Genomic DNA, 97,846 nt, shown 5'->3' with positions numbered 1-97,846 from the left:
TGCGGGTCGTCGGTCCGGTGGGGCGGAGGGAGGGTGAGCGCATGCGGGTGATCGGTCCCATGTCCGGCACGTCGTTGGGACGGGTGGCCCGGCGGCCGACGCGAGCGCTGCTGGAACAGCCGGTTCCGACTCCTCTCATGCCTCTTTCACCGACGCCTCATACGGTGGGGGCATGACGCAGGAGACTCCTCCCGGGTGGTACGCCGATCCCGGACAGACAACTGACGGGCCCGCCACCGAGCGCTGGTGGGACGGCCGGACCTGGACGGACCGCATCCGCCCGGCGCAGCCGCCCGCGACCTGGGGTCCCCCCACGGGCCCGGCGTCCGCCGGCTCCGTATCGACGCAGCAGACGGCACCCGACGCGCCGCCCTCCGAGACCCCGGCACCGGCGGAGCATCCGGCTGCCGCCGATGACCGCGACGGGGCCGAGAGGCCGGAACCCGGGCAGACCGCACCAGGAGCCGCAGCTCCGACTACCCCCGAGATACCAAAACCCGGTCCGTCCGACGCCGCGACACCGGCTGCCGCCGGACAGCCGTACGCCGCTGGACAGACCGCCGACGCCGGTACACCGGCTGCCGCCGAAGAGCCGGGAGCTGGACAGCCGACCGGAGCCGGAGCACCGGGAGCAGCCGGGCAGCACCCGGGGGGCTGGGGTTCCGGAGCCGCCGGTCATCCGGGCGCCGCCGGTCAGCCGGGGAGCGGCGCGTATCCGGGGGCCTCCGGGTATGCCGCCTACCCCGCCTATCCGGCAGCGACTCCCGGCAGGAAGGGGCGGCGGCTGCGGATAGGTGCCGCCGTCGCCGCCGCCGTGGTCGTCCTCACCTGCATCGGCGTGGGCGTCTACGCGTTGACGGACGACGGCGGCGGTGGCGGTTCGCCCACCTCGCAGGGGCCCGGCGGGCCGGGCGCCCCCGGAGGTCAGGGCGGACCGTTCGGCGGACCGGGCGGCTCGGGTGGGTCCGGAGAGTCGGGCGGCTCGGGTGGATCCGGAGGGTCCGGAGGCGACGGCGGCGATGGTGGGTCCGGTGGGCAGAGTCCGCGGCCCGAGCAGTCCCAGCCGCCGAAGATCAGGAGCGGGTCGGTGACCGATTCGGTCAGCGGCATCAGTCTGCCGATCCCGAAGGGCTGGTACGGCCAGCAGGCCGACGCCGGTGCGCAGGTGACGTCCGACGACTCCTACAAGTGCCCCGGCGACACCTCCGCGACCTGCACGAGGGGCGGCGCCTACTCGGCCCCGGCCCTGCTGCTCGGCACCAAGGGCGCCACCGCCGAGGAGATCGCGAAGGCGGACATCGCGAAGAACGCCGAGGAGTCCTACGGCGGCAAGTCCTACGGCGGGATCACCTCGCACGACGTGCTCGACTCCAAGGCGGTGACCGTGGCCGGGCAGCAGGGCTACCTGGTCCGTTGGAAGGCCGTCACGAGCAAGGGCGCCGACGGCATCGTGGAGTCGCTCGCGTTCCCGTCCCCCGCCAACGCGAAGCAGATGGTGGTCGTGCGGTTCGGCGTCGACGCGGACCAGAAGGAAGCCGTGCTGGACGACATCACCAAGGGCATCAAGGTGTCGACGGGCAGCGGCAACGGCCAGGACGTCTGACACCCGGCGCCCCGCACACCGGTCGGCCGGGTGGGGCGCCCCATCGCTCACAGGGGCACCCCACCCGGCCGGGGGGTGCGCCGCCCCCGTCCCCACGGGTCGGCGCGGTCGGGTCGCCCGTCCGTCATCCGGCGGACGGCGGCCCGGGTCTCAGGTCAGGCCCAGGGCCGGCAGCACGGCGGCCTCCACGAATCGGACCAGGTAGTCCGGGTCGGCCCACTCGCCCTCCAGGACGGGCCGCACCCGCAGGACGCCGAGCAGCTGTGCCGGGATGTACTCCAGCGCCGGGTGATCGGCGGGCACCTCTCCGCGGTCGACCCCGCGCCGGATGATCTCCTTCAGCGCGGCGATCTCCGGCTCCACCAGCGCCTCGCGCAACGCGCGCTGCAACTCCGGATCCTGGCCGGCGGCGTGGGCGAGGGCCTGCAGCAGCTTGGTGTCCCGGCCGGACAACTCGCCCGCCGCGCGGGCCGCCTCCCGCAGGTCCTCGGCGAGTGAGCCGGTGTCGATGCAGCGCGTCCGCCGGTGCGAGCGCAGGGCCGCCGCCACCAGTTGAGGCTTGGTCTTCCACTGGCGGTAGAGCGTGGACTTGCTGCACCGGGTGCTCGCGGCGACGCCCTCCATGGTGACGGAGTCGTAGCCGCACTCCCCCAGTTGCTCCAGCACGGCGTCGTAGAACTCCTGCTCACGCTCGGGCGTGATCTTGGAGCGGCGCGTGGCACCGAGCGGCTCGGGCCGGTCCGCAGCCTGCGACGTCATGGCGGTGCTCCTGGCTTTCGTCGGGCGGCCGGAAAATTCCCGGTCGGCGGTGTGTCCTACGTCTATCGATACACCAGTGTACCGGTACGCGACCGTATCGGTACACTGACGTATCGGTACGCTCTCGTACCGATAAGAGCACCACCGTCACCGAAGGGGCCGGGGGATGAATGCCCGTACCGAGCCTGCGCCGGCGGGGTCCGACGCGATAGCGCGACCGCCGCTCGTCCGGGAGCTCCTGCTCGTCGCAGGGCTCTTCCTCGTCTACAAGCTCGGCCGGCAGCTGGCCACCGGCCACATCGGCGAGGCGCTCCACAACGCGCACCGGGTGTGGGACTTCGAACGAGCGGTCCATCTCCCCGGCGAGGGAGCGGTGCAGTCCCTGCTGCTGCACGGCGACGGTCTGGCGCACATCGCGAACACCTACTACGCGGCCGTCCACTTCCCCGCCACCGTCGCCTTCCTGATCTGGCTCTACCTGCGCCGGCCGGTCCACTACGTCTGGGCCCGCCGGGTGCTGGCCGCGGTCACGGCCGCCGCACTGGTGCTGCATCTGCTGTTCCCGCTCGCCCCGCCGCGCATGCTGGCCGCGGCCGGCCTGGTCGACACGGCGCGGGTGTACGGGCCGTCGGTGTACGGCGATCCCGCGACGGACTCCCTGTCGAACCAGTTCGCGGCGATGCCGTCGCTGCACTTCGGCTGGGCGCTGATGGTGGCGATCGGCCTGATCGTCGCGACTCGCTCCCGCCGGCGGTGGCTGTGGCTGGCGCATCCGCTGCTGACGCTGCTGGTGATCGTCGGCACGGCGAACCACTACTGGCTGGACGCGATCGTCGCGGCGGCCCTGCTCGGCCTCGCGCTCGCGGTGATCCGGCCCGAGACCCCGTCCAGGGGGACCCCCTTCTCGCTTCGCTCCCGGCACCGCACGGCGAGCACGGCCGGGCGTGCGCAGGGCAGCCTCGTACCGGCGCAGCGGGACGAGCAAGCACTCGCGGGGGCGGGCCGATGAGCGCCGTCGTGATCGCCCTCGCCCTGTCGCTCGTCTCCGCCGTCGCCTACGCCGCCGCCGCGGTCGCCCAGGAGCGGCTCGCCTCCCGCTCCCCGGGAGCGGGCACGCTGCGGCTGCTCGGCAGCGGCGCCTGGTGGGGGTCGGTCGGGCTGAACGCGTCGGCCGCGTTGCTGCACGTCGTCGCCCTCCGGTACGGCCCGCTGACCGTGGTCCAGCCGCTCGGCGCGCTCACCCTGGTCGCGGCGGTACCCATGGGGGCGCGGATGGCGGGACGGCGGGTGAGCGCGGTCGAGTGGAAGGGCACCGCCCTGACCCTCCTGGGACTGGGCGCGGTCCTGGTCACGGCGTCCGGTCCGGCGCCGGACGGTGTGCTGAGCGTTCCCGAGGCGCTGGCGGTGGCGGGCGCCACCGCGGCGTTCATCGGGGTGCTGTCCCGGCCCGGGGCCCGCCCCGGGTTGCGGCACGCGACCGCGTCCGGCCTCGCGTCCGGGGTCGCTTCGGCCCTCACGCAGACGGTGACGGTGGCCGCGACGGACCGGTCCGGCCCGGTGCTGAGTGTTCAGGTGGTCGGCGTGGCCCTGATCGTGGCGGCCTTCGCGGCCGGCGGGCTGGTGCTGTCGCAGACGGCGTACCGGGGCGGCCTGGGCGGCCCCCTCGCGATGGTGACCCTGTCCAACCCGCTGGCCGCCGCGGTGATCGGCCTGTCGTTGCTGGGCGAACGCCTTCAGGGCGGGCCGGCGGGCGTACTGCTCGCGCTCGCGGGAGCGGGCCTCGCGTCCTGGGGCGTGGTGTTGCTGACCCGGACGGCACCCGCGGCGGCCCCGGTCGACGACGACCACCCGGTGGCCGCCGTCCTGGCCCTGGAGCCCGGCTCGGCCACGCCCGAACCGGCTCTGGTGCCCCGGCCGCACGATCCGGGGCACCTCACTCCCGCTACGCGGTGATGATCGCCGGGTCGCTCACCCCCGGCTGCCCGTTCTCGACGTGCCCGGCGAACCGCCGCAGGAACGCCTTGTCGCCCTCGGCGGTGACGGTCAGGTCGTACCAGCGGTGGCCGGCGGCGAGTTCGACGGTCCGGCACACCTTCGCGCCGGGGCGGACGGTGACGGTCGCGGGCCGGCCGCCGTAGGCGTCGGTGAGCTTCAGACGGGCCGTTCCGGATCCCCTGTTCGTGAAGGTCAGCTCGATGTCGTCGCCGGTGTGGCGGGCGGTGACCTCGCAGCCGGCCGCCCTGTTCGAGCCCTTGAAGACGCGCACGAAGCCGTTCGGGCCGTGCACGGTCAGGTCGTAGGAGCCCCCGGAGTACGCCGGGTTCCAGGTGTCGGAGAGCGTCTTGCCGGCCTCGGTGGTGTACATCCAGGGGCCGTCGGTGCGGTTGCCCGAGGTGACATGGAAGGCGCCGCCGGCCTTCGCGCCGGAGGCGAAGGTGAGCGTGAGCTTCCCCGCCGCGGTGTCGACCGAGGCGTCCACGTGCGGGGCGTACTTCAGCGGCCGGGAGCGGCGCAGGCCGCGCTCCTGCCGGGGCATGCGCGGGTCGGCGGGCGGGACCGGCTTGTAGTCGGGGTGGCGTTCGCGGTCCTGCGGCTCGTACGCGTCCGTGCCGGGCAGCGGGGCGGGACGCGCGTCCTTGCGGGAGAAGTCGAACGCGGACGTCAGATCACCGCAGATGGCGCGTCGCCAGGGCGAGATGTTGGTCTCGCGGACGCCGAAGCGGCGCTCCATGAAGCGCAGGATCGAGGTGTGGTCGAGGGTCTCGGAGCAGACGTAGCCGCCCTTGCTCCAAGGGGAGACGACCAGCATCGGCACCCGGGGGCCGAGACCGTAGGGGCCTGCCGTGTTCTTGCCGTCGCCCGGGAAGAGGTCGAGGGAGACGTCGACGGTGGACAGACCGCGCGAGGCGTCCTTCGGGGGCAGCGGCGGCACCACGTGATCGAAGAAGCCGTCGTTCTCGTCGTACGTGATGAACAGGGCGGTCTTGGACCAGACCTCCGGGTTGGAGGTGAGGGCGTCGAGGACCTGCGCGATGTACCAGGCGCCGTAGTTCGAGGGCCAGTTGGAGTGCTCGGAGAAGGCCTCGGGGGCGGCGATCCAGGAGATCTGCGGCAGCTTGCCGGCCTTCACGTCGGCGCGCAGCAGGTCGAAGTAACCCTCGCCGGCCTTGGCGTTCGTACCGGTGCGGGCCTTGTCGTACCAGGGGTCGCCGGGCTTGGCGTCCCGGTACGTGTTGAAATACAGCAGCGAGTTGTCGCCGTAGTTGCCGCGGTAGGCGTCCTGGATCCAGCCCCAGGAGCCCTGGGCGTCGAGGCCGTCGCCGATGTCCTGGTAGATCTTCCAGGAGATGCCGGCCTGCTCCAGGCGCTCGGGGTAGGTCGTCCAGCCGTAGCCGAGTTCGTCGTTGCCGAGGACGGGGCCGCCGCCGGTGCCGTCGTTGCCGGTGTACCCGGACCACATGTAGTAGCGGTTGGGGTCGGTGGAGCCGATGAACGAGCAGTGGTAGGCGTCGCAGACGGTGAAGGAGTCGGCGAGGGCGTAGTGGAAGGGGATGTCCTCGCGGGTCAGGTACGCCATGGTCGTGGTGCCCTTCGCGGGCACCCACCGGTCGTACTTGCCCCCGTCGTAGGCCTGGTGGCCGTCGGGCCAGGAGTGCGGCAGGCCCTCCAGGAACTGCATGCCGAGATCGTCGGCGTCCGGGTGGAAGGGCAGGATCTCCTTGCCGTCCTTCTCCTGGTGCCAGACCGGTTTGCCGTTGTCAAGGGTGACGGGGCGGGGGTCGCCGAAACCGCGGACGCCTCGCAGGGTGCCGAAGTAGTGGTCGAAGGAACGGTTCTCCTGCATGAGGACGACGATGTGCTCGACGTCCTCGATCGACCCGGTGCGATGGTTCGCCGGAAGGGCGGCGGCACGCTGGATGCTGGCGGACAGGGCGCTGAAGGCCGTGGTGGCACCCGCGAGTTGAAGAAAGCGGCGCCGGTTTACTTCGGACATGAAGGACAGACCTCTCATCCTGAGGTGCGGGATGGCCGGAACGTGACGGAATCTGCGCGGAAGGAGTGTTTCAGGGACACCAAACGCCAAGGAAGGGGCACGTGACACTCGTGTGAAAGTCGCCGGTACGGAGGGTGTGCCGGGGCGTTGTCAGGGGAGGGTGAGGGGCGTGACAGAGACGCAGACGGTTTCCCCGCCGACGAAACGGCCCGTTCGCCAGCTCCTCGCCGCCTCGGTCGGCAACGCGGTGGAGTGGTACGACTGGTACGCCTACACGTTTCTGGCCACCTACATAGCCGCGCAGGTCTTCCCGAAGAGCGCGGACAGCTCGCTGGTGCCGCTGCTGTCCACGTTCGCGGTGTTCGCGGTGGGGTTCTTCATGCGGCCGGTGGGCGGTCTGCTGATGGGCGCGGTCGCGGACCGGCACGGGCGGCGGGCCGCCCTCACGGTCACCATCCTGCTGATGGGCGGCAGCAGCCTGCTGGTCGGGCTCACCCCGACCTACGCGGCCGCGGGTGTCCTGGCGCCGGTGGTCCTCGTCCTCGCCCGGCTGTTGCAGGGACTGTCCGTGGGCGGCGAGTTCGCGGCCTCCACGACGTTCCTGGTGGAGTCGGCTGGGCCCGGCCGGCGCGGGCTGTTCTCCAGCTTCCAGTACGTGTCGACGACGGTGGGGCAGCTGATCGCCTCCGGCATCGCCACCCTGCTCGTGGACACGCTGAGCGACGGGCAGATGAACGGCTGGGGCTGGCGGGTGCCGTTCGTGCTCGGGGCCGTGCTGAGCCTGGTCGGGTTCTGGATCCGGCAGGGCGCACAGGAGACGCGCAGCGCGGAACAGCAGCAGGCCCCGCGCCCCGGCCTGTTCGAGGCGCTGCGCCGGCATCCGCGCGAGTCGCTGCTCATCGGCGGCATCACGGCGGGCGGCACCATCGCCTACTACACATGGACGTCGTACCTGCCGACGTACGCCGAACTCAACGCCGGCGTCGAGAAGGCGGACGCGCTGCTCGCGGGCACGATCTCACTGGCGTTCTTCGCCCTGCTGCAGCCGCTCGGCGGTCTGCTCTCGGACCGCTTCGGCCGCCGCCCCCTGCTGCTCTTCTTCGGCCTGGGCTTCGCGCTTCTCGCGGTGCCCCTGCTGCACACCCTGAGCGACTCGTTCGCCGTGCTGCTGCTCGTGCAGTGCGCGGGCATGGTGCTGCTGACCGGGTTCACCTCGATCAGCGCGGCCGTGAACGCGGAGATCTTCCCGCCCCGGGTCCGCGCGGCGGGCATCGGCTTCCCCTACTCCCTGACGGTGGCCCTCTTCGGCGGCACGGCCCCGTACGTGGGCACGCTGTTCAAGGAGCAGGGGCACTCGGGACTGTTCCCGTGGTACGTCGCGGTGATCTGCCTGGTGTCGTCGGTGGTGTACCTGCGTCTGCCGGAGACGGCTCACGGACCGCTGCGGCGGTGACGCGGTGCGCCGTCGGGGGTCGGCTCGTCCTCCGCGTCGCTCTCGTGCGGCGCGTCGTGCGGTCCCGCGCCGTTGGGCGACCCGGCGGCGGGAGTCGGCAACCCTTCCCTGACAGTGACTTTCTCAGGGTTGATCACGGCGTCGGTGGTCTGGCGCACCTCCGACAGCGTCGTCTGGGCGCGATCGTCGACGAACCGGGTCACCAGGTGCTGCGCGGCACCGAAGGCCGCAGCCCAGGCGAGGACCTGCGCCCTGCTGTCGAGGTCGCTGAGCCCGGGGACGAAGGCACCCCGGATCAGCAGCAGTCCGAGGAAGGCCGAGAGCGCACCGGTGGGGAGCTTCAGCACCGCGGAGGCCAGGGGCAGCATGTAAGGGGCGTCGGTGCCCCGGATGCGGCGCAGTGAGGCGATGACGGTGAGGGCGGCGCCGGCGAGTCCGGCGATCTCGACGGTGAGGATGTCCGTCGGGCCGGCCAGTCTGCTCGGGTCGGTGTCGGCCGGCTGCTTGTGGTACTCGGCGGTGGGACACACAACGGTGAGGGTGTCTCCGGAACCGCCCTGGGGAGAGAAGCACAGGCTCAGCGAACCGGGTGAGAGCCACCCGTAGAGAGCCAGGCTCACCACCCCGATCAACACGAGGACCGTCGCGGCACAGAGGATGTTGCGCAGGCTGCGCACCCGTGCCAGTTCGTCGTCCAGGCTGCTGTACGCGGCGTCGAGCGCCCGGGCCATGAGATCCCGGTCGCTCGCGGTGATGTCGCCGGAGATGACGGAACGCAGGCGCAGGGCGAGCCGGACGCGCCGCGGATCGTCGGCGTCCAGATGATCCTTGACCAGGGCCATGACCTCACTGGCGCGGCCCGCGATTTCCTCGTCGGAAACCAGTTGAATCAGCAACACCTCGGCATTGCGGATATTCGAGCACACGCCTTCACGGGCCGCCGATCCCGACCACAGCCACCGCCATCCGAAATCCTCGTCGGCAGCCCCGCGCGCCTTTTCCAGATGGCCCCGCATCCCTTCGATGAGGGCCCTCCGGTCGCCCGCGTCCCGCCTGGCGCTCTCGTGCTCCAGTTCCGCCTCGAGATAAGTGATACGAGCCCGGGCCCGAGCGCGCCAGGCCGTCCGCGGAGGCCGGCCCGACGCGATCCCGATCACTCGAAGACGGCGGGTACGTGAAGCCTCTCCCAGGACTTCCGGCCCGGCGTGCCGTCGGCGTCGTGGCCTGTGAATCCGAGCTTGCGCTGCCACATCGCGTACGACTTCCGGTCCGCCTCGCTCCACTGGGAGTCGGGCCCGCCGGCGTACGCCGAGCACTCCTCCTCGATGAGGCGGAAGCCCATGGCCTCGATGACCGGGCTCGTCACGGAGGACTGGAAGAAGTCGGCGCCCGGGAACGGCTCGAACTCCCCGTGCATGTCCGGTGCGGCCACACGGATCCGCTGACCGGGATGGATGATGTCAGGATTTTCGATCTGGGGATTCCACTCGAGAATCTGGTCGAGCGTCACATGATGCGTGGACGCGATCTTTATGAGGGTGTCACCGCGCTTGACCACATAGAACTGTGTCTTTTCCATATGACCAGATTAAGCGGATTATCCGTGATGAAAAAATCGGGAATTCCGTTGCGCTTTCACTTTTTGATGCGGCAACCGCTTCCGTCTGACGGAAGGCCCGTTGCGGCGCCGAAAGCTCCACCCCGACGATGGCGCCACGACCAGAGACGGGAGTCAGCGCCCATGCCTCACATGACCGCCTTCGCCAGGAACCAGTGGTACGTCGCCGCCTACAGCCACGAGGTGGGGCGGGAGTTGCTCGGCCGGACGATCCTCGGGGAGACGCTCGTGCTCTACCGGACCGAGGAGGACGGTACCCCGGTCGTTCTGCACGACCGCTGTGTGCACCGCCGTTACCCGCTGTCCGAGGCGCCGACGCGGCTCGACGGGGACCGGATCGTGTGCGGGTACCACGGGTTCACCTACGACACGTCCGGTACGTGCGTGTACGTGCCCGGGCAGAAACGGGTGCCGCGCACCGCCCGGGTCGCCTCCTACCCGGTCGTCGAGCTGGACTCGCTGATCTGGGTGTGGATCGGCGACCCGGCGCTCGCCGACCCGCAGACCATCCCCCGGGCCCGGCACCTCGACTCCCCCGGCTGGGTCACCGTGCGCGGCATGGAGCCCATCGACTGCGACTACGGGCTGCTCGTCGACAACCTCCTCGACCTGTCCCACGAGACGTATCTGCACGGCGGTTACATCGGCACCCCCGAGGTCGCCGAGACGCCGATCACCACCGAGGTCGACGAGGGCGCCGGGATCGTCCGGGTGAGCCGGCACATGGACGACGCCGCGTGCCCGCCGTTCTACGCCAGGTCGACCGGCATCGAGGGCCGCATCACCCGCTGGCAGGACATCGAGTACCACGCCCCCTGCCTGTATCTGCTGCACAGCCGTATCGCCCCGGTCGGGGTGCTGCCCGAGGCGGACGGCAGCGACCCGAACGGCTTCCACACCGAGATCACCTACGCGATCACACCCTCCGGCGACGGCACGGTGTACGACTTCTGGGCGGTCTCCCGCGACTGGGCGACCGACGACACCGAGGTCACCGAGTTCCTGCGGGGCAACAACCACACGGTGGTGATGCAGGACGTCACCGCGCTCAACCTGCTGCAGAAGACCCTCGGCACCGAACGCACCGGCTACCAGGAGCTGAGCATCAACATCGACACCGGTGGTCTGGCCGCCCGCCGCATCCTCGCCCGGCTGGTGGAACAGGGCGAGAAGCCCGTGGAGAAGGTCCGGTGACCGCTCCCACCGGCGAGGTCTACCGCATCGCCTGGCTGCCAGGCACCGACACCCTGCACGGCACGTGCCACTGCGGCCGTGAGCACACCGCGCAGGACCCCGTCGAGATGTGGGAGTGGATGCTCGCCCATCCGCAGGGGCACCTTGTCGACGCATCACGAGGAACCAGTTCATGAGCCTTTACGAGTCCGAACTCGTCATCGAGCGCAGGGAGTTCGCTGCCGATGACGTGCTCGCCCTCACCCTGCGCCATCCGCTGGGCGAGCCGCTGCCGGCATGGGAACCGGGCGCCCACGTCGACGTCCTGCCGGCGCCCGGTCTGGAGCGGCAGTACTCGCTGTGCGGCGACCCGGCGGACCGGTCGGCCTGGCGGATCGCGGTGCTGCGCGAGCGCCCCGGGCGGGGCGGTTCGGCCCATGTGCACGAGCAGTTGGGCGAGGGCGGCAAGGTGCGGGTGCGCGGGCCCCGGAACAACTTCCGTCTGGAGCCCGCTCCCCGGTACCGCTTCGTCGCGGGAGGCATCGGCATCACGCCGATCCTGCCGATGCTGGCGGCGGCCGAGGCGACCGGCGCCGACTGGACGCTGCTGTACGGCGGGCGCACCCGCGGGTCCATGGCCTTCGTCGAGGAACTCGGCCGCTACGGGGACCGCGTGACGATCGCGCCCGAGGACGAGTCGGGCCTGCTGGACCTGCCGTCCGTGCTGAACGACGTCCCCGAGGGCACCCTCGTCTACTGCTGCGGTCCCGGGCCGCTGCTGGACGCGGTCGAGGCCCGGTGCCCGTCGGGGGTGCTGCGCGTCGAGCGGTTCCGGCCGAAGGAGCAGGAGAGCGACGGCGGCACCGCGTTCGAGGTGGAGCTCGCGCAGAGCGGACGAACACTCACCGTCGCGCCGGAGGTGTCCGTGCTCGACGCCGTGCGCGCCGCCGGAATCGAGGTGCTGTACTCCTGCACCGAGGGCACCTGCGGCACATGTGAGACCGACGTCCTCGACGGCGAGCCGGACCACCGGGACTCGGTGCTGACCGAGGACGAGCGGGCGGCCGGCGAGACCATGATGATCTGCGTGTCCCGCTGCCGTGGGAAGCGGCTCGTCCTGGATCTGTGAAAGCGCCCGCCCTGTCAGCCCGCCCTGTCCGCCCGCCCTGTCAGCCGGGCCTGTCAGCCGGGCCTGTTCAGGGCGCGGCCCACAGGCCCCGGACATGCCCGAGGTGCCGGGCCATCACGGCGCGTACGGCCTCCTCGTCGCGGGCGAGCAGCGCGTCCAGGATCTCCAGGTGCTCCTCGGCCGAAGCCTCCAGCCGCCCCTGTTCCACGAGCGCCGTCAGGCCGTAGAGCCGGGAGCGGCGTCTGAGGTCGCGTACGACGTCGACGAGGTGGCCGTTGCCGGCGAGGGCCAGCAGGCCGAGGTGGAAGCGCAGGTCAGCTTCGACGTAGGCGATGAGGTCACCGGCCGCGGCGGACGTGACGATCTCCTCGGCGACCGGGCGGAGCGCCTCCAGGGCCACCGGGTCGGCGGTGCCGGCCAGTTCCGCCGTGGTGGGGATCTCGATCAGCGCCCGGATGTGGGTGTACTCGTCGAGCTGCCGCTCGGAGACGGCGGTGACCCGGAAGCCCTTGTTGGGCACGGTGTCGACCAGGCCCTCCTTGGCCAGGTCGAGCATGGCCTCGCGCACCGGTGTGGCGGAGACGCCGAAGCGGGCGGCCAGACCCGGGGCCGAGTAGACCTCGCCGGGCCGGAGTTCACCGGCGATCAGGGCGGCCCGCAGCGCGTCCGCGACCCGCTCCCGGAGACTGGGCTTCCTGCTGCCCAGCACGGGCAGGGCGGGGGTGTGCTGCGGAGCCATGACGGTCGGGGTTCCTCTCGGGTGCGCTTGCGGGGGTGCCTACAGGACGAACCCCGCCGGGAACGGGTCCTCGGGGTCGAGCAGGTACTGGGCGGTGCCGGTGATCCAGGCGCGGCCGGTGAAGCTGGGCAGCACGGCCGGGCGGCCGGCGACCTCGGTCGTGCCGAGCAGTCTGCCGGTGAAGCGGGTGCCGATGAAGGACTCGTTCAGGAACTCGGTGTGCAGCGGGAGTTCGCCGCGTGCGTGCAGCTGGGCCATGCGCGCACTGGTGCCGGTGCCGCAGGGCGAACGGTCGAACCAGCCGGGGTGGATGGCCATGGCGTGCCGGGAGTGGCGGGCCGTCGAGCCCGGGCCTGCCAGGTAGACGTGGTGGAGGCCGCGGATGGAGGAGTCCTCGGGGTGGACGGGCGGGTCCTCGGCGTTGACGGCGGCCATGAGGGACAGGCCCGCGGCGAGGATCTCGTCCTTGCGGGACCGGTCGAAGGGCAGACCGAACCGCTCCAGCGGCAGGATGGCGTAGAAGTTGCCGCCGAACGCGAGGTCGTACGTCACCGTCCGGCCGTCGGGGAGGGTGACCTTGCGGTCGAGGCCGACGGCGAAGGAGGGGACGTTGCGCAGGGTGACCGCCCGGGCCGCACCGTCCTCGACCGCCACCTCGGCGACGACGGGGCCCGCCGGGGTGTCGAGCCGGATGGTGGTGACCGGCTCGACGACCTCGACCATGCCGGTCTCGACCAGCACGGTCGCCACGCCGATGGTGCCGTGCCCGCACATCGGCAGATAGCCGGAGACCTCGATGTAGACGACGCCCCAGTCGCAGTCGGGCCGGGTCGGCGGCTGGAGGATCGCGCCGCTCATGGCGGAGTGGCCGCGCGGCTCGTTCATCAGCAACTGCTTGATGTCGTCGCGGTGTTCGCGGAACCACAGCCGTCGCTCGTTCATGGTGGCACCCGGGATGGTGCCGATGCCGCCGGTGATCACGCGGGTCGGCATGCCCTCGGTGTGCGAGTCGACGGCGTGCAGGACGAGTGTGCTGCGCATGGTCCTCAGCTCAATCCGGCCGCGACGGCCTTCTCGGTGGCGGCCCGGACGGCGGCCTCCTGCTCGGGCAGCAGCGGCACCCGCGGCGGGCGGCAGGGGCCGCCGTGACGGCCGACGAGGTCCATGGACAGCTTGATGGCCTGGACGAACTCCACCCGGGAGTCCCAGCGCAGCAGCGGGTGCAGTTGCCGGTACAGGGGCAGGGCGGTGTCCAGGTCGCCGCCGACGGCGGCCCGGTACAACTCGACGGACGAACGGGGCAGGGCGTTGGGGTAGCCCGCCACCCAGCCCTTGGCGCCCGCCACGGCCAGCTCCAGCAGCACGTCGTCCGCGCCGATCAGCAGGTCGAGTTCCGGGGCGAGTTCGGCGATCCGGTAGGCCCTGCGCACGTCTCCGGAGAACTCCTTCACGCCCTGGATGTGCCCTTCGCCGTGCAGCCGGGCGAGCAGCTCGGGCACGAGGTCGACCTTGGTGTCGATCGGGTTGTTGTACGCGACGACCGGCAGGCCCGCCCGGGCGACCTCGGCGTAGTGGGCGAGGACGGCACGCTCGTCGGCGCGGTAGGCGTTCGGGGGCAGCAGCATCACCGCGCGGCAGCCGGCCTCGCCTGCCTGCTCGGCCCAGCGGCGGGACTCGGCGGACCCGTAGGCGGCGACGCCGGGCATCACGCGCTCCCCGCCGATCGCGGCGACGGCCGTCTCGACGACCCGGGCCCGCTCCTCGGGTGTGAGCACCTGGTACTCGCCGAGGGAGCCGTTGGGTACGACGCCGTCGCAGCCGTTGTCGACGAGCCAGGCGCAGTGCTCGGCGTACCGGTCGTGGTTCACCGAGAGGTCGTCGTTCAGCGGAAGCGCGGTGGCGACGAGGACGCCGCGCCAGGGGCGGTGTTCGGTCATGACTGTCCCTCCTGGGGGTGTTGCCGGGCGAGGACGCCGAGCGGCACGGGACGGGCGAACGGGCGTTTGGCCGGGGTGGGTGCGCAGCCTGCGAGGGCGGCGACCGCGGTGCCGCACATCCGGCCCTGGCACCAGCCCATCCCGGCCCGGCTGAGCAGCTTCACGGTGCGTTCGTCGCCCGCCCCGAGGTCCAGGGCCTCGCGCACGGCCCCTGCGGTGACCTCCTCGCAGCGGCAGATCACGGTGTCGTCGGTGATCTGCTCCGGCCAGTGCACGGGAGGCGCGTAGGCGGATTCGAGGGCGGCGGCGGATCGCGCGAGCCTCGTACGGGCCTTGAGGGCGGCGGGCGCCGGGCCGAGGACTGTGCCCGGCGGATGGGCGGCGGGCTCCGGGCCGGGGGCGGTGCCTGGCGGATGGACGACGGAGGGCTCCGGGGCGGGGGCGGTGCCTGGCGGGTAGACGACGGAGGGCCCCGGGGCGGGGGCGGTGTCGTGCAGGTGGATGACGGAGGGCCCCGGGGCGGGGGCGGTGTCGTGCAGGTGGACGACGGAGGGCTCCGGGGCGGGGGCGGTGTCGTGCAGGTGGGCGGCGGCGGAGCAGCCGGCGATGTGCCCCTCGGCGAGGGCGAGGGCGGCACCGCCGATGCCGGTGGCCTCGCCGGCCGCCCACACACCGGGCACGTTCGTGCGCTGCTCGGGGTCGACGGCCACGGTGAGCCCGTCGAGACGGCAGCCGAGGCTCTCCGCGAGGTCGGTGTGCGGGAGCATGCCGTGGCCGGTGGCGAGGGTGTCGCAGGGCAGGTGCCGCTCGGTGCCGGGCCGGACACGGCCCTGGGCGTCGAGCGCGGCGACCGTGACGCCGGTCAGCCCATCGTCGCCGTGGGCGCGGACGACGGTGTGGCGGGTGAGGACCGGGACGCGGTGGCGTAGCAGCCGGGCGGCGTGTCCGGCGCCCTCGGTGAGCTTGCCGGCCAGGGCCGGGGCGTGACGGGCGAGGCGCCGGGGGGCTGCCGACTCGACGAGTGCGGCGACCTCGACGCCGGCTGCGGCGAGCCCGGTCGCCACGGGCAGCAGCAGCGGCCCGGTCCCGGCCACGACGGCTCGACGCCCGGGCACCACCAGGGCGCCCTTGAGCATGGCCTGGGCTCCCCCGGCCGTGACGACGCCCGGGAGGGTCCAGCCCGGGAAGGGCAGCACCTGCTCGTAGCCACCGGTGGCCAGGAGCACGGCGCGGGCGTGCACCTCGGCGGGCTCCTGCTGGTCCGGCCCGAGCAGGGCGTGCACGGTGAAGCCGTCCGGGGTGCGCTCCACGCTCCAGACATGGTGGTCCGTCAGAGCACGTACGGCACTGGCGGCGAGCCCGTCCCGCAGCCGCTCCCAGGTCCGCCACCGGTGGTGCAGCGCCTCGGGCCGCCCGGCGCCGAGTGCGGCGGCGGGCTGCCGGTAGAACTGCCCGCCGGGCTGCGTCGCGGCGTCGACGAGCGCGACCCGTACGCCGCGCGCGGAGGCGGCCAGGGCGGCGGCGAGCCCGGCCGGTCCGGCGCCGATCACAGCGAGGTCAGTCCGCATGCCGCACCTCCGCGTCCCCGGTTCCGTCCGGCGTGCCGCTCAGGTCCCCGCGGTGACCGGGCCCACCCGGCGCACCCCTCACGTCCCCGTGCTGACCGGCCCCACCCGGCACGCCTCTCACGTCCCCATGGCCCGTTCCGTCCTGCGTGGTGATCGTGTCCCCCGGCCGCGCCGGCACCAGGCAGGCGCGTTGGTTGGGGCGGTCGTTGACGGTCACCAGGCAGTCGAAGCAGACGCCGATCCCGCAGAACACCCCGCGCGGACGGCCCTCGCCGCGTGTGGCACGCCAGGACGTGACGCCCGCCGCCCACAGCACGGCGGCGACCGTCTGTCCGGGCAGGGCGCGGACCGGCCGCCCGTCGAACGTGACCGTGAAGGCGGGGCCCGGTGCGGCCCCCGCCAGTTCCAGCGGGTTCACTCGGCCTCCTCGGTGAAGCGGTCGGGCCGGAACGGGCCGAGATCCAGGTCGGGCGTCCGCCCGGCCAGCACCTGGGCGATCAGATGCCCGGTACCGGTGGCCAGTCCGATGCCCGCGCCCTCGTGCCCGCAGGCGTGGAAGAGCCCGGGCGCCCTCGGGTCGGCGCCGATCGCGGGCAGATGGTCCGGCAGATACGGCCGGAAGCCGGCGTAGGTCCGCATCGCCCGGACTCCGGCCAGGAAGGGGAAGAGCCCGGTCGCCCCGGCCGCCAGCGCGCGCAGCGCCGGGAGCGACAACGACCGGTCGAAGCCCACCCGTTCGCGGCTGGCGCCGATGAGGACCGGTCCGGCCGGGGTGCCCTCGACCACGGGGGAGGTCTGCAGCGCCGCCGAGTCGCTGGCGACGTCGGCCACGTAGTCGGCGGCGTACACCTTGTGCCGGATGCGGGGCGGCAGCGGCTCGGTGACCAGGACGAACCCCCGCCGGGGCAGGACGGGCAGGGACACTCCGGCGCGGGCCGCCACCTCGCCGCCCCAGGTACCGGCCGCGTTGACCACCGCGGGGGCGTGGAGGTCGCCTCGGTCGGTCCGTACGCCGCACACCGCACCGTCCGGTCCGCGCAGGACTCCGGTCACCTCCCGGCCGGTGAGCACCCGGGCCTTCGAGGCGCGCAGCAGGTGCGCCGCCGCGAGGGCGGGCATCACCTGGGCGTCCTGCGGGTAGTGCACGCCGCCCGCGAGGCCGGGGGTCAGGTACGGCTCCAGGTCGGTGAGCCGGTCGGGCGGCACCGGGACCGCCTCGACGCCCGCCGCGCGCTGCTCGGCCGCGAGTTTCTCCAGCCCGGCCAGTGCCCGGTCCGTGCCGGCGACGACGACACCGCCCTTGGCCTCGTACTCGACGGCCCTGCCCAGCCCCTCCCGGGCGAGGTCGGCCCACAACCGGGCGGACAGCAGGGCCAGTTCGAGCTCGGGTCCGGGTTCCTTGTCGGAGACGAGGAGGTTCCCCTCGCCCGCTCCGGTCGTCCCGCCGGCCACCGGGCCCCGGTCCACCACGACGGCGTCCAGGCCCGCGCGGGCCGCGTACAGGGCGGCGGCGGCGCCGACCACTCCGGCTCCGACCACCACGACATCGCAGGTCAGCGACTCGCTCACGCCAGTACCATGTCACACATCACACGGACCGGGAAGGGCGCCGACACGGCGGGCGGACACCCGGCGGCGGTCAGTCGGCCGCGGGGACGACCCTCAGGTGGGAGGCGGTACGGCGGGTGCGGCGCTCCCGGGACGCGGAGCGGCGGGCCTCGCGCAGGACGAACGTGACCCGGGCGCAGCCCAGTTCTTCGAGCGTCCTGGACGTCTCGACGACGACCCGGCACTCCATGGCGCCGCGGTGCGGGTCCGGGTGCAGCAGCGGCCGCAGGGCACCGTCCTGCTCGACGGCGCCCTCGCCGACCGCGCGGATCCAGTGCGGCAGGCCGTGCCGGTATGCGGCCTCCATGATCGGGTCCTGAGCGATGTCGCGACGGACGGCCTGCAGCCCGTGGTCGGGGCCGTGGCTCTCCACGGTCCGTGCGAAGTGCGCGAGCATCGGCAGGCACCAGCTCGCCTCGTGATCGCCGAGCACGGTGGGGGCGTCGGGGTGGAAGAGGACGAACCTGAGGAAGTTGTCGCCCGGCATCGCCGTCGGGTGCGGGCCGATCTCACGGAAAAGTGACCGGAAGGCGCCGTTGGTGAGCACCACGTCCCAGCAGTGGTCGACGACGAGCGCGGGGAAGGAGACACCCTCCAGAAGCCCGGCGTAGTCCTCCAGGTAGGCCTGTGCCTCGGGAGTCTCGGGGAGGGACCGCGGTGCCGGCCGCTGCCCTCCTGCCTGATATGCCATCGGGAGGTCACCCCTCTTGCCTGTGCGGCCTTGACGCGGCGCCCCGATCCTGCTGCCCCGAGCTGAGGCGTGTCAACTATCGTGGCATTCCATGTCTGTTGACGGCTGAAATTGGCCACAGTTGTGGCGAGACCTGGATGTGAGTTCGAACCACCGGCTACGCTCCGGGAAGTTCACGCCGGGGTAGGTCACGGCATCCACTTGTGAGAAGCCTGTGAGATACGTAGGAGATCTGTCGGTGACGGGTGGCTTCGTCGAAGGTCCGGGCGTCACGCCGACGGCCGTGCTGCCGGCTGTCGTCTCCCGTGTCGGCGCGCTCGCCGACCGGCTCGGCGTGCCGCACGCCGAGGTCTTCGACATCGGCCGGCTGTCCGTCGCCTCCGGCGTCCCGGAGCCGGTGGTGAAAGCCCTGCTGTGCGGCAGGCCCGCGGGCGAGCCCGATGTGCAGGCCCGGTTCCTGCAGCGGCTGGACCTGTTGCGCCGGACCCGGCTCAAGCCCAACGGCCGCAAGTACACCCAGCAGGAGATCGCCGACGGCGCCGGCATGTCCCGGCAGCAGGCCGGCGCTCTCATCAACGGCGACCGACGGCCGACCATGGAGCACTGCGACGCCCTCCAGCGGTTCTTCCGGGTGCACGCCGGCTTCCTGACGGCCGAGGACCCCGAGGCGCTCGTGAGCGCCCTCCAGCACACCGAGCAGGATCTTCTGCAGAAGCTCGCCGACCGTGAGCGGCAGGCGGCCGCGGCACAGGACGACCCGCTGGAGCGGCTGCTGCAGGACCACGGCGTGCGCGGCATCGCCTGGCGTGCCGCGCAACTGCCCACCGACCAGCACCGCGACAAGGTCGCGGAGTGGCTGGACATGCTCCTGGAGAGCGTCAAGCGGCCCGAGTCGTGACCGTGGGGAGAACTGTGGGCATCGGTAGGGAAATGCGCCGTCTGTGCGGCGAGCTGGTCGCGGAGCTGACCCTCCCCGCGCCGGCTCGGCCCGAGGAGCTGTACGCCGCCCTGTGCGACGGCATGAGCAGACGCCGCGGCCGCCCCGTGCGTTTCCGCACGGCCGCGTTCCCGCCCGGGACCGCCAGCGGGCTCTGGCTGGACATGGCCGAGCAGGACCTCGTCGTGATCGAGGAACGCACCGCTCCCGATCACCAGTTGGTGATCCTTGGTCATGAGCTGTGGCACATGAAGGCAGGGCACTGCTCCCACCATGTCGAGGGCGCGGCCGTCGCGGCCAGGCTGCTCGACGACGGGGCCGACCTCCAGGCCACCGTGCTGAAGGTCGCCGCGCGCACCCGTTTCGACCTCGACGACGAGCGGGAGGCCGAGAGCTTCGGCCTGCTGCTCGCCAGCAAGTGCCGGGCGTGGCTGGCCGGTTCCTCCTCGCGGGGGCCGGTGCAGCGGGACCATCTGGCGGGGCGGATCGAGGCGTCGCTGGGGTACCGCGGACCGCAGGGCTGACGGGCCGCACAGCGCGCAACGCGGTGCGGCCCGCCTCCGCCGAGCGGGCGAACCGGAGGGCGGCGGGACCGGATTGTCAGTGGTGGGCGGCAAGCTGGAGGTGCGCCACCGCTGTGCGGGGCGTACGCGCCGCGAGGGCGCGGGACCGACGACGCCGACACGGGGAGAACCGACCGATGCCCACCGCCGTTCTGACCGATCGTGAACGCACCGCCGTCCAGGCCTATCTGCGGCTGCTGCACACCGTCCGCGCCGCCTTCGACCTGGAGGGCAGCCCGCCGCTCGTCCCGCCCGCGGTGCTCGCCGAGGCGGAGCAGGCCCTGGAGCGCGCCGGACTGACCGGCAACGAGGAGGCGTTCTTCCGTCTCCTGGAGAACTGGTGTCCCAAGCCCGGCCCCTGACCGGGCTTGGGACACCCGGGCGAGTGCCGGGGAGCGGGGTCAGGTGTGCGGTACGGCGATCGCCGTCGCGATCAGGCCCCGTCCCACCGTCCAGCGCCCGTCGAAATGGCCGAGGCGGCGGGCGCCCACCCAGGGCCCGGGGACGAGCAGCTCCGCGCGGAAGGTGCCGTCGGCGGTGAGCTCGATGTCGGCCTCCATGAAGTCCAGCCACTTCCCGGTGAGGGGGAACCACGCCTTGTAGACGGACTCCTTCGCGCTGAACAGCAGCCGGTCCCAGTGCACGTCGGGGCGTTCGGCCGCGAGCCGTCGCAGCCGGTCCGCCTCGGCCGGCAGGGACACGGCCTTCAGGACACCTTCGGGCAGCGGACCGTGGACCTCGGCGTCGATACCGAGCGACGCCAGGTCGGTGGCGCGGACCAGCGCGGCGGCGCAGTAGCCGTCGCAGTGGGTCATGCTGCCGGTCAGCCCGGCCGGCCAGCCGGGGGCGCCGCGTTCCCCGGGCAGGATCGGCTGCGGCTCGACGCCCAGCTTCGCCATGGCTCGGCGGGCGCAGGAGCGCACGACGGCGAACTCCCTGCGCCGCTTGTCGACCGCCCGTGTCAGGAGGGCCTCCTCCTCGGGGTACAGCGGGGCGTCCGCGTCCTCGTACCCGTACGCCTCGACGCCGACCACCGTCTGAGGCAGCAGGTCCTCGATCACCGCTGTTCGCCCTCCCCCGGCAGGATCCGTCGCAGCCGCCCCGGCGGCCGGGACCGCTTGCTCCACTCGCGTGGATAGCCCACCGACACCTCCTCGAAGCGCACGCCCTCGTGCACGGTGGTGCGGGGGATGTGCAGATGGCCGTAGACCATGGTGTGCACGCGGAACCTGCGGTGCCAGTCGGCGGTCAGGTTCGTGCCGCACCACATGGCGAACTCCGGGTGCCACAGCACGTCCATCGGGTGCCGGTGCAGCGGGTAGTGGTTGACCGGGATCACCGGCAGGTCGCCGGGCAGTTCGGCGAGTCGGCGTTCGGTCGCGGCGACGCGGGCCCGGCACCAGGCCTCCCGGCTCGGGTACGGGTCGGGGTGCAGCAGGAACTCGTCGCTGCACACGATCCCGGTGCCCTGCGCGTACTCCAGGCCCTGCTCCTTGCTGGTGCAGCCGGCCGGCAGGAACGAGTAGTCGTACAGAAGGAACAGCGGGGCGACGGCGACCGGGCCGCCGGGGCCCTCCCAGACGGGGTAGGGGTCCTCCGGTGTCGTCACGCCGAGTTCGCGGCACATCTCGACCAGGTACTCGTACCGGTCGACGCCGCGCAGGGTGACGGCGTCGCTCGGATGGGTCCACAGCTCGTGGTTGCCGGGCACCCAGACGACCTTGCGGAAGCGGCCCGCGAGTGTCTTCAGGGCCCAGCGGATGTCCACCACGGTCTCCGCGACGTCCCCGGCGACGAGCAGCCAGTCGTCGTCCGTGCCGGGCCGCATGTCCTCGACCAGGGCGCGGTTCTCCGGGTAAGCGATGTGCAGATCGCTGATGGCCAGCAGTTGTGCGGCGCCATCCGCCGTCGACGTCACCTCTGGCCCCCTTAGCGCACCCCGGACGTCACCAAGAGATCACATCCGTGCGACGGGGGGCAAGAGCGACCCGGGGGCCGTGGCCGGAGAATTCCTTCACACGCGCGTTGCACGAGGGGGCTCGCCGAAGCCGTATGATCTGGCCCAACACCACCGCTACGAACTTCCCTTTCACAGGGGCGGTTTGGTGTCCCTCCATTCTCCTGCCCGGGCACGGGCTGCTCAGCCCTGCCCGCGAACCGTGAAAGGCGGCCTGCATGGTCTCTCGCGTACGCGTCTGGCTCAACCGCACGTACGCGGAGAACGTGTTCTTCATGGATCAGCTGCGGAGGAATCCCAGCGACCGGGCGGTCGAGATCCATGCCACGCACGGCGACCCCGACTCGCCGGTGCTGGCCGCCGCCGACACCGCCGAGCTGGAGCCCGAGAACCTCTCCCCCGCCGGGTACGTCGAGTACGCGCTGGACCAGTGCGCGCGGCGGGGCATCGACGTGTTCGTGCCCCGGCTGCACCAGTCGGGGATCGTGGCGCACCGCGCCGAGTTCGAGGCGGTCGGCACGGCGGTGCTGGCGCCGCCGCCCGAGGCCGTGGCCGTCTTCCACGACAAGGTGATCGCCTATGAGGCGGTCCAGGCGATCGGTGTGCCGGTGCCGCCGTGGTACCGGGTCCGTTCGGAGGACGAACTCGTCGCGGCGGTCGAGGAGTTGGAGGCGGGCGGGCACAAGGCGTGCTTCAAGCCGGCGTCCGGGGCCGGCGGGGTGGGCTTCCGCGTGATCACGCGTACGCCCTTCTCGCTGACGCATCTGAGCGGGTTCCCCAGCCCGTACGTGCCGCTCGATCTCGTCCTGGAGGCGCTGCGACAGGGTGAGGAGCCGGTGGACTGGCTGGTGATGCCGCGGCTCGAGCAGCCCGAGGTGTCGGTCGACTGCCTGACCGGCCCGGACAACCGGGTCCGGCTGGCGGTGGGCCGCACCAAGAACGGCCGCCGCCGGGGCTTCACCCTGCACGAGCAGTGGCTGGAGCCGGCCCGGCGGATCGCCGAGGGCTTCGGGCTGCACTACCTGTCCAACATCCAGTTCCGGATGTTCGGCGACCGGCCGGTGCTCATGGACGTCAACACGCGCCCGGCCGGCGGACTGCACCAGCTGTCCCAGTGCGGTGTCAACGTCCCCTGGGCCGCCGTGCAGCTGGCGCTCGGCGAGGACCCGGGCGAGATGGTCCCGCCGTTCCTGGGCCAGGACTACACGGTGGTGTCGGGCCCGCGTCCGCTCCGGCCGGTGTCGCTGCCGCAGCAGCGGCCCGAGACGACGGAGCCGCTCCCGGCGGTACCCGCGCCCGCCGCGGCCGAGCAGGCCGACGCCGTCGGGGCGGCGGCTCAGGCGCTGCGACTCTGAGGCCTCAGAGCCTGGCAGCGAGCGCTTCGAGCCACACCGGGCTGTCGACGTAGTGGTTGTCGAAGCGTTCCGAGGAGTCCTTGATCTCCTGCGGGTCGGCCTCGCCGCGCATCACCCGGCCCAGGAGCCGTAGGTAGTCGAAGCGTCCCGCGCCCGGGGTGAAGACGAACAGCACGTCGGCCGTCGCACCGGGCGCGGCGGCGAAGGCGTGCGGGGTGTGCGGCGGCACCAGCAGGAAGTCGCCGGCTTCCAGGACGGTGATCTCCTCACCCACCAGCACCTGGAGCGCACCGTCGATGACGTAGAACATCTCGGACGCCTTGGTGTGCAGGTGGGCGGGGGCGCCGATGGCACCTTCGGCGAACGCCGACCGGTAGCTGGTGAGCCGGCCGCCGGTGTCGCAGGAGTCGGCCAGGAGGGTCATCACGCTGCTCGGGTCCCGCGTCGTCTCGGCTCCGGTGGCGCGGGTGAGAAGCGGTGCGAAAGTGCCGGTGTCTGCCGTCTTGTTCTCTTTCGTCGTCATGACAATGACCCTACGGAGCCGGGCGACCCACGGCAGGGGGCATTCCGGGGCCGGAATCGTGGGTCAATTCGGCGCCGTCAGAAGCGGCCTCCGCCCCGGTACAGCTCCAGTTCTCCTTCCAGTTCGACGGCCAGCACCGTGGCGTGCGGGTCGAGGTCCGAGGCCGACGGGGGTTCGATCCAGAGGATGCCGGGTGTCTCGTGGAGGCCGCCGGTGACGCGATGGGCCAGTTCCGTGCCGCTGCCCAGGACCGAGACGCGGCGGACCTTGCTGAGCAGACCCCGGACGTTGATCTCGGCGCGCGGGGCGTCGAAGAGGGTCAGGTAGAGGGTGCGGCGGTCCTTGGAGAGGGTGCTCGGGCCGTAGTGGTGGCCCGGCGGGAGTCCGCGTACGGTGCCGTACACGGCTTCGGCGTGCCGGGCGATCCAGTCGCCGAGCCCTTCCAGCCGCCGCGCCTGTTCGTCGGTGATCGTGCCGTCCTCCCGCGGGCCGACGCTGAGCAGCAGGTTGCCTCCGCCGCCGATGGTCTCGGTGAAATAGCGGATCAGCTGGTCGACGGACTTGTGGTTCTGGTCGTGATGCTGGTGCCCCCACGAGTCGTTGATCGTGAGGCACAGCTCCCAGGGGCCCTCCGGCGGAATGACGGGGGCGCCCTGCTCGGGGGTGGCGTAGTCGCCCTCGCTGAGCATGCGCGCGTTGAGGACGACGTCCGGCACCTCGGAGCGGATCAGGGCGGCCAGTTCGGGGATGCGCCACTGCTCCTCGCTGCGGTCCCACTCGCCGTCGAACCACAGCAGGTCGGGCCGGTAGCGGTGGGTGAGTTCGCGGATCTGGCCGTCGCGGTAGGCGAGGAACCTCTCCCAGGCCTGGAGGTCCTCGAACTCGGCGGCGACCTCCGAGTAGCGGTTGTCCTCCAGCTCGGGCGGGCGGCCGGGCTTGCGGGTGGAGGCGTAGTCGGGGTGGTTCCAGTCGGAGTGGGAGTAGTAGAGCCCGACCCGGAGGCCCTGCTCGCGCAGGGCCTCGGCGTAGCCGCCGATCAGGTCACGGCCCACGTTCAGGTCGCCGTACGCGGTGTCCCACAGGGCGACCCCGTCGTGGTGACGGCTGGTCAGGACGGCGTACCTGGCGCCGGCCCGCGCGAAGAGCCTCGCCCAGTCACGCGGGTCGTAGCGGGCGGCCGTGAACCGGTCGAGCTGGGACATGTACCGGTCGTGCGGAACGATGTCGTCGTAGAACGACCAGGACTCCTGGACGCCGTCGACGGCGTAGATGCCCCAGTGGACGAAGATGCCGAGCTTGGCGTCCTCGAACCACGGCTGCATGGCCATGAGGTCAGCCCCTTTGCAGGCGCAGGGTCAGGATCTGGAAGGGCCGCAGCGTGAGGGCGACGGCCCCGTCGGTGATCTCCGCGTCCTCCAGCGGGCGTTCCAGCAGGTCGGTGATCGCCGCGCCGGCGAGCGGGAACCCGGTGCGCAGGGCGCCGGTGGCGCGGCCGCCGCGGGACTCGTAGAGCCGGACGACGACATCGCCGGAGGCGTCGTCGGCGAGCTTGACGGCCTCCACGGTGATGCCCTCGCCCTCGGCGGAGACCACCGGTGCGGGAGCGCCGGCCGCGTCGGCCACCCGCAGCGGCAGGTTGAGGGCGTAGCCCTCGGCGACGGCGTCCTCGACGGTCGCGCCGGGCAGTAGGGCGTAGGTGAAGCGGTGGCGGCCCTGGTCGGCCTCGGGGTCCGGGATGCGCGGGGCGCGGACCAGGGAGAGGCGGACGGTGGTCGTGGTGCCGCCGTCCTCGCGGACCGTGCGGGAGACGTCGTGGCCGTACGTCGAGTCGTTGATGACGGCGACGCCGTAGCCGGGTTCGCCGAGGTGCACCCAGCGGTGGCCGGAGACCTCGAAGCGGGCCGCCTCCCAGGTGGTGTTGGTGTGGGTGGGGCGCTGGATGTGGCCGAACTGGATCTCGGCGGAGGAGTGCGCGGCCCTGATGTCGACGGGGAAGGCCGCCTTGAGGATCTTCTCGGTCTCGTGCCAGTCGATGTCCGTCTCGATGTCGATGCGGGGGCTGCCGGCGCGGACGGTGATCGTCTGGGTGATCGTGGAGCCCTTGCCGAAGGCCCGCTCGACGCGGACGGCACCGATCAGTGGGTCCTGCTCGACGACCGTGACGGACGAGGCGTCCAGCAGGTCGGTGTAGCGGTTCTTGTAGTGCTTGTCGATGTCCCAGGCGTCCCAGTAGTTGGGCAGATCCGTGTGCAGCCGGAGCAGGTTGCCGGGCTCGGCGAGGACCTCGCGGCCGGCGCGCAGGTCGCGCACGGAGGACAGAGTGCCGTCTCCGGCCACCTCCACACGGACCAGGCCGTTGTCGAGGACCAGGCCGTCGACGGTCACGGGCTGCGGGGGTGCGGAGTCTGCGAGGGGTGCGGAGTCGGCGAGGGGTGCGGAGCCGTTCGCGGGCACCTGCACGTACACCGGTGCGCCGTCGGCCGCGCGGACCACGTCGGCGCGGTCGTAGGGGCTGGTGTTGAAGGCGCGGGGTGCGCCGGCGCCCAGCGCGGCCACCGCCTCCGTGGTCAGGGCGTGCAGCTCCTGCGCGACGCGGGCGTACTCGGCCTCGGCCTCGCGGTGCACCCAGGCGATGGAGGAGCCGGGCAGGATGTCGTGGAACTGGTGCAGCAGCACCGTCTTCCAGAGCCGGTCCAGCTTCTCGTGCGGGTAGGTGTAGCCCGGTGCGTGCAGAGCGGCCGTGGTCGCCCAGAGTTCGGCCTCGCGCAGGAGGTGCTCGCAGCGGCGGTTGCCCTGCTTGGTGCGGGCCTGGGAGGTGTAGGTGGCGCGGTGCAGCTCCAGGTAGAGCTCGCCGACCCACACGGGTGCGTCCGGGTACTCCGCGCGGGCCTTGGCGAAGAACTCGTCGGGATGCTCGACGACGACCTTCGCGGAGCCCTCCAGGTCCGCCAGCCTGCGGGCGCGTTCCATGATCTCGCGGGTGGGGCCGCCCCCGCCGTCGCCCCAGCCGAAGGGGGCCAGGGAGCGGGAGGCGCCGCCCTTCTCCGCGTAGTTGCGGACCGCCCGGGACATCTCCTCGCCGCTGAAACGGGCGTTGTAGGTGTCGACCGGCGGGAAGTGGGTGAAGATCCGGGTGCCGTCGATGCCCTCCCACCAAAAGGTGTGATGGGGGAACCTGTTGGTCTGGTTCCAGGAGATCTTCTGGGTGAGGAACCACTCGTTGCCGGCGAGCTTGGCGAGCTGCGGGTAGGCCGCGTTGTAGCCGAAGGAGTCCGGCAGCCACACGCCCTTGGTCTCGATGCCGAAGTGCTCGATGAAGAACCGCTTGCCGTGCACGAACTGGCGGGCGACGGCCTCGCCGCCGGGCAGGTTGCCGTCGGACTCGACCCACATGCCGCCGACCGGCGCCCACTGGCCGTTCTTGACCGACTCCTGGATGCGGGACCAGACCTTGGGGTAGTTGTCGCGCACCCACTCGTACTGCTGGGCCTGGGAGCAGGCGAAGATGAAGTCGTCGTACTCGTCGGCGAGCGAGGTGACGTTCGAGAAGGTGCGGGAGGTCTTGCGCTTGGTCTCGCGGATCGGCCAGAGCCAGGCGGAGTCGATGTGGGCGTGGCCGACGCCGGAGATCGTGTGCGCGCTGGCGTGCGCGGGCTTGGACAGCGCCGGCTTCAGCGCTTCGCGCACCGCGGCGGCGGAGCCGGAGATGTCGTCCAGGTCGAGGAGGTCCATCGCCCGGTCGAGTGCGTGCGCGATCTCGTGCCGGCGCGGGTCGTGCTCGCCGAGCTCCAGCATCAGCTCCCGCAGCACCTGCACGTCGAGGTCGAGGTGCCAGACCTCCTCGTCGAGGATCGCGATGTCGGCGCTGCGGAAGGTGTAGAGGGGCTTGTCGCCCGCGGTGAGCTTGTCGCCGAGCCAGGTGACCTTGGAGAAGTTGTCCGCGAGGATGTCCGGGTTGGAGGCGGCTTCGACCAGGTAGTCGACGCTCTCGCCGCCCTGTGCGGGGTTGGCGATCGCGACGTACTGGTTGAGCGGGTTGACGGCCTTCAGGGGGGTGCCGTCGGTGAGGTGCACGAGGGCCTCGGCCTGGTTGCCGGGCCAGTCGCCGACGAAGCCGAGGTCGATGACGGCCTCGACGCGCTTTCCCGCCCACTCGGCGGGCACCTGTCCGCGCATGCGGAACCACGTGGTGCCCCAGGGCGGACCCCACGGGGTGCCCATCGTGAACGGCTCGTACGGGGCGGCGGCGGCCTCCTCGAACGGGACCGGCTCCCCCGGGGCCTGCCAGGCCTCCACCTCGAAGGGGACGGTGGCCGCGTAGACCGCGGACTTGATGCGCTGGTCGTGAAGGCGCTGCACGCGCTCCTCGATGCGGCGGCTTTCGTCGTGCATGGGATGTCTCCAGGAAGCGGGGAAGAGCGGCTGGGAAAGCGCTTACCTCTCGGTGGTCACCTAAGGTACGCCAGCCCGGGATGGACCTCGGTATAGCCCTCGACCAGCCTGCGGGCCACGTTGACGGAGTCGACGAGCGGGTGCAGGGCGAAGGCCTTGACGGCGGTCGCGCGGGAGCCGGATTCGGCGGCGGCAAGCACCTCGCGCTCGACGGCCTTGACCGCGCAGACCAGGCCCGTGGCGTGGTCGGGCAGCGGGTCCACGGTGACGGGGTGGGCGCCGTTGGCGTCGACGAGGCAGGGCACCTCGATGACGGCGCCGGTGTCGAGAACCGACAGCGTGCGCTGGTTGCGGACGTTGAGGATCAGAGTGGTGCGCTCGTCCCGGGCGATCGCCCGCATCAGCGCCAGGGCCACCTTCTCGTAGCCGCCGGACAGGTCGTCCTCGTCGCGTTCACCGGCGCCCGCGGTCTCGCGGTTCTCGGCCATGTACGTGGCCTCGCGCTCGGCGCGGGTGCGGTCCCAGACCGTGAGGGCGGGGGCGTCCGGGTTGGCCATCTCGGCGTAGAAGCGGGCTTGCTGGTCGTGCAGGAAGGCGCCGCGGGTCTTCTCGGCCTGCTGGTAGGCGCGGACGGCCTCGCGGTTGAAGTAGTAGTAGTGCAGGTATTCGTTGGGGATCGCGCCGAGGGAGCGCAGCCAGTCGGCGCCGAAGAGCTTGCCCTCCTCGAACGAGCCGAGCAGGTCGGGGTCGGCGAGCAGGCGCGGGAGCTCGTCGCGGCCAGCGACGCGCAGGCCCCGCACCCAGCCGAGGTGGTTGAGGCCGACGTAGTCGATCCACGCCTGCGCCGGGTTCTCCACGCCGAGCACCCGGGCGATGCGGCGGCCGAGACCGACCGGGGAATCGCAGATGCCGATGACGCGGTCACCGAGGTGGCGGGACATGGCCTCGGTGACCAGGCCGGCCGGGTTGGTGAAGTTGATGACCCAGGCGTCGGGGGCGAGCCGGGCCACCCGTCGTGCGATGTCGACGGCGACCGGGACCGTGCGCAGGCCGTAGGCGATGCCGCCCGCGCCCACCGTCTCCTGGCCCAGCACTCCCTCGGCCAGGGCCACGCGTTCGTCGTTCGCCCGTCCCTGCAGACCGCCGACGCGGATCGCGGAGAACACGAAGTCGGCGCCGCGCAGGGCGTCGTCGAGGTCCGTGGTGGCGCTCACCTCGGGTGCGTCAGGGACGCCGGCCGCCTGTTCGGCGAGGACCCGTGTCACCGCCGACAGCCGTCCGGCGTCCAGGTCGTGCAGGACGACGTGGGTCACCCGGCCCTCGGCGTGGTCCTGCAGGAGCGCCCCGTACACCAGCGGCACGCGGAATCCTCCGCCGCCCAGAATCGTCAGCTTCACGCTTGCACCTTTCCCGCCACGACCACCTCGACGCCCGCCTCCTGGAAGGAGGCTCGCGTCGCCGCGTCGACCGGCTCGTTCGTCACCACCGCGTCCAGGTCCTCGGGACCGCAGACCTTCGCCATCCCGTTCCCGGGGAACTTCGCCGCGTCGGCGAGCAGCACCACCTTCTCGCCGGCCTTGATCATGGCCCGCTTGACCGGCACCTCCACGACCGTCGTGTCCATGACCTGCCCGCCGGGCCGCACCCCGCTGGTGCCGAGGAAGAGCCAGTCGGCGTGCAGCTGGCGCAGGTTGTCCTCGGTGAGGAAGCCGACCAGGGAGCGATACTCGCGGCGGACCATGCCGCCGAGCAGGACCAGCTCGATGCCCTCGTCGTCGGCGAGTTCCTCGTAGACCACCAGGTTGCTGGTGATCACGGTGAGCCGGCGGCCGTGCAGCTGCCGGGCCAGCCGGTAGGCCGTCGTACCGATGTCCAGCAGCACCGACTGACCGTCCCGCACCATCGCGGCGGCGCGTTCGGCTATGGCGTCCTTCTCGGTGACGCGCACCTCGGCGACCTCGGCGAAGGGCTGGTCGCCCTCCTCCACGACGGCGCCGCCGTGCACGCGGGTGAGCAGTCCGTCTTCTTCCAGTTTGACCAGGTCACGCCGGATTGTGGCAGGGCTCACGCCCAGCTGCTCCGAGAGGTCGGTCACGGCCGCGGGCCCGCCGGCACGCAGGGCCCGCAGGATGAGTTGGTGTCGTCGTTCAGCCAGCACGGCGTGCACATTACTCGTCATCTTCAATCATCGCCATGCTTATTTCTGCTCGGGTATTGACCAATCTCGCCGAGCGGCGCACGATTCCGGTCACCGAAATGAAGAGTTTTGACGATCTCCGTCGAAGCCGTGAGCGAGAGGACACATCCGTGGACGACGACCGGCCCGATGTGCTGCTGACCGGGCTGCTCTTCTACGACCTCGTCCTCACGGGGCTCGGCAGGCCGCCCACACCGGGCGAGGAGATCTGGACCGAGGGCATGGGCTGTGGCCCGGGCGGCATCGCGAACCTCGCCGTCGCCGCCTCCCGCTTCGGCCTGCGCACGTCCCTGGCCACGGTGTTCGGTGACGACTTCTACGGCGAGCACTGCCGGGACGTCCTCTGCGACCAGGAGGGCGTCGACCTCTCGCTCTCGCGCACGGCCGACGGCTGGCCGACCCCGGTCACCGTCTCCGTCGCCTACGGCCACGACCGGGCCCTGCTCACCCACGGCCAGGAGCCGCCGTACTCGCAGGACGTGCTGATGGGCGACCCGCCCGACGCGCGGACCGCCCTGGTGCACCTCGAGGCCCGGCCGCGCGAGTGGCTCGCGAAGGCCGCCGCGAACGGCACGCAGATCTACGCCGACGTCGGCTGGGACCCGACCCAGGAGTGGCCGACCGCCCTCCTGGAGCAGCTTTCCCTGTGCCACGCCTTCCTCCCGAACGAGACCGAGGCGATGGCCTACACCCGCACCGACAGCGCACTGGCCGCGCTCGGCACGCTCTCGGAGCTCGTGCCGGTCGCCGTGGTGACGCGGGGCGGGGACGGCGCCATCGCCGTCGACCAGATCACCGGCGAGTACGCCGAGGTGCCGGCCCTGGACACCGACGTCCTGGACGCGACGGGCGCCGGCGACGTCTTCGGCGCGAGCTTCGTCGCTGCCTCCCTCGGCGGCTGGCCGCTGGCGGAGCGGCTGCGGTTCGCGGTGCTCGCGGCCGGGCTGTCCGTCCGGCACCACGGCGGCGCCCTCGCGGCCCCCGGCTGGTACGGCATCGCCCGCTGGTGGCGCTCCCTGAGCGACCCCGGACTGCGACGCGCCTACGGCTTCCTGGCCGACCGCGTCCCGGCCGATCCCGGGCCGCCCGTGCACCACGCCCCCGTCACCCCGCCCGCCCCTCACATCCCCGTCGGTCCGCGAGCCTGCGAAGGGCCGCACTGACCCTCTCACCCCTCTCCACGTCGAACAGGAACAACAGGAGTGACCCGTGGACCTTTCTCGTAGAGGCTTCCTCCAGGCCGCCGCGCTCACCGCGGCCGCCTCCGGTCTGACCGTCGCATGCGGCGGCGGATCCGGATCGGCCGGCAGCAAGAACGGCAAGAACCTCACCTTGTGGTACTGGGGAGGCGCGCTCAGCGACAAGGTGGTCGCCGAGGCCAAGACGCACTTCAGCGGCCAGGTGAAGCTGACCGCCGCCTCCATAGGCGGCGACTTCAAGCAGAAGCTGACCACCACTCTCGCCGCGGGCGCCTCCGTGCCCGACATCACCGGCATCAAGGGCGAGGACATGGCGTCCTTCCTGCCCAACGCCGGCCGCTTCCTCGATCTGAACGACCTCGGCTTCAAGAAGATCGCGTCCCAGTACCTGGACTGGAAGACCAAGCTCGCCCGGACCGAGGACGGCAAGCAGATCGGTTTCCCGATCGACATCGGTCCGACCGCCCTCTTCTACCGAGCGGACCTGTTCGACAAGGCCGGGCTGCCCACCGACCCCGACAAGGTCGCCGCCCGGGCCGGAACCTGGGAGGAGTACTTCGCGCTCGGCACCGAACTGCACAGGAAGGTGCCGGGCACCTACCTGGTGAACAACATCGGCTCGGTCTTCAACATGGCGGTCGGACAGGGCACCGAGCGGTTCATCGACAAGGACAACCGCTTCATCGGCGACCAGGACCACATCCGCAAGGCGTGGACCACGGCGGTCCGTCCCTACACCCTCGGTCTCGACGCCAAGATCAACGACAACACCTGGAACGCCGCCGTCGGCAAGACCCTGACCACCGAACTCGGAGCCGCCTGGCACGCCCTGGACATCGAGCAGGCGGCCCCGAAGACCAAGGGCAAGTGGCGGGTCTGCGCGATGCCCGGTGGACCGGCCAACCAGGGCGGCTCCTATCTGGCCCTGCCCAAGCAGTGCCGGAACCCCGAAGAGGCGTTCAAGATCATCAGCTGGATCCTCAGCCCGGAGAACGACGCCCGCGGCTTCACCGACGCCGCCATCTTCCCCGCCGCACCGGCGGCCTACTCCATGTCGGCCATGACGGGCGGTGACCCGTTCTTCGGCGGGCAGAAGATCATCGAGGTCTTCGGTCCTGCCGCCAAGGCCATCCCGTCCAGCTACGAGGCACCCGCCGACGCCGCCGTCATGGCGCCTTTCATGACCGAGCTGTCCAGCATCGAGGCCAAGGGCAAGAAGCCCGACGACGCCTGGAAGGACGCGGTCGGTCAGGCCAAGCAGATCGCCCGGCGGCAGGGGGTGAGCTGAGCGATGGCTTCACCTCCGGTCACCGGTTCCGCCGCGGTGCCCCGGCACCACGGCGGGCCCGGCCCGGCCCGCTTCCGCCCGCGGCGCACGCCGCCCGCGGACACCGTGCGGCCAGGGCGCCGCGGAGTGCTGTCGCACTGGCGGCAGTACCTGGCGATCTCGCCCTTCTTCCTGATCTTCGGCGTCTTCTCGTTCTTCCCGGTCTTCTACTCGCTCTACCTCTCCTTCCAGCGCTGGGACGGCCTGGGCACGGTGCAGTTCGTGGGCCTGCAGCAGTTCCGGTTCCTGTGGGACGACCCGGTCTTCTGGCTGTCGATCCGCAACACCCTGGTGATCTGGGTGCTGTCCACCGTCCCCACCCTGTTCGGCGCCCTCGTGCTGGCGACGCTGCTGCATTCGGTGCGCCGCTTCAAGGGCTTCTACCGCATCGCCCTGTACATACCGAACGTCACCTCGATCGTCGCCGTGTCGATCTTCTTCGGCGCGGTGTTCAGCAACAACTTCGGCCTGGTCAACGCGATCCTGGGCACGGTCGGCATCCCACCCGTTGCGTGGCTGAGCAATCCGTGGCTGATCAAACTGGTCATCGCGCTGCTGATGACCTGGATGTGGACCGGCTACAACATGATCATCTACCTGGCGGGCCTGCAGGCCATCCCCACCCAGATCTACGAGGCGGCCAAGCTGGACGGGGCCGGACCGATCCGCACGTTCTTCCGGATCACCGTGCCGATCATGCGGCCCATCATCCTGTTCACCGTCGTCATCTCGACCATCAACGGCCTGCAGAGCTTCAGCGAACCCCAGGTCCTGTTCGGCAGCAACGCCGCCAACCCCAACCTCGGCGGCCCCGGCCAGGCGGGCCTGACCACGCTCCTGTACTTCTACCAGTCGGCCTTCGTGAACAACGACTACGGCTACGGCGCGGCCATCGTGTGGGCCTTCTTCGTACTGATCATGGTGCTGGTCGTCATCAACTGGCGTGTCGTCCAGCGCGGGAGGAAGTCATGACCCCAGTGCTCCCGAGGCGGTCCCGGCGTCCCAGGGGCCTGACCGCGCACATCGTCCTCGGCCTGGCCGTCCTGATCTCGGTGTTCCCGTTCATGTGGACGATCGTCATGGCGACGAACACCACCGAGGACATCTACAAGAGCCCGCCGAAGCTGACCTTCGGTTCCCACCTGCTGGAGAACGTCCGGCACGTGCTCGACACCATCGACTTCTTCGGGTCGATGCTGAACACGCTCGTCGTCGCGACCGTCACGACCGTCCTGGTCCTGTTCGTCGACTCCCTGGCGGCTTTCGTCTTCGCCAAGTTCGACTTCCCCGGCCGCAGGGCGCTGTTCGCCCTGCTGGTGGGGTTCATGATGCTGCCGCTCCAACTGGCCGTCCTGCCGCAGTTCATCCTCATGTCCGACATCGGCTGGGTCGGCACGCTCAAGGCCCTGGTCCTGCCCGCCCTCGCCAACGCCTTCGGCATCTTCTGGCTGCGCCAGTACATCGAGAACGGCGTGCCGGACGAACTGCTCGACGCCGCGCGCATCGACGGCGCGGGATTCTTCCGCCAGTACTGGAACATCGTGCTGCCGATGATCAGGCCCGCGCTGTCCTTCCTCGCCATCTACGCCTTCGTCGGCGCCTGGAACGACTACATCTGGCCGCTGATCGTCCTCAACGACCCCGGCCACCTCACCCTTCAAGTGGCGCTCGCCCAGCTCCACGTCGGCCACACCACCGACTACAGCATGGTCATGGCCGGTGTGCTCATGGCGTCCGTGCCCCTGGTCGTCGTCTTCACGCTCTTCGCCCGCGGCTTCATCGCGGGCGCCACGGAGGGGGCGGTACAGGGCAGTTGACGCGCCCCGGAAGGGGCGCGGGGAACTGCGCGACCGGCCACGTCGGACGCGCAGCCAAGAACCGGCAGCCGGTCCCGAGCTCGTAGTGGTCGCACCAGGGAGGCACCCCCGTGACGGACGTCAACACCGAGGCCCGACGCCCCAAGGTACTCGTCGTCGGCATGGACGGCCTCCGCCACGACCGACTGACCCGCTCACCCGCCAACGCCCCGGTTCTGCACGCCCTGATGGCCCACGGCACCGTCGGCACGAGCCTGCTGCCCTACGGCCGATCCGACGACGAGACCTCGTCCGGCACGGCCTACACCGACTCCGGCCCCGGCTGGTCGAGCATCCTCACCGGGGTGTGGCCCGACCGCCACGGCGTCACCGGCAACGATTTCAAGGGTGCCGACTACCCCCGCTACCCCGACTTCCTGACCCGCGCCGCCACCGCCCGGCCCGGTCTGCGCACGGCCGCCGCGGTGTCCTGGCCGGCCCTGGTCCGCCGGGGCACCCTCGGCCGGGCCATCGGCCGGCGGGTGCGCTACAACGGCGAATCCAGGGGCTACGAGACCGCGGACCGCCGCGTCGCCCGCACCGCCCTGCGCTGGCTCACCAAGTCCGACCCGGACGTCATGTTCGTGTACTTCGGCGCCACCGACGAGGCCGGCCATGCCACCGGCCCCCTCTCCCCCGCCTACGACCGGGCCCTCCACGCACAGGACACCCACCTCGGGCACCTGCTGGACGCGATCGAGGCCCGAGCGTCGGCTCCCGGCCGCGCCCGGGAGCGCTGGACCGTGCTGATCACCACCGACCACGGCCACCTCGACTCCGGCGGCCACGGTGGCGACTCGCGTGCCGAACGGGAGGTCTTCGTCATCCTCGCCGAGTCCGACGGCCCCGGAGGCCTCCGGCTCACCGAACCCGGCGGGTCCGAAGGCACCCCGCTCGACGCGCCCCGCGGGCCCGTGAGCACCCGGCTCGACGGGCCCCGCCTCGTCGACATCGCCCCCACCGCCCTGGACCGACTCGGCATCCCCGTCGACCCCGCCTGGGGGCTTCAGGGCCGCGTCCTGCCCCGCCCCATCGCACCGACTTCGGAATGGTCATGACCGACGAACGTCCCGATCCCCTGATCGCCCTGCGTCCCTGGGAGGCCCCCGAGGTGACCTCCTGGGGCCGGCTGCCGATGAACGCCGTCGACCGGCGCCCCGGAGCCGTCGTGCTCGACGGCGACTGGCGCTTCCAGCTGCTGCCCGCGCCCGACGCCCCGCTCGGGGAGGTCTGGTCGTCGTCGTACGTCCCCGGTGTCTGGACCGTGCAGGGCACGGACGATCTCCCGCGGTATCTGAACGTCCGCATGCCGTTCGCCGAGTTCCCGCCGCACGTGCCCGCCGCCGACCCGACCGGGGTGTACGAGCGTTCCGTGGACGTGCCCGCCGAGTGGGCCGGGCGGCGGATCGTGCTTCAGGTCGGGGCCGCCGAGAGCGTGCTGCTGGTGCACGTGGACGGGCGGCCCGTCGGGATCTCCAAGGACTCGCACCTGGCCGCCGAGTTCGATCTGACGGGCCTGGCGCGCCCCGGGGAGCGGGCCACCGTGCGCCTGACCGTGGTGAAGTGGTCGGACGCCTCGCACATCGAGGACCAGGACCAGTGGTGGCACGGCGGGATCACCCGCTCGGTGCTGCTGTACGCCGTCGACCCGCTGCACCTCGCGGACGTGACCGTGCGGGCCCGGCGGGACGGCGACCTGCTGGTGGACTGCCGGGTGCGGGACACGGGCGGGGCGCTGCCCGAGGGCTGGTACGTCAGCGGGGAGCTGGAGGGGCACCTGCTCACGCAGGACGCGGAGTTCGACCGCGCCAACGCCGAGGACGAGCGGGTCTCCGGCTTCCTCGGCGAGGCCCGGCTGCGCGCCACCGTGCCGGCGGTGCGCACCTGGAACGCCGAGACACCCGAGCTGTACGGCCTGACCGTCCGCCTGCACCGAGCCGACGGCACGATCGCCGACACCTCCCGGCACCGGGTCGGCTTCCGCGACGTGACGATCAGCGGCCGGGACCTGCTGGTCAACGGCGAGCGCGTGTTCATCCGGGGCGTCAACCGGCACGACTTCCACCCGCTGACCGGGCGGACGGTGACGTCCGACGACATGCGCGCGGACCTCGTCCTGCTGAAACGGTTCGGCTTCAACGCGATCCGCACCGCGCACTACCCGAACGACCCGGCCCTGTACGACCTGGCGGACGAGCTCGGGTTCTACGTCGTCGACGAGGCGGACATCGAGTCCCACGACCACGCCCACGAGGTCGCCGACGACCCGCGTTACCTGAGCGCCTTCGTGGACCGGGTCTCACGGATGGTGCTGCGGGACAAGAACCACCCGTCCGTCATCATCTGGTCGCTGGGCAACGAGTCCGACTACGGCGCGAACCACGACGCGGCGGCGGGCTGGGTACGCCGCCACGACCCGACCCGGCCGGTGCAGTACGAGGGGGCCGCCAAGCGCGGCTGGGCCGATCCGGACGTGGCCTCCGACATCGCCTGCCCGATGTACGCGCCGCTGGAGGACTGCCTGGCCCACGCCATGTCCGGCACCCAGACCAAGCCGCTCGTCCAGTGCGAGTACTCGCACGCCATGGGCAACAGCAACGGCACGCTGGCGGACCATTGGGAGGCCATCGAGACCACCCCGGGTCTTCAGGGCGGGTTCATCTGGGAGTTCTGGGACCACGGCATCCTCCAGCGTGTGAACGACGGCAGACCGGCCGGGCGTGGGGGCGCCGGGCTGTATGACAACGGTGTCGCCGCGCCCGGTCATCGCTGGGCGTACGGCGGCGACTTCGGTGAGACCGACCACGACGGCGCCTTCATCGCCGACGGGGTCGTCTTTCCCGACCGCACTCCCAAGCCCGTGATGTTCGAGCATCGGGAGATCGCCGCGCCGGTGCGGATCGAGTCCTTCCGGCACGAGGGCGTGGTCCTGGGCAACCACCAGCACTTCAGGGGCCTGGACTGGCTGGCCGGCGAGTGGGAGCTGTCCCTCGCGGACGGCACGACCCTGACGGCTCCGGCCGAGCTGCCCGAGCTGCGGCCCGGCGAGACGGCCTCGGTGCCGCTGCCGCTCGCGCTGCCGGAGGACGGCGGCGAGGCGTGGCTGACGCTGCGGGTCACGACGGCCCGGGACGAGCCGTGGGCGCCGCGCGGCACTGTCGTGTGCCTGCCGCAGGTGCGGTTGCGGGCGGCACTCCCGCCGGCGCACACCCGGGTCCCGGACGGCACGGTCGAGGTCGACGAGGACGGGCTGCTGGTCCATCCGCTGCTGACGGCCGCGCCCACGCTGTCACTGTGGCGGGCGCCGACCGACAACGACGAACTGGGCGGCATGGCGGCCCGCTGGCGGGACTGGGGGCTGGACGCGCCCGCCCGCAGGGTCGTCTCCGTACGGCGCGAACCGGGCCGCGTGGCCGTGGTGTCCGACTACCTCTGCGCGGGCGGGACCGTCCGGCACGAGCAGGTGCTGACGGCCGTGACGGACGGGCTGTTCGTCGAGGAGTGCGCCGAACTGCCCGAGGCGCTGTACGACGTGGCCCGGGTGGGGACCGTGTTCGAGACGGCCGCCGGACTGAACCTCCTCGAGTGGTTCGGGCAGGGCCCCTGGGAGTCGTATCCGGACCGGGCCGCGGGCGCGCCGGTCGGCCACCACAGCCTCCCGGTGGACGAGCTGTTCACGCCGCATCTGCGGCCTCAGGAGAGCGGCGGACGGCACGGTGTGCGCCGGTTCACCCTGTCCGCGCCCGACGCCACCGGTCTCGCGGTGCGGCTGGACCGGCCCCGTCAGGTGTCCGTGACCCGGCATCGCGCCGCCGACCTGGCCGCCGTCGCGCATCACGACGAACTGGTGCCGCGGGCCGGGTGCGTGGTGCACATCGACGCGGCGCACCGCGGGCTCGGCACGGCGTCGTGCGGGCCCGACACCTTCGCCTCCTATCTGGTGCCGGCCGGCGTCCACCGCTGGAGCTGGACGCTGCGCGTTCTCTGAGACCTCCTCCCCTCTCCTCTCCGTCACACCCTTCACCCCTCTCAGTCACCCCATGGAGCACCCATGTGCGTTTCGCACGACCACGACCCGGGCGAAGCGCCCCAGGCCGGTGCCGGAAGACGCGGTTTCCTCCGCGCCACCGCGCTGCTCGGCGCGACCGCCGTCGCAGTGAGCGCATTCCCGGCCGTCACCGCGCAGGCGGCGCCCGCGAGCCGGCGTCCCGATCCGCGCAGCCGCCGCTTCACGCTCGCGGTGATGCCGGACACGCAGTACCTCTTCGACGGTCCGAGCATCGACAGGGCTCCGGTGGAGGCGTCGCTGCGCTACCTGCTGGAGCACGGCGGGGAGGAGAACATCGTCTTCCTCTCCCACCTCGGCGACCTCACGCAGAACGGCACGAAGGAGGAGTTCGCCGCGATCGGTGAGGCGTTCCGGCTGCTGGACCGGCAGGGTGTCGGCTACAGCGTGCTGGCGGGCAACCACGACGTGAAGTCGTCGACGACCGACCAGCGCGGCGCCACGGCGTATCTGGACGCCTTCGGGCCGCGGCGGTTCGAGGGGAAGCCGACGTTCGGCGGCGCCTCCCCGGACGGCTACAACACCTGCCACCGGTTCGAGGCGGGCGGCCGGGAGTGGCTGGTGCTCGCGCTGGACTGGCGGCTGTCGCCGCAGGGTTACGCATGGGCGAAGGGTGTCCTGGCGAAGCACCCGAAGACGCCGGTGATCCTCACGACGCACGAGCTGGTCGTCGAGGACGACACGTTGTCGGACTACGGGCAGCAGCTGTGGGACCAGCTGATCGAGGACCACGACCAGATCTTCCTGGCCCTCGGCGGGCACTACTGGCCCGCCGGACGCGCGACGCGGAAGAACGCGGCCGGGCACGACGTCCATCTGCATCTGACGAACTATCAGAACCGATATTTCGGCGGCGCGGCGATGATCCGTCTCTACCGGTTCGACCTGGACCGCGGCGTCATCGACGTGGAGACGCTCTCGCCGTGGATCCTGGGCCGGGCCGCGAAGGGGCTCAACGAGCTGGAGCGGCAGGAGATGGAGCTGAGCGGCGACGCGGACCGGTTCTCCGTCGAGATCGACTTCGAGGAGCGCTTCTCCGGTTTCGCGCCCGTGCCCGCCCGTCCGGCCCGGCCCGCCTCGAAGCTGCTCGTTGCGGGCACGATGGCCTACTGGCGCTTCGACGAGCCCGTCCACGGCACGAACGGCACGGTCCGCGACCTGTCCGGCCGGGGCAACGACCTCTTGCTCGTCACGGTGGGCGGCGGCACGCTGGACTGGTCGGCCGACCACCACCCCGACCAGCCGGGCCACGGCAGTCTGGAGTTCCAGGGGTTCAAGTCCCCGCTGAAGGGCGCCTATCTGCGCACGGTCGACGGCGCCCCGCTGAACGGGGCCACCTTCAAGGACGGATACACCATCGAGGCGTTCTACCGACTGCCCTCCGACTGGGACCCGGACCACAACGCCTGGTCGGGTCTGGTCTCCCGCACGGGCACGGGCGGCGCCGCCGGGAAGACCGCCGACGACCCGGACGAGCCCCTGGCCACGCTGTCGCTGTCCAACGACCGTGAGCCGCAGTGGGCGATGCGCCCGCTGAACCAGCAGGGCATCGCCACCAACTGGGGCCAGGAGACTCCGCTGGAGACCTGGTGGCACCTGGCGGTCGTCAACGACGGCAGGCACACCACGCTGTACGTCGAGGGCTGCCCGGTGGTCCGCAACCCCAAGGCGTCCGCGGTCGGCGTCACCTCCGTCGGACTGCCTTGGCTGCTGGGCGGCTACGAGTACGGCGGGAAGATCGACCAGATCTTCCACGGAAGGCTCGGCGACGTCCGGATCGTCGCCCGGGCGCTGCCCGTCACCTCCTTCATGAACCACTGATCCCGAAGGGCCCCGATCATGACCGAGCAGCAACTGCCCGTCTGGGCCGATCCGTCCGTCTCCCCCGATGCCCTCGATCCCCAGGGCGTCTCCCGCCGCGGGCTGCTGCGCCGCGCGGGCCTGTTCGGCGCCGCGTTCGCCCTCGGCTCGGCGGCGACTTCCCGGACACCCGCCCTGGCGGCAGGTGACAGCGGCCGGCTGGGCGGTGAGGACCCGCGTCTGGCCTACCTCGTCGGCGACCACCACATCCACTCCGTCTACAGCCACGACGCCAAGTACACCTTCTCCCAGCTGGCCGCGAAGGGCGCCGAGTACGGCCTGGACTGGATGGTGTTCACCGAGCACTCCAACTTCGGGCACGCCGACTTCGGGGCCGCGATGGAGCACGGGGAGATCCTGAAGGCGCGGGCGCAGAACCCGCGACAGCTGATCTTCCAGGGCCTGGAGTGGTACATCCCGGCCGCCGAGCACTGCACGGTGTTCACCGCGCCCGGCCCGCACGAGGTCGACGTGCTGACCCGCTTCGAGAGCGCCTACGACGGCAAGCTCCTCGCCTACGACAAGGGCGGACCCGCCGACGCGGACACCGCCCGCAACGAGGCGCACGCCGTCAAGGCCGTCAAGTGGCTTGCCCAGCAGCGTCGTTCGGGCTACGTCGACGACGTACTGGTGCTGGCCAACCATCCGATGCGCCTCGGCATCGACTCCCCGCACGAGATGCGCGCCTGGCGGGACGCGGCGCCCGAGATCATGATCGGCATGGAGGGCGCGCCCGGTGCGCAGGGTGCGGCCATCCCCGGCTGGCGCGGCGCCACCTCGATCCGCGGCGAGTACGAGAACAAGCCGTCCGCGCAGTCCTGGCCCGGCTACCCCGCGGACGCCTACCTCACGTACGGCGGGTTCGACTGGGCGACCGCGACCGTCGGCGGTCTGTGGGACTCGATGCTCGCCGAGGGCCGGCTGTTCTCGGTCACCACCAACTCCGACGCCCACCGGATCGTCTTCGACACCTGGAAGAACGGCGACTGGCGGCCCGGGCAGACCTTCGACAACACCGGGAAGCTGCCCGACCCGGTGAACACCGACTCCCCGCAGCCGGGCAGCGACTTCTGGCCCGGCCAGTTCAGCCGTACCCACGTGGGCGTGACCCGGTACGGCTACCGCGCGGTCATGTCGGGGATGCGCGCGGGCCGGGTCTGGCTGGACCACGGGCATCTGCTCGACGGGCTCGACGTCCGCCTGACCCGGGACCGCGACCGAGGCCGGGGCGTGACGCTCGGCGGCCGGCTGCGGGTCCGCAAGGGCGACAGGCTCACCCTGAACGTCACGGTGACGACCGCCTCCCGGCCCAACCCGCAGGGGATCCTGCCCGAGTTGGCGCATGTGGACGTCATCCGCGGCGCGGTGCGCGGGCCGGTCGCCGACCGCGACGACTGGAAGGCCCCGGACACGCGGGTCGTCCGGACCGAGGACGTCTCAGGCCGCAAGGGCACCTACACCCTGCGCGTTCCCCTGACGGCCGGCGAGGAGTCCTTCTACGTCCGGCTGCGCGGCAGTGACGGCAACCGCCACGGCGCCGGCTACCTCGGCGCCTCGGTCGACCCGCACGGGCCCGTCCCGCACGCGCCCGGGGACGGTGATCCGTGGGCGGACACCTGGTTCTACTCGAACCCGGTGTTCGTGGACGTCGAGGGGTCCTGACCCGGCGTACCAGCAGGTCACCGACGGATGGAGCGGAGGTACGGTGGGCCGCGTGACCGGTGAAGAGCCGCTGCGGCCCCAGTCCCTGATGCTGACGTTCCTGGGCGACCAGGTGCTCGGCCGTGACGTGTGCGTGTACTCGGGAAGCGTCATCGACGTCTTCGCCCGGGCCGGGATCGGCGAGCAGGCGACGCGCTCCACGCTGAGCCGCATGGCGGGCCGTGACCTGCTGCGCCGGCAGCGCGAGGGCCGCCGGATGTACTTCGGGCTGACCGAGCGCTCGGAGGCGGTGCTGCGCGACGGCGAGCAGCGGATCTGGCGGACGGGTGCCGTCAACCGCCGGTGGGACGGCACCTGGACGCTGCTCGGCTTCTCCCTGCCGGAGTCCTGGCAGCGCCAGCGGCACGACCTGCGCTCCCGGCTGACCTGGAGCGGCTTCGGTCCGCTCTTCAACGGCTTGTGGATCGCCCCGGGCGAGGTCGACGTGTCGGCCCTGGTGGCCGAGCTCGGCCTGTCCGCCCATGTGAAGGTCTTCCGGGCGCACGCGGACACCGGCACGGACATCGGCCGGATGATCGAGGAGACGTGGGAGCTGTCCGACCTGGCCGGGCGCTACGCGGGGTTCGTACGGCGCTGGCAGTCGTGGGAGGACGACCTGCCGGAAGCCGACGACGCCCTCATGCTGCGGCTGCGGCTCCAGACGGAGTGGTTGCAGATCGTCCGGCGCGACCCCCGGCTGCCCGTCGGGCACCTGCCGGACGACTGGCCGGCCGAGCAGGCCGAGAAGACGTTCCGGACGGTGCACGAGCGGCTCTCACCGCTCGTCCGCGACGCCTCGGAACGCCTTCTGGACCTGGTGCCCGCGCGGCCTCAGGCGTAGAACCGCGACAGGCTCTGCAGCACGGCGGCGGGCTTGGTGGCGCCCTCGATCTCGATGGCGCCCTCGACGGTGATCTGCACGCCGCCCGGCACCTCCTCGACCTCGGCGAGCTTCGCCGTGAGGCGGATGCGGGAGCCGACCTTGACGGGTGAGGGGAAACGCACCTTGTTGAGGCCGTAGTTGACCTTCGTCGTCACTCCCTGGACGTCCAGCAGCTCGGTGAACAGGGGGATGAAGAGGGACAGCGTGAGGTAGCCGTGCGCGATGGGGGCGCCGAAGGGGCCGTCCTTGGCGCGCTCGGGGTCCACGTGGATCCACTGGTGGTCGCCCGTGGCGTCGGCGAAGGTGTCGATGCGCTCCTGCGTCACCTCGATCCACTCGCTGGTGCCGAGGTCGCTGCCGGCGAGCTTCTTGAGTTCGTCGAGGCCGTTGACGGTGATGCTCATGCGGATCCTTACTGCTTGCCGTAGCGGGTACGGACACGGGACTTGAGGAGTTTTCCGGAGGCGGTGCGCGGGAGTTCGTCCGCGAGGACCACCGACTTCGGGATCTTGTACTTGGCGAGGCGGCCCGCGAGCGAGGCGAGCACCTCGTCGGGGTCGAGGACGGCGCCCTCGCGGGGTACGACGACCGCGCGCGGCACCTCGCCCCACTTGTCGTCCGGCACCCCGATCACCGCGCACTCGGCGATGTCCGGATGGGCGAGGAGCCGGTCCTCGATCTCGGCGGGGTAGACGTTCTCGCCGCCCGAGATGATCATGTCTTTGATGCGGTCGACGATGTGGACGTAGCCGTCCTCGTCGACGTGTGCGGCGTCGCCGCTGCGGAACCAGCCGTCCGCGAAGGAGGCGGCGGTCTCCTCGGGCAGCCCCCAGTAGCCGGGCATGACGTGCGGGCCGCGCACGACGACCTCGCCGACCTCGCCGACGTCGGCCGGCGCGAGGTCCGGCCGGACGACGCGGACGTCGCTGAAGAAGTGCGGCACACCCGCCGATCCCGCCTTGCTCACGGCGTGCTCGGCGTCCAGGAACAGCGTGCCGGGGGCGGCCTCGGTCATGCCGTAGCCCTGGAGGAAGGTCAGACCTCGCTCCTGGTAGGCGGTGATCAGCGGGGTAGGGACCGGGGAGCCGCCGCAGGTGAGGATGCGCAGCGAGGACAGGTCGGCGTCGGGCCAGCGCGGGTGGCGGGCCACCTGGTCGAACATCGTGGGCACGCCGAACATGAAGGTGATCCGGTGCCGTTCGATGAGGTCGAAGGTGGCCTCCGGGTCGAAGGCGTCGACCAGGACGCAGGTGCCGCCCTTCAGCAGGACCGGCAGCGTCAGCATGTTCAGACCCGCCGTGTGGAACAGCGGGGCGGAGACCAGGGCGCGTTCGTCGGCGATCAGGTCGGTGTCGACGAGGACGTTGACCGCGTTCCAGGTGAGGTTGCCGTGGGTGAGCATGGCGCCCTTGGGGCGGCCGGTCGTGCCCGAGGTGTACATGATGATGCAGGTGTCGTCGGCGCCCACCGGTTCGTCGACCGGCTCCTGTGACGCCTCCGCGACGGCCGCCTCGTACTCGCCGCCCACCTCCAGGTAGAGGCGTACGTCCGTGCTGCCCGGCAGGCCCGCGACGAGACCCGCGTAGGACGGGCCGTAGACGAGCGCCCGCGCGCCGGAGTCGGCGAGCTGGTAGGCGATCTCCGGTCCGGCGAGGCGGATGTTGAGCGGGACGAACACCGCGCCGAGCGTGCCGGCCGCGAACAGGGTCTCCAGGTAGGAGGGATGGTTCGGGCCGAGGTAGGCGATGCGGTCGCCGCGGCGCACGCCCCGGGCGCGCAGGGCGTGGGCCAGGCGGGTGGTGCGCTCGTACAGCGTGCCGTAGTCGGCGGACGTGTCGCCGTGGATCAGGGCGGGGCGGTGCGGGGTCTTGCGGGCCCGGCGTGCGGGCCACGACCCCAGTCCCTCGTTGCGCATGTCACGCCCCTTACGGTGTCGTCAGCCCGAGCAGGCGGGCGGCGTTCTCCTTGAGGATCTTCGGCCGGACCTCTTCCTTGATCGTCAGCTTGTCGAAGTCGGCGAGCCAGCGGTCGGGGGTGAGGACGGGGAAGTCGGAGCCGAAGAGCACCTTGTCCTTCAGCAGGGTGTTCGCGTACTGCACGAGCTGCGGCGGGAAGTACTTCGGCGACCAGCCGGACAGGTCGATGTGCACGCCCGGCTTGTGGGTGGCGACGGCCAGGGCCTCGTCCTGCCAGGGGAAGGACGGGTGCGCCAGGATGATCTTCAGGTGCGGGAAGTCCGCCGCCACGTCGTCCACGTGCAGGGGGTTGGAGTACTTCAGCCGGATGCCGCCCCCGCCGGGGACTCCGGCACCGATGCCCGTCTGGCCGGTGTGGAAGAGGGCGATCGCACCGGTCTCCTCGATCACCTCGTACAGGTCGTACGCCACCGCCCGGTCGTTGGGGAAGAACCCCTGGATGCTGGGGTGGAACTTGAAGCCCTTCACCCCGTACTCCTCGACCAGCCGCCGGGCCTGCCTGACGCCCGCCCTGCCCCGGAAGGGGTCGATGGAGGCGAAGGGGATGAGGACGTCGGCGTTAGCGGCGGCCGCCTCGGCGACCTCCTCGTTCGGGACGGGCGGGGTGCCGGTCGCGGACTCGGCGTCCACGGTGAAGATGACGGCGGCCATGTTCCGCTCGCGGTAGTAGGCGGCGGTCTCCTCCAGCGTCGGCTTCCGCTTTCCCTCGACCTTGAAGTAGGCCGAGGAGGCGTCGTGCAGGTCGTCGTCGAGGGAGGAATGACCCTGGGAGGACACTTCGGCGTGGGTGTGGACGTCGATCGCGACCAGGTCGTCGACGTTCATCGAGCGGTCCATCACGCCTCCGGGAACTTCGGCGCCGGGATGCCGACCGACTGGAGCTCGGCACCGACCGAGGTGGGCCAGGCGTCGGCCAGGGTGCCGGGGGTCCAGCCGCCGTCGGCGTAGGCCGCCCTGATCTCCTGCGGATGCGACCAGAGTGCCACCTTGTCGCCGCCGATGCCGATGGCCTGGCCGGTGACGCCCCGGGCGGCCTCCGACGCCAGGAAGGGGACCAGGGCGGCGCAGTCCTCGGGGGTGCCGAAGCCCTCGCCCTTGCGCAGGAAGTCCGGCAGCGGCTCGCCGCTCCTCATGGCCTCGATGTACGGGGCGAAGGCCGGGATGGTCTCGGTCATCGCGGTGGCCGCGACCGGCACGATCGCGTTGACGGTGATGTTCGCGCGGCCCAGCTCCATCGACCAGGTGCGGGCCATGGCGGCGATGCCGGCCTTGGCGGCGGCGTAGTTCGTCTGGCCGAAGTTGCCGCGCTGCCCGGCCGGGGAGCCGACCAGGATCAGCGAGCCGCCCTCGCCCTGCTCGCGCATCCGCACGGCGGCGGCGCGGGCGCAGGTGAAGGTGCCCTTGAGGTGGGTGGTGACCACCGCGTCGAAGTCCTCGTCGGTCATCTTCCACAGCACCTTGTCGCGCAGGATGCCCGCGTTGGTGACGAGGACGTCGAGCCGGCCGAACTCCTCGACCGCACGGTTCACCAGCCGCTCGGCGGCCTCGGTGGTGCCGACGGGGACGACTTCGGCGACGGCCCTGCCGCCCGCTTCCGCGATGGACTTCACGGCCGCCTCGGCCACCGCCTCGTCGACGTCGTTGACGACCACGGACGCGCCGTGGGCGGCCAGGGCATGGGCGTAGGCGAGGCCGAGGCCGCGACCGCTGCCGGTGACGACGGCGACCTTGCCGGAGAGATCGATGCTGGACACGGGTGGGTCCCTTCGCACGGGTTCGACTGCGAGATCGAAGCTAAGAGCAATAATTGTTGACGTCAATAGTTGTTGCCGACCCATGGGTGCGGGATGCTGGAATCGGCAGGAAGCAGCACCGAGCCCAGGGAGCCCGTCATCACACGCGAGAACGTCACCGCGAAGCCCATCGACGCCCACGAGCCGTGGATGCGCGGCCTGCACGCCGACACGGGCTACCTGCTGTACCGCCTGGGCCTGCGCTCGGGCCAGCTCTTCAACGCCTGCCTCCAGGAGTCGGGCCTGCGCCTGCGCCACTACGCGGTGCTGCGCTTCCTCGCCACCACCGACGGCGCCCTGCAGCGCGAACTCAGCGCGCGGCTCGGCTACGACCCGAGCGCGATCGTCGGCCTGGTCGACGACCTGGAGAAGCTCGGCTTCGCCGAGCGCCGCCCCTCCCCCGACGACCGCCGGAGCCGGATCGTCGTCCTGTCCGAGAGCGGCCGCGACTTCCTCCGCGACACCGCCGACGACGGCCTGCGCGTGACCGGTGAACTGCTCGGCCCGCTGGACCCCGCCGAGCGGGAGACGCTGCACGCGCTGCTGCTGCGGATCGCGGAGGACGGCCTGAACTGATGTTGTGCAAATGATTGACGGCTGCACGATGGATGCATAACTTCACGGACCAACCGCGCCCCGTCCCCAGGGAGCCCACCGTGCAGCCATCTCCGTCCACCCCCCAACCCTCCCCCGATTCCCGGCAGTTGCGCCGGGTCGCCGTGTCCGGCCTGCTCGGCACGACCGTCGAGTTCTACGACTTCCTCGTCTACGGCACCGTCGCCGCGCTCGTCTTCGGCGAGCTGTTCTTCCCACGGGCCGACCCGGCCGTCGGCACCATCGCGGCGTTCGGCACGTTCGCGGCCGGCTATCTCGCCCGGCCGCTCGGCGGCATCGTCTTCGGGCACTTCGGCGACCGGATCGGCCGCAAGTCGATGATGCTGCTGACCATGGTCCTGATGGGATCCGGCAGCTTCCTCATCGGCCTGCTGCCGACGTACGACACCATCGGCGTCTGGGCGCCGGTGCTGCTGATCGCCCTGCGCGTGGTGCAGGGCATCGCGATCGGCGGCGAGTGGGGCGGCGCGATGCTGATGGTCGTCGAACACGCCGAGCACGCCCGTGGTGCCCGGCGTGGTCTGTGGTCCAGCTTCACCCAGCTCGGCGCCCCGCTCGGATCCGTACTGTCGGCCGGTGTGGTCACGCTCGTCGCCACGCTGCCGGACGACGACTTCCGCTCCTGGGGCTGGCGGGTGCCGTTCCTGCTGAGCGTCGTGCTGCTGGCCGTCGGCCTGTTCGTGCGTCTGAAGGTCGCCGAGAGCCCGCTGTTCGCGCAGGTCAGGAGGGAGCCGGTGGGCCGGCCCCCGATCGTGGAGGTGCTGCGCCGCCCGAAGCCCGTGCTGCTGGCCGCCTGCGTGGGCATCGGCGCCTTCACCGCCCAGTCGCTGCTGACCAGCTTCATGATCTCCTACGCCGTCGACGAGGGCTACACCCGGCCGCAGGTGCTGACCGCGGTGACCGTCGCCTCCTGCGTGGCCCTCGTCGTCCTGCCCGCCGCCTCCGCCCTGTCCGACCGGGTCGGGCGCCGGCCCGTCGTCCTCGCCGGTGCCGTCGCCTCGGCGGCGCTCGCGTTCCCGGTGCTGGCCCTGGTCGACTCCGGCTCGCCCGGCCTGCTGATCCTCGCGCTGGCCGTGGGTCACGGCGTCGCCCAGTCGACGATGTACGGCCCTCTGGGCGCCCTGCTCACCGAGATGTTCGGCACCCGCGTCCGCTACACCGGCGCCTCCCTCGGCTACCAGGGGGCGACCCTGATCGGCGCCGGGTTCTCCCCGCTGATCGCGGGCAGCCTCCTGGCCTCCTTCGGCGGCGGCAGCACCCCGGTGTCGCTGTTGCTGTGCGCCGGCGCGGCCGTCACCGCGGTCACCGTGTGGCGGCTGCGCGAGACGCACACGGACGCCCTGGACTCCCCCACCGCCGCCCCCGCCCTGGAAGGAACCCCGCGTTGAGGATCCGCCTCGCCCTGCTGACCGCCTGCCTCTGCCTGGGAGCGACCGCCCTGCCGGCGCAGGCCGCCGCCACCGGCTCCCACCTGGAGGGCCGGCTCTCCTCCGGCGCCGCGTACGTGATGGACGTCCCCGCGTCCTGGAACGGCACGGTCCTGCTCTACAGCCACGGGTACTCCCCGGCCGGTGCCCCCAACCCGGCCCAGAACGCGCCCGGTTCCGCCGCACGCGACAAGCTGCTGGCCCAGGGGTACGCCCTGATCGGCTCCTCGTACGCGACGAACGGCTGGGCGATCGCCGAGGCGGTGCCCGACCAGCTCGCCACGCTGGACCTGTTCACCCAGAAGTTCGGCGCGGCCCGGCGGACGCTCGCCTGGGGCACCTCGTACGGCGGCTTCGTCACCAGCACCCTCGCCGAGCGGCACGCCGGCCGGTTCGACGGATCGCTGTCGATGTGCGGTCTGGTGCAGGGCGGGGTCGCCAACTGGAACAGCACCCTGGACCCCGTGTTCGCGCTGCGCACACTGCTCGCCCCGGACTCCGGTGTGCGGCTCGCGGGGTTCACCGACCAGGCCGAGGCGGTCGCCGCCGGCAAGGCGCTCACCTCGAAGGTCGACGCGGCCCAGCAGACGCCCGGGGGCCGGGCCCGGATCGCCCTGGCCGCCGCCCTGCACAACATCCCCGGGTACAACGACGCCTCGCAGACCGAGCCGGGCCCCGGCGACTGGAAGACCGCGCAGTCCAACCAGTACGCCGCCGTACGGGGTCTGCTCCAGCTGCCCGCGTTCAGCTGGCGGCAGGAGGCCGAGAGCCGGGCGGGCGGCAACCCGTCCTGGAACACGGGCGTCGACTACTCCTCGATGCTCGCACGGTCCCCGCTGTACAAAGAGGTGACGGAGCTCTACAAGGAGGCGGGACTGTCCTTGCGTACGGACCTCTCGGCCCTGGGCCGGGCACCCCGGGTCGCCGCCGACCCGTCCGCGGTGCGGTGGATGCGGAACACCAGCGTGCTCTCCGGCCGCCTCAGCGACCCCCAGCTGAACATCCACACCACCGGTGACGCCCTGATCCCGGTGCAGTCGGAGAGCGCCTACCGACGGGCCGCCACCGCTTCGGGCGCCGCCGGGCTCCTCCGCCAGGCGTACGTGAACGCGCCGGGCCACTGCACCTTCACCCCGGGCGAGACACTGGCCGCCCTGCACACCCTGGAGCACCGCCTGGACACCGGCCGCTGGGACACCTCGCCGGGCGCCCTCAACTCCCGTGCGAAGGCGGAGGATCCGAAGACCGAGCCCCGCTACCTTCCGTACCGTCCGAGCACCTACCCCCGCCCCTACGATCTCGCCCACCCGACAGACGCCCGGCCATGACCGCCCCCACCGCGCCCGACCGGCTGCTGTCCGTGCTCGCGGCCTTCGACCACGAGCACCCGGCGCTGTGCCTGACGGACATCAGCCGGCGGGCCGGGCTGAGCCTGACGACCGCGCACCGGCTGGTGGGCGCGCTCACCGAGTGGGGCGCCCTGGAGCGGGACGAGTTGGGCGTCTACCACGTCGGGCTGCGGTTGTGGGAACTCGCCGCGCTGGCCCCGCGCGGCCTCGCGCTGCGGCAGATCGCGCTGCCGTACCTGGAGGACCTGTACGAGGCGACGCACGAGAACGTGCAGCTGGCCGTGCGGGACGGCCGGGACGTCGTCTACATCGAGTGGCTGTCGGGGCGGTCGGCGGTGGGTGTGCACATCCGCGTCGGCGCCCGCTGGCCGCTGCACGCCACCGGGGTCGGCCTCGCCCTGCTGGCCCACGGCGACCCGGTGTTCCAGAAGGAGTACTGCGCGGGCGAGCTCGCCTCCTTCACCCCGCACACGATCACCGGACCGGAGCGGCTGCGGCGGGTCCTCGCCGAGGTGCGCAGGTCTGGGGTGGCGGTGAGCGACCGTCAGGTCACGGAGGACGCCCTCTCGGTGGCCGCGCCGGTGCGCGGCGCGGACGGCACGGTGACCGCCGCCGTGTCGATCGTGGTGCCCCACGCCGACGCCCAGGTGGCGGTCCTCGGCCCGGCGGTGCGGGTGGCGGCGCGGGGGATCTCGCGGGCGCTGGGGTGGCGGCCCTGAGCGCTGCCGTGGCTGCCGACGCGGGTCGAACGCCCGTGGGTTCAGGCTTCCCGGGCCGGGGTCATGGCCCAGCGGATGGTCCGGGTCAGGGCCCGGCCCGTGGGGCGCACGGCCAGGTCCTCGACGACCGGGACCCGGGGCAGCCACAGCATGCCGCGCGCCCAGGGCGGCAGCAGGGTGACGGCGTTGGCGGCCAGCCCGCCGTAGAAGGGGCGGACGGCCAAGGGCAGGGGAGGCTGGAACAGCAGGAAGCGGGCGGCCGCCCGGGCCTCGGGCGTGGCCCGCAGTTCGGGCCGGTAGGCCCTCAGGCACTCGGCCAGTTCGGTGCGGCTGCGCGGCGGGTCGACCGCCCCCAGCGCCTCGGCGACGCGCGCGGTGTCGGCGACGTAGGCGTCGTAGCCCGCGTCGTCCAGCGGCCGGGCCCCGTAGCGTTCGTGGGCGCGCAAGAAGCTGTCCGTCTCGGCCGCGTGCACCCAGCCGAGCAGATGGGGATCGGCCGCGTGGTACGGCACGCCCTCCGCCGTCGTGCCGCGGATCCGTTCGTGGATGCCGCGTACGTGGTCGACCGCCTGCTGGGCGTCCGCGGCGGTGCCGTACGTCGTGACGGCCAGGAAGGTGCTGGTGCGCTGCAACCGGCCCCACGGGTCGCCGCGGAAGCCGGAGTGACCGGCGACGGCCGCCATGGCGAGGGGATGCAGCGACTGCAGGAGCAGCGCGGTCAGCCCGCCGATGAACATCGAGGCGTCGCCGTGGACCGTGCGGATCGGCCGGTCGGGCCCGAACCAGCGCGGGCCGGGGGTGTGGTGGATACGGGCACGTGTCGCGGGCCCGCCCGGCCCCGCGACGCGGCGGAACAGGGCCTGGCCCAGCTGGTCTCGGACTCCGGTCAGCACGGTCGGCCTCCCTTCTCCTGCTGACCAGTGTCCGCCATGACCGCACCCGTCCGGGCCTGCCGGGCCACCGGCCCGGTGGGCCACCGGCCCGGTGGGCAACCTGGCGGGCCACCGGCCTGGTGGGCCACCTGGCCGCCGGCAACCTGGCGACCAGGCCGCCTCGCCGCCTCGCCGCCTCGCCACCGGCGTGGCCGTGCCCCGAACCATGCCGGGACGCCGTCGTCAGGAGCCCGGCCCGGCCGCGGCGCGGTCGGCCCGGCCCCCGGCGCCGAGCGGCCCGGTGTAGCGGACCGGGCCCGAAGCCTCCAGGCGGGGCAGTGCGCGGCGCGCGACGCGCAGGACCACGGGGGGCATGGCGGGGCGTATCGGCTGGGCCAGCCGCAGCCACGCCGGGGCGTAGACGGCGGTACGGCGGCGCTCCATGCCGTTGACCAGGCGGGCGGCGACGACCTCCACGGGGTACACGCGGCGGGCCGGCGGGGGCATGTGCAGACGCAGCTCCCGCAGGACCGCGTACCGGTCGGCGTCGCGGATCATGTCGGTGTCCGTCCAGTTGAGGTAGGCGATGCCGACCCCGACGCCGTGATGCGCCACCTCCGCCCGCAGGGAGTGCGCGAAGGCCTCGACGCCCGCCTTGGAGGCGCAGTAGGCGCTCATCAGCGGGGCGGCACCGATCGACGCCAGGGAGGCGACCTGGAGGAAGTAGCCGGCCGTTTCGAGCAGGTCCGGCAGGAACGCCCGGGCACTCTGGGCGCTGCCGGTCAGGTTGACGTCGATCACGCGGCGCCAGGCGTCCGGGTCCGAGGCGAGCAGCGAGCCGCCCTCCGCGATGCCGGCGTTGGCCACCACGGCCGACGGGCGGCCGAGACGGTCCCGCACGGTCGCCGCCGCGGCTTCCAGCGCCGAGAGGTCGGTGATATCGGCTTCCAGGGCGAGGGCCGGGCCCGGCAGCGAGGCGGCCACCGCGTCCAGGGCGGTCTTCTCATGGCCGAGGAGCGCCACCCGGGCGCCGCGCCGGGCCACCTCGCGGGCCAGGGCCGCGCCCACGCCGCGGGCGGCTCCGGTGACGACGATCGTGCGCTCGGCGAGCGGGCTGCTGCGCATGGGCGGCCCTTCCTTCCGGCGTCGGCCCCGTCCCTGAAGGGCCGGGATCAGCGTCTGGCTCCGGTGCGGTCGCGGTGGGCGAGGAGCCGCTGGGCGCCGGCGAGGCCGGGGGCCCGGTTGCGGCGCAGGGCGGCGCGGGCGGCGTTGGCTCCGGGCGCGCCGTGCACACCGCCGCCGGGATGGGCTCCGGCGGAGGCGAGGTACAGGCCCGGGACCGGGGTCTCCGGGCGGCCGGTGCCGGGCAGGGGGCGGAAGACGAGCTGCTGGTGCATCGCGGTGGTGCCGCCGTTGATGGCGCCGCCCGCGAGATTGCCGTCGAGGGCCTCCAGGGTCGGGGGCGCCAGGATGCGGCGGCCGCGGATCAGGGCGCGGAAGCCGGGCGCGAAGCGCTCCACCTGGCGTTCGACGCGGTCGGCCATGAGTTCCTGGTCCTTGGTGTCCCAGCGGCCGGTGATGCCCTCGTCGGCGGCGTCGGCGGCGATCTCGTGGGGGATGTGCGTGTAGGCCCAGGCGGACTCGGTGCCCTGCGGGGAACGGGAGGCGTCGGAGGTGGTCATCTGGCCGAAGATCACGAACGGTCGGTCCGGCACCTGCCGCATGGCGATCTGCGCGGCGAAGCGGGTGAGCTCGTCCATCCCGTCGGACAGGTGCACGGTGCCGGCCCGGGACGCCTGTTCGTTCTGCCAGGGCACGGGGCCGTCGAGCGCCCAGTCGACCTTGAACGTGGCGAAGTCCCACTGGAAGCGCCGCAGGTCGTCGAGGGTCTGCGCGGGCAGGTGCTCGGGCTCGACGAGCTCGCCGTACAGGAGGGGCACCGACACGTCCGCCAGCACCGCCCGGCGGGCCCGCACCGCGTCACCGGCCGCCGTGCGCACGCCGAGCGCCCGCCCGCCGCGGACGACGATCCGCTCGACGCGCTGCCCGCAGCGCACCCGTCCGCCCAGGGACTCCAGGCGGCGTACCAGGGCGGCGGTCAGCGCGCCGGAGCCGCCGGCCGGGACCGGGAAGCCGTAGCTCTGGCCCAGCATGGCCATCAGCCAGCCGAAGCCGCCGCTGCCCGCCGACTCGGGGGCGAGGTCGGCGTGCAGGGCGTTGCCGGCCAGCAGCAGGCGCCCGCCCTGGCCGCGGAACTCCTCCTCGCCCAGACGGCGCACCGGCAGGACCAGGGACCGAGCCATGCGCAGTCCGCCGGCGGCCCGCAGCCGCAGCGCCAGCCGGGCCGTCGCGCGCACGGGCGGGAACGGGGTGAACAGCGCGTCCAGGAGGTCGGGGCGCAGGCTCTCCCACACGTCGTGCAGGCGCTGCCATGCGGCCCCGTCGCCCGGCTCGAAGGTGTCGAGGGACGCGGCGGTGGTGTCGATGTTCCGGTCCAGGACTGCGCAGCTGCCGTCGGTGAGGGGATGGGCCAGCACGCTGGGCGCGTTGCTCCAGCGCAGTCCGTGCTCCTCGAGGCGCAGCGCGGCCAGGACGGGCGAGGCGGCGGCGAGGGGGTAGAAGGAACTGAAGAGGTCACTGACGAACGCGGGGTCGACACCCCGGTCGTGGCGCACGGCGCCGCCCGGCTCGGGCTGCTCCTCCAGCACCTCGACGTGCCACCCGGCGTCCGCGAGGACGTTGGCGGCGACCAGGCCGTTGGGGCCCGCGCCGATCACCACGGCGTCAGGCATGGTCGGCCCCGCCCGCGTCGGGCCCGGCGGTCACCTGACCGAGGCCGCGGCGGGTGCCTCCCGGGACCTGTGCTTCCGCCTCGCACAGCCTGGCCAGCCGGGCGAGCATGGCGCGGTGGCGCAGCTGGATCAGCGCCTCGAAGCCGACGTTGTGCAACCGGCCGCCCGCGCCGCGCAGCGGATGCTCGTCCACGATCACCAGGCAGTGCTCGCCCCAGGGCCGCAGCTCGATCGCGATGCGCGCGGTGCCGAGCAGGCCGGCGTTGGCCTCCAGCTCCAGCCGGGAGCCTTCGTCGCAGTAGCGGACGGTCGTCTCGTTCTCGAGCCGTACCGGGCCGAGCCGGACCTCGTAGCGGATCGCCGCTCCAGTGCGTGGCCAGTGTCCGCGCACCGGGTGGGACCCGGAGGTGCCCACCACCCACTCGGCATAGCGGTGGCCGTCGGCGAGCACGTCCCACACGGTGCCCGGGCCGACTCGGATCAGGTGATGGCGAACGGCCACGAGTGCCTCCTGCTGCCTCGACCGGTAGTCCGTCGACCCCCCGAGTGCCCCGGAACCTTTTGTTCAACAGCGCGGCGACCGTCGGGGCCGCACCGGGCGGTCCCGTTCAAGGTCCCGTTCAAGGAGTGCACTCACGCACCGCCCCGCACCAATCCCGGTTTTACCTCTTGACGCCCCCGACCGCGGAGAGCACATTGACGGCACTTTGAGAGCGCTCTCAGCCTTGCTCTCGCCCCGTCTCCCATCCGAGAGGCATCCCCACATGAGCGACACCACCGGCACCTCCCCGAGACGGCGTCCGCTGCGGCGGGCGTTCGTCGCCGTGGTCAGCACCCTCGGGCTCGCGGCCGCCGCCTCCGCGGTGGCCACCCCGTCCGCGAACGCCTCCGCGCCCCCGCCCCCGTCGGGCTGGACGCAGCTGTTCGTGGACGACTTCACCGGCGCCGCCGGCTCCGGCGTCAACACCTCCGACTGGCGGTACGCGACCGGCAAGGGCTACCCGGGCGGCCCCGCCAACTGGGGCACCGGCGAGATCGAGACGATGACGAACAGCACGGACAACGTCTCGCTCGACGGCAACGGCAACCTGCGCATCACGCCCCGGCGGGACGCCGCCGGCAACTGGACCTCCGGCCGGATCGAGACCAACCGCACCGACTTCCGGCCCCCGGCCGGCGGCAAGCTCCGCGTCGAGTCGCGCATCCAGGTGCCGAACGTCACCGGCGCGGCCGCCAAGGGGTACTGGCCGGCCTTCTGGATGCTGGGCGGCCCCTACCGCGGCGACTACTGGAACTGGCCGGCGGTCGGCGAGCTGGACATCATGGAGAACACCCAGGGCATGAACACGGTGTTCGCCACGATGCACTGCGGCACCTCCCCGGGCGGCCCCTGCAACGAGACCAGCGGCATCGGCGGTTCGACCACCTGCCAGGGCAGCTCCTGCCAGGCCGGCTTCCACACGTACCGGATGGAGTGGGACCGCTCCACGAGCGTCGAGGAGATCCGCTTCTACCTCGACGGCGTCAACTACCACACGGTGCGCGCCGATCAGGTCGACGCGACGACCTGGAAGAACGCCACCGACCACGGCTTCTTCGTCATCCTGAACGTCGCGATGGGCGGCGGCTTCCCCGACGCGTTCGGAGGCGGCCCGGACGCCGGGACGCAGCCGGGCCACGCGATGGTCGTCGACTACGTGCAGGTGCTGTCGTCCGGCGGCGGCACCACACCCCCGCCGACCGGGAACCGCGACGCCTACTCCGCCATCCAGGCCGAGTCCTACGACGGCCAGTCCGGCGTGATCACCGAGACGACGGCCGACTCCGGCGGCGGCCAGAACGTCGGCGCGCTCGCAAGCGGCGACTGGCTGCACTTCAAGGGCGTGAACTTCGGCTCCTCGGCGGCCCGGCAGTTCAACGCCCGGGTCGCGAGCGGAGCGGCCGGCGGCGTCAGCGGACTGGTCGAGGTGCGGCTGGACAGCCGGGGCAACGCGCCCGTCGGGAGCTTCGCGGTGGGCAACACCGGGGGCTGGCAGTCGTGGCGGACCGTCCCGGCGAACATCAGCGCCGTGACGGGCACGCACGACGTGTATCTGACCTTCACCAGCGGTCAGCCCGCGGACTTCGTGAACGTCAACTGGTTCACCTTCGGGCACTGACGGCCCTTCTGGTTCATCGAGAAGGGGGCTCCGCGCGCGCGGGGAGCCCCCTTCTCGCCGTCCTCAGCGCAACTCCGCGCGGAACGCCGCCGGGGTCTGCTCCGTGTGCTGGTGGAAGAACTTGGAGAAGTTCGCGGCGTCGGGGAAGCCGACCGCCACGCCGACCCGGCCGATCGGCAGTTCGGTGTGGGCGAGGAGCCGTTTGGCCTCCAGGACCACCCGTTTGTCGATGAAGGCCTTGGGGGTGTCACCGGTCGCGGCGCGCACGGCACGCACCAGCGTGCGGCGGGAGTAGCCGAGCGCGTCGGCGTAGGCGCTGACACTGTGGTTGGTGGCGAAGTCCCGCTCCACGGCGTCCCGGAAGAGGGTGAACGTCGAGTCGGACCGCTGCCGTGGCGCCTCGGCCGAACTCGCGGCGAGGTGGGCGAGCCGCAGCAGGAACGCCGTCAGTGTGTGGCGCAGGACGGCGGTGTGCAGGCTCAGCGGGAGCGTGACCGTGTCCTCGTACTCGCGCCGCAACTGCGTCAGCGCCGCTTGCAGGGCGGCGAGTTGGGACGTGTCGGGGCGCAACAGCGGCGGCAGGTCGTAGCGGTAGAGGCCGGTGGCCTCGACGGTCGAGCGGGGCAGAAAGCCGGGCTGCATGGTCAGCACGGTTCCGCGGTACTCGCTGGTGGGCGAGAAGCGGTGGACCTGCCCCGGGCGGATCCACAGCAGGTCCCCGGCCGCGGCCTCGTGTTCGGTGAAGTCGACCATGTGCCGGACCGGGCCCGCGCCGAACAGCAGGACGATGTGGAAGTCGATGCGGTGCACGCGCTCCAGCGGTCCACCGGACGGCCAGGTGTCGCCCATCGGGGCGACCTGCATGCCGACGCCTCCGACGCTGAGCTCGACCGGGAAGGGGAACGTATCGATCCCGTCGCCGCCTTGGATGGTTCTGTCCACAATGTCCACCAAGTACCCCTCATCCCGCCCCATGTGTGTGCCCTGCTGCCGGTGGGTGTCCCACTTTCACCACAGGCTGGCACACGGCGACCTTCCGGCGTAAAAGTCAGACTTTTAATTTTGAACGCGTCAGACCAGCACCTTCGCACCGATCGAGGACTTCTTGAAGATGAGCACGCAGACAGCGGACAGCTTCGAATGGACCGAACTCGACCGGCGTGCCGTCGACACCGCCCGTCTGCTGGCGGCGGACGCCGTCCAGCGGGCCGGCAACGGCCACCCCGGCACGGCGATGAGTTTGGCGCCGGCCGCCTACACGATCTTTCAGAAGGTGATGCGGCACGATCCCGCCGATCCCGAGTGGACCGGCCGTGACCGCTTCGTCCTCTCCCCCGGCCACACCTCGCTGACCCTGTACACACAGCTCTACCTCGCGGGCTACGAGCTGGAGCTGGACGACCTGAAGGCGTTCCGCACGCACGGCTCCAAGACGCCCGGTCACCCCGAGTACGGGCACACCGCCGGCGTGGAGACCACCACCGGCCCGCTGGGCCAGGGCGTCGCGAACGCCGTCGGCATGGCGATGGCCGCCCGCTACGAGCGCGGCCTGTTCGACCCGGACGCCCCGGAGGGCGAGTCTCCCTTCGACCACACGATCTGGGCGATCGTCTCCGACGGCGACCTCCAGGAGGGCGTCTCGGCCGAGGCCTCCTCGCTCGCCGGCCACCAGAAGCTCGGCAACCTGGTCTTCCTCTACGACGACAACCACATCTCCATCGAGGGCGACACCGCGACCGCGTTCTCCGAGGACGTGCTGAAGCGCTACGAGGCCTACGGCTGGCACGTGCAGCGCATCGAGCCGCAGGAGGACGGCGACGTCGACCCGCACGCCCTGTACGCGGCGCTGAGGGCGGCTCGGGCCGAGACGGAGCGCCCGTCGATCATCGCGATGCGCACGATCATCGCCTGGCCCGCCCCGAACGCGCGCAACACCGAGGCCTCCCACGGCTCGGCGCTCGGCGAGGACGAGGTCGCGGCCACCAAGCGCCTCCTCGGCTTCGACCCGGAGCGGTCGTTCGAGGTGGCCGACGAGGTGCTGGCCCACACCCGCCTGGCCCTGGACCGGGGCGCCGAGGCGCACACCGCCTGGGACAAGCGGATCGCCGCCTGGCGGGGCGAGAACCCGCAGCGGGCCGCCACCTTCGACCGGGTCAGCAAGGGCGAGCTGCCCGAGGGCTGGGAGGACGCGCTGCCGGTGTTCGAGCCGGGCAAGGCCGTCGCCACCCGCGCCGCCTCCGGCAAGGTCCTCCAGGCCCTCGGACCGGTCCTGCCCGAGCTGTGGGGCGGCTCGGCCGACCTGGCCGGCTCCAACAACACCACCATCGACAAGACCAGCTCCTTCCTGCCGGAGGGCAACCCGCTGCCGGAGGCGGACCCCTACGGGCGCACCGTGCACTTCGGCATCCGCGAGTTCTCCATGGCCGCGGAGATGAACGGCATCGCCCTGCACGGCAACACCCGCATCTACGGCGGCACCTTCCTGGTGTTCTCCGACTACATGCGCAACGCCGTGCGGATGTCGGCCCTGATGCAGCTCCCGGTGACGTACGTGTGGACGCACGACTCCATCGGCCTCGGCGAGGACGGCCCGACCCACCAGCCGGTCGAGCATCTGGCCGCACTGCGCGCGATCCCGGGCCTGAACGTCGTACGCCCGGCCGACGCAGGCGAGACCGCGGTCGTCTGGGCCGAGATCCTCAAGCGGCACGGCACCGCCCCCGCCCCGCACGGCCTCGCGCTCACCCGCCAGGGCGTGCCCACCTACGAGCCGGACCCGGACGCGGCACGCGGCGGCTACGTGCGGTTCGAGGCCGAGGGCGGCACGCCCCAGGTGATCCTGATCGCCACCGGCTCCGAGGTGCACGTCGCCGCCGGGGCGCGCGAGCTCCTCCAGGCCGCCGGCGTGCCCACCCGCGTGGTGTCGATGCCGTCCGTGGAGTGGTTCGAGGAGCAGCCGCGCTCCTACCGCGACAGCGTCCTGCCGCCGTCCGTGAAGGCCCGGGTCGCCGTCGAGGCCGGGATCGGCCTGACCTGGTACCGGTTCGTGGGAGACGCCGGACGCATCGTCTCCCTGGAGCACTTCGGTGCCTCCGCCGACGCGAAGACCCTGTTCGCCGAGTACGGCTTCACCCCCGAGAACGTCGTCGCCGCCGCGCGGGACTCCCTCACCGCCGCGCGTGGCTGAACCGACCGCCCGAAAGAAGATGATCACTGTGTCCGAAGCGACCGCGAACGCGGGAGCACTCAAGCGCCTGTCCGACGAGGGCGTGTCGATCTGGCTCGACGACCTGTCGCGCCGGCGGATCGAGTCCGGCAACCTGGCCGAGCTCGTCGCCACGAGGAACGTCGTCGGCGTCACCACCAACCCGTCGATCTTCCAGGCCGCCATCGGCTCGGGCGCGGGCTACGAGGAGCAGCTCGCCGACCTGGCGGTGCGCGGTGTGACGGTCGACGAGGCCGTCCGGATGATGACGACCGCCGATGTCCGGGCCGCCGCCGACGTCCTGCGCCCGGTGTACGACGCGACCGGCGGCCGGGACGGCCGGGTCTCCATCGAGGTCGACCCGCGCCTCGCCCACGACACGCGGGCGACGGTCGCCGAGGCCCGGCAGCTGGTCTGGCTGGTGGACCGCCCCAACGTGATGATCAAGATCCCGGCGACGCGGGCGGGCCTGCCCGCGATCATGGAAGTCATCGGGGCGGGTATCAGTGTCAACGTGACGCTGATCTTCTCGCTGGAGCGGTACCGCGAGGTGATGGACGCCTATCTCGCGGGGCTGGAGAAGGCGCAGACGGCCGGCCTCGACCTGTCCGCGATCCACTCGGTCGCCTCGTTCTTCGTCTCCCGTGTGGACGCCGAGATCGACAAGCGGCTGACGCTGCTGGGCACACAGGAGGCCCTCGCCCTGAAGGGCCGGGCCGCCCTGGCCAACGCGCGGCTCGCCTACGAGGCGTACGAGCAGGTCTTCGCCGGGGCGCGCTGGCAGGCGCTGGGCGGAGCCCACGCGAACCGGCAGCGCCCCCTTTGGGCCTCCACCGGTGTGAAGGACCCGGCCTACAAGGACACCCTGTACGTGGACGAGCTGGTCGCCCCCGGCACGGTCAACACCATGCCGGAGGCCACGCTGAACGCCGTCGCCGACCACGGCGACGTCCAGGGCGACACCGTCTCCGGCGGTTACGCCCAGGCACGCGCGGACCTGGCGGCCGTCGAACGGCTCGGCATTGCATACGACGAGGTGGTGCGGCAACTGGAGAACGAGGGCGTGGCCAAGTTCGAGGTGGCCTGGCAGGAGCTGCTGGACGCGGTCACCAAGTCCTTGAACAGCGAGGGAGTTGACGCGGAATGAGCGAGGGCATCGAGGGCATCCCCCAGACGGCCGAACAGGAGACCAAGGGGACCAAGGAGGAGAAGGAGGCCCTGGCCGCCCAGGAGGCGGCGGGGGTCGAGCAGAGCGGGGCAAGCGGTCACGCACCCCGTACGGCGCACGCCGACACCCACTTCGACAACCCCCTGCGCGACGCACGCGACCGCCGTCTGCCGAAGATCGCGGGGCCCTCCGGGCTCGTCATCTTCGGCGTCACCGGAGACCTGTCCCGCAAGAAGCTGATGCCGGCGGTGTACGACCTGGCCAACCGCGGTCTGCTGCCGCCGGGCTTCTCCCTGGTGGGCTTCGCCCGCCGGGACTGGGAGGACCAGGACTTCGCGCAGGTGGTGCACGACGCGGTCCGCGAGCACGCCCGGACCCCGTTCCGCGAGGAGGTCTGGCAGCAGCTCGCCGAGGGCATGCGGTTCATCCCGGGCGACTTCGACGACGACACGGCGTTCAAGCAGCTGCGCTCCGCGATCGAGGAGCTGGACGCCTCCCGCGGCACCAGCGGCAACTACGCCTTCTACCTCTCGGTGCCGCCGAAGTTCTTCCCGAAGGTCGTCCAGCAGCTGAAGAAGCACAAGCTGGCGAGCGCCCCCGAGGGCTCCTGGCGCCGCGCGGTCATCGAGAAGCCGTTCGGGCACGACCTGGCATCGGCCGAGGAGCTCAACCGCATCGTGCACGACGTGTTCGATCCGGAGCAGGTCTTCCGCATCGACCACTACCTCGGCAAGGAGACCGTCCAGAACCTCCTGGCGCTGCGCTTCGCCAACCAGATGTTCGAGCCGATCTGGAACCGGTCGTACGTCGACCACGTGCAGATCACCATGGCCGAGGACATCGGCATCGGCGGCCGGGCCGGCTACTACGACGGCATCGGTGCCGCCCGTGACGTCATCCAGAACCACCTGCTCCAGCTGATGGCGCTCACCGCGATGGAGGAACCGGCCGCCTTCGACGCCTCCTCGCTGCTCACCGAGAAGCTCAAGGTCCTCAAGGCCGTGCGGCTGCCGCAGGACCTCGGGGCGAACACCGTGCGCGGGCAGTACGAGGCGGCCTGGCAGGGGGGCGCGAAGGCGCGCGGCTATCTGGAGGAGGACGGCATCGACCCTTCCTCCACGACCGACACCTACGCCGCGATCAGGCTCCAGGTGGACAACCGCCGCTGGGCCGGCGTCCCGTTCTACCTGCGTACCGGCAAGCGCCTCGGCCGCCGGGTGACGGAGATCGCGGTCGTCTTCCAGCGGGCTCCGCACTCCCCCTTCGACTCCACCGCGACCGAGGAGCTGGGCTCCAACGCGATCGTCATCCGCGTCCAGCCGGACGAGGGCATGACGGTCCGCTTCGGCTCGAAGGTGCCCGGCACGTCGATGGAGATCCGGGACGTCACGATGGACTTCGCCTACGGCGAGTCGTTCACCGAATCGAGCCCCGAGGCGTACGAACGGCTGATCCTTGACGTGCTCCTGGGCGACGCCAACCTGTTCCCCCGTCACCAGGAAGTGGAAGAGTCCTGGAAGATCCTCGACCCGATCGAGCAGTACTGGGCCACGCACGGCAGGCCCGCGCAGTACGCCTCGGGCAGCTGGGGACCCGAGGAAGCCGACGAGATGCTCGCACGAGACGGACGGAGCTGGCGCAGGCCATGAAGATCGACCTGACCGACACCACGGCAAGCAAAATCAACAAGGCGCTGGTGCAGGGCCGCCGCGCCATCGGCACACCGGCCGTGGGCATGGTCCTGACGATGGTGATCGTCACGGACGAGGAGAATGCCTACGACGCCATCAAGGCGGCCGAGGAGGCCTCGCACGAGCACCCCTCGCGCACCCTGGTCGTCATCAAGCGGCACGCCCGCACGCCGCGCGACCGCCAGTCCTCCCGGCTGGACGCCGAGGTCCGGGTGGGCGCCGACGCGGGCACCGGCGAGACGGTGATCCTCAGGACCTACGGCGAGGTGTCCGAGCACGCCGACTCGGTGGTGCTGCCGCTGCTGCTGCCGGACGCGCCGGTGGTGGTGTGGTGGCCGGTGGACGCCCCCGACAACCCCTCCAAGGACCCGCTCGGCGCCCTGGCCCAGCGGCGGATCACCGACCTGTACGCCGTCGAGAATCCGCTGGAGACGCTGCAGACGCGGGTCCGCTCGTACGCCCCCGGTGACACCGACCTCGCCTGGACCCGGCTGACGCCCTGGCGTTCGATGCTCGCGGCGGCGCTGGACCAGGCCCGGGCGCGGATCGTCTCCGCGGCGGTGGAGGCCGAGGCCGAGAACCCGGCCGCCGAGCTGCTGGCCCGCTGGCTGGAGGCGCGGCTGCACGTCCGGGTCGACCGCGTGGTCACCGCCGGGCCGGTCGTGACCGCGGTGCGCCTGGGCACCGAGCACGGTGAGATCGTCATCGACCGGCCCGAGGGGCCGCTGGCCACGCTGACCCTGCCGGGCCAGCCGTCACGCACCCTCGCGCTGAAGGTCCGTGCGACCTCCGAACTGATCGCCGAGGAGCTGCGGCGCCTCGACGCGGACGAGATGTACGCCATCGCCCTGAACGGCGAGGCAACCGAGGAGACCCCCGCTCATGTCTGACTCCCCCTCCGACTCCCCCCGGCTCAGCCGGCGCCCCGAGTGGACCGCCCTGGAGGACCACCGCACGGACGCCCTGCCGCAGCCGGACCTGCGTGAGCTGTTCGCGGCCGACCCGGGGCGCGCCGAGCGCTACGTCGTGCACGTGGGCGACCTGCGCATCGACTACTCCAAGCACCTGGTCACCGACGAGACGCTGGCCCTGCTCCAGGAGCTGGCCACGGCGACCGGCGTGTTCGGGCTGCGGGACGCGATGTTCCGCGGCGAGAAGATCAACGTCACCGAGAACCGGGCCGTGCTGCACACCGCGCTGCGCGCCCCGCGGGACGCGGTGATCGAGGTCGACGGCGAGAACGTCGTCCCGGCCGTGCACGCCGTGCTCGACAAGATGGCCGCGTTCGCCGATCGCGTCCGCTCCGGTGAGTGGACCGGGCACACCGGCAAGCGGATCCGCAACGTCGTCAACATCGGCATCGGCGGCTCGGACCTCGGTCCGGCCATGGCCTACGAGGTGCTGCGGCCGTTCACCGACCGGGATCTGACGCTCCGCTTCGTGTCGAACGTGGACGGTTCCGATCTGCACGAGGCGGTGCGCGACCTGGACCCGGCGGAGACGCTGTTCATCGTCGCGTCCAAGACCTTCACCACGATCGAGACGATCACGAACGCCACCTCGGCGCGCTCCTGGCTGCTGCGGGGTCTCGGGGGTGGGGGCACCTCCCGCTCGAGCGAAGCCGAGAGTGGGGGAGAGAAGGCGGTGGCGAAACACTTCGTCGCGCTGTCGACCAACGCGGAGAAGGTCGCCGACTTCGGCATCGACGTCGACAACATGTTCGAGTTCTGGGACTGGGTCGGCGGCCGCTACTCGTACGACTCCGCGATCGGCCTGTCCCTGATGATCGCGATCGGCCCGGACCGCTTCCGGGAGATGCTCGACGGGTTCCGCATCGTCGACGAGCACTTCCGCAACGCCCCCGCCGAGGCCAACGCCCCGCTGCTGCTGGGCCTGCTGGGCGTCTGGTACGGCAACTTCCACGACGCCCAGTCGCACGCGGTCCTGCCCTACAGCCACTACCTGTCGAAGTTCACCGCCTACCTCCAGCAGCTCGACATGGAGTCCAACGGCAAGTCGGTGGACCGCGACGGGAACACGGTGGAGTGGCAGACCGGTCCGGTGGTGTGGGGCACGCCCGGCACCAACGGGCAGCACGCCTACTACCAGTTGATCCACCAGGGCACCAAGCTCATCCCCGCCGACCTGATCGGCTTCGCCCGGCCCGTCGCCGAGCTGAGCGACGAACTGAAGGCGCAGCACGACCTGCTGATGGCCAACCTGTTCGCGCAGGGGCAGGCGCTCGCCTTCGGCAAGACCGCCGAGGAGGTGCGCGCGGAGGGCGTGCCCGAGGAGCAGGTGCCGCACCGCACCTTCCGGGGCAACCACCCGACCACCACGATCCTGGCCACCGAACTGAGCCCGTCGGTCCTCGGCCAGCTGATCGCCCTCTACGAGCACAAGGTGTTCGTGCAGGGCGCCGTCTGGAACATCGACTCCTTCGACCAGTGGGGCGTCGAGCTCGGCAAGGTGCTCGCCAAACGCGTCGAGCCCGCCCTGACCGAGGGCGCTGACGTCCCCGGTCTCGACCCGTCCACGGCCGCCCTGGTGGCCGCCTACCGCAAACTTCGGGAAGTGAGCTGACATGCAGATCGGTCTTGTGGGTCTCGGCAAGATGGGCGGCAACATGCGCGAGCGCCTGCGCAACGCCGGCCACACCGTCATCGGCTACGACACCGACCCCGAGAAGTCGGACGCCGACAGCCTGGCCGACCTCGTCAACCAGCTGGAAGCGCCGCGCACGGTCTGGGTCATGGTCCCGGCCGGCGGGCCCACCCAGCACGTCATCGACCGTCTGGCGGACCTCCTCAAGCCCTACGACACGGTCGTCGACGGCGGCAACTCGCGCTGGACGGACGACGAGAAGCACGCCGAGGAGCTCAGCAAGCGTGGCATCGGCTTCGTCGACGCGGGCGTCTCCGGCGGCGTGTGGGGCCTGAAGAACGGCTACGCCCTGATGGTCGGCGGCGAGAAGGAGTACGTCGACCGGCTCCAGCCGATCTTCGAAGCGCTCAAGCCGGAGGGCCCGTACGGCTACGTGCACGCGGGCAAGGTCGGCGCCGGGCACTTCGCCAAGATGGTCCACAACGGCATCGAGTACGCGATGATGCAGGCCTACGCCGAGGGCTGGGAGCTGCTGGAGGCCGTGGACTCGGTGGACAACGTCCGCGAGGTGTTCCGCTCCTGGCAGCAGGGCACCGTCATCCGCTCCTGGCTGCTCGACCTCGCGGTGGACGCCCTGGACGAGGACGAGCACCTGGAGGAGCTCCGGGGCTACGCCCAGGACTCCGGTGAGGGACGCTGGACGGTGGAGGCCGCGATCGACAACTCCGTGCCGCTGCCCGCGATCACCGCCTCCCTCTTCTCCCGGTTCGCCTCCCGGCAGGACGACTCGCCGCAGATGAAGATGATCGCGGCGCTGCGCAACCAGTTCGGCGGTCACGCCGTCGAGTCCGCGAAGAAGGCGTAGCACGTGGGTGATCTGCTGCTGGTCCGTCACGGCGAGACGGAGTGGAGCCGGAGCGGACAGCACACCAGCTTCACCGACCTGCCCCTCACCGAGCACGGTGAGGAGCAGGCCGCCTCGCTCACCCCGCTCCTCGCGGACCGCTCCTTCGCACTGGTCCTCACCAGCCCGCTCGGCCGCGCGGTGCGCACCGCCGAACTCGCGGGCCTGACCGGGACCGTGCAGGACGTGGACCTGCACGAGTGGCACTACGGCGCCTACGAGGGCGTCACCACCGAGGAGATACACCGCACCCGCCCCGACTGGGACCTGTGGACCGACGGGGGCCCGCCCGGCCCGGACGGCGAGCCCGGCGAGTCCCCCGAGGAGGTCGGCGAACGCGCCGACCGGGTGCTGGCCCGGGCGGAGAAGTCACTGCCCGAGGGCGATGTGATGCTGGTGGCGCACGGCCACTTCCTCCGCGTGCTGACGGCCCGTCGGCTGGGCCTGTCCCCGGCGGAGGGACGGCTGTTCCGGCTGGAGACCGGGACGGTCTGCCGGCTGTCGACCGAGCACGGCCGGCCCGTGATCGCGGAGTGGAACACCCGGGCGTAACAAGCCCCGGCCGGAAGTGAGTTGACACCTCCGGCCGGGCACGTCAGAGTCCCAGGCTGATGGAGATCGACGACATGACGCCCGCCGAGGAGCGGGTGTGGCGTGCCTTTCCGCGGGGACAGGACGTGGACTTGCGGAGCCCGGCGCACGAGAACCCGGCGCGGGGCGAGGACTGGGGCCCCGAACGGACCGTACGGGCAGCCGTGGTGCGGGCACTGCTGCTGAGCGCGCCGCAGGAGGACGGGGAGACCGCCGCCCTCAGGCTGGCCGGAGCGCGGATCACCGGGGTGCTGAACCTCCAGTACGCCGACATCGGCCACGCCGTGCGTCTCAGCGACTGCTTCTTCGAGGACGTACCCGTGCTGTACGCGGCGCGCCTGCGCCAGCTGAACCTGCGCGGCTCGGTCCTGCCCGGCCTGGACGCCGCCACCCTGCGCGTGGACGGCGTGCTGCGCATGTCGGACTGCCTGTTCGACGGGCCCGTCCGGCTCGGCGGGGCGCAGATCTCCGGGGCGCTGTTCATGGACGGCGCCGACATCGACGAGCCGCCCGCCGGTCAGCCGGCACTCCAGCTCAACCATGTGACCATCGGGGACGGTCTGTCGGCGCCGGGGCTGCGCACGCGCGGCGAGGTACGGCTGTCGGGCGCGTCGGTCGCCGGCACGATCGACCTCAACGAGGCGCGATTGCGGGTCGGCGCGGGCAAGGTCGCCCTGGACGCGGAGACCCTCACGGTGGAGGGCGACGCCAGGCTGCGCGAAGCGGACGTGCTGGGCTGGATCGGCCTGCGCGGCGCCCACATAGCGGGCCGTCTCGACCTGTCGCACGCAACGCTGGCGAACCCGGGTGACGCCGCGCTGCGGGCCAGCAGCTGCACCATCGGCGAACTCTGGCTGCGCAAGGGGCCTCGCATGGAGGGCACCCTCAACCTGCGCCGCGCCCAGATGGAGGTGCTGTTCCTTGAGCCGGAGGTGGTGCCCGACGAGGTCCTGCTCAACAGCCTCGTCTACACCTCCCTCACCCCGCACGAGCCCGCCGAGCGGCGGCTGGCGATGCTGGAGCGGGACGGCGAGGGCTATGTCCCGCACGCCTACGAGCAGTTGACCGCCGCCTACCGCAGGATCGGCGACGATCCCGCCGCCCGCCTCGTCCAGCTCGCCAAGCAGCGCCGCAGGCGCGCCACCCTGCCCTGGTACGGCAGGCTGTGGGGTCATGTGCAGGACGCCACCGTCGGCTACGGCTTCCGCCCCCTGCGGGCCGCGGGCTGGCTGGTTTCCCTGCTGATGGCCGGCTCAGTCGTCTACGCGCTGCACCATCCCGCGCCGCTGAAACCGGACGAGGCACCGCAGTTCAACCCGGTCTTCTACACCCTCGACCTGCTGCTGCCGGTGATCTCCTTCGGGCAGGAGGCCGCCTTCGCCCCCACCGGCGGCTACCAGTGGCTCTCCTACACCCTCGTGCTCACGGGCTGGATCCTCGCCACCACCGTCGTCACCGGCATCACCCGGACCGTCAGCCGCCAGTGAGCGCCCGCGCCGTGTGCTGCGCGGCCAGCCGCACCGGGGCGTTGGCGGCGCCGTAGCCCCGGTAGCCGCCGTCACCGCCGTCACCGCCGTCACGCTGGACCAGTTCGAAGAAGACCCGTCCGACGGTGCGGGTGTAGCAGTGGCGGAAGGTGCCGTGGGCGTCGCGGTCGTAGAGGATGCCGAGGTCGCGGTAGGTCTCCAACTCGCCGTCCGAGAACTCGAAGCGGGCGGCGAGGTCGTCGTAGTAGTTCGCGGGGACCGGCAGGAGACGGCCGCCCGCGTCCCGGAAGCGGCGGGCCGCGGCGACCACGTCGTCGGTGGCCAGGGCGATGTGCTGGGCGTGGACGGTGTCGTCCGTGGGCGCGGCGCCGACGGTGAGGGCGATCCGGACACTGCCGTCGGCGTTGGTGACGGCGCGGCTGCGCATCAGGCCGTACGGGTCGGCGACGTCCACGCTCTCCTGGGCGTCAAGACCGAGCACTCCGCGGTGGAAGAGGGCCGCTTCGTCGAAGTGGTGCCAGGGCTGGGTGAGGGCGAGGTGGTCGATGCCCCGGATGTCCGCCCGTGCCGGGGGCAGGTTCGTGTCGGCGAAGTCGGCCCGCCAGTCGGGCAGGTCCGGGCGGCCGGTGGCGCAGAAGAACAGCTCGGTGCCGTCGGGGGCGGCGACGGCGTCCAGCGGGACGTCCCGCGGTGCGCGGCGGCGGGGCAGGACGGGAGCCAGCAGCGCCTCGGCACGCCGGGCCGCTCCGGCCGGGTCCGGTGACTCCAGCCCGATCGCGGCGAGCCGGGTGCCGTCGCGGCGGGCGGCGGACCCGGTGTTGACGAGGATCCGGGCGTCCCCCTGCTCCCACAGGGCGACGGGCTTGCCGCGGTGCCGTGCGGTGCGGGTGAAACCCAGGGCCCCGAGCAGGTCGGCCAGGGGCTCGGCGTCGGGCGTGACGAGCTCGGCGAAGGCGACACCGGTGGGGACGACGGGGTCGGGCAGGATCGCCTTGCCCACCGCCTCCTTGAGGAGCAGCAGGGAGCGCCGGGCGTCGACGGCGGTCGGCCCGGCCTCGGCCTGCCGGAACACGTCGTTGAAGACCTCCAGGGACAGCGGGCCGTCGTAGCCGGTGGCCAGCACGTGCCGTACCAGCGCCGCGATGTCGAAGCCGCCCTGGCCGGGGAAGCAGCGGTAGTGGCGGCTCCACTGCAGGACGTCCATCGCGAGCAGCGGGGCGTCGGCGAGCTGGAGGAAGAAGATCTTCTCGCCGGGGATGGCCGCGATGCCTTCGAGATCCGCGGGGCCAAAGGCGCGCGAGAGGATGTGGAAGCTGTCCAGGCAGGTGCCGAGCGCAGGATGCCCGGCCGTCTCGACGATGCGCCAGGCGTGGTCGTAGGTGCTGACGTGCCGCCCCCACGCGAGCGCCTCGTAGGCCACCCGGATGCCGTACTCCGCCGCCAGGCCGGCGAGGCGGGCGAGCTGCTCGGCGGCGAGGGCGTCGTCGTCCACCGCCTGCGGGGAGACGCTGGAGCAGACGAGGACCGTGTCGGCGCCGAGCCGGCGCATCAGCTCGAACTTGTGCCGGGCCCGCCGCAGGTTACGGGCGAACTCGGCCTCGGGGACGGCCTCGACGTCCCGCATCGGCTGGTAGAGGTCGATGCGGAGCCCGAGGTCGGCGCAGCGGGCTCGGATGTCCTCGGGGGTGAGGGGGCTGGCCAGCAGGTCGTTCTCGAAGAGCTCCACCCCGTCGAAGCCGGCCCGGGCGGCGGCGTCGAGCTTCTCGGTGAGGGAGCCGCTGAGGGAGACGGTGGCGATGGACGTACGCAACGGCGGTACCTCTCTTCAGTTCCGGGCTCCCAGGGCCCCGGCCAGTTCGGTCAGGTCGGCCAGCATCCGCGCGGCGCCGGGTTCCCGGCCGGTGAACAGGCGGAACGCGTCGGCGGCCTGGAAGGCGGCCATGCCGCCGCCGTCGAGGGTGGCGCAGCCCAGGGCTCGGGCCGTCCGCAACAGCTCGGTCTCGAGTGGGCGGTAGACCACCTCGGCCACCCACAGTCCGCAGTGCAGCAGCTCGGCGGGCAGGGGCAGGCCGGGGTGGGCGGCCATGCCGGTGGGGGTGGCGTGGACGATGCCGTCGGCGTGCGCGAGCAGTTCGGCCTGCCGGTCGGGCGGCGCGGCGGCCGCACGACCCTCCCCGAAGGCGCGGTTCAGGGAGCCGGCCAGCGCCGCGGCTCGCTCGGGCAGGGCGTCGACGACGGTGATCCGCCCGGCGCCGAGGGTGAGCATGGCGTGGGCGACGGCCGCCCCCGCACCACCGGCGCCCAGCTGCACGACCCGCTCCAGCGGCGCGTCGGGCAGGCCGCGAGCGAAGGACGCGGCGAAGCCGGTGACGTCCGTGTTGTGGCCGACCGCTCGGCCGTCCTCGAAGACGACGGTGTTGACCGCGCCCAGCGCCTCGGCCTGCGGGGCGAGCGCGTCCAGGTGCTCGATGACGAGCTGCTTGCAGGGGTGCGTGATGTTGAGCCCGTCGAAGCCCAGGTCGCGGGCGGCCCGCACCAGGTCCCCGACCGCCTCGGGCGGCGCCCCGAGGGTGTCGATGTCGATCAGCCGGTACACCAGGCGCAGGCCCTGCCGGTCGGCCTCCCGCTCGTGCAGTGCCGGGCTGAGTGACGGACCGATGCCGGAACCGATCAGTCCGACGAGATACGACTCCTTGGGCACGCGCGCCTCCCGAGCGGCTCACTAATGTACGAACCAGTACGTTAGCTATATCAGCCGAGCACGGGCTCGGGAAGACCCCACGGACGGACGGGCCCCTGCTTCTAGAATCACCGGCACCGGACCCTCCGCCCGAAGGAACCTGATGACCAGCGTCGAAGAACCGGCACGATCCGGCGAGCGCATCCGTGACGCCGCCCGCACCCGGGCCGAGATCCTCGACGTCGCCACCCAGGAGTTCGCCCGGGCCGGCTACGACGGCGCCCGGGTCGACGAGATCGCCGCCCGCACCCGCACCACCAAGCGGATGATCTACTACTACTTCGGCGGCAAGGAACAGCTGTTCACGGCCGTGCTGGAGCGCGCGTACGGCGTGATCCGGGAGGCCGAGCAGGAGCTCGACGTCGACCACCTGGACCCGGTCGCGGCCATCCGGCGCCTGGCCGAGCTGACCTTCGACCACCACGAGCAGCATCCCGACTTCATCCGCCTGGTCAGCATCGAGAACATCCACGAGGCGCAGCACATCGCCGGCTCGGAGAAGCTCGGGAAGATCGGTTCCCCCGCCCTGGACGTGATCCGCCGGATCCTGGCGTCGGGTCAGGAGTCCGGCCTGTTCACGGCCGACGTCGACGCCGTCGACCTGCACGCGATGATCTCCTCCTTCTGCTTCTTCCGGGTCTCCAACCGGCACACCTTCGGCGCCCTGTTCGGCCGCGACCTGCTCGACGGGGCGCAGCGCGCGCACTACCGGGCGATGCTGGGCGACATGGTGATCGCGTACCTGACGGCGGAGCGCTCGGCGGACTGAACGCCCGCTACCCGACCCCTTGACACCGACGGCACGCGGGCGCAGCATCACTGGCCATCCCCTACTAACTACCCAGTGGGTTAATTAGCCGCGATCCGGCACGTCCCCTCTGCTTCCGTTACCCCGCTCCGCCCTAGGGTGGAGTCCCCCGAAGGAGCCGCCGTGTCCGTCCCCGCCATGCCCGAAGGGTCCGCCGCCGCCCCGCCCGGTCAGCCCAGGAAAGCCGCGACCGCCGCCTGGATCGGCAGCGCCCTGGAGTACTACGACTTTTTCATCTACGGCAGCGCCGCCGCGCTGATCTTCCCCGAGGTGTTCTTCGACGAGTCCGATCCGGCGACCGCGACCCTGCTGTCGCTGGCCACGTTCGGTGTCGCGTACGCGGCCCGCCCGGTGGGCGCGCTGGTGCTCGGGCACTTCGGGGACAAGCTCGGCCGTAAGAAGATCATGGTCTTCACGCTGATGCTGATGGGCCTGTCGACGTTCCTCATCGGCTGTCTGCCGACCCGGGACCAGGTGGGCGGTCTCGCCCCGGTCCTGCTGGTGCTGTGCCGGGTGCTCCAGGGCATCTCGGCGGCCGGCGAGCAGGCCAGCGCCAACTCCATGACGCTGGAGCACGCGCCGCCGGACCGGCGCGGCTTCTTCACCAGCTTCACCCTCAGCGGCACCCAGGGCGGCCAGTTGCTGGCCACGCTGGTCTTCCTCCCGGTCGCCGCGCTGCCCGAGGACCAGTTGCTGTCGTGGGGCTGGCGGCTGCCGTTCTGGCTGAGCGTCGGGGTCGCCGTCGTCGGCTGGGTCATCCGCCGCAGGCTGGACGAGACACCGGCCTTCGCCCAGCAGACGGCCGAGGAGGGTGTGGTCAGGCTGCCCCTGGTGATCCTGCTCCGCGAGCACTGGGCGGATGTGCTGCGGGTGATCGCGGGCGCGCTGATCGCCTCGGTCAGCACGATCTTCACAGTGTGGGCGCTGGCGTACGCCACGAGCGACGCGGTCGGCATGTCGCGTACGGCCATGCTGTGGGTGGGCGCCCTGGCCAATGTCGTCGCGCTCGCCGCGATCCCGCTGTGGGCGACGCTGTCCGACCGGATCGGGCGCCGCCCCGTGTTCCTGATCGGCGCGGCCGGCAGCGCGGTGACGATGTTCCTGTACCTGTGGGCGGTCTCCACGGGCTCCTACCCGCTGACCTTCCTGACGGGGATCATCTGCTTCGGGGTGGTCTACAGCGCCGCGAACGGTGTGTGGCCCGCCTTCTACGGCGAGATGTTCACGACCCGGGTCCGGCTGTCCGGCGTGGCCATCGGCACGCAGATCGGTTTCGCGGCGGCCGGGTTCGCCGTGACGTTCGCGGCGCGGATCGCGGGACCGGCGGGCGACGACTGGTCCGCGGTGGCGCTGTTCACCGCGGCGTTGTGCGTACCGCCGGTGATCGCGGCGCTGTCGGCGCGGGAGACCCACCGGGTTCCTACGGAGTCCCTGGGGGAACGGGCCGGGCTCGCGGCCGCGCAGCCGCAGAAGGTGACGGCCTGACGCCTTCGTTCCCCGCCGACCGCGTGCGAACCGGGCCGTGAGTGGTCCTCGGGTACGGGTGCGGGTGGGCTCGTAGCGCAGTTCCCGCGCCCCCGAGGAGCTCTGCCCGGACCTCGACCGATCAAGCCGTGTGACGGAGCGCCCGAGTCGACCAAGGAGCGCTGCGCCTGGCCACGCTCGCTCTCGGTTCCGCACCGGTCGTGGCGTAGCGGCCTTCTTGCCCTCGGTGCTTCTCCGGAGGGGTGTCGGCAGTCCGTCGGCGGTGTCCGTGTTTCTGTCGGCGGTACGTCGGGGGAGGTTGCGACCTTGGGCGGGTGGGTGCTCCTCATGAGCACGCCTCCCCGCAGAGCAAGGAGCCTGTCATCGTGTCTTCCGCATCCCAGAGCCGACCGTGGGACGTTCACCGGCTGCCGTCCGCTCAGGGCAGAAGCTTTCTCGTCACCGGGGGTAACGCCGGGATCGGCTACTTCGCCGCGGAGCAGCTCGCCGCCACCGGCGCCGTCGTCGTACTCGGCTGCCGGGACGCCGCGAAGGCCGGCGCCGCCGTCACCTCGATCCGCTCGCGCGTCTCCGGCGCGCGGGTACGCCACCTTCGACTGGACCTCGCCGACCCGTCGTCTTTGAAGACCGCCGCGGACAGGCTGGACCTCGACCATCTCGACGCGGTGGTCCACAACGCGGGGGTCGCGCTCGACGACCTGCCGCGTCGAGAGACCGGGGACGGCCACGAGCTGATGTTCGGCACCAACCACCTCGGCCACTTCGCACTCACCCGGTGGCTGGCTCCTCTGCTGTCCGCGGCGCCGGCGGGCCGCATCGTGACGGTGGGAAGCTTCGCGGCGCGGTCCGAACGACTGGACCTGGACGACCTGCAATCGACCAGGGACTACCGGCCCAAGCGCACCTACGGCCGATCGAAGCTGGCGCAGATGTGCTTCGGCTTCGAACTCGATCGCCGTCTGCGTGCCGTCGGCAGCACGGTGCTGAGTGTGGTGGCCCATCCCGGTGGCGCACTGGACTCCCTCACCCCGTCCCGCCCGCCGGTACGCGTGACCACCCCAGGACAGCGGCTGCGGGCCCTGCCCGCCGGGCTCTTGGTGCAGGGCAAGGACGCCGGGGCATGGCCCGTCGTCCGTGCCGTCCTCGACGCGCAGGTGCAGGGAGGGCAGCTGTGGGGGCCGAGGGCCTTCGGCCTGCGGGGCACACCACGGCGTGAGCCCGTCCCCTCTCACATGGCCGACCCGGCCGTCGCCGCTCGACTCTGGGCCGCCAGCGCTGAACTGGCCGGCACCGATCCGCACCTCGGCTTCCGGTAGGCCGGAGCCCCGCCCGGGGCGTTCGTCCGGTGGCCGACTGCCGTGTTCCGCCCGGCCGGCCGCGACGCTCGTTCAGCCGGCCCGTGCCCGGCCGCCCTCAGCCCTGAACGCCCCTGAGCGGTCCCCGACCCGACCCGGAAAAGGCCCTGACAGGGGCACCACGGAGGTGGCCGTACACCTAACGTGATGCCAGGTTCCCGGCCGGATCCGAGCCTGAGACATCCGCTCTCTCACCAGGAGGCTCCATGCCGTTCAGAGGCAGATCGTTATCGCGGCGCGTCGCCGCCCGGGGCACGGCCACGGCCGTGGGAGCCGCCATGGCCGTCCTCACCGGCCTCGTCGCCGCACCCGCCGGCCACGCGTCACCGTCCGCGACCGGGGCCCTGCGGTGGGCACCGTGTGACGACCCGGCGGCGCCGGGAGCCGAGTGCGCGACTCTCCCGGTGCCGGTCGACTGGACCCATCCGGACGGGCCGCGGTTCGACCTGGCCGTCGCCCGCCGCAAGGCCACCGGTCCCGGAGCCCGCGTCGGCTCCCTGGTGTTCGGCCCCGGCGGGCCGGGCGACTCGGGTGTGGAGCGAGTGGTGCGCGGTATCGGCCGGTTCAGCCCCGAGGTCCGCCGCAGGTTCGACATCGTCAGCTTCGACCCGCGCGGTGTGGGGAGCAGCAACCCGGTGACCTGCTCCGGCGCCCTGCTCGCCGAGCGGCCTTCGCCCGAGATGAAGGACCAGGCGGACTTCGACGCCACCACCGCGTACAACAGGCGGCTTCGCGCCGACTGCCGGGCCCGTACCGGCCCGGTGTTCGACCACCTCGACACCGCCCAGACCGTCCGGGACCTGGACGCCCTGCGGGCCGCCCTCGGTGAGCGGAAACTGACCTTCCACGGCAGCTCGTACGGCACGATGCTCGGGGCTCAGTACGCCGAGACCTACCCGCGTCGCGTGCGCGCGATGGTGCTGGAGAGCGTCATGGACCACAGCGTCCCGACCACCCGTGCCTTCCTGCGATCCGAGGCGGCCACGGCACAGGACTCCTTCCGGGAGTTCGTGAAGTGGTGCGACGGTGCCGCGGACTGCGCGCTGCACGGCCGCGACGTCCGTGCCGTCTGGCGGGGCCTGCTGGCCCGGGCCGGGCGCGGCGAGCTCGAGGACCCGGCGCGGCCGGGCACCTCGCTGTCGTCCTCGGACCTGGTCAACAGGATCGCGTTCCGGAAGTTCTACCAGGCCGACCACGCGGGCCTGGCCACGGCGATCGCGGCGATGGACGCGAGCGAGCCGCTGCCCGCGTCGCCCACCTCGACCATGCCGCTGCATCCGGCCACCCCGCTCTTCTGCTCGGACTGGCACCTGCCGGTGCGCGACCACCGGGAGTACGCCTCGCTCGTCGCCATGATGAACACGACCGCGCCCGACCTGCCCCACCTGCTGCCGCTCCACATGACGGCGGCGTGTCTCGGCGCGCCGACGCCCAACCCGCAGCACCGTCTCGAGGTGCACGGTGCCCCGCCGATCCTGGTGTCCAACGCGCTGCACGACCCTGCCACCGGCTACTCGTGGGCGGTCTCGGTGACCCGGCAGCTCGGCCGCAGCGGCGTGCTGCTCACCTACGAGGGCCAGGGGCACGGCAGTGTCACCAGCGGCCCGTGCATGGAGGGCGCGGTGAACGGCTACCTCACCGACCTGGCCGTCCCGCCGCGGGGCACCAGCTGCCCGGCCGTGCCGTCCTGACTCGACGGCCCTCGCTCACCCGTTCTTGCGCGATCACGAACCGTTCCTGCACCCCGATGGGGTCTGAGGCGGGCCGGGCGGGGTATGCCGGATCTCATCTCGACCAGCGCGACGGGAGACGAGCCATGGCACAGCTGCGACAAGAAGTCGAGCCGGGTGAGGCGGGGCTGGATCCGCGGGTGCTGGGCCGCCTGGACCAGAACTTCGCCCGGCTGGTCGACGAGGGGCGTCTGCCGGGCTTCCTCGTGTCCGTCGCCCGGGCCGGACGCGTCGCCCACCTCACGACACACGGCCTGCGCGACATCGCGGCCGGGCTGCCGGTCGAGGCCGACACGCTGTGGCGGGTGTACTCCATGACGAAGCCGGTCACCGCGGTCGCCGCGCTGCTGCTGGTGGAGGAGGGCCGGCTGTCGCTGGACGACCCGGTCGCCGACCACCTGCCCGCCTTCGCCGAGCCCCGGGTCTACGTCGGCGGCGAAGGGGCGGACGTAGAGACCCGCCCGGCCGACGGCCCGATACTCGTCCGGCATCTGATGACCCACACCTCGGGTCTGACCTTCGGCTTCTACCACACCCACCCCGTCGACGCCCTGTACCGCGCGGCAGGCCTGGAGTCGTCGGTGCCGCCGGGCGCGGACCTGGCCGAGACCATCGAGGTGTACGCGAGTCTGCCGCTGCAGTTCGAGCCGGGCACCGAGTGGAACTACTCGGTGGCCAGCAACGTCCTGGGCCGGATCATCGAGGTCGTGTCCGGGCAGCCGCTCGACGCGTTCTGCGCGGAGCGGATCTTCGAGCCGCTCGGCATGACGGACGCGGGCTTCCACGTCACGGACGCCCAGGCGCCCCGGCTCTGCGAGATGTACGGGGAGCAGGAGGGCGGCGGCATCAAGCCGATCGCGGGGTTGCCGCTGCGCGGCCGGCCGCGGTTCCTGTCGGGCAGCGGTGGCATGGTGTGCTCGGCCCACGACTACCACCGCTTCATGGAACTGCTGCGCCGCCGGGGCGAACTCGACGGCGTGCGGCTGCTCGACCCGCGGACCGTGGAACTGATGGCCCGCAACCACCTGCCCGGCGGCGCCGACCTGCGGGCCTTCGGCAGCCGCCCCGCCCACGACGAACCCGGCAACGAGGGGCTCGGCTTCGGCCTCAACTGCTCCGTGGTGATCGACCCGTCCCGGACTCCGGTCCCGTCCGGGCTGGGCGCCTTCGGCTGGAGCGGCGTGGCCACGACGACGTTCTGGGTCGATCCGGGCCGCGACCTGACGGTGCAGTTCATGACACAGGTGCGGCCCAGGACCTCCCACACGGTCTTCAAGGACCTCAAGCGGCTCATCCACGAGGCGCTGACGGACTGAAGGTCCGCTACCGGTCCACGCGCAGGGTGAACTCCACTCCCTCCTGCGTGAGTTCACGCAGCCACTGCTCGGACCGGGCGGCCGTCTCCGCTGCGCGGTTCAGGCCGGGCGGCAGGGAGCCGTGAAGGACGTGGCGAACACCGAGGGCGAGGGTCCGTGAGACGCAGCGGGCCATCGCGCTCTCCTCGGCGTCGCCCACCAGGTCCAGGAGGTAACCGCCCGTCCACGTGCGCCCCGACTCGGCGCGCACGTCCAGCGACACGGCCAGGACGACCCGGTCACGGTCGTCGTCCGTGGTGGGGTACCTGGCGGCCAGCTCCCGGGCCAGGGCGGCGATCCGGGTGTCGTCGCCGGTCTTCAGCTCCTCGAAGACGCCGTCCCAGGCGCGCAGCCAGCCCTCCAGACGCAGGGTGCCGCGGACGAACGTGCGCGGTGTCCAGGCGTCCGGCAGCCCGTACTGCGCGACGAACGGCACGCTGTCACGGTTGGGGTAGACCTCGAAGGTCTCCCCGTCGACGACATGCCGCCGGGTCGCCTCCCAGGGCCGCTCGGCGACCGTCTCCGCACCGCCCTCGAGGTAACGGGCCGGGGAGCGCAGGGCGCCCAGAACACCCGCGGGGGCCCAGCTGAAGCGGTACGTGAAGTCGTTCGGGACGGCGGGGACACCGCCGCAGTAGGACGTGAAGGTGTACGAGGCGGGCGTCCCGTCACCGATCGCCTCCCGGGCCCGGGCGACCAGGGCGTGGGCGAACAGGTGGTCGATGCCCGGGTCGAGCCCCGCCTCGGTGAGAACGACGAGCCCGGCCTTCAAGGCGGCGGGCACCTGTTCCAGCACCGCCTCCGACACATAGCTGGAACAGGCGAAGTGCGCCCCCTGCCGTACGCACTCCGCGAGGAGCGGGGCGTGTTCCGGCGCGGGCAGCATCGACACGACGACGTCGCCCGGGGCGAGTCCTTCGGCGAGCGCGGACAGCGAGTACGCGCGGGGCTCGGCCCGGCCGGCGAGGCCCAGTCTGCCGAGGGCGTCGGCGGCGCGGCTCTCGGTGCGGTGCCAGAGCCGTACCCGATCGGCGGTGTCGCACAGCGCGGCGAGACCGCTGCCGGTGGACAGGCCGGCGCCGATCCAGTGGACGGTGCCGCTCGCCGGTGCCGGTTCAGTGGTCAAGGAACTCCCCCTTGTCGAGGCCGTGCGCGCGGGACGCCTCACGGAACCGGTCCAGGCAGCGCCCCCAGGCCCCGGAGACGCCGAAGTCGATCAGGTGGGGCAGCAGGGCGGCCGAGAAGTCGGTGCTGGACTCCAGCGGCAGGAGGGAGGGCAGGTTGTCGATGGCGATGAGGTCGAGCGGGGGTTCGTCGCGCAGCCGGCGTACCGGCACGTCCCAGGACGTGGTCTCGTCGTACACCGGAAGGACGTTGAGCGGGGAACCGACGTCGCAGGTCACGTCGCACAGGGTGCGCAGGCGGCGGTCGGGGGCGTCGAGATCCTGTGCGCGCAGGAAGGGCGGGACGGGGGAGGTGGCGAGCACCGCGTTGACCATCACGTCGTGCCGCAGCAGGGCGGCGCGGTCGAGGTCGCGGGTCTCGGCGAGGTCCCAGCAGGTCGGGTCGGCACCGGCGGTGGCGAAGGCCGCGCGGGCGCCGCGGCCGCTGCGGCCCAGGGCTCCGATGACCAGGCCGGCGAACTCGGCGTCGGTGGCCTCCGGCTTCAGTGTCTCGTCCAGGTCTTCCTTGGTGGTCGGGGTCAGCGGCGCCCGCAGCCGGCCCCGGTGCCGGAGCACGGCGAGGGCGGCGCCCAGATAACCGGCCCAGAACCCGAAGGCGGCGAGACGCCGTCCGGTGTCGTCCACCAGGTACTCCAGGTCGAACAGCGCCCCGCCCCCGGCGGCGAACCGGCCCAGCAGGTCCGACGCTCCCGGCTGGCCCTTGTAGGCGTGGCCGAAGAAGATGTGCCGGTGCGTCAGTCCGGCCGGATCGTCGGGCAGTTCCTTCAGGCCGAGCACGACGGCGTCGCGGGGCGCCGTCACCCAGGAACCCGCGGGCGCGACGCGGCAGCCGGCCGCCTCGTACTCCTCGATCGAAAAGACCCGCTGCGGGGACTCCTCGACGGTCAGTTCCACTCCGTGCCCGACGAGCCGCCGGGCGTCGTCGGGCACGATCGGAGTGCGTCGCTCGGTCGTGCGGGCCTCGTGGCGCAGCCACAGATGGAGCTCGGTCATACCAGGTGGGCCTCCGGCGTGAGGCGTCGGCCGCTGAGGGCCGACGCTTCTGGGGCGGACGTCCACGAAGCGTACGCGGCCCGCCCACGGGTCGGGCAGGGATGCGCCCGGCTCACGTCGGGGAACCCGAGGCGGTCAGGAGGAGCTGACCACCGCGTCCAGGTGGGGCAGGTGATGGTCGAGCCGCTCCCGCTTGGTGCGCAGATAGGTGATGTTGTTCTCGCACGGCGGTATGAGCAGCGGCACCTGCTCGGCGACCGTGATGCCGTGGTCCACCAGCGCCTCGCGCTTACGCGGGTTGTTCGACATCAGGCGCACGGACCGCACGCCCAGATCGTCCAGGATCCGGGCGGCGACACCGTAGTCGCGGGCGTCCACGGGCAGGCCGAGGGCGAGGTTGGCCTCGACGGTGTCCAGGCCCTCCGCCTGCAGGGCCATCGCGCGCAGCTTGGCGAGCAGGCCGATGCCCCGGCCTTCATGCCCTCTGAGGTAGACCACGACACCGGCGCCCTCGGCGACGACCGCGCGCAGGGCGGCGTCGAGCTGGTCACCGCACTCGCAGTGCTGGGAGCCGAAGGCGTCGCCGGTCAGGCACTCCGAGTGCAGCCGGATGAGGACGTCGTCCGGGCCGATCTCGCCGTAGACCAGCGCGACCTGTTCGTCACCACGGTCGTGGTCCATGTAGCCGATCGCCTGGAATTTCCCGTACACGGTGGGCAAGGGGGCATTCACGACGCGTTCCACGCCGGTCCGCTGCGGTGCCTTCTTGCCGAGTACGCCAATTTTGTCTGTCATGATTCTCGAGTTCCTAAGCTGAGACGAAAGGCCGTGACGATATGAGTGATCTGGTGCCGGCGGACACCACGGAAGACGTACGGACGCGAGCTGCCGGCGTCTCACGGCAGGTCGCGGTGCTTCCCGTGGGGAGCTTCGAACAGCACGGCGGCTATCTTCCGTTGGCGACCGACACACTCGTCGCCTGTGCCGTCGCGCGGGAGATAGCCGGCGCGTATCCGGTGCACCTCCTTCCTCCGGTGACGATCTCGTGCTCGCACGAGCACGCGGCCTGGCCGGGGACCGTCAGCATCTCCTCGGTGACCCTTCATGCGGTGGTACGGGACATTGCGGCTTCGCTGCGCCGGTCCGGGGTCGACGCCCTGGTGGTGGTCAACGGGCACGGCGGCAACTACGTGCTGGGCAACGTGGTTCAGGAATCCTCCGCCCGCGGCGAGCGGATGGCGCTCTTCCCGGCCGCGGAGGACTGGGAGGCGGCGCGCGAGCGGGCGGGTGTGGTCACCTCGCTGCTCACCGACATGCACGCGGGAGAAATTGAGACCTCCATCCTTCTGCACGCTCATCCCGAAATGCTCCGACCCGGTTATGAGACCTCCGATTTCGTCGCTGACGACCGGCGTCATCTGCTCACCCTCGGCATGTCCGGCTATACCGATTCCGGTGTCATCGGCCGTCCTTCGCTGGGTTCGGCAGAAAAAGGGAAGGAACTCCTGGCGAGCCTGGCGGATTCCTTCGGAGCGTATTTCTCACTGCTGACCTCCGACGCGTAGTCACCCTGCGGCGCCGGGGCCCCGGGAGGCGTCCGGTCCCCGGTCCGCAGGCCCGCGTACCAGCGGGCGACGAGCACGATCAGGCCGGGCAGGCTCGCCACGAGGCTGAGCACGCCGTAGACGACCGCGACGGCGAGCCCCCGGCCCGCGCCCAGGCCCGCGGCGCCGAACGCCCAGGCGGTGACGCCCTCCCTGGGGCCCCAGCCGCCGACGTTCAGCGGCAGGCCCATCGCCAGCAGGGCGAGGACGGCGAGGGGCAGCAGGACGGCCACGGAGGCGGCGCTCCCGGCGACCCGGGCGGCGAGTACGAACATCGCGACGTAACCTGCCAGCACGACCACGGAGGAGACAACCACTCCGGGCCCGTTTCGTCGTGACAGCAGCCCCTCGCGGGCCTCGGCGAGGAAGCCGCGCAGCTTACGGCCCCGGGGCGAGGGTGTCGCGCGGTTCATGCGCAGGGCGACGACGACGGCGAGTGCGCCCAGGGCGGTCAGGGCCGCGAGCGGGGCGATGTGCCGGGTCTGGGCCAGTACCGGGGACGGCATGGTCAGCAGGACGACGGCCCCGGCGGCGAACAACGCGAGCTGCCCGGCGGTCCGTTCGAGGACGACGGCCTTCACGCCCCGTCGCAGGTCCCCCTCGCTCTGCCCGTGCCGCACGGCCCGGTGCACGTCACCGAGGATGCCGCCGGGCAGGGCCGCGTTCAGGAACAGCGCGCGGTAGTAGTCGGCGACGGCCGGCCCGAACGGCAGCCGGATCCTGAGCCCGCGGGCCACGATCGCCCACCGCCACGCGCTGCACACGGTGGTGACGAGCCCGATGCCGAGCGCGAGCAGCAGCGACACCCCGTCGATCCGCCGCAGCCCGTCCAGGAAGACACCGGTACCCAGGCGCCAGAACAGCACGCCCAGGATGGCGGTTCCGGCGAGGGTGCCGAGGTGCGTACGGACCTTCGGGGAGCCGAGGCGGGCCAGGGCCGTACGGACCGGGCCGCGCGCCGACGTACCGGTGCCGTCCGCCGCCGTACCGGTGCCGTCCGCATGGACGCCGTCCAGGTCACCGGTGCCGTCCGGGCCGGTGTCGTTCCGGCCGGCGGTATCCGTGTGGTGACGGTTCGCCGGAGCTTTCGTCGTCCGGGTGGGGCCGGACGGGGAGGCGGCGGGCTCGCTCGTGTCGCCCACCACCGGGCGCGGCGCGGCCGCGTCCGCCCGGGTCGTGTGCACCGGGCCTGAGGGCGCGGGCACACGGATGCCGCCGGCGGTCGTGGGCGGCCCGGGCTGCTCGGTGAGCGTGGCGCGCGGGCGCGTTCCCGTCGCCTGCGGGCTCATGACGCTCCGCCCACCGGGCGGGACAGGGCCAGGAGGTCGACGTGGTGGACGGTGACGCGCAGCTCGCCCGCCGCGCAGGCGGCCAGCCTGTTGGTGAGGTAGACGTCGGCCTCGGCCCGCAGTTCGGGGCGCTCCTCGACGGCTGCGCCCACCCAGCCACGCAGCCACTGCTCGGTGAGCGCGGCCTGCTCGGGGCCGAGCCGCCAGGCGCTCGGGTGCAGCCGTACGGTCGCGCCCTGCTCCGAGAACGCCTCCGCCGCAGCGGTGACCGCGTCGGGCCCGAGCAGGCCGTCGCGACGCTGGTGGTCGTTGAACGCCTGGGCGATCTCCGCGTCCAGCGGGTGGGACGGGGTCAGTTCCACGCGCCCGGCGACGGACAGTGTCAGCAGGGCGGGGCAGCCGGCTCCGGCACACGCTGCGGCGAGCGTGTCGATCTCCTCGCGCGTGAGGACGTCCAGCAGGGCGGACGCCGTCACCAGGGACGCGCCCTGCAGGGCGTCCGGGGTGAGGCGGGCGACGTCGCCCCGGCGCGTCTCCACGGTGACCCGGCTGCCGTCGGCGGCCGAGCGCGGGGAGGAGACGGCGGCGAAGTGCAGCAGGTAGGGGTCGCGGTCGTGCAGGATCCAGTGCTGGGCGCCGTCCAGGCGGGGCGCGAGCCAGCGGCCCATCGAGCCGGTGCCGCAGCCCAGGTCGTGGATGGCGACGCCCGACTTGCCCGGCAGGTTGGCGAGCCGTATCCGCAGCGGATCGAGCAGGTCGTGCGCCCGTGCGGCGGCATCGGCCGGCTCCCGCAACTCCAGCCACTCCGGCGCGTACCGGGGCGGGTCGTCCGGGTTGGCCTCACGCAGCTTGACGGTCGGCCGCGAGCCGGGCCTGCCGCTGGGTCCGGCGCCGGGGATGACGGCGTCCGGGGCGTACGCCGGGACGAACTCCACGCTGGAGCCCAGGCCCGCGATTCCCGCGGCCCCGCCGGGAACCGCGCCCGCGACGCCCGTTGTCGCGGGCTGCCCCGGGCCGGGCTTCCCGCCCGCACGTACGCCGTCCGTCACGCCGGTGACCTCCCTCGGCCCGGGCTGTGCCGGGATCGCCCCGCTCTGCTGGGTCGTCGTCGCCGGGTTCGTCATGCGGCCCTCCGGGGTTCGGTCGGGAGCCGGCGCAGTACCGCCGCCAGGCTCTGTGCGGTCGTCGCCCAGCCGTCGAGGGCGGCACGGCGGCTGCGGGCGGCGGCCTTCAGGCGGCGTCGTACGTCCGCCTCGCCGAACCAGCCACGCAGTTCGGCGGCGATGGCGGCGGGGTTCTCCGGCGGGACGAGGATGCCCGGCACCCCGCCGTCGGGAGCGCGGCCGATCGCCTCCGGCAGCCCGCCCACGTCCGTGGCCAGCACCGGGATGCCGCGGGCCAGCGCCTCGGTCACCGCCATGCCGTATGTCTCGGCGTAGGAGGTGAGGACCATCAGGTCGGCGGTGGCGTAACTCGCGTCGAGCGCGGGGCCGGACTTCGGACCGGCCAGCTCCAGCCGGTCCTCCAGGCCGTGCTTGCCGATGAGGGACCGCAGATGGTCGACGTACTCCGGCTCCTGGGTCAGGGAGCCGACACACACGCAGCTCCACGGCAGGTCGCCCACCGCGGCCAGCGCCTCCACCAGCCGGTGCTGACCCTTGCGCGGGGTCACGGCGGCCACGCACAGCAGGCGCGACACTCCGTCGGTGCCGGGTGCGAGCGGCGCGATGTCGGCGCCGGGGGCGGCGACGTGCACCCGCTCGGGCGGGAGGCCGTGGTGGGCGACCAGGCGGCGGACCGCCCAGTCGCTGGTGGCGATCACCGCCGGCACCGCCCGCAGCACCGTCCGCTCCTTGGCGTCCAGTTCGGCGGCGACCGCCGCGTCCAGGCCCGTCTCGTCACCGAGCGGGAGGTGGACGAGGACCGCCATGCGCAGGCGTTCCACCTCGGGCACCACGATCTCCGGCACGCCGCAGGCCACCAGCCCGTCGAGGAGCACGACGGATCCGTCGGGCAGCGCGGCCAGGGCTCGGGCCAGTTCCGTACGGGCGTCGGCTCCCGGCCGGGGCCAGTCACCGGCCACGGCGTGCTTGGTCACCTGCCAGCCGAAGCCGGGCAGGTCCAGGCACACGCGCCGGTCGTAGGCGTTGCCGCCGCTCGGCGCCGTCGGGTCGTCGATGCCGCCCGGCAGTACGAAGTGCACGGTGCGCAGGGACATGGGGATGATCTCGGCGTTCTTCAGGGGGGCGTGCTGCACGGGAACATAATTCAGCCGTGCCGGTGCCGGACCCATGTGCTCGGGCCGTTCGACGGTCGTGTCGGTCACAGCGCACGCTCGAAGCTCGCCCAGGCGATGTGCGACTCGTGCAGGGTGACGGTCAGGCCCGCGATGCCCTTGGCGCCCTCGCCCAGCGCCCCCTTGTGGATGCGCTCGGCGAGCCGGTCGGCGATGACCTTGGCGAGGAACTCCGTGGAGGTGTTGACTCCGGCGAAGTCGGGCTCGTTGTCGAGGTTGCGGTAGTTCAGCTCGCTGACGACCGCGCCGAGTTCCTGGGTGGCCAGCCCGATGTCGACGACGATGTTGTCCTCGTCCAGCTGTTCGCGCCGGAACGTGGCGTCCACGAGGAACGTGGCCCCGTGCAGGCGCTGCGCGGGTCCGAAGACGTCGCCACGGAAGCTGTGGGCGATCATGATGTGATCGCGGACGGTGATGCTGAACAACGGACGACCCTCCAGGTGCGGCGCGTCTGTTCCCCGCTCTCGGTGCCGGGGATGCCGAGTAGTACGGCCCGTTGCCTTCCCCTGTTCAGCCTGTCGTACGTCTTTTCTCAGGTCAGGCGCTCTTGTCGTGGCCGACTTGTACCGGATGGAATGAATCGTCAGCCGATGCGTCAATCGCTCTCGTCGTAACGGACGCGTTGGCACAGTGCGGGAACCTCGCCGGAGACGAGCCGGGGCAGCACGTCCGGCAGGTCCTCGAAGGGGGACTCGCCGGTGATCAGGGCGTCGAGCGCGGGGTCGGCGAGCAGGTCGAGGGCGACGGCGAGCCGGTCGGCGTAGGTGCGGTTCGGGCGGGCCGGGGAGACGGTGCCGACCTGGCTGCTGCGGATGACGAGCCGGCGGGAGTGGAAGGCCTCACCGAGCGGGAGGCTGACCTGCCGGTCGCCGTACCAGCTGAGTTCGAGGACGGTCCCCTCGGCGGTGAGGAGTTCCAGGGAGCGGGCGAGGCCCTGTTCCGTGGCGCTGGCGTGCACGACCAGGTCGCGGTCGCCGTCGGCGTCCTCGGGGGTGGCGAAGCCGACGCCGAGTGCCTCGGCGATCTTCGCGCGGGACGGGTCGGCGTCGACCAGCTGGACGCGGACGCCGGGGAACCGGGCGAGCAGGGCGGCGACCGAGCAGCCGACCATGCCGCCGCCGACCACGGCGATCCGGTCGCCGACCAGGGGCGCGGCGTCCCAGAGGGCGTTGACGGCGGTCTCCACCGTCCCGGCGAGCACGGCCCGTTCGGCGGGCACGGTGTCCGGGACGGGGGTGACCGCGGTGGCCGGGACGACGTAGCGCGTCTGGTGCGGGTAGAGGCAGAACACGGTGCGGCCCTTCAGCGCCTCGGGCCCCTCCTCCACCACGCCGACGTTGAGGTAGCCGTACTTCACCGGACCGGGGAAGTCGCCCTCCTGGAAGGGCGCGCGCATGGCCGTGTGCTGGCTGACGGGCACCCCGCCGCGGAAGACGAGCGTCTCGGTGCCGCGGCTCACGCCGGAGAACAGCGTGCGGACCAGCACCTCGCCCTCACCGGGCGCCGGCAGGGCGACGTCCCTGATCGCACCTCGCCCGGGCGAGTCGATCCAGAACGCGCGTCCCGTGTGCTTCATCGAAGTCCTCCTGAACGATCGGGAAGCGGCTTGCGTACCGAGGGGTGCACAGGCCGCGCACAACGTAGCGGCCTTGATCGACTCTGTCACACGGCCGGAGGACGTTCGGTGGCCCTGAACAACACTTACGACGCGAGGCTCGTACAGCAGGAGACCGCCCTGGGGGCGGGCGTGCAGGTCCTGCTGCTGGCCCTGATCGGCACGGCGATCGGGATGGGGCCGGCGGGCTGGCTCAGCGGCCTCGCGTTCGCGATCGCCACCTGGGCTGTGCTCTCCCGGGCCCTGCACCGCTCCCGGCTGCGCTCCTTCGGCGCGGCGAACCGGGTCACTCTCGGCCGGGCCACCCTCGTAGGCGGGGTCACGGCCCTGGTCGCCGACTCCTTCCAGAGCTCACCGCCGGTGTCGCTGTTCGTCGGTCTGACGGCGGTGGCGCTGATCCTCGACGGCGTCGACGGCAAGGTCGCCCGCCGCACCGGTACCTCGACCCCGCTGGGCGCGCGTTTCGACATGGAGGTCGACGCCTTCCTGATCCTGGTGCTCAGCGTGTACGTGTCGATGCAACAGGGCCCGTGGGTCCTGCTGATCGGCGGCATGCGCTACGTCTTCGTCGCCGCGGCCAAGGTGTGGCCCTGGCTGACCGCCGCGCTCCCGCCGAGCACCGCCCGCAAGACCGTCGCCGCGCTGCAGGGTGTGCTGCTCCTCCTGGCGGGCGCCGATCTGCTGCCGTACGCGGCCAATTTCGGGGTCGCGGCCCTGGCTCTGGGCCTGCTGGTCTGGTCGTTCGGGCGGGACGTGCTGTGGCTGTACCGGACCTCCCGGGCCGAGGAGCAGGCCGCTCCCCGTCAGATGCGGGAACTGGTCGCGAGCTGACGCCCGGCAGGCCTCGCCGGTCAGGTGCCGAAGCGCCCTCGGGCCGCCTCGATGTGCGGGAGGTACTGGTGGGTCCAGCCGCAGATCGCGTCGACCGTGGCGCGCAGGGCGTGGCCCGGCTCGGTGAGCGTGTACTCGACCTTGGGCGGCACGGTGGGGTGCACCTTCCGGTCGACCAGGCCGTTGCGCTCCAGCATCCGCAGGTTCTGCGTGAGCATCTTGTGGCTGACGCCCTCGACCTCGTCGCGCAACACACTGAAGCGCAGGGTGCGTTCCCCGAGCGCCTCGATGATCAACAACGCCCACTTGTTGGCCACGTCGGAGAAGATCTCCCGGGCCAGGGAGTCCGCCCGCCGCAGGTCCGCGTTCTCGGGCAGGTCCCTCAACTGCTTGGTCACCATCTGGTTCCCCAGTCACCGAAAAGTGCGTTCTTCCAGGTCGGCGGTCACTCTCCTACGGTTTCCGAGTAACCGCAAGAGAGCACGGACCCGTTGCCCGACGTCCGTGCCCGACGGAAGGAACGCGCACCATGACCACGCTCGACCTCTACGACCACGGCATACCGGCCGAGGGCCACTTCGGCTACGCCCAGGCGATCAGGTCCGGTGACCTGGTCCACGTCTCCGGGCAGCTCTCGTTCGACGAGGCGGGCGCCTTCGACCCCGAGGACGACGTCGCCGCCCAGCTCGACCGGACCCACGTCAACCTCGACAAGGTCCTGGCCCACTACGCCGCCACCCGCAACCAGATCGTCTCCCAGACGCTGTACGTGGTGGACCTCGTGCGGAACTCCGACGTGGTCGCGCGGGCCAACCGGGCGTACTTCGGCCCCCACCGTCCGGTCAGCACGGCCCTCGGCGTCACCGAACTGACCTTCCCCGGGCAGCTCGTCGAGATCAGCTGCGTGATCGACACGAAGCTGCCCGCCTGAGCCGGCCCGTCAGCGACGCGTTCCGGCGCCCACCAGGGCCCGCTCGTACGGGTCGAGCAGGACGCCCCGGACCTTGGTGGAGACGCCGGCGACGATCTGCTGGTGGGCCAGCGGCACGACCGCGTCCGTGCCGAGGATCGCGGCCTCGGCGGCCATGGCGGCGCCCTGCCGCTCACCGGTGCCGTCGGTCCTGACGGCCTCGGCGACGGCCCGGTCGACCTTCTTGTCGCACAGTCGGGCCAGGTTGTAGCCGCCGTCGCAGGTGTAGTCGCTGCCGAGGACGCCGACGGGGTCGCCGGTGTCCAGGAGGCTGTTGCGGGCGCCGATGAACGCGTCGAACTTCCCGGCGAGCGCGTCGCTCTCCAGCCGTGAGTACTCGCGCACCTCCAGCTTCACCGTGAAGCCCGCCTTCTGCAGTTGCTGTTGCACGACCTGGGCGACCTCGGGGAGTTCGGGCCGGTTGTCGTAGGTGGCGAGGGTGATCGACGCACCGTCGGGCCGGGCGGCCTTCGCGCGTCCTGCCGGCTTCACGCGCTTGCTCTCGGCCCAGGTGACGGCGGGTCCGAAGATGCCGGCGCCGGGGTCGGCGTACCCCTCGAAGACGCCCTTGACGAGGGCGGAGGAGTCGATCGCCGTGCGGGCGGCGGCGCGCAGTGCCGGGTCCTTGAAGGGCCCGGTCCGCGTGTTGAGCTGCAGGCTGGTGGTCCGGGTGGTGCCGGCCTCCTTGAGGGTGGACTTGTCGAGTGTGGCGGCCTGGGCGACGGGGATCGCCTCGGCTATGTCGACGTCGCCGGTGCGGACGGCGTTGGCGCGGGCGGTGCCGTCCTTGACGAAGCGCGCGTCGACACCGGAGGCGTGGGCGAGGCCGCCCCAGTAGTCGTCGTAGCGGTCGAGCGTGGCGGAGCTGCCGCCGTTGACCTTGGTGATCTCGAAGGGTCCGGTGGCGGTGCCGACGGGGGTGGGGACACCCGGGCGCTCGCCCTCCTTCCCGTACGCCTCGGGGGAGAGGATCGCCAGACTCGGACCGGCCAGGCGCATGGGGAGGACGGGGTCGGGCTCGGCGGTGGTGATGCGGACGCCGCTGTCGCCGTCGGGCTCGGGGCTGAGGGTGACTCCGGCGAGGGCGGTGGGAGCGGGCCGGGCTTTCGTGGCGTGGGTGAGCGCGGCGGCCACGGCGGCGGGGGTGACCTCCGTGCCGTCCTGGAAGGTGGCCTCGCGCAGAGTGAACCGCCAGGTGCGGTCGTCCTCCCGGCGCCAGGACCGGGCGAGCGCGGGGGCCGCGGCGCCGTTGGCGTCCAGGGCGGTCAGCCCCTCGGTGACGCCGAGCCTGCTGAGCAGCGTGGCGTCGGCTCCGTACGGCGAGAAGTTCTCGGCGGGCGGGAAGGCGAGGGCGACGCGCAGCCGCGACTCCGAAGGCCCGCCCCCCGACGACGACTCCCCACCGGGAGAGACGAAACAGCCGGTCAGTCCCGGGAGAAGGACGAGGGGGACGAGAAACCGGATCCCACTCTTACTGCTGAAAATACGCACTTGCACATTCTATGCACCAAGGTGATTCCCGATTGGCTCACGGAATTTGACAGGGGCGACGATCACTCCCTAAACCTAGCCACATGACATCCATTTTCAACAAGGTGGGGCTGTCGTGAGGATCGCGTTCGTCGGCAAGGGCGGCAGCGGCAAGACCACCCTGTCCGCACTCTTCTCCCGCCACCTGTCGCGCTCCGGCGCCCCGGTCCTCGCCGTCGACGGCGACATCAACCAGCACCTGGCCGAGGCGCTGGGCGGCGAGGAGAAGTCCGCCCCTCCCCTGGGCCCACACCTGCCCGAGATCAAGGACTGCCTACGGGGCGACAATCCCCGCATCCCCTCCTCCGAGGCGATGATCAAAACGACCCCACCCGGCCGTGGGTCCCGTCTCCTGCGTCCGCTCGGCGACGACGAACTGCACACCCGGCACGTCGGCCGGGCGGGTGGCGTCCCTCTCATGGTGACGGGCGAGTTCGACGAGTCCGACCTGGGTGTTGCCTGCTACCACTCCAAGCTGGGCGCGGTGGAGCTGTATCTGAGCCACCTGCTGGACGGCCCCGGCGAGTACGTCGTGGTCGACATGACGGCGGGCGCGGACGCGTTCGCCTCGGGACTGTTCGCCCGTTTCGACATCACGTTCCTGGTCGCGGAACCCACCCGCAAGGGCGTCTCGGTCTACCGCCAGTACCGCGACCACGCGGAACAGTTCGGGATCCGCATCGCGGTCGTCGGCAACAAGGTGACCTGCGAGGACGACCTGCTCTTCCTCAAGGAGCAGGTGGGCGACGACCTGTTGACCCACCTGGTCCACTCCCCCTGGGTCCGCGCGGCGGAACAGGGCCGAGCAGGGTCCGGCCCGGACGCACTGGCGTCGCTGGAGCCGCACAACCGCCACGCCCTCACGGTCCTGCGCGACGCGGTCGACGCCGAGGTGCGCGACTGGGATCGGCTCCACCGTCACGCGGTGGAGTTCCACCTGCGCAACGTCCACGCCTGGGCGGACGCGCGTACGAGCCAGGATCTGGCGGCACAGGTGGATCCGGACTATGTGCCAGGGCCGACCGCCCTGGCCTGAGGCGCGCCACACCGTCCCCACCTCTTCGGGCTACTCGATCCCCGTGGCGTCGAGTAGCCGGACCACGTCCTTGCGCCCGTATCCGAGCAGTCGGGCGCGGTCGGCTGCCATCAGGACCAGGTGCGCGGCGATCTTCGCGGCGTATCCGTTCTTGCTGTCCGCGTCGAACCATTCCTGGGGTTTCTCGACGCCCAGGCTGTTCATCACCAGGCCGTGCTCTCGGCGGATTTCCGCGACGGTACCGGCGACCGCGTCCAGGAGCGTCTTTCCCGGCCGTTCGCATTCCAGGGCGAAGCACCCCCGGTCGACCGGCAGGCACCCCTCCGGCGGGCGCGCCCGCAGCCCCGCGTACCTTTCGTCCCCGAAGCCCGAGGCCCGGAACTCCTCGTGCACCAGGGAGAACCGATGGAAGCCGGGTGGCACCGGAGGCGGTGGCGGCGCGTACTCCCACCCGGCGTCCTCGTACAACTGGCGCTTCACCTCTTCTGCGTCGGCATGCGTCACGGTGAAGCCGTTGGCCTCGTTGCGCCCGGTCGTCGTGCCGTCGGGGTTGCGGTGGAAGTGCAGGCCCATGGTGTGCTCCCGTCTCCGTGCTGAGAATGGACGACAAGTCCCGTCACCAGCTCGAACGGCCCGCAGGCCAGGCAGGTGCCCGCTCCCCGAAGCACCATCCGATCGCGTGAAAAGGGCCGCTGCGGGAACTTCCGGCCCGGCCGGACGGACGGTTGTTACGCTCCCCCGATGAGGATTCCGGGCCCCACAGAGATCCGGGCGCTGCACGAGAAGTACGCGCCCACCACCGAGGCGTTCACCCTCGTCCACAGGCACTGCGAGATCGTCTGGGGAATCGCCGAGCAGCTCCTTTCGGCGCCCCACCTCGCCCACCTCGACGCGGAGCTGGTCCGCGCCGGCTGTCTCCTCCACGACATCGGCGTCTACCGCCTCTACGGCGCTGACGGACGGCTGGACCACCGGAACTACATCCGACACGGTCTGCTCGGTCACGAAATCCTCGAAGCGGAGGGCTTCCCCGAGACTCTCCGCCGCTTCTGCTCCCACCACACCGGAGTAGGACTCACGCGGCAGGACATCGTGAGCCAGCAACTGCCCCTCCCTCCCGCCGACTTTTTGGCGGTGACGGAGGAGGAGAGGCTGGTGATGTACGCGGACAAGTTCCACACGAAGTCCCGGCCGTCCGCGTTCCTCTCGCCCGACGAGTACGCCACCTACGTCCGCCGCTTCGGCGAGGACAAGGTGGCCGCCTTCGCAGCCCTCCGCACCGAGTTCGGCGACCCGGATCTCGACGGGTCTGAGCCGTGCGGCAGCGTGGCCGCAGACGCGAGGACGGCCCACGTCAAGACAGCATGGAAGTCGGGTCCGAACACGGCGAAGGGGCCGGCCCGTCACGTTCGTTGACCTACTGTGACCACATGACGACGAAGTCTCTTCCCCGCCTCACTCCTACGGGCACCTGCTGGTGCGGCTGCGCCAAGAAGGTCGGCCCCGGATCGTTCTTCGCTCCCGGCCACGACAAAGTGGCGGAAGCCGCACTGCTGGCGGCCGAGTACGGTTCCTCCGTCGCCCAGTTGCTGCACGGCCACGGATACGGGCCCGGACACTCGGTGAGCGCGCGTGCCGTTTCTGAGGGTGTGTGGCAGAAGTGCCCCACATGCGACTACGTCGGCGCACCGGCGAGCATCGCCAACCACACGAAGAAGTCGCACGCCGCAGCCACCGGCGAGCAGGCGCAGGGAGCGGAGCGTTGACCGAACCCGTCCGCAGCAGCCAGCGCGCCGACCTCGCAAGAGCCGTGCGCACGTACGGCGGCCACTGGGACACCGCCCGAAGCCTGCGCGCGCTGCGTGACGCCGGACACGAACCGCAGGACAAGCACACCCGCCGGATCCTCCGGGACCTCGCGAGCGATGGCCTGCTGGTGAAGGTGGAGGACAGGCCCGTCAAGTACCGTCCTGCTGACGCAGGTTGAGAAGGAGATAGGCCCACCCGGCCCGTCGCGGCGGCAGCGGCAGCGGCAGCGGCAGGTAAACACCTCCTCCCAGCGGGCACCCGAGTTGCGGGCGCCGGCCGACGGAACGGTGACGATCAACCCTTCCTGGACGGCCTGTTCCAAGAGCGCGTCATTAACGACACCGGGTCGCCGACGTCGGGGACATCGGCGGTGCCGTCGACGGTGGTGTCGTACCCATAGCCCGCAGAACGGGACGGGCCCCTCCCCTCGGGCGAAGAAGGGAGAGGCCAGAACGGGACGGGCCCCCCTTCGGGCGAGGAAGGGAGAGGCCCGTCCCGTGCGCTACCGCACCGGCGCCGCGACCTGCGCCGGCGCGTAGCCGGTGGGACGGGCCGTAAAAGTGCCGCGGCCCTGGGTGCGGCTGCGCAACCGGGTCGCGTAGCCGAACAGTTCGGCCAGCGGCACGCAAGCGGTGACGACGGCCGCACCGGCCCGCGTGACCGAACCGGTCACCCGGCCGCGCCGCGCGGCGAGATCGCCGAGCACACCGCCGACCGCGTCCTCGGGCACGGTGACCGTGACCTCGACGACCGGCTCCAGCAGGACCATCGCGCAGGCCCGCAGGGCGTCCCGGAGACCGAGCCGGCCGGCCGTGCGGAACGCCGTGTCCGAGGAGTCCTTCACATGGGTCGCCCCGTCGGTGAGCGTGACGCGCAGCCCGGTGACCGGGTGACCGCCGAGCGGCCCCTCGGCCAGGGCATCACGGCAGCCGGCCTCGACCGCCCGGACGTACTCCTGCGGCACCCGCCCGCCGACCACGGCCGAGCGGAACTCGAAGCCTCCCTCCTCGTACGGCTCCACGTCGAGGACGACATGGGCGAACTGCCCCGCCCCGCCGTCCTGTTTGACGTGCCGGTACACCAGACCGGACACGCCCCGGCCGACGGTCTCGCGGTAACTGACCTGGGGACGGCCGACGTTGACCTCCAGCCCCAGCTCGCGCCGGAGCTTCTCCACCGCCACCTCCAGGTGCAGTTCACCCATGCCGGACAGCACCGTCTGCCCGGTCTCCGGGTCGGTCCGCACGACCAGCGAGGGATCCTCGTCGGTCAGTCGCGCCAGCCCCGACGCGAGCCGGTCGGTGTCACCGGCCCGGCGGGACTCGATCGCGGCCGACACCACCGGCTCGGCCACACCGGGCGGTTCGAGTACGAGCGGCGCGTGCTGCGCGCACAGGGTCGAGCCGGCACGGGCGGACTTCAGCCCGATCACGGCGACGATGTCCCCGGCGACCGCCCGGTCCAGCGGGGCGTGCCGGTCGGCCTGGACGCGCAGGATCCGCCCGATCCGCTCGGTGCGCCGCGCGGTCGCGTCCCACAGGGTGTCTCCCTTCTCGATCGTGCCCGAGTAGACGCGCAGATAGGTCAGGCGTCCCGTCGGGGTGGCGTGCACCTTGAACGCCAGGGCGGCGGCCGGTGCCGCGGGATCGGCGGGCCGGGCCTGCTCCTCACCCTCGTGCGTGCCGCGGACCGGCGGCACGTCCAGGGGCGACGGCAGATAGGCGACGACGGCGTCCAGCAGCGGTTCGACACCGCGGTTGCGGTAGGCGGAGCCGCACAGCACGACCACGCCGTCACCGTCACGGGTCACCTCGCGCAACGCCGAGACGAGGGTCCGCTCGCCCAGCGCACCCGTGTCGCAGAACTCCTCCAGCGCGCCCGGGTGCAGTTCCGCCACGGCCTCCTCCAGCGACCGGCGGCGGGCGACGGCTTCGTCCCTCAGGCCGTCCGGCACCGGCGTCTCCTCGACGGAGCCGCCGTCGTCCCACAGCAGTGCGCGCATGCGCACCAGGTCGACGACGCCCGTGAAGGTGTCCTCCGCTCCGATCGGCAGCTGCGCGACCAGGGGCGCCGGGTGCAGTCGCTCACGGATCGACGTCACGGCGGCGTCGAGGTCGGCCCCGGTACGGTCCATCTTGTTGACGAACGCGATCCGCGGGACGCCGTACCGGTCGGCCTGCCGCCACACCGACTCGCTCTGCGGCTCCACCCCGGCGACCGCGTCGAACACGGCCACCGCCCCGTCGAGCACCCGCAGCGCACGCTCCACCTCGTCGGCGAAGTCGACGTGTCCGGGGGTGTCGATGAGGTTGATCCGGTGACCGTCCCAGGCGCAGCTGACCGAGGCGGCGAAGATGGTGATGCCACGGTCACGCTCCTGCGGGTCGAAGTCGGTGACGGTGGTGCCGTCGTGGACCTCGCCGCGCTTGTGGGTGGTGCCGGTGGCGAACAGGATCCGTTCGGTGACGGTGGTCTTGCCGGCGTCGACGTGGGCGAGGATGCCGAGGTTGCGGACGACGGCGAGCGGGTTGAGGTGGGTGCGCACGGCCCAGGGCCTTTCGATGCGATCAGAAAAGGGGCAGCGCGATTCCCGGGCGAAACAGACAGGAGCCTCCGGGACCTGACCTCACGTCAAGGACGTCGGTGGTCGCCGGGCGTTCGTCCCGGTCAGCCGGTGCCGCCGCGCAGCGGACACCGGGGCGACGAAGACACCAGGAGCACCTCGTGCTGCGGCAGGGAGACGGCGACAGCGGTGTGGTCACGCATGGCGGTCTCCCTTCGTTCGTCACATCGGTGCACCGCCGGGATCGTGGGCGGCGCGGGTATGGGGGTGAGTGTAGGGAGACCTGGGTGACGGGGCCAGGGATTATTCCGAGAGCTGGGGTGTCATGGGGACGGTACCCGCAGGCGCATACACATGGCCGCTTTCACCTTTCAATGACACTTGGGAGCGACGAACGGCGGGGAGGCCTCGTTCACCGCCTTCGAGAACGGGTCCCAGCCGCTGGAAGGCAGGCTCGCGCCAGGGGTGACAACCACGAAGAACGCCGACCATGTCCTGGAGACCGAGTACGGCAAGAAGGTCGTGGTGACCGTGCAGCGGAGCAACGAGGACTTCGACCTGGACTTCCCGGAGTTCAACGGCCAGATCACCGGCTGAGCCCGCCGCGTCGACAGAGTGCCGTCCCTGCCGACGCGACGGAAAGAACCAGGTCGACCTACTCCGGCGGAGTAGGCGTGTCGTGGGTGCGGTACATCGCCTGGACGTCGAGTTCCAGTTGGACGGTCGGGCCGACCACCGCGATGCCGCGGGCCAGCATCGAGCGCCAGTTGAGGGTGTAGTCCTCGCGGTGGAGTTCCGCCGTCGCCAGGGCCGCGCAGCGCAGTTCCTGGCCGTAGCCGCCGTTCACCGTGCCGAGGTACGTCGTGTCCAGGGACACCGAGCGGCTGACGCCGTGCATGGTGAGGGAGCCCTGGAGCGTCCACTTGGTGCCGCCGCGGTAGGCGAAGCGCGCGCTCGTGAAGTCGATGTACGGGAAACGCTCGACGTCGAGGAAGTCGGCGGACCGCAGGTGGTTGTCGCGGGTGGTGTTGCCCGTGGTGATGCTGGAGGCGTCGATCCTGACGTGCACGCGGGAGTCGGCCATGTCCGGGGCTATCCGGATGCCGCCTTCGAAGCGTTCGAAACGGCCGTGGACATGCGCCATGCCGACGTGCTTGGCGATGAACCGGATCGCCGTGTGCGGCGGGTCGAAGAGCCAGGTGCCGGGTGTCGGAAGCTGGAGCGCCTCGGCGGGTTGCAGCCAGACGCGCTCCGTGGCCGTCGGGGTGCCCGGGCCCGTCTCGATCGTCTCGCGGTGCGGCCGCAGGCCCTGCGCCGAGATGAGCAGGCTGTAGCGGCCGGGCGGCAGCGCCGCGAGGAAGTAGCCGTAGGGGTCGGTCGTGCCGCGGGCGGCGACGCGGTGGGTGTCCAGGGCGGTGACGGTGACGTCCGCGGCCGCCAGGGGCGAGCCCATCGGGTCGACGACCTCGCGGGCCACCGCGCCCGCGCCGTCGGGGAGGGGGAGGGCGAGGCCCGCCGCCGCGGCGGAGGTGTTCTTGAGCCACCGGCGCCGGAGCAGTGCGAGGGCCATGGTGGTCACCTTTCTTCGGGTGTGCGGCCGTGCGGTCGGCGATTTCCGCGCATGCCGACGGCCGCACCTTGCTGCGGTCACACCCCCTTGTCGATCTTGACGGACCGGATTCCGGTCCGGGTGTCTCAATACGAGACAGTCAGGACCGCTTCGTGAAGGCGTCCGCGTGTTCGGCCGCCCACCGGGTGAAGGTGCGCGCCGGGCGCCCGGTGACCTTCTCGACGGTGCCGGAGACCGTACGGCCGACTTCGGGAGTGTCTCCGTACGCCATGAGCAGGAAGCCGATGACGTCTTCCGGGAGACCCGCCGCCCGCCACTGTGCGATGGCCTGCTCCTCGGTCAGCTCGACCAGGGTGATCTCCCGGCCGACGGCCGCGGCGATCGTCTTCACCTTGTCGCCGACGGTGAGCACGTCGGGGCCGGTGATCACGTACTCCTGGCCGCCGTGCCCCTCCTCCGTGAGCGCGACCGCCGCGACGGCGCCGATGTCGCCCTCGTGGACCATGGCGCTCAGCCGGTCGACGAACGGCTCCCGCACCTCGCCCGAGGCCACGATCCCGTCCGCCCACTCCAGGGCGTTGGCCATGAACTCGACCGGCATGAGCACGGTCCAGTCCACGCCGCCCCCGGTGCGCCCCGCGTC

At 71.9% G+C, this 97,846-nt stretch carries 87 protein-coding genes and 3 pseudogenes (1 of these 90 cut by a window edge); 47 read left to right on the top strand and 43 right to left on the bottom strand.

Going from position 1 to position 97,846, the window contains the following annotated elements; translation table 11 throughout:
* Window positions 1-172 precede the first annotated feature (172 nt).
* Window positions 173-289, top strand: a pseudogene (locus FDO69_RS43075) (DUF2510 domain-containing protein); the annotation flags it as partial.
* 198 nt (window positions 290-487) lie between these two features.
* Window positions 488-1,603 (top strand): hypothetical protein, encoded by a 1,116-nt coding sequence (locus FDO69_RS19360; RefSeq protein ID WP_234388000.1) that lies wholly within the window; start codon window positions 488-490, stop codon window positions 1,601-1,603.
* Window positions 1,604-1,753: 150 nt separating this feature from the next.
* Here the strand turns inward: FDO69_RS19360 and FDO69_RS19355 are convergent, their stop codons facing one another.
* Complete coding sequence (locus FDO69_RS19355) at window positions 1,754-2,362, bottom strand: TetR/AcrR family transcriptional regulator (protein WP_104781087.1); 609 nt, start codon at window positions 2,360-2,362, stop codon at window positions 1,754-1,756.
* 166 nt (window positions 2,363-2,528) lie between these two features.
* Here FDO69_RS19355 and FDO69_RS19350 point away from each other — a divergent pair, with 166 nt between their 5' ends.
* A complete protein-coding gene (locus FDO69_RS19350; protein WP_104781086.1) occupies window positions 2,529-3,371 on the top strand; it encodes a phosphatase PAP2 family protein in 843 nt (280 codons plus the stop codon).
* A complete protein-coding gene (locus FDO69_RS19345) occupies window positions 3,368-4,315 on the top strand; it encodes a DMT family protein (RefSeq protein WP_104781085.1) in 948 nt (315 codons plus the stop codon). Before FDO69_RS19350 ends, FDO69_RS19345 begins: the two co-directional genes overlap by 4 nt.
* On the opposite strand, the gene FDO69_RS19340 is transcribed toward FDO69_RS19345, so the two are convergent.
* Window positions 4,305-6,356 (bottom strand): phosphocholine-specific phospholipase C, encoded by a 2,052-nt coding sequence (locus FDO69_RS19340; protein WP_104781084.1) that lies wholly within the window; start codon window positions 6,354-6,356, stop codon window positions 4,305-4,307. The two genes, FDO69_RS19345 and FDO69_RS19340, sit on opposite strands and share 11 nt — an antisense overlap.
* 169 nt (window positions 6,357-6,525) lie before the next feature.
* Here FDO69_RS19340 and FDO69_RS19335 point away from each other — a divergent pair, with 169 nt between their 5' ends.
* Window positions 6,526-7,809, top strand: coding sequence for an MFS transporter (locus FDO69_RS19335; protein ID WP_104781083.1), 1,284 nt, complete (start codon window positions 6,526-6,528; stop codon window positions 7,807-7,809).
* Here the strand turns inward: FDO69_RS19335 and FDO69_RS19330 are convergent.
* Window positions 7,788-8,708 carry a hypothetical protein gene (locus FDO69_RS19330; RefSeq protein ID WP_234387994.1) on the bottom strand — a complete coding sequence of 307 codons (921 nt, stop codon included), beginning with the start codon at window positions 8,706-8,708 and terminating at the stop codon, window positions 7,788-7,790. The genes FDO69_RS19335 and FDO69_RS19330 overlap by 22 nt on opposite strands.
* A gap of 254 nt (window positions 8,709-8,962) precedes the next feature.
* Window positions 8,963-9,388, bottom strand: coding sequence for a peptidoglycan-binding protein (locus tag FDO69_RS43070; protein WP_170320908.1), 426 nt, complete (start codon window positions 9,386-9,388; stop codon window positions 8,963-8,965).
* A 162-nt stretch (window positions 9,389-9,550) separates the two neighbouring features.
* Here FDO69_RS43070 and FDO69_RS19320 point away from each other — a divergent pair, with 162 nt between their 5' ends.
* From FDO69_RS19320 to FDO69_RS19310, 3 genes are read left to right on the top strand one after another with little or no spacing between them, the layout of a single operon-like run.
* A complete protein-coding gene (locus FDO69_RS19320) occupies window positions 9,551-10,621 on the top strand; it encodes an aromatic ring-hydroxylating oxygenase subunit alpha (protein WP_170320907.1) in 1,071 nt (356 codons plus the stop codon).
* Window positions 10,618-10,797 carry a hypothetical protein gene (locus FDO69_RS19315; protein WP_104781081.1) on the top strand — a complete coding sequence of 60 codons (180 nt, stop codon included), beginning with the start codon at window positions 10,618-10,620 and terminating at the stop codon, window positions 10,795-10,797. Before FDO69_RS19320 ends, FDO69_RS19315 begins: the two co-directional genes overlap by 4 nt.
* Window positions 10,794-11,729, top strand: a complete 936-nt coding sequence (locus FDO69_RS19310) for a PDR/VanB family oxidoreductase (protein WP_104781080.1) — start codon at window positions 10,794-10,796, stop codon at window positions 11,727-11,729. Before FDO69_RS19315 ends, FDO69_RS19310 begins: the two co-directional genes overlap by 4 nt.
* A 67-nt stretch (window positions 11,730-11,796) precedes the next feature.
* Here FDO69_RS19310 and FDO69_RS19305 read toward each other — a convergent pair whose 3' ends face one another.
* The 7 genes and pseudogenes from FDO69_RS19305 to FDO69_RS19270 all read right to left on the bottom strand — a co-directional run bounded on the left by FDO69_RS19305 (window position 11,797) and on the right by FDO69_RS19270 (window position 18,272).
* Window positions 11,797-12,468, bottom strand: a complete 672-nt coding sequence (locus FDO69_RS19305; RefSeq protein ID WP_104781079.1) for a GntR family transcriptional regulator — start codon at window positions 12,466-12,468, stop codon at window positions 11,797-11,799.
* 39 nt (window positions 12,469-12,507) lie between these two features.
* The gene (locus FDO69_RS19300; protein WP_104781078.1) at window positions 12,508-13,509 is read right to left on the bottom strand and encodes a proline racemase family protein; all 1,002 of its coding nucleotides are present in this window, start codon (window positions 13,507-13,509) and stop codon (window positions 12,508-12,510) included.
* 5 nt (window positions 13,510-13,514) lie between these two features.
* Window positions 13,515-14,405 carry a dihydrodipicolinate synthase family protein gene (locus tag FDO69_RS19295; protein WP_104781077.1) on the bottom strand — a complete coding sequence of 297 codons (891 nt, stop codon included), beginning with the start codon at window positions 14,403-14,405 and terminating at the stop codon, window positions 13,515-13,517.
* Window positions 14,402-15,973, bottom strand: a complete 1,572-nt coding sequence (locus FDO69_RS42050) for an FAD-dependent oxidoreductase (RefSeq protein ID WP_234387993.1) — start codon at window positions 15,971-15,973, stop codon at window positions 14,402-14,404. The genes FDO69_RS19295 and FDO69_RS42050 overlap by 4 nt, the downstream gene beginning before the upstream one ends.
* 121 nt (window positions 15,974-16,094) lie before the next feature.
* Window positions 16,095-16,391: pseudogene (locus FDO69_RS19280) on the bottom strand ((2Fe-2S)-binding protein); the annotation flags it as partial.
* Window positions 16,388-17,542, bottom strand: coding sequence for an NAD(P)/FAD-dependent oxidoreductase (locus FDO69_RS19275; protein ID WP_104781075.1), 1,155 nt, complete (start codon window positions 17,540-17,542; stop codon window positions 16,388-16,390). The gene FDO69_RS19275 and the pseudogene FDO69_RS19280, both read right to left, overlap by 4 nt.
* Window positions 17,543-17,612: 70 nt before the next feature.
* The gene (locus tag FDO69_RS19270) at window positions 17,613-18,272 is read right to left on the bottom strand and encodes an MmyB family transcriptional regulator (protein WP_167526641.1); all 660 of its coding nucleotides are present in this window, start codon (window positions 18,270-18,272) and stop codon (window positions 17,613-17,615) included.
* Window positions 18,273-18,510: 238 nt separating this feature from the next.
* On the opposite strand from FDO69_RS19270, the gene FDO69_RS19265 reads away from it, so the two are divergent.
* The 3 genes from FDO69_RS19265 (at window position 18,511) to FDO69_RS19255 (ending at window position 20,134) form a co-directional block, all read left to right on the top strand.
* Window positions 18,511-19,170: a helix-turn-helix domain-containing protein gene (locus FDO69_RS19265; protein ID WP_104781073.1), complete on the top strand. Its 660-nt coding sequence runs from the start codon at window positions 18,511-18,513 to the stop codon at window positions 19,168-19,170.
* 32 nt (window positions 19,171-19,202) lie between these two features.
* Complete coding sequence (locus tag FDO69_RS19260) at window positions 19,203-19,733, top strand: toxin-antitoxin system, toxin component (RefSeq protein WP_104781072.1); 531 nt, start codon at window positions 19,203-19,205, stop codon at window positions 19,731-19,733.
* Between the two features lie 176 nt (window positions 19,734-19,909).
* Window positions 19,910-20,134: a hypothetical protein gene (locus FDO69_RS19255; protein ID WP_104781071.1), complete on the top strand. Its 225-nt coding sequence runs from the start codon at window positions 19,910-19,912 to the stop codon at window positions 20,132-20,134.
* 39 nt (window positions 20,135-20,173) lie between these two features.
* On the opposite strand, the gene FDO69_RS19250 is transcribed toward FDO69_RS19255, so the two are convergent.
* Window positions 20,174-20,833 carry a 4'-phosphopantetheinyl transferase family protein gene (locus tag FDO69_RS19250; RefSeq protein WP_104781070.1) on the bottom strand — a complete coding sequence of 220 codons (660 nt, stop codon included), beginning with the start codon at window positions 20,831-20,833 and terminating at the stop codon, window positions 20,174-20,176.
* Entirely contained in the window at window positions 20,830-21,690 is an 861-nt protein-coding gene (locus FDO69_RS19245) for a metallophosphoesterase family protein (RefSeq protein ID WP_104781069.1), read from the bottom strand. The genes FDO69_RS19250 and FDO69_RS19245 overlap by 4 nt, the downstream gene beginning before the upstream one ends.
* Before the next feature lie 257 nt (window positions 21,691-21,947).
* On the opposite strand from FDO69_RS19245, the gene FDO69_RS19240 reads away from it, so the two are divergent.
* Complete coding sequence (locus FDO69_RS19240; RefSeq protein WP_104781068.1) at window positions 21,948-23,084, top strand: ATP-grasp domain-containing protein; 1,137 nt, start codon at window positions 21,948-21,950, stop codon at window positions 23,082-23,084.
* 4 nt (window positions 23,085-23,088) lie between these two features.
* On the opposite strand, the gene FDO69_RS19235 is transcribed toward FDO69_RS19240, so the two are convergent.
* The 5 genes from FDO69_RS19235 to FDO69_RS19215 all read right to left on the bottom strand — a co-directional run bounded on the left by FDO69_RS19235 (window position 23,089) and on the right by FDO69_RS19215 (window position 30,157).
* Window positions 23,089-23,607 carry a cupin domain-containing protein gene (locus FDO69_RS19235; RefSeq protein ID WP_104781067.1) on the bottom strand — a complete coding sequence of 173 codons (519 nt, stop codon included), beginning with the start codon at window positions 23,605-23,607 and terminating at the stop codon, window positions 23,089-23,091.
* A 77-nt stretch (window positions 23,608-23,684) separates the two neighbouring features.
* On the bottom strand, window positions 23,685-24,935 hold the full coding sequence (locus tag FDO69_RS19230) for an alpha-L-fucosidase (RefSeq protein ID WP_104781066.1): 1,251 nt from the start codon (window positions 24,933-24,935) through the stop codon (window positions 23,685-23,687).
* 4 nt (window positions 24,936-24,939) lie between these two features.
* Window positions 24,940-27,999, bottom strand: a complete 3,060-nt coding sequence (locus FDO69_RS19225) for an alpha-mannosidase (protein WP_104781065.1) — start codon at window positions 27,997-27,999, stop codon at window positions 24,940-24,942.
* Window positions 28,000-28,055: 56 nt separating this feature from the next.
* Window positions 28,056-29,396 carry a 6-phospho-beta-glucosidase gene (locus FDO69_RS19220; protein ID WP_104781064.1) on the bottom strand — a complete coding sequence of 447 codons (1,341 nt, stop codon included), beginning with the start codon at window positions 29,394-29,396 and terminating at the stop codon, window positions 28,056-28,058.
* Window positions 29,393-30,157, bottom strand: coding sequence for a DeoR/GlpR family DNA-binding transcription regulator (locus tag FDO69_RS19215; protein WP_104781114.1), 765 nt, complete (start codon window positions 30,155-30,157; stop codon window positions 29,393-29,395). The genes FDO69_RS19220 and FDO69_RS19215 overlap by 4 nt, the downstream gene beginning before the upstream one ends.
* A gap of 149 nt (window positions 30,158-30,306) precedes the next feature.
* Between FDO69_RS19215 and FDO69_RS19210 the strand changes: the two genes are divergently transcribed.
* From FDO69_RS19210 to FDO69_RS19170, 9 genes are all read left to right on the top strand, one after another.
* Window positions 30,307-31,359, top strand: a complete 1,053-nt coding sequence (locus tag FDO69_RS19210) for a carbohydrate kinase family protein (protein WP_104781063.1) — start codon at window positions 30,307-30,309, stop codon at window positions 31,357-31,359.
* A gap of 46 nt (window positions 31,360-31,405) precedes the next feature.
* Window positions 31,406-32,683 carry an ABC transporter substrate-binding protein gene (locus tag FDO69_RS19205; RefSeq protein WP_104781062.1) on the top strand — a complete coding sequence of 426 codons (1,278 nt, stop codon included), beginning with the start codon at window positions 31,406-31,408 and terminating at the stop codon, window positions 32,681-32,683.
* Between the two features lie 126 nt (window positions 32,684-32,809).
* Complete coding sequence (locus FDO69_RS19200; protein WP_104781113.1) at window positions 32,810-33,694, top strand: carbohydrate ABC transporter permease; 885 nt, start codon at window positions 32,810-32,812, stop codon at window positions 33,692-33,694.
* On the top strand, window positions 33,691-34,539 hold the full coding sequence (locus FDO69_RS19195) for a carbohydrate ABC transporter permease (protein ID WP_104781061.1): 849 nt from the start codon (window positions 33,691-33,693) through the stop codon (window positions 34,537-34,539). Before FDO69_RS19200 ends, FDO69_RS19195 begins: the two co-directional genes overlap by 4 nt.
* Before the next feature lie 110 nt (window positions 34,540-34,649).
* A complete protein-coding gene (locus tag FDO69_RS19190) occupies window positions 34,650-35,636 on the top strand; it encodes an alkaline phosphatase family protein (protein WP_267896246.1) in 987 nt (328 codons plus the stop codon).
* Window positions 35,633-38,566 carry a glycoside hydrolase family 2 TIM barrel-domain containing protein gene (locus tag FDO69_RS19185; RefSeq protein WP_104781060.1) on the top strand — a complete coding sequence of 978 codons (2,934 nt, stop codon included), beginning with the start codon at window positions 35,633-35,635 and terminating at the stop codon, window positions 38,564-38,566. The genes FDO69_RS19190 and FDO69_RS19185 overlap by 4 nt, the downstream gene beginning before the upstream one ends.
* Before the next feature lie 63 nt (window positions 38,567-38,629).
* Window positions 38,630-40,465, top strand: a complete 1,836-nt coding sequence (locus FDO69_RS19180; RefSeq protein WP_104781059.1) for a LamG-like jellyroll fold domain-containing protein — start codon at window positions 38,630-38,632, stop codon at window positions 40,463-40,465.
* Window positions 40,466-40,483: 18 nt separating this feature from the next.
* Entirely contained in the window at window positions 40,484-42,166 is a 1,683-nt protein-coding gene (locus FDO69_RS19175) for a PHP domain-containing protein (protein ID WP_104781058.1), read from the top strand.
* Between the two features lie 52 nt (window positions 42,167-42,218).
* A complete protein-coding gene (locus FDO69_RS19170; RefSeq protein WP_104781111.1) occupies window positions 42,219-43,046 on the top strand; it encodes a PaaX family transcriptional regulator in 828 nt (275 codons plus the stop codon).
* Here FDO69_RS19170 and FDO69_RS19165 read toward each other — a convergent pair.
* The 4 genes from FDO69_RS19165 to FDO69_RS19150 are packed head-to-tail and all read right to left on the bottom strand — an operon-like array spanning window position 43,037 to window position 46,818.
* Complete coding sequence (locus FDO69_RS19165) at window positions 43,037-43,492, bottom strand: MaoC family dehydratase (protein ID WP_097221949.1); 456 nt, start codon at window positions 43,490-43,492, stop codon at window positions 43,037-43,039. The two genes, FDO69_RS19170 and FDO69_RS19165, sit on opposite strands and share 10 nt — an antisense overlap.
* Before the next feature lie 8 nt (window positions 43,493-43,500).
* Complete coding sequence (locus FDO69_RS19160) at window positions 43,501-45,003, bottom strand: acyl-CoA synthetase (protein ID WP_104781057.1); 1,503 nt, start codon at window positions 45,001-45,003, stop codon at window positions 43,501-43,503.
* A 10-nt stretch (window positions 45,004-45,013) separates the two neighbouring features.
* The gene (locus FDO69_RS19155; protein ID WP_104781110.1) at window positions 45,014-45,889 is read right to left on the bottom strand and encodes an amidohydrolase family protein; all 876 of its coding nucleotides are present in this window, start codon (window positions 45,887-45,889) and stop codon (window positions 45,014-45,016) included.
* A gap of 11 nt (window positions 45,890-45,900) precedes the next feature.
* The gene (locus tag FDO69_RS19150; RefSeq protein WP_104781056.1) at window positions 45,901-46,818 is read right to left on the bottom strand and encodes an SDR family NAD(P)-dependent oxidoreductase; all 918 of its coding nucleotides are present in this window, start codon (window positions 46,816-46,818) and stop codon (window positions 45,901-45,903) included.
* A 189-nt stretch (window positions 46,819-47,007) separates the two neighbouring features.
* Between FDO69_RS19150 and FDO69_RS19145 the strand changes: the two genes are divergently transcribed.
* The 4 genes from FDO69_RS19145 to FDO69_RS19130 all read left to right on the top strand — a co-directional run bounded on the left by FDO69_RS19145 (window position 47,008) and on the right by FDO69_RS19130 (window position 50,967).
* Complete coding sequence (locus FDO69_RS19145; protein ID WP_104781109.1) at window positions 47,008-47,433, top strand: MarR family winged helix-turn-helix transcriptional regulator; 426 nt, start codon at window positions 47,008-47,010, stop codon at window positions 47,431-47,433.
* A gap of 80 nt (window positions 47,434-47,513) precedes the next feature.
* Window positions 47,514-48,860, top strand: a complete 1,347-nt coding sequence (locus FDO69_RS19140) for an MFS transporter (RefSeq protein ID WP_104781055.1) — start codon at window positions 47,514-47,516, stop codon at window positions 48,858-48,860.
* Window positions 48,857-50,227 carry an alpha/beta hydrolase family protein gene (locus FDO69_RS19135; RefSeq protein ID WP_104781054.1) on the top strand — a complete coding sequence of 457 codons (1,371 nt, stop codon included), beginning with the start codon at window positions 48,857-48,859 and terminating at the stop codon, window positions 50,225-50,227. The genes FDO69_RS19140 and FDO69_RS19135 overlap by 4 nt, the downstream gene beginning before the upstream one ends.
* Window positions 50,224-50,967 (top strand): IclR family transcriptional regulator, encoded by a 744-nt coding sequence (locus FDO69_RS19130; RefSeq protein WP_104781053.1) that lies wholly within the window; start codon window positions 50,224-50,226, stop codon window positions 50,965-50,967. The genes FDO69_RS19135 and FDO69_RS19130 overlap by 4 nt, the downstream gene beginning before the upstream one ends.
* A 41-nt stretch (window positions 50,968-51,008) precedes the next feature.
* On the opposite strand, the gene FDO69_RS19125 is transcribed toward FDO69_RS19130, so the two are convergent.
* From FDO69_RS19125 to FDO69_RS19110, 4 genes are all read right to left on the bottom strand, one after another.
* The gene (locus FDO69_RS19125) at window positions 51,009-51,860 is read right to left on the bottom strand and encodes an oxygenase MpaB family protein (protein ID WP_104781052.1); all 852 of its coding nucleotides are present in this window, start codon (window positions 51,858-51,860) and stop codon (window positions 51,009-51,011) included.
* A 222-nt stretch (window positions 51,861-52,082) separates the two neighbouring features.
* Window positions 52,083-52,964 carry an SDR family oxidoreductase gene (locus FDO69_RS19120; protein ID WP_104781051.1) on the bottom strand — a complete coding sequence of 294 codons (882 nt, stop codon included), beginning with the start codon at window positions 52,962-52,964 and terminating at the stop codon, window positions 52,083-52,085.
* Between the two features lie 47 nt (window positions 52,965-53,011).
* Window positions 53,012-54,631, bottom strand: a complete 1,620-nt coding sequence (locus FDO69_RS19115) for a phytoene desaturase family protein (RefSeq protein ID WP_104781050.1) — start codon at window positions 54,629-54,631, stop codon at window positions 53,012-53,014.
* Window positions 54,624-55,133, bottom strand: a complete 510-nt coding sequence (locus FDO69_RS19110) for an SRPBCC family protein (protein WP_104781049.1) — start codon at window positions 55,131-55,133, stop codon at window positions 54,624-54,626. Before FDO69_RS19110 ends, FDO69_RS19115 begins: the two co-directional genes overlap by 8 nt.
* Window positions 55,134-55,395: 262 nt before the next feature.
* Here FDO69_RS19110 and FDO69_RS19105 point away from each other — a divergent pair, with 262 nt between their 5' ends.
* A complete protein-coding gene (locus FDO69_RS19105) occupies window positions 55,396-56,790 on the top strand; it encodes a glycoside hydrolase family 16 protein (RefSeq protein WP_104781048.1) in 1,395 nt (464 codons plus the stop codon).
* Between the two features lie 63 nt (window positions 56,791-56,853).
* Here FDO69_RS19105 and FDO69_RS19100 read toward each other — a convergent pair whose 3' ends face one another.
* The gene (locus tag FDO69_RS19100) at window positions 56,854-57,765 is read right to left on the bottom strand and encodes a helix-turn-helix domain-containing protein (protein ID WP_104781047.1); all 912 of its coding nucleotides are present in this window, start codon (window positions 57,763-57,765) and stop codon (window positions 56,854-56,856) included.
* 136 nt (window positions 57,766-57,901) lie between these two features.
* On the opposite strand from FDO69_RS19100, the gene tkt reads away from it, so the two are divergent.
* Genes tkt through FDO69_RS19060 form a run of 8 tightly spaced genes read left to right on the top strand, consistent with a single transcriptional unit; the run spans window position 57,902 to window position 68,440 of the window.
* A complete protein-coding gene (gene tkt, locus FDO69_RS19095; protein WP_104781046.1) occupies window positions 57,902-59,977 on the top strand; it encodes a transketolase in 2,076 nt (691 codons plus the stop codon).
* Window positions 59,978-59,996: 19 nt separating this feature from the next.
* Complete coding sequence (gene tal, locus FDO69_RS19090; RefSeq protein ID WP_104781045.1) at window positions 59,997-61,142, top strand: transaldolase; 1,146 nt, start codon at window positions 59,997-59,999, stop codon at window positions 61,140-61,142.
* A complete protein-coding gene (gene zwf, locus FDO69_RS19085) occupies window positions 61,139-62,812 on the top strand; it encodes a glucose-6-phosphate dehydrogenase (RefSeq protein WP_104781044.1) in 1,674 nt (557 codons plus the stop codon). Before tal ends, zwf begins: the two co-directional genes overlap by 4 nt.
* Entirely contained in the window at window positions 62,809-63,744 is a 936-nt protein-coding gene (gene opcA / locus FDO69_RS19080) for a glucose-6-phosphate dehydrogenase assembly protein OpcA (protein WP_104781043.1), read from the top strand. Before zwf ends, opcA begins: the two co-directional genes overlap by 4 nt.
* Window positions 63,737-65,437: a glucose-6-phosphate isomerase gene (gene pgi, locus FDO69_RS19075; protein ID WP_104781042.1), complete on the top strand. Its 1,701-nt coding sequence runs from the start codon at window positions 63,737-63,739 to the stop codon at window positions 65,435-65,437. The genes opcA and pgi overlap by 8 nt, the downstream gene beginning before the upstream one ends.
* A gap of 1 nt (window position 65,438) precedes the next feature.
* Window positions 65,439-66,323: a phosphogluconate dehydrogenase (NAD(+)-dependent, decarboxylating) gene (gene gnd / locus FDO69_RS19070; protein WP_104781041.1), complete on the top strand. Its 885-nt coding sequence runs from the start codon at window positions 65,439-65,441 to the stop codon at window positions 66,321-66,323.
* A gap of 3 nt (window positions 66,324-66,326) precedes the next feature.
* A complete protein-coding gene (locus FDO69_RS19065) occupies window positions 66,327-66,914 on the top strand; it encodes a histidine phosphatase family protein (protein ID WP_104781040.1) in 588 nt (195 codons plus the stop codon).
* 59 nt (window positions 66,915-66,973) lie between these two features.
* A complete protein-coding gene (locus FDO69_RS19060; protein WP_104781039.1) occupies window positions 66,974-68,440 on the top strand; it encodes a membrane-associated oxidoreductase in 1,467 nt (488 codons plus the stop codon).
* Here the strand turns inward: FDO69_RS19060 and FDO69_RS19055 are convergent.
* Both FDO69_RS19055 and FDO69_RS19050 read right to left on the bottom strand, forming a co-directional pair.
* Window positions 68,427-70,250, bottom strand: a complete 1,824-nt coding sequence (locus FDO69_RS19055; RefSeq protein WP_104781038.1) for a bifunctional sugar phosphate isomerase/epimerase/4-hydroxyphenylpyruvate dioxygenase family protein — start codon at window positions 70,248-70,250, stop codon at window positions 68,427-68,429. The genes FDO69_RS19060 and FDO69_RS19055 overlap by 14 nt on opposite strands.
* Window positions 70,251-70,265: 15 nt before the next feature.
* A complete protein-coding gene (locus FDO69_RS19050) occupies window positions 70,266-71,141 on the bottom strand; it encodes a shikimate dehydrogenase (RefSeq protein WP_104781037.1) in 876 nt (291 codons plus the stop codon).
* 142 nt (window positions 71,142-71,283) lie between these two features.
* On the opposite strand from FDO69_RS19050, the gene FDO69_RS19045 reads away from it, so the two are divergent.
* The 5 genes from FDO69_RS19045 to FDO69_RS19025 all read left to right on the top strand — a co-directional run bounded on the left by FDO69_RS19045 (window position 71,284) and on the right by FDO69_RS19025 (window position 77,874).
* Window positions 71,284-71,949, top strand: coding sequence for a TetR/AcrR family transcriptional regulator (locus FDO69_RS19045; RefSeq protein ID WP_104781036.1), 666 nt, complete (start codon window positions 71,284-71,286; stop codon window positions 71,947-71,949).
* A gap of 162 nt (window positions 71,950-72,111) precedes the next feature.
* Window positions 72,112-73,473, top strand: a complete 1,362-nt coding sequence (locus FDO69_RS19040) for an MFS transporter (protein ID WP_170320906.1) — start codon at window positions 72,112-72,114, stop codon at window positions 73,471-73,473.
* A 365-nt stretch (window positions 73,474-73,838) separates the two neighbouring features.
* A complete protein-coding gene (locus tag FDO69_RS19035; RefSeq protein WP_104781035.1) occupies window positions 73,839-74,789 on the top strand; it encodes an SDR family NAD(P)-dependent oxidoreductase in 951 nt (316 codons plus the stop codon).
* Window positions 74,790-75,034: 245 nt separating this feature from the next.
* Window positions 75,035-76,519 carry an alpha/beta hydrolase gene (locus FDO69_RS19030; RefSeq protein WP_104781034.1) on the top strand — a complete coding sequence of 495 codons (1,485 nt, stop codon included), beginning with the start codon at window positions 75,035-75,037 and terminating at the stop codon, window positions 76,517-76,519.
* A gap of 125 nt (window positions 76,520-76,644) precedes the next feature.
* Window positions 76,645-77,874, top strand: a complete 1,230-nt coding sequence (locus FDO69_RS19025; RefSeq protein ID WP_104781033.1) for a serine hydrolase domain-containing protein — start codon at window positions 76,645-76,647, stop codon at window positions 77,872-77,874.
* 7 nt (window positions 77,875-77,881) lie between these two features.
* Here the strand turns inward: FDO69_RS19025 and FDO69_RS19020 are convergent, their stop codons facing one another.
* The 3 genes from FDO69_RS19020 to ribA form a co-directional block, all read right to left on the bottom strand.
* Window positions 77,882-79,039, bottom strand: coding sequence for a saccharopine dehydrogenase family protein (locus FDO69_RS19020; protein WP_104781032.1), 1,158 nt, complete (start codon window positions 79,037-79,039; stop codon window positions 77,882-77,884).
* Window positions 79,029-80,090 carry a saccharopine dehydrogenase gene (locus tag FDO69_RS19015; protein ID WP_104781031.1) on the bottom strand — a complete coding sequence of 354 codons (1,062 nt, stop codon included), beginning with the start codon at window positions 80,088-80,090 and terminating at the stop codon, window positions 79,029-79,031. Before FDO69_RS19015 ends, FDO69_RS19020 begins: the two co-directional genes overlap by 11 nt.
* Before the next feature lie 135 nt (window positions 80,091-80,225).
* A complete protein-coding gene (gene ribA, locus FDO69_RS19010) occupies window positions 80,226-80,885 on the bottom strand; it encodes a GTP cyclohydrolase II (RefSeq protein WP_104781030.1) in 660 nt (219 codons plus the stop codon).
* Window positions 80,886-80,926: 41 nt separating this feature from the next.
* Here ribA and FDO69_RS19005 point away from each other — a divergent pair, with 41 nt between their 5' ends.
* Window positions 80,927-81,655, top strand: coding sequence for a creatininase family protein (locus FDO69_RS19005; RefSeq protein WP_104781029.1), 729 nt, complete (start codon window positions 80,927-80,929; stop codon window positions 81,653-81,655).
* A gap of 146 nt (window positions 81,656-81,801) precedes the next feature.
* Here FDO69_RS19005 and FDO69_RS42045 read toward each other — a convergent pair.
* The 5 genes and pseudogenes from FDO69_RS42045 to FDO69_RS18980 form a co-directional block, all read right to left on the bottom strand.
* Window positions 81,802-82,983 (bottom strand): annotated as a pseudogene (locus FDO69_RS42045) (lysylphosphatidylglycerol synthase transmembrane domain-containing protein); the annotation flags it as partial.
* Entirely contained in the window at window positions 82,980-84,107 is a 1,128-nt protein-coding gene (locus FDO69_RS18995; RefSeq protein ID WP_104781027.1) for a class I SAM-dependent methyltransferase, read from the bottom strand. The gene FDO69_RS18995 and the pseudogene FDO69_RS42045, both read right to left, overlap by 4 nt.
* Window positions 84,104-85,309 (bottom strand): glycosyltransferase family 4 protein, encoded by a 1,206-nt coding sequence (locus FDO69_RS18990; RefSeq protein ID WP_420878519.1) that lies wholly within the window; start codon window positions 85,307-85,309, stop codon window positions 84,104-84,106. Before FDO69_RS18990 ends, FDO69_RS18995 begins: the two co-directional genes overlap by 4 nt.
* Window positions 85,306-85,704 (bottom strand): 6-pyruvoyl trahydropterin synthase family protein, encoded by a 399-nt coding sequence (locus FDO69_RS18985; RefSeq protein WP_102913000.1) that lies wholly within the window; start codon window positions 85,702-85,704, stop codon window positions 85,306-85,308. Before FDO69_RS18985 ends, FDO69_RS18990 begins: the two co-directional genes overlap by 4 nt.
* A gap of 170 nt (window positions 85,705-85,874) precedes the next feature.
* On the bottom strand, window positions 85,875-86,855 hold the full coding sequence (locus tag FDO69_RS18980; protein WP_104781026.1) for a zinc-dependent alcohol dehydrogenase: 981 nt from the start codon (window positions 86,853-86,855) through the stop codon (window positions 85,875-85,877).
* A gap of 108 nt (window positions 86,856-86,963) precedes the next feature.
* On the opposite strand from FDO69_RS18980, the gene FDO69_RS18975 reads away from it, so the two are divergent.
* Complete coding sequence (locus tag FDO69_RS18975) at window positions 86,964-87,725, top strand: CDP-alcohol phosphatidyltransferase family protein (protein ID WP_104781025.1); 762 nt, start codon at window positions 86,964-86,966, stop codon at window positions 87,723-87,725.
* Window positions 87,726-87,745: 20 nt separating this feature from the next.
* On the opposite strand, the gene FDO69_RS18970 is transcribed toward FDO69_RS18975, so the two are convergent.
* On the bottom strand, window positions 87,746-88,126 hold the full coding sequence (locus FDO69_RS18970) for a winged helix-turn-helix transcriptional regulator (RefSeq protein WP_104781024.1): 381 nt from the start codon (window positions 88,124-88,126) through the stop codon (window positions 87,746-87,748).
* Window positions 88,127-88,254: 128 nt separating this feature from the next.
* Between FDO69_RS18970 and FDO69_RS18965 the strand changes: the two genes are divergently transcribed.
* Window positions 88,255-88,656 carry a RidA family protein gene (locus tag FDO69_RS18965; protein ID WP_104781023.1) on the top strand — a complete coding sequence of 134 codons (402 nt, stop codon included), beginning with the start codon at window positions 88,255-88,257 and terminating at the stop codon, window positions 88,654-88,656.
* Between the two features lie 9 nt (window positions 88,657-88,665).
* Here FDO69_RS18965 and FDO69_RS18960 read toward each other — a convergent pair whose 3' ends face one another.
* Entirely contained in the window at window positions 88,666-90,192 is a 1,527-nt protein-coding gene (locus FDO69_RS18960; protein ID WP_104781022.1) for an ABC transporter substrate-binding protein, read from the bottom strand.
* A gap of 109 nt (window positions 90,193-90,301) precedes the next feature.
* Here FDO69_RS18960 and FDO69_RS18955 point away from each other — a divergent pair, with 109 nt between their 5' ends.
* Window positions 90,302-91,261: an ATP-binding protein gene (locus FDO69_RS18955; protein WP_104781021.1), complete on the top strand. Its 960-nt coding sequence runs from the start codon at window positions 90,302-90,304 to the stop codon at window positions 91,259-91,261.
* Window positions 91,262-91,291: 30 nt separating this feature from the next.
* Here the strand turns inward: FDO69_RS18955 and FDO69_RS18950 are convergent, their stop codons facing one another.
* Window positions 91,292-91,834, bottom strand: coding sequence for a hypothetical protein (locus tag FDO69_RS18950; RefSeq protein ID WP_104781020.1), 543 nt, complete (start codon window positions 91,832-91,834; stop codon window positions 91,292-91,294).
* A 168-nt stretch (window positions 91,835-92,002) separates the two neighbouring features.
* On the opposite strand from FDO69_RS18950, the gene FDO69_RS18945 reads away from it, so the two are divergent.
* Genes FDO69_RS18945 through FDO69_RS18935 form a run of 3 tightly spaced genes read left to right on the top strand, consistent with a single transcriptional unit; the run spans window position 92,003 to window position 93,248 of the window.
* Complete coding sequence (locus FDO69_RS18945; RefSeq protein ID WP_104781019.1) at window positions 92,003-92,677, top strand: HD domain-containing protein; 675 nt, start codon at window positions 92,003-92,005, stop codon at window positions 92,675-92,677.
* Between the two features lie 14 nt (window positions 92,678-92,691).
* Window positions 92,692-93,027, top strand: coding sequence for a hypothetical protein (locus tag FDO69_RS18940; protein ID WP_234387992.1), 336 nt, complete (start codon window positions 92,692-92,694; stop codon window positions 93,025-93,027).
* Window positions 93,024-93,248, top strand: coding sequence for a hypothetical protein (locus tag FDO69_RS18935; protein WP_104781017.1), 225 nt, complete (start codon window positions 93,024-93,026; stop codon window positions 93,246-93,248). The genes FDO69_RS18940 and FDO69_RS18935 overlap by 4 nt, the downstream gene beginning before the upstream one ends.
* Before the next feature lie 324 nt (window positions 93,249-93,572).
* Here FDO69_RS18935 and fusA read toward each other — a convergent pair whose 3' ends face one another.
* Window positions 93,573-95,615, bottom strand: coding sequence for an elongation factor G (gene fusA, locus FDO69_RS18930; RefSeq protein WP_104781016.1), 2,043 nt, complete (start codon window positions 95,613-95,615; stop codon window positions 93,573-93,575).
* Window positions 95,616-96,014: 399 nt separating this feature from the next.
* Here fusA and FDO69_RS18925 point away from each other — a divergent pair, with 399 nt between their 5' ends.
* The gene (locus tag FDO69_RS18925; protein ID WP_104781015.1) at window positions 96,015-96,230 is read left to right on the top strand and encodes a hypothetical protein; all 216 of its coding nucleotides are present in this window, start codon (window positions 96,015-96,017) and stop codon (window positions 96,228-96,230) included.
* Between the two features lie 58 nt (window positions 96,231-96,288).
* Here FDO69_RS18925 and FDO69_RS18920 read toward each other — a convergent pair whose 3' ends face one another.
* Both FDO69_RS18920 and FDO69_RS18915 read right to left on the bottom strand, forming a co-directional pair.
* Window positions 96,289-97,203, bottom strand: a complete 915-nt coding sequence (locus tag FDO69_RS18920) for a YceI family protein (protein WP_104781014.1) — start codon at window positions 97,201-97,203, stop codon at window positions 96,289-96,291.
* Between the two features lie 139 nt (window positions 97,204-97,342).
* Window positions 97,343-97,846, bottom strand: partial view of an NmrA family NAD(P)-binding protein gene (locus tag FDO69_RS18915; RefSeq protein WP_104781013.1) — the 3' portion only. 339 nt of this gene lie beyond the right edge of the window; only the last 504 of its 843 coding nucleotides appear in the window; the start codon falls outside the window, past its right edge — the gene reads right to left on this strand; its stop codon occupies window positions 97,343-97,345.

This window comes from Streptomyces tibetensis, from assembly GCF_007655005.1.
GTDB lineage: Bacteria > Actinomycetota > Actinomycetes > Streptomycetales > Streptomycetaceae > Streptomyces > Streptomyces tibetensis.
Note: the sequence above shows the minus strand (reverse complement) of the source record. Positions and strands in the feature narration are given on the sequence as shown.

Bases quoted from the DNA above. Each gene is read 5' to 3' on its own strand.
- FDO69_RS18995 (WP_104781027.1), bottom strand. From the start codon at position 84,107: ATGACGAACCCGGCGACGACGACCCAGCAGAGCGGGGCGATCCCGGCA.
- FDO69_RS19180 (WP_104781059.1), top strand. From the start codon at position 38,630: ATGTGCGTTTCGCACGACCACGACCCGGGCGAAGCGCCCCAGGCCGGT.
- FDO69_RS19310 (WP_104781080.1), top strand. From the start codon at position 10,794: ATGAGCCTTTACGAGTCCGAACTCGTCATCGAGCGCAGGGAGTTCGCT.
- FDO69_RS18980 (WP_104781026.1), bottom strand. From the start codon at position 86,855: ATGAAGCACACGGGACGCGCGTTCTGGATCGACTCGCCCGGGCGAGGT.
- FDO69_RS19130 (WP_104781053.1), top strand. From the start codon at position 50,224: ATGACCGCCCCCACCGCGCCCGACCGGCTGCTGTCCGTGCTCGCGGCC.
- FDO69_RS43070 (WP_170320908.1), bottom strand. From the start codon at position 9,388: ATGGAAAAGACACAGTTCTATGTGGTCAAGCGCGGTGACACCCTCATA.
- FDO69_RS19100 (WP_104781047.1), bottom strand. From the start codon at position 57,765: ATGGGGCGGGATGAGGGGTACTTGGTGGACATTGTGGACAGAACCATC.
- FDO69_RS18920 (WP_104781014.1), bottom strand. From the start codon at position 97,203: ATGGCCCTCGCACTGCTCCGGCGCCGGTGGCTCAAGAACACCTCCGCC.
- FDO69_RS19300 (WP_104781078.1), bottom strand. From the start codon at position 13,509: ATGCGCAGCACACTCGTCCTGCACGCCGTCGACTCGCACACCGAGGGC.
- zwf (WP_104781044.1), top strand. From the start codon at position 61,139: ATGAGCGAGGGCATCGAGGGCATCCCCCAGACGGCCGAACAGGAGACC.
- FDO69_RS19045 (WP_104781036.1), top strand. From the start codon at position 71,284: ATGACCAGCGTCGAAGAACCGGCACGATCCGGCGAGCGCATCCGTGAC.
- FDO69_RS19160 (WP_104781057.1), bottom strand. From the start codon at position 45,003: ATGCGCAACGAGGGACTGGGGTCGTGGCCCGCACGCCGGGCCCGCAAG.
- FDO69_RS19235 (WP_104781067.1), bottom strand. From the start codon at position 23,607: ATGACGACGAAAGAGAACAAGACGGCAGACACCGGCACTTTCGCACCG.
- FDO69_RS19295 (WP_104781077.1), bottom strand. From the start codon at position 14,405: ATGACCGAACACCGCCCCTGGCGCGGCGTCCTCGTCGCCACCGCGCTT.
- FDO69_RS19060 (WP_104781039.1), top strand. From the start codon at position 66,974: ATGGAGATCGACGACATGACGCCCGCCGAGGAGCGGGTGTGGCGTGCC.
- FDO69_RS18950 (WP_104781020.1), bottom strand. From the start codon at position 91,834: ATGGGCCTGCACTTCCACCGCAACCCCGACGGCACGACGACCGGGCGC.
- FDO69_RS19015 (WP_104781031.1), bottom strand. From the start codon at position 80,090: ATGACCGAGCTCCATCTGTGGCTGCGCCACGAGGCCCGCACGACCGAG.
- FDO69_RS18940 (WP_234387992.1), top strand. From the start codon at position 92,692: ATGACGACGAAGTCTCTTCCCCGCCTCACTCCTACGGGCACCTGCTGG.
- FDO69_RS19345 (WP_104781085.1), top strand. From the start codon at position 3,368: ATGAGCGCCGTCGTGATCGCCCTCGCCCTGTCGCTCGTCTCCGCCGTC.
- FDO69_RS19225 (WP_104781065.1), bottom strand. From the start codon at position 27,999: ATGCACGACGAAAGCCGCCGCATCGAGGAGCGCGTGCAGCGCCTTCAC.
- FDO69_RS19155 (WP_104781110.1), bottom strand. From the start codon at position 45,889: ATGAACGTCGACGACCTGGTCGCGATCGACGTCCACACCCACGCCGAA.
- FDO69_RS19175 (WP_104781058.1), top strand. From the start codon at position 40,484: ATGACCGAGCAGCAACTGCCCGTCTGGGCCGATCCGTCCGTCTCCCCC.
- FDO69_RS18945 (WP_104781019.1), top strand. From the start codon at position 92,003: ATGAGGATTCCGGGCCCCACAGAGATCCGGGCGCTGCACGAGAAGTAC.
- opcA (WP_104781043.1), top strand. From the start codon at position 62,809: ATGAAGATCGACCTGACCGACACCACGGCAAGCAAAATCAACAAGGCG.
- FDO69_RS19230 (WP_104781066.1), bottom strand. From the start codon at position 24,935: ATGGCCATGCAGCCGTGGTTCGAGGACGCCAAGCTCGGCATCTTCGTC.
- FDO69_RS19025 (WP_104781033.1), top strand. From the start codon at position 76,645: ATGGCACAGCTGCGACAAGAAGTCGAGCCGGGTGAGGCGGGGCTGGAT.
- FDO69_RS18965 (WP_104781023.1), top strand. From the start codon at position 88,255: ATGACCACGCTCGACCTCTACGACCACGGCATACCGGCCGAGGGCCAC.
- FDO69_RS19165 (WP_097221949.1), bottom strand. From the start codon at position 43,492: ATGAGCATCACCGTCAACGGCCTCGACGAACTCAAGAAGCTCGCCGGC.
- tkt (WP_104781046.1), top strand. From the start codon at position 57,902: ATGAGCACGCAGACAGCGGACAGCTTCGAATGGACCGAACTCGACCGG.
- FDO69_RS19145 (WP_104781109.1), top strand. From the start codon at position 47,008: ATGCGCGGCCTGCACGCCGACACGGGCTACCTGCTGTACCGCCTGGGC.
- FDO69_RS19255 (WP_104781071.1), top strand. From the start codon at position 19,910: ATGCCCACCGCCGTTCTGACCGATCGTGAACGCACCGCCGTCCAGGCC.
- FDO69_RS19185 (WP_104781060.1), top strand. From the start codon at position 35,633: ATGACCGACGAACGTCCCGATCCCCTGATCGCCCTGCGTCCCTGGGAG.
- FDO69_RS19270 (WP_167526641.1), bottom strand. From the start codon at position 18,272: ATGGCATATCAGGCAGGAGGGCAGCGGCCGGCACCGCGGTCCCTCCCC.
- pgi (WP_104781042.1), top strand. From the start codon at position 63,737: ATGTCTGACTCCCCCTCCGACTCCCCCCGGCTCAGCCGGCGCCCCGAG.
- FDO69_RS19350 (WP_104781086.1), top strand. From the start codon at position 2,529: ATGAATGCCCGTACCGAGCCTGCGCCGGCGGGGTCCGACGCGATAGCG.
- FDO69_RS18970 (WP_104781024.1), bottom strand. From the start codon at position 88,126: ATGGTGACCAAGCAGTTGAGGGACCTGCCCGAGAACGCGGACCTGCGG.
- ribA (WP_104781030.1), bottom strand. From the start codon at position 80,885: ATGACAGACAAAATTGGCGTACTCGGCAAGAAGGCACCGCAGCGGACC.
- FDO69_RS19195 (WP_104781061.1), top strand. From the start codon at position 33,691: ATGACCCCAGTGCTCCCGAGGCGGTCCCGGCGTCCCAGGGGCCTGACC.
- FDO69_RS19115 (WP_104781050.1), bottom strand. From the start codon at position 54,631: ATGCCTGACGCCGTGGTGATCGGCGCGGGCCCCAACGGCCTGGTCGCC.
- FDO69_RS19305 (WP_104781079.1), bottom strand. From the start codon at position 12,468: ATGGCTCCGCAGCACACCCCCGCCCTGCCCGTGCTGGGCAGCAGGAAG.
- FDO69_RS19105 (WP_104781048.1), top strand. From the start codon at position 55,396: ATGAGCGACACCACCGGCACCTCCCCGAGACGGCGTCCGCTGCGGCGG.
- FDO69_RS19260 (WP_104781072.1), top strand. From the start codon at position 19,203: ATGCGCCGTCTGTGCGGCGAGCTGGTCGCGGAGCTGACCCTCCCCGCG.
- FDO69_RS42050 (WP_234387993.1), bottom strand. From the start codon at position 15,973: ATGCGGACTGACCTCGCTGTGATCGGCGCCGGACCGGCCGGGCTCGCC.
- FDO69_RS19320 (WP_170320907.1), top strand. From the start codon at position 9,551: ATGCCTCACATGACCGCCTTCGCCAGGAACCAGTGGTACGTCGCCGCC.
- FDO69_RS19340 (WP_104781084.1), bottom strand. From the start codon at position 6,356: ATGTCCGAAGTAAACCGGCGCCGCTTTCTTCAACTCGCGGGTGCCACC.
- FDO69_RS19030 (WP_104781034.1), top strand. From the start codon at position 75,035: ATGCCGTTCAGAGGCAGATCGTTATCGCGGCGCGTCGCCGCCCGGGGC.
- FDO69_RS19355 (WP_104781087.1), bottom strand. From the start codon at position 2,362: ATGACGTCGCAGGCTGCGGACCGGCCCGAGCCGCTCGGTGCCACGCGC.
- FDO69_RS19120 (WP_104781051.1), bottom strand. From the start codon at position 52,964: ATGCGCAGCAGCCCGCTCGCCGAGCGCACGATCGTCGTCACCGGAGCC.
- FDO69_RS19005 (WP_104781029.1), top strand. From the start codon at position 80,927: ATGAGTGATCTGGTGCCGGCGGACACCACGGAAGACGTACGGACGCGA.
- tal (WP_104781045.1), top strand. From the start codon at position 59,997: ATGATCACTGTGTCCGAAGCGACCGCGAACGCGGGAGCACTCAAGCGC.
- FDO69_RS19240 (WP_104781068.1), top strand. From the start codon at position 21,948: ATGGTCTCTCGCGTACGCGTCTGGCTCAACCGCACGTACGCGGAGAAC.
- gnd (WP_104781041.1), top strand. From the start codon at position 65,439: ATGCAGATCGGTCTTGTGGGTCTCGGCAAGATGGGCGGCAACATGCGC.